Below are 113943 nucleotides of genomic sequence, written 5' to 3'. Positions count from 1 at the left end.
CATCTTGTCCACCTCCTCCTCGATGGAGGAAGTGACCGCGGAGTTGCCGATGTTGGCGTTGACCTTCACGAGGAACCGCTTGCCGATGATCATCGGTTCGATCTCGGGATGGTTGACGTTGGCCGGCAGTACGGCGCGGCCGGCCGCGATCTCGTCCCGTACGACCTCGGGCGCGACGTTCTCCCTGATGGCGACGTACTCCATCTCCGGGGTGATGTCGCCGCGCCGGGCGTACGCGAGCTGGGTCACCGCCTGCCCGTCGCGGCCCCGGCGCGGCTGGCGCGGGCGGCCGGGGAAGACCGCGTCGAGATTGCGGAGTCCACCGCGCGGCGAGGTGTGCTTGAGCCCGTCGTCCTCGGGGCGGACGGGGCGGCCCGCGTACTCCTCGGTGTCGCCCCGGCCGATGATCCAGTTCTCCCGGAGCGGTGCGAGCCCGCGCCGTACGTCGGTTTCGACGGTGGGGTCGGTGTACGGCCCCGACGTGTCGTACAGCGTCACGTCGTCGCCGTTGGTGAGATGCACCTGACGGACCGGCACCCGGAGATCGGGGCGTGAGCCCTCGACGTATCCCTTGTGCCAGCCGATGGCCCTGGAGCCCTCCGAGGGCTCCGAGCCCTCGGAGCCGTTGGAGGCAGACGTGCGTGTGTCCTGAACGGTCATATGAGACCTACTCCCTACGCCGGCATTACCCGGTAACAGGTTCGGCGGTCGACGCAGCTCAGGGATCCGGGGAGACCCCGGAACTCCACAGTCAGCGTCCTCTCAGCCCGGTGCTCCGAGCTCCCGCGTGTGTAAAGGCACCACCACGCTAACGCGCTATCGGGCGTGCTGAACAGAGGGCCTACACCGTTCTTGCGATGATCGGTCGGTGACCCCATCCCCGCAGACACCCGATCCGCACGGCCACTCGCACAGTCATGGGCCGGCCGCGCCGGTCTCCAGACACCTGCGCAAGGTCATCGCCGCGGTGCTGATTCCCTTCGCGACGGCCGTCGTTGTCGGTCTGATCGTGCTCTGGCCCGGCGGCACCCCGGCCCACGAACGCACCGGTGTCGGCTTCGACCGGCAGACCCAGCAGGGCCAGGTGGTGAAGATCGAGCAGGTCGACTGCAGTGACGTGAACGCCGCTCAAGTCCCGTCGACGGGCGATACGTCGACGCCGCAGGGGCGGGAGGCGGAGCGCGCGCAGAACGGGGACTGCGAGAAGGCGACGGTGGAGGTGAAGAGCGGCAAGGACAAGGGGCGCAGGTTCGTCGAGGTCGTCCAGCCGGACGCGCCGCGGCAGTTTCACGTGAATCAGGACGTCGTGGTGGCCTACGCGCCGGACGCGCCGAAGGATCTCCAGTACTCGGTCACGGACGTGGACCGCACGGTGCCGATGGCGCTGCTGGCCGGGATCTTCGCGCTCGCGGTGATCGTGGTGGGGCGGCTGCGCGGGCTGATGGCACTGGTCGCGCTCGTCATCTCGTTCGCCGTACTGACGCTCTTCATCCTGCCGGCGATTCTCCAGGGCTCGAACCCGCTCATCGTGGCGGTCGTCGGCGCGAGCGCGATCATGCTGATCGCGCTGTATCTGTGCCACGGCCTCACGGCCCGTACGTCCGTCGCCGTGCTCGGCACCCTGATCTCCCTGCTGCTGATCGGGCTGCTGGGCTCGCTGTTCATCGGCTGGGCGAGCCTGACGGGCAACACGGACGACAACACCGGGCTGATCCACGGGCTGTTCCCGGAGATCGACATGAGCGGTCTGCTGCTGGCCGGCGTGATCATCGGATCGCTGGGTGTGCTGGACGATGTGACGGTCACCCAGACGTCGGCGGTGTGGGAGCTGCGTCAGGCGGACCCCGACATGGGGCCCCGCGCGCTCTACCGTGCGGGTATCCGGATCGGACGCGACCACATCGCGTCGGTGGTCAACACGCTCGTACTGGCCTACGCGGGCGCGGCGCTGCCGCTGCTGCTGCTCTTCTCGATCGCGGAGTCGAGCGTGGGGACGGTGGCCAACAGCGAGCTGGTGGCCGAGGAGATCGTACGGACCCTGGTGGGGTCGATCGGTCTGGTCGCGTCGGTCCCGGTGACCACGGCACTGGCGGCGCTGGTGGTCTCGGCCGACCGGCCGGGATCGTCGGCGCCGCGCGGTGGTGGCCGCGGTGGACGGCGCCGCAAGGCGTAGCCGCGACGGCGCCCGCGGGGGCGGCGCTCAGCCCGCGTTCTCCTCGGCGAGGATGCGGCCGAGCGTCTCCTCCAGGTCGGTCTCGAAGTCCCCGAGCGCCATCTCCTGGCCGAGCGGGACCAGCCGGTCCGTACGGTCGAGGAAGGCCACCAGCGGCGGGGCGCTGGCCCGGAACAGCGCGTGCTCCGCGCCGACCTGGAGCCTGATGTGGACGTCGGAGAGCTCTTCGGGCTCGGTCGGCGAGATGTACACGTCGCCGTCGCCGCTGGGCTCGTTGATGCCGTCGATCAGCAGCTCACGGCCGAAGGCCCAGGTGACCGGGGCGTCGCCGGGCAGATGGAACGTCATCCGCACCGCGTAGGGGTCCGTCGTCTCGTAACGGAGTTCCACCGGAATTCGGAATGAGAGCTCTTCGGAGACAAGGAAACTCATCAGGACTTCGGCCTGAACCAACTCGCGCATCATGTACCCCGCAGTGGAAGACGGAAAGTTACGGAGAGTAAGAAATTCAGAGAGATTTCGGGGGTTTCAGGGGTGAAACGTCCGGTATTGATGCCCCTTGATCCTCTTCTTAATCGTCCAGCACGCTGTAACGGATCACAAGGAGTGATATTTCAGATACTGATAGAGAATTCCAGCGAGCCGATCATGCTTCCGATCTCTTTGCATAGCAGTTCGACAGCGGGAAGCAGTCTTTCCTCCTGATGCAGCGGCACGGACGTCGCGAGGGTCGCGACCGTCGCCCCTGCCCTGATCGGTACGGCGGCGCAGACCTGGCCGAGCGCGTACTCCTGGCGCTCCAGCACCGGTCCCGTACGCCTCATGGCGCCGAGGCGCGCGAGCAGTGTGCGCCGGTCGGCGACGGAGTAGGGGGTGAGCGGGCCCACGGGATACCGGTCCAGATGGTCCCGGCGGGCCTCCTCGTCGAGCTGGCTCAGCAGACACTGGCCGATCGCGTGCGCGTGCGCGGTCTCGCGGAAGGCGGCCCACTCGGCGACGGCGGGCGCCGCGGGGCTGTCGGCCACCGCGACGATCTCGATCTCGCCCTCGCGGTAGATCGCGAAGTACACCGGCGCCCCGATCAGATCGCGGCAGTGCTCCATCGACTCGACCATGGTGCGCCGGGCCCGGCCGGCCCCCGAGACCTCGCCGTTCACCAGGCGGTCCACCGCGTCACCGAGAAAGAACACGCCCTTCTCCCGGCGCAGATATCCCTCGTGGGTCAGGGTGCGCAGCAGGTGATAGGCGGTGGGGAGGGGAAGACCGGCCTCCCGGGCCAGCTGTTTCGCCGGGGCGCCGCTCGGATGGGAGCCGGCCGACTCCAGCAGGCGCAGCGCACGCCGCACCGAACCGATGAGGGTAGGGGCAGCTGGCGTGGTCGCTGTGGCCAAAGGTCACCCCCAGGCGTACTGACGGGCGTGCGCCCGCTCGCGGGGGCCGCCCCCGCGCCTGCCGCGCCCCGGGGGGACCCGAGACAGAGTCCGAGGTCCGGCGCCGAGAACCCGCACAATGCGTTGGTCAAAGCGACCATCGACGCTGTTTTCGCAGGACGCAGCAGAGGCTTGCCACTCTAATGGCAGCCTCTGAGCGGGGCGTGGTTTCGTCTCCGCCATTCCCCCGCGCGGGCTAACGGCGGGGGCGGGGGCCGCCCCGGTGAGGGGCGGCGGCGCTCCTACCAGTCGCCACGCGAGGACGAGGACGACGTGAACTTCCTTACGCCGTAGACGAGTCCGCCGACGAGGGCCACCAGGATCAGCACCTTGAAGAGCAGCCCGATCACAAATCCGACGACGCTCGCGATCAGCCCGCCGAACACCACGAGAACGACCACGGGCAACGCGATCCACTTCACCCACCAGGGCATTCCCGCGACAATCTCCCGTACCGCCATCGTCCTTACCTCGTTCCGTGAGTACCTGAAGCATTACAGATAGCGTGAATACGTGAGATACGTTCCCGCTTCCTTCGATGCTAGAGCGGCTCGGGCCGAAGCGGAGGTCCCGGAGCCCTGGAACTCCCCTGATCCGACCCTGACGAAATCGGTGGGGGTCGGCCTCCGGTTCCGGCCGGGCCAGCGCGGCGCCCGGCCGCCCCGCGCCCGGCTCAGCCCTCCGGCGGGGAGAAGACGACCATCACCCGCAGGTCCTCGGTGATGTGGTGGAACTTGTGCGGCACACCGGACGGTACGTAGATCACGCTGCCGCGCCCCACCTGCGTCGTCTCCATGCCCACGGTGATCGAGGCACGCCCGCTCATGACGAGGTAGACCTCGTCCTGGCGGTGCGGCTGCTGCGGGTCGATGGTGCCGGCGTCCAGCGCGTACAGGCCGACGGACATGTTCCGTTCCCGTACAAACTGCAGATACGCCCCGTCGTTGGCGGCACGTTCCGCCTCCAGCTCGTCCAGTCGGAATGCCTTCATGCCACGATCTCACCATGAGAAATTTCGTAGTCAAGACGATCGCCAACGCCGGTGCGCTGGCCGTGGCGATCTGGTTGATCAATGACATAACCCTGACCGGTGACAGCACCGGCAAGAAGGCTCTGGCGCTGGTCGTCGTGGCGCTGATCTTCGGGGTGGTCAATTTCCTCGTCAAGCCGGTCGTCCAGCTGCTCACGCTGCCGCTGTTCATCGTCACCCTGGGTCTGTTCACGCTGGTCGTGAACGCGCTGATGCTGCTGCTGACCTCCTGGCTCGCCGACAAGCTCGACCTGAGCTTCCATGTCGAGGGCTTCTGGACGGCCGTGCTCGGCGGGCTCATCATCTCGATCGTGTCGTGGGCGCTGAACATGGTGCTCCCCGACGACAAGGACTGATCGCCCGTGGAACACGGGACAGGCGCCGGCCCGGGCCCGGACGACGAGATCGGGGACGGCACGCGGGCCGTACGGGCCGGGCTGCCCGAGCCGGTCAAGTACGAGCCGACCATGCCGGGTCCGGTGTTCGCCGCCCACTTCCATCTGCCGGGGGAGCCGACGGGCCCGTACACCTACGGCCGCGACACCAACCCCACCTGGACCCATCTGGAACGGGCCATCGGCGAGCTGGAGGCCCCGGGCCGGGCCGTCGAGACGGTCGTCTTCGCCTCCGGGATGGCCGCGATCTCGGCGGTGCTCTTCTCCCAGCTGCGCACCGGCGACGCGGTCGTGCTGCCGGACGACGGGTATCAGGCGCTGCCGCTGGTACGGGAGCAGCTCACCGCGTACGGCATCGAGGTGCGGACCGCGCCCACCGCCCGCGACGCGCAGCTCGACGTGCTGGCGGGAGCCCGGCTGCTGTGGATCGAGACCCCGTCCAACCCCGGGCTCGACGTCTGCGACATCCGCCGACTGGCGCGGGCGGCACACGAGCAGGGCGCGCTCGTCGCCGTCGACAACACGCTCGCCACCCCGCTCGGCCAGCGGCCCCTGGAGCTCGGCGCGGACTTCTCCGTGGCCAGCGACACCAAGGGCATGACGGGCCACGGCGATATCCTCCTGGGCCATGTGACCTGCGAAGATCCCGAACTGGCCGCGGGTGTGCGGGGCTGGCGCAAGATCGCCGGCGCCATCCCCGGGCCGATGGAGGCGTGGCTCGCCCACCGTTCACTGGCCACGCTCCACCTGCGCGTCGACCGGCAGTGCGCGAACGCGCTGCTGCTCGCGCGGGCGCTGAGCGGGCGGGCGCTGAGCGGGCGGGCCGACGTGAGCGGGCTGCGCTACCCCGGACTGCCCGACGACCCCTCGCACGCCGTCGCGTCCACGCAGATGCGGCGCTACGGCTGCGTGGTGTCCTTCGTGCTGCCCGACCGGGACCATGCCGAGCGCTTTCTGGACGGGCTGCGGCTGGTGGACGACGCGACGAGCTTCGGCGGAGTGCGGTCGACGGCGGAACGCCGGGGGCGGTGGGGCGGCGACGCCGTACCGGAGGGCTTCGTGCGGTTCTCCGTGGGCGCCGAGGACCCCGAGGACCTCATCGCCGACGTACTGCGCGCACTGGACGAAGCGGCGCCCTGACCTGGTCCGGAAATGGAACGGGCGGTCCGAGCCTCCCCCCTCGTGGCTCGGACCGCCCTCGGGTTCCACGTGAAGAACCACGCCCACAAGGCTAGTTGACTCTGAGTCAGTGTCCAATCACAGTAGCGACAGCGGCCTATCGACTTATTTATAGTTGGACGCTCCGGCGACGGACTCTGGGACGGGTTCGCGTGGGGCCGGAAGTTGAGGAGGGCTGTCATGGACCTGGCCCTGCTGCGCACCTTCGTCACCGTCCACCGAGCCGGCTCCTTCACCCGCGCCGCCGCCCTGCTCGGGCTCTCCCAGCCCGCGGTCACCGGCCAGATACGCACCCTGGAACGCCAGTTGGGCCGCCCGCTCTTCCTGCGCCAGGCCCGGGGCGTCACCCCCACCACCATCGGCGACGAACTCGCCCACCGTGCCGCACCCCACCTCGACGCCCTGGTCGAGATCACCGAGACGGGGCTCGACGACGAGTCGGGCGTTCGGACGCTCCATCTCGCGGGGCCGCCGGAGTTCACCTCCGTACGCGCCCTGCCCGCGCTCACCCCGCTGATCAGCCAGGGCCTCGCGCTCCGCGCCTCCTTCTTCGGCAACGCCGAGGAGACCCTGGACGGACTCGCCGCAGGGCACCACGACCTCGCCATCGCGACCGCCCGGCCACGCGGCGGGCTGCTCACCGCGACACCGCTCTGCGACGAGGAGCATGTCCTGGTCGCCTCGCCCCGCTGGGCCGCGCGGCTGGGCCACGACGTACTGCGCAAGGGCCATGTCGTCCTGGAACAGCTGCCGGTGGTGGAGGTCCACGAATCCCTGCCGCTCGTCTCCCGCTACTGGGGCTCGGTCTTCGACTCGCGGCCGGCCGCCGCGGGGGCCGTCATCGCGCCGGACCTGCGCGCCGTCCTGGAGAGCGCGGCGGCGGGCGCCGGACTGGCCGTACTGCCCCGCTATCTGTGCGAAGCCGCGCTGGAACGCGGCGAGGTCGTCGCCCTCTACGACCCGCCGGTGCCGCCGCTGCGCACGTACTTCCTCGTCGTACGCACCGGCACACTCGCCCTGCCGCACATCGCGCGGGCGCACGAATGGCTGCTGCGCGCTTCGGTCGACTGGTGACCGCCGGGCCCGGGGGAGTTTCGACCCGGCCCTATCGGGCCACGCTCTTCCCATGACCGAACGGCCCGTGGTCAAGCGCACCGCACGCGCCATCCTGCTCGACGGCGACCATCTCGTCCTCATCAAGCGCACCAAGCCGGGTGTCGATCCGTACTGGCTGACTCCCGGCGGCGGGGTCGAGCCGGACGACACCACCGTCGTCGCGGCACTCCACCGCGAGGTCGACGAGGAACTGGGCGCCAAGGTCACCGACGTCGTGCCCTGTTTCGTCGACACCGTCGAGCACATCGCGGACGGCGGCGTCACCGGCGTGAAGGTGCAGCACTTCTTCGTCTGCCGGCTCGAATCGATGGATCCGTCGCTGCGGCACGGGCCGGAGATCGACGAGCCGTCTGGGGAGTACGAGATCGTACGGGTGCCGTTCAGCCGGGTCGGGATCGCCGCCGTCCATCTCGTACCGCTGTCGCTGCGGCATTATCTGGACGGCAACATCGAGGGCGTACGGGCGATGCACGCGCCTGACCTGGGCTGACGACGGAGGAGCTCCCCTAGGCTCGCGGACCGTCGAGCAGCGCGAACGCCTCGCGCAGATCGCCGCCCGTGTACGTGTGCGTGGCGAGCCCGGCCAGATGGTGGTCCGCGTTCACCGCCACCGCACGCGGTACGGACGCGAAGATCGCCGCGTCGGACATCGAGTCCCCGAAGGCGACACAGTCCGCCTCCCGGACCCCGAACCGCGCGCACAGCTCGTCGGCGATCCGGACCTTGGCCGCCGTGTTGAGGATCCCCGCCCGGTCCAGCGGTCCGGTGAACGGCAAAGCGGGCCAGCGCGAGCCGTACGTGGCGTGCGCGCCCCACGGCAGCAGACGCTCCACGAAGAAGTCCGGCGAGAGCGTGATCACGGCGCAGTAGTCGCCCCGCGCACGGATGGTCTCCCAGACCTCCCGGATCCCGGCCAGCCACGGTGCTCCCTCGAAGGCCGCCTCCACCTGTACGGCGGTGAGCTCCGACCAGAGCTCCCTGGCCCGTACGGCGAACTCGTCCGGGGCCAGTCCCGCGGTCAGGAACTCACGCTCCAGCTCCGCGATCTCGGCACTCACCCCGAGCTGCCGGGATATCTCGACCGCGGCGGCCGATCCCCGGATCAGCGTGCCGTCGAGGTCGAAGAGATACAGGGTGCGGGGGCGGTCGCCGATGTGCTTCCCGGGGCTGTCCATGTACGCCGAGGTTAGTACGGGCGGTTACTCCCGCCGTCAGACGCCCTCCGGCGTGAATCACGGCACCGTGTTCCACGTGAAACCACTCAAGCGGCCCGCCCGCCGGGCACTCCTCGTCGTCCATGTCGCCGTCTCCGTGAGCTGGCTGGGCCTCACCCTCGGCCTGCTCACGCTTGGTATCACCGCGTACACCACCGGCGACTCCACTCTCACCGATGCCTCCTACCGCGCGATGAACGTCTTCGCCGACTGGCTGCTCGCGCCCGTCGTCGTGGTCACGCTCGTCAGCGGTCTGGTGCTCTCGCTGGGTACGCCCTGGGGGCTGGCCCGGTACCACTGGGTCTGGATCAAGTTCTGGATCACGCTCGTCACCGGCGCGGCGACGGTCTTCGCGCTGCGGCCGGGGATCGGGCAGGCGGCCGACAGCGGCGGTGTGCCCGACATCAGCCTGGTCGCGGCGCCGGCGGTGGCGACCGGCGCGTATCTCTTCATGACCGTCGTCTCGGTGCTGAAGCCGTGGGGGCTGACGCGCCGGGGGCGGCGGCACCGGGCCGCCGCACGCGGCACCCGTACGGGAGGTACGGAGTCGGGGAAGCGCCTCAGCCCGGCCGCCTGAGGCTGCTGGAGCACGGCGGTCAGACCAAAGTCGGTGTGGTGGTGCCCGTGGTGGCGACGTCGCTGCCACGGGCACCACGGCGTTCCAGGGTGTGCGAGACGACGGCGAGGAGCAGCGCGGACGCGGCGAGTGCGGCACCGACCCAGTTGGGCGCGGCGTAGCCGAGCCCGGCGCCGATGACCAGGCCGCCGAGCCAGGCGGCGAGGGCGTTGCCCAGGTTGAACGCGCCGATGTTGACGGCGGAGGCGAGCGTCGGGGCGCCCGACGCCTGGTCGAGGACGCGCTTCTGGAGCGGCGGCACGGTCGCGAAGCCGAGCGCGCCGATCAGGAAGAGGGTGACGGCGGCGGCGATCTTGTCGTGCGCGGTGAGGGTGAACAGCGCCAGGACCACGGACAGGGCGCCGAGCGACACATACAGCATGGGCATGAGGTGGCGGTCGGCGTACCGGCCGCCGACGAGGTTGCCGACGACCATGCCGAGGCCGAGGAGGACCAGGAGCCAGGTGACGGAGGAGTCGGCGAAGCCGGCGGTCCTCGTCATCATCGGGGTGATGTAGGTGATCGCGGCGAAGACTCCGCCGAAGCCGAGGACCGTCATCCCCATGGCGAGCAGGACCTGGACGTTGCGGAACGCGGCCACCTCGTGGCGGATCCGTACGCCTTTCGGGCGCGGCTGCTCCGGTACGAGCTTGGCGACGCCCGCGAGACCGACGACTCCGAGGCCCGCGACGAGGAGGAAGGTCGCGCGCCAGCCGGTGGTCTGGCCGACGTACGTACCGAGGGGTACGCCCACCACATTGGCGAGGGTGAGACCGGTGAACATCATCGCGATGGCGCCGGCCCGCTTGTGCGGCGCGACGAGCCCCGCGGCGACGACCGACCCGATGCCGAAGAACGCGCCGTGGGCGAGCGAGGCGACGACGCGGCCGGTGAGCATGAGACCGAAGGTGGGGGCGAGGGCGGACACCACGTTGCCCGCGATGAACAGACCCATCAGCAGCATCAGCATGCGCTTGCGGCTGACCCGGGTGCCCAGGATGGTCATGATCGGCGCGCCGAGTACGACTCCGAGTGCGTAACCGCTGACCAGGTGGCCCGCGGTGGGGATCGTGACGCCGTACTCGGAGGCGACCTCGGGAAGCAGTCCCATGATCACGAATTCGGTGGTCCCGATCCCGAACGCCCCGATGGCCAGGGCGAGGAGCGCGAGTGGCATGGGTGTGGCCTTTCCCGGAGGTACGTGAGTGCTGCTTGCATGTGCGCTTTACGAGCGTGGACAATACTTGCAGGCGCGGTTTAATTGCAAGCGCGCTATATTGCAGAGGTGCCCTATCCTGGGCCGAGGGAGCTCCGGGTCGATGGAGACGGCGGAGACGACGGACGGAAGACGACGAGATGACTGCCACGGACCCCGCACTCACCGCCCTCGCCCAGGGCTGGGTGGCCCTCTCCCTGCTGCACAGCAGGATCGAGTCGCACATCGAGCGGGCTCTGCAGCGCGGGCACGACCTCAGCGTCCGCGAGTACTCACTGCTCGACGTCCTCAGCCGGCAGCACGACGGCGAAGGCGGTCACCTCCAGATGAAGCAGGTCGCCGACGCCGTGGTCCTCAGCCAGAGCGCGACCACCCGACTGGTCACCCGGCTTGAGGACCGCGGGCTCCTCACCCGCTATCTCTGCCCCACCGACCGGCGCGGGATCTACACCGACGTCAGCGAAGCGGGCCTGCGGCTGCTGGCCGGGGCGCGGCCGACGAACGACGCCGCGCTGCGCGAGGCGCTGGACGCGGCGGCGACGAATCCCGAGCTCGCGCCGCTGGTCAGGGCAGTGAAAGAGCTGCGTGTGCCCGCCCAATCGGCACCGGCGTAATCTGCGGTACATGACCGATCCGCACACCGATCCAGACACCGACCTGCACATACGTCCGGCCGACGCCTCGGACATCCCGGCGATCGTCGCCATGCTCGCCGACGACCGGCTGGGCGCGGCGCGGGAGTCGCCGGACGACCTCACCCCGTACCTCAGGGCGTTCGAGCGGCTCGCCGACGACCCGAACCAGTACCAGGTCGTCGCCGAGCGCGACGGACGAGTCGTCGGAACGCTGCAACTGACGATCATCGCCGGGATCTCCCGCCGGGGCGCGACGCGTTCGGTCATCGAGGGCGTACGGGTGCACTCCGACGAGCGCGGCTCCGGCCTCGGCACCCGGCTGATCCAGTGGGCCATCGACGAGTCCGGGCGCCAGGGCTGCCAGTTGGTCCAGCTGACGTCCGACGCGTCGCGTACGGACGCCCTGCGCTTCTACGAGCGGCTCGGCTTCACCGCGTCCCATGTCGGGCTGAAGCTGAGCCTGGACGCCGGGGCCTAGCCGACGGGGCCGGGGACGGAGCTGCCGCGGTGGGTTTCTCCGTCCGGTTTCACGTGAAACATCACAGGCCGCGCCAGCCCTGCTCGTCCACCCCGCCCGGGACCGCGTCCCCGGGCTCGTACGGCTCGCGGGTGTAGACGAAGGAGCCCAGGTCGAGATGGCTCACCTCGCCGTCCGGGCGCCGGACGACCCGCAGCGTCTCCCCCGTGTAGTAACCGTCGAGGCCCTTCCATGTCCCGTCCGTCCGGGCCGTGAACCGGGAGCGGCGGCCCGCCGCGCGCAGCGGCCGGAAGTCCAGGCCGCCGTCCGCCGTCAGGCGCAGTACGAACGGGGTGGCGCCCCAGTACCAGGGGCCCGTGAGTTCCAGCAGAGCCGGGTCGACCTCGGGCAGTGGCCGCCATGGCTCGGGGATACGGGGCTCCGCGTCCGCCACGATGCCGATCAGGTCGGCGGCGACGGCGCCGGTGAGTGGTCCTGAGGTGGCGTTGGCGAGAGCGACGGCCACCAGCCCGTCCTCGACACTCACCCAGAGCGCGGCGACGAAGCCCGGCAGGGAGCCGGTGTGCCCGGCCAGCGTGCGGCCGCCGCGGTGGGCGAGTTGCACGCCGAGCCCATAACCGCCGTCCCACTCCCCGCCCTCGGGAGGCGTGGCGGGTGTCCGGGCCTCCCGCAGCGACGCGGCGCTCAGGACGCGGTCGTCGCCCTCGGCGAGGAACGTGCCGAAGCGGCACAGGTCCGCGGCCGTCGACCAGAGCTGGCCGGCGGGGGCCATAAGACCGAGATCCTCCGCGGGTTCGGGCAGAATCGCGTCGGCCCAGGGATGTACGGCCCAGCCGCCGGCCGCCGGGGCGATGGGCCCTGTGCTCGTACGGTGCAGCGACAGCGGTTCCAGCACCTCCCGCCGCAGCACCTCCTCCCAGGACGCGCCACGCACCGCCTCGATCAGCGAACCGAGCAGGGTGTAGCCGGGGTTGGAGTAGTGGTGCAGCCGTCCGGCGGGGTGCAGCACGGGGTGCTCACCGAGGACGTCTGCCAGCTCGGGGCGTGTCGTACCCGGTGTGCGCTCCCACCAGGGAGCCGGCGCCTCGGCCGCCAGTCCTGCTCCATGACCGAGCAGTTGGGCGATGGTGACCGCACCGACGCCGGTGCCGGGAAGGTGCTTCTCCAGCGGGTCCGCCAGATCGAGCAGGCCCTCGTCGCGGAGCCGCAGCACCGACACGGCGGTGAAGCACTTGGTGATCGAACCGATCCGGTACTGGGTGTCCGCGTCCGGCTCATGGCCGTCCACACAACTGCGCCCGCCCGACCAGACGGTGCGCCCGTCGCGTGCGACCGCGCCCACGAACGAGGGCGCGCGGCCCTCGGACTGCGCGACGGCGACGCGGTGCAGCAGGGCGCGCCGCGTACCGGGGAGGAGGTCTTCGAAAGGTGAGGTCATGGTCCACATCTATCGGTAGGGCCCGCCCGAGTCGACCTCATTTCAGCGCACCGGGGGCGTCCGCCCGCCGGCCCGCGCCCCGCGCGTACCTTCGTCGGGCCGGGGGTCGGCTAGAGGCATACCTTGGACAGTCGCCGCGTACGGCTCCCCTGATGCGCCAGGCGTCCTGAGCAGGGCCGTACGGCCGTACCTCAAGTCTTCCTCTGAACTGCCGCCGCGCCAGGCCCCGTTCCGGGCATTGGGGCCATACTGGCGAAAGACGACATCAGGGACGGGGGCTCCTGTGCGGACCATGAGCTGGCGGCGCGTCTCGGCGGCCGAACGACGAATCGAAGCGTACGAAGTGGCCTATCTGGCCGGTGGACCTCAACGCGTCCTGGAAGCCACGCTCTTCGCGCTGCGCGACCGGGGGGCCGTCACGGTCGTCGGCCCCCGGGTGCGCGCGGTCGAGGAGGACGACAGGCTCGCGGGGCACCCCGTCGAACGGGCGGTCCTCGCGAACTGCCCGCGCGGGAGGAGCCTGAAAGTCGTCGCGAACGCCGTACGGGGCGGCCCGGAAGTCGCGGAGATCAAGCGCGAGCTGGTGGCCCTCGGCCTCATCACCCGCGGCCGCCACCGGCTCACCCCGGCGGGCAGGCGGCAGTTGGCGGAGGCCAAGAAGGCAGCCACGCTCCCCCCGTACATCTTCGACGGCCCGACGGGCCACCCGGACAGACGCCTGCGCCGCCTCGTCGCGGGTACGTCGCTCCCGTCCGGCCTGGGCCGCACCCTGATACGCATGGGCAGGGCCACGGAAGCGGACCACGACTACGACTACGACCCGGGCTCTCCCGACACCCACTCGTCCTCGGAACCGGGCGGCTTCAGCTGCGGGAGCGGCGGGGGCGGCGGCGGAAATGACTAGCTCGTGCTTCGGGAACGCTGATGAGATGGACCGATGCAACATGATGCGTCGGTGGCCCCGGACCGGGGGCAGTACCCGGACGCGGTGACGCCCTGGGAACAGGATGAGTGGCGGGAAGCGGCCCTCGGCTGGGCGGAGCGGCAGCTCGCGGCCCATGGGCTGCGCGAAACAGGACGGCGAACGGTGCGGCTGCGGCCGTGGTCCGTGTTGGTGCGGATGCCCGTCGAAGAACACGACGCCGTGTGGTTCAAGGCCAACCCGCCCGGCAGCGTCTTCGAAGGCGGCCTGACCGAGGCGTTGGCGGGCTGGGTCCCCGAGCACGTACTGAAACCGCTCGCCGTCGACACCGGGCGTGGATGGTCGCTGCTTCCGGACGGCGGACCGCTCTTCAGGGACGTACTGAACCGTGGCTCCGGCGGCCCGCGGGCCTGGGAAGCACTGCTGAGCCAGTACGCCGAGATGCAGCGGGCCCTGCGTCCGTACACCGAGAAGATCGAATCGCTCGGTGTTCCCAACGCCCGTCCGGCTGTCCTTCCCGAGATCTTCGACAGCATCGTCGACAAGAACACCGAGCTGGGGCCCAGCGACCTCAAGGAGTTGCGCGCGTCGCGTCCCCGCCTCGTGGACTGGTGCGGGGAGCTCGCGGGCATCGGCATCGCCGACTCGCTCGATCATTCCGATCTGCACGACGGTCAGCTCTTCGCCCCGGAGCCGGGCCGTTTCACCTTCTTCGACTGGGGCGACGCGACGGTCTCACACCCCTTCTGCAGCCTGCTGGTCCCCGCCCTCGCGGCCCGCGAGCGGTACGGCTCCCAGGTACTGCCGCGACTCCGGGACGCTTACCTGGAGCCGTGGACAGGGGCCGGACACACAACGGCCGAATTGCGACGCGCTGTCAGCCTGGCCTGGCGGCTCGGGGCGATCGGCCGGGCCAGTGCCTGGGGCCGTCTCTTTCCCGGGACATCCGACGGCGCGGTCGCCCCGGGAGACGCGGAGAGTGCCCACTGGCTGGTCGAACTCTTCGCCGAACCACTTCTGTGACGGCGTGCGCGGTCGAGGCGTTCGCCGCGGGGAGCGGCATCGAGCGCCTCGCCGCGCGGGTGGACCGCGAGAGACCCGATTACTTCCAGTCCTCGACCAGGAGCCCGAGCAGCACCTCGTCCAGGAACTCGCCCATCACCCAGGCCGAAGAACGCAGTACGCCCTCGCGGACGAAGCCGTTGCGCTCGGCGGAGCGCAGCATCGCCGCGTTGTCCGACAGCGTCTCGATCTGTAGCCGGCGCAGGCTGCGCACGACGAAGCCGTAGTGGCAGAGAACCGCGACCACGTCGGTTCCATAGCCCTTGCCACGGCAGGACGGCAGCAGCCCCAGCCCGATGTGCGCGGACCGGTTGTGGGTGTCGATGTCCCACAGCGTCGCGGTGCCGACCAGCGCGCCGCCGTCCAGCTCCACCACGGAGAACCGGACGTGCCCCTGCTCCTTGTGGTCCACCGCGGCCGGTGAGTCCTTCGAGCCGGGAGTGATCGGCCGCCACGGCCGGCTCTCGGCCCGCGAGGAGTTGACCACGTCGTCGTAGAGCTCGGCCTCCAGGATCGGAATGTCCTCTTCGTGCCGGGCCCTCAGCCCGACCTTGCTTCCTCGTAGCATGCGGGCTTCCTATCCGGCCGGGCCGACCGGCGGCAAACCAATAAACCGAATCGGCCTCCGCATCGCAGCCGGCTCAGGTCTGTGCCATGTCCACGAAGCGTGAGTAGTGGCCCTGGAACGCCACTGTGATCGTCGCCGTCGGGCCGTTACGGTGCTTCGCCACGATCAGGTCCGCCTCGCCCGCGCGCGGGGACTCCTTCTCGTACGCGTCCTCCCGGTGCAGCAGCACCACCATGTCCGCGTCCTGCTCGATGGATCCCGACTCACGCAGGTCGGAGACCATCGGCTTCTTGTCCGTGCGCTGCTCGGGGCCACGGTTCAGCTGGGAGAGCGCGATCACCGGGAGCTCCAGCTCCTTCGCCAGCAGTTTGAGGTTTCGCGACATGTCCGAGACCTCCTGCTGGCGGCTCTCCGCGCGCTTCGAGCCGCCGGACTGCATCAGCTGGAGGTAGTCGATGACCACCAGCTTCAGCCCGTTGCGCTGCTTGAGCCGGCGGCACTTCGCGCGGATCTCCATCATCGACAGGTTCGGCGAGTCGTCGATGTACAGCGGAGCCTGTGAGACGTCCGGCATCCGGCGGGCCAGTCGTGTCCAGTCCTCGTCGGTCATCGTGCCCGAACGCATATGGTGCAGCGCCACCCGCGCCTCGGCCGAGAGCAGACGCATCGCGATCTCGTTGCGGCCCATCTCCAGCGAGAAGATGACGCTCGGCAAGTTGTTCTTGATGGAGGCCGCGCGCGCGAAGTCCAGCGCGAGCGTGGACTTACCCATAGCGGGACGGGCCGCGATGACAATCATCTGGCCCGGGTGCAGCCCGTTCGTGAGCGAGTCGAAGTCGGTGAACCCCGTCGGCACCCCCGTCATCTCGCCGCTGCGCGAACCGATCGCCTCGATCTCGTCGAGCGCGCCCTCCATGATGTCGCCGAGGGGCAGATAGTCCTCGCTGGTGCGCTGCTCGGTGACCGCGTAGATCTCGGCCTGGGCGGAGTTGACGATCTCGTCGACGTCCCCGTCCGCCGCGTATCCCATCTGCGTGATCTTGGTGCCGGCCTCGACGAGGCGGCGCAGCACCGCGCGCTCGTGCACGATCTCCGCGTAGTACGACGCGTTCGCCGCCGTCGGCACCGACTGGACCAGCGTGTGCAGATATGACGCTCCGCCGACCCGGGTGATCTCACCGCGCCTGGTCAGCTCGGCGGCCACCGTGATGGGGTCGGCCGGTTCGCCCTTCGCGTACAGGTCGAGGATCGCCTGGAAGACCGTCTCGTGCGCGGGACGGTAGAAGTCGTGGCCCTTGATGGTCTCCACGACATCGGCGATCGCGTCCTTGGAGAGGAGCATGCCGCCGAGGACGGACTGCTCGGCGTCCAGATCCTGGGGGGGCACCCGCTCGAAGCCGGGTGATCCGCCGTCCCACGCCGCGTTGTCCCTGCCGCGCTCGTGCTGCTCCTCGCGGCCCCTCGCCTCACCGCGGCGCTGGCGGGAGACAGGCAGACGATCGCTCGGCCCGGCTTCGGTCCAGGGGTCGTCCAATGGCTCGGGGATGCTCATCCGGCCACCTCCTCCCGTCCGCCCAGCGGACCTCGCCGTGCCACTCTTTCTACGGCACGACACTGACAAATCGAGTGGCCTGACTCCGGTTCCGGCGCGTCGGACGTCGGTCCACGGTAGGCCCGCGGGGACCGTCCGCCAATCTGGTTATCCACAGGCCATGTGGACGAAGGACCATATGCTGTGGAGAACCCCGGCGAACCTGTGCACGGACCGGGGGACAGCACTGTGGACAACCTCGCGGCCCGGCCGCCACACCCGCTCTGAGCTGGCCTTTCTCCGTCCACCGGCTGTGGGGGAGAAAAACTTTTCAAGCTGGTCCAAGATCCGAGCAAACGGCGCACAGCAGCGCCTGGTTCCCGCCTGATGGTAAGGATCACTTGGTCATTGCATCTCTTACCTGTGGAAGATTAGATTGACCGCATGACACAGGTCCCCACGGCACCCGGGTCCGGACCCGACAGTGGCTCCGGCAACGGACTCGACAGCCGGTCACAGATCGGCCCGTCCAAGGGCGCAGGGACCAAGGCCGACCGGCGGCGGCACGATCGCGAGATCGTCGCGCTCGCCGTCCCCGCCTTCGGCGCCCTCGTCGCCGAGCCCCTGTTCCTGATGGTCGACAGCGCCATCGTCGGCCATCTCGGCACTCCGCAGCTCGCCGGTCTCGCGATCGCGGCGGCACTGCTGACCACGGCCGTGAGCATCTTCGTCTTCCTCGCCTACGCCACCACGGCGGCCGTCGCCCGCCGCGTCGGCGCGGGCGATCTTCAGGCGGCCATCCGGCAGGGCATGGACGGCATCTGGCTCGCCCTGCTGCTGGGCGCCGCCGTCATCGCCGTCACCCTCCCCCTGGCGCCCTGGCTCGTCGACATCTTCGGCGCCTCGGACACCGCCGCCCCGTACGCGATCACCTATCTGCGAATATCCAGCCTCGGTATCCCCGCCATGCTGGTCGTCCTGGCCGCCACGGGTGTCCTGCGCGGTCTCCAGGACACCCGGACCCCCCTGTACGTCGCCATCGGCGGCTTCGCCGCCAACGCGGTCCTCAATGTGGGCCTCGTCTACGGCGCCGGTCTCGGCATCGCCGGTTCCGCCTGGGGAACCGTCATCGCCCAGTTCGGCATGGCCACCGCCTATCTGGTGGTGGTCGTACGAGGGGCCCGCCGCCACGGCGCCTCGCTGCGGCCCGACTCCGCCGGCATACGGGCGAGCGCCCAGGCGGGCGTTCCCCTCCTCGTACGCACGCTCTCCCTGCGCGCCGTCCTGATGATCGCCACCGCCGTCGCTGCCCGCCTCGGTGACGCCGACGTCGCAGCGCACCAGATCATCCTGTCCCTGTGGAGCCTGATGTCCTTCGCGCTCGACGCCATCGCCATCGCCGGACAGGCCATCATCGGCCGGTATCTGGGGGCGAACGATCCCCAGAGCGCCAGGGACGTCTGCCGTCGCATGGTGCAGTGGGGCGTGGTCTCCGGCGTCGGGCTCGGGGTGCTCATCGTGCTGGCGCGCCCCCTGTTCATCCCGCTCTTCACCGGCGACCAGGTGGTCCAGGACACGCTGCTGCCGGCACTTCTGGTCGTGGCGGTCACCCAGCCGATCGCGGGCATCGTCTTCGTCCTGGACGGTGTGCTGATGGGGGCGGGCGACGGCCCCTATCTGGCGAAGGCGATGGTCGTGACGCTGGCGGTCTTCGCCCCGGCCGCCCTGCTGGTGCCCGTGTTCGGGGGCGGCCTCACCGCCCTGTGGTGGGCCATGACGCTCATGATGGCGGTCCGCATGCTGACGCTGTGGCTCCGCACCCGGTCCGGCCACTGGCTGGTCACGGGCGCCACCCGCTGACCGGACCCCGGCGGGTCGGGACCGCCGGGCGGGACCGCTCGTCGTTTCACGTGAAACGACGAGAGGGCCGCACCCCCGGCTGGGGTGCGGCCCTCCCACTGTCTACCGGCCACCGGGCGGACCCGGTGAACCCATTCGGTCAGAGCCCTACGCGGGCACGACCTCGACGCCGAACTTCGCGGCGACCTCGGGGTGCAGACGCACGGACACCTGGTGCGAGCCCAGGGTCTTGATCGGCGAACCGAGCTCGATACGACGCTTGTCGACGTCCGGACCACCGGCGGACTTGATCGCCGAAGCGAGGTCGGCCGGGGTGACGGAGCCGAAGAGACGGCCGGCGTCGCCGGAGCGAACGGCCAGACGCACCTTCACGCCTTCGATGCGGGCCTTGATCTCGTTGGCCTGCTCGATGGTGGCGATCTCGTGGATCTTGCGAGCGCGACGAATCTGCTCGACGTCCTTCTCGCCACCCTTGGTCCAGCGGATCGCGAAACCACGCGGGACCAGGTAGTTACGGGCGTACCCGTCCTTGACGTCGACGACATCGCCGGCGGTGCCGAGGCCGGAGACCTCTTGAGTGAGGATGATCTTCATGATTAGGTCACCCTCCCCTTATCGCGCGGTGGATGTGTAGGGCAGCAGCGCCATCTCACGGCTGTTCTTGACGGCCGTGGCGACGTCACGCTGGTGCTGCGTGCAGTTGCCGGTGACGCGGCGGGCACGGATCTTGCCACGGTCGGAAATGAACTTCCGCAGCATGTTCGTGTCCTTGTAGTCCACGTACTGGGTCTTGTCCTTGCAGAACGCGCAGACCTTCTTCTTAGGCTTGCGCACAGGCGGCTTCGCCATGGTGTTTCTCCTGTGTGATCAAGAAAGTGGGAGCGAGCTGCCCTAGAAGGGCGGCTCGTCCGAGTAGCCGCCGCCGGAACCGCCGGAGCTTCCGCCCCAGCTGCCTCCGTTGCCCCCGCCGCCGCCCTGCGGCTGCTGCTGGCCGCCGGCCGGCGCGCTGGTCGCCCAGGGGTCGTCGGCGGGTGCTCCGCCGCCGCCCTGCTGGCCACCACCGGAACCGCCGCCCCAGCTGCCGCCGCCCTGCTGCTGACCGCCGCCACCGCCGCCGTAACCGCCCTGGGCGCCGCGACCGGTGGTCTTGGTGACCTTGGCCGTGGCCGTCTTCAGGCTGGGGCCGACTTCCTCGACGTCCAGCTCGTAGACCGTGCGCTTGACGCCCTCGCGGTCCTCGTAGGACCGCTGCTTCAGCCGGCCCTGCACGACGACGCGCATGCCCCGCTGGAGCGACTCGGCGACATTCTCCGCCGCCTGACGCCAGACCGAGCAGGTGAGGAACAGGCCATCGCCGTCCTTCCACTCGTTGGTCTGCTTGTCGAAGATGCGGGGAGTGGACGCGACACGGAACTTCGCGACCGCCGCACCGGACGGGGTGAAGCGCAGCTCGGGGTCGTCGACGAGATTGCCGACGACCGTGATGACGGTCTCGCCTGCCATTGGGTGAACCTCTCGGCGGGGATTTCTGCTTGCTGCTTGGCTGCTACTCGGACCCGATGACCGTTGAGCTAGGAGCTCAGTGGGTCTCGGGACGGAGGACCTTGGTCCGGAGGACCGACTCGTTCAGGTTCATCTGTCGGTCGAGCTCCTTGACGATCGCGGGCTCAGCCTGCAGATCGATGACCGAGTAGATGCCCTCGGGCTTCTTCTTGATCTCGTAAGAGAGACGACGACGGCCCCAGGTGTCGACCTTCTCAACCTTTCCTTCGCCCTCACGGACGACGGAGAGGAAGTTCTCGATCAGCGGGGAGACTGCTCGCTCCTCGAGATCGGGGTCGAGGATGACCATCACCTCGTAGTGACGCATGTGGAACCCACCTCCTTTGGACTCAGCGGCCACGGTCGTTCCGTGGCAGGAGGGTCGTGATGCGTGAGCAACGGTATCGGCCGCCACTGACAATCCCGCTCGACGAGCGATGATCGCTTTCTGGCCTGGGCAGACACCGGTGCAGACCGTACAGACTACCCGCAGACCGGCTTCCGGTTGAAATCCGGCCGGGTACGGACGCACTCTGTACACATCGGGTGTGGGCGGCGTTACGATGCGCCGCTTCCGGCAAGGCGCCAGGAGGTGCCCCATGGCACAGGCAATGCAACCGAACTCGACCGGTTCTCTCTTCGCCACCGATCATCGGCCCCATCCCCTCCAGGACGCCCTGCTCTGGGTGACCGCGGTGCTGGGCGTCCTCGCGTTCATCTCCGGGATGTTCCACAACCTGCATCTGCTCAGCTCCTGGGCCGGGCTCATCGGTATCCTCACCGGCCTGTACAGCCAGTTCGTCTCGGTGACGACACACGAGCGGTTCGCGACGCTCATGGGCCTGGGCTCGGCGGCGGTCGGCTTCTACCTCGGGATGGCTCACGGCGGCCTCTTCGGCGGAGTGATCGGCTAGCACCGGCTCCGAAGGCGGGCCCCGATGCCCGCTCCGCCCCGTGGCCAGCCGGGGCGCTCCATCGGCAAGTAGGCTTCGGCGCGAGAGCCGGAGCCCCCCTACTCCATGGGGACACATCTGCGAGGAGCGCCCCGCATGACCCTGACGCTGAGCACCATCAGTCGCGAGCAGCATCTGGCGTACATCCAGAGCCTGCCCGCGGCCAGCCACTGCCAGGTCCCCGCGTGGGCGGACGTGAAGACGGAGTGGCGCTCGGAGAGCCTGGGCTGGTTCGACAGGGACGGCCAGTTGGTCGGCGCCGGCCTGGTGCTCTACCGCCAACTGCCCAAGATCAAGCGGTACCTGGCGTATCTGCCCGAGGGCCCGGTCATCAACTGGTACGCCCCGAACCTGAGCGACTGGCTCCAGCCGATGCTGGCCCATCTGAAGAACCAGGGCGCGTTCTCCGTGAAGATGGGCCCGCCCGTGGTGATCCGCCGCTGGGACGCCGGGGCCATCAAGTCGGGGATCCAGGACCAGGACGTCAAGCGGCTGCGGGACGTCGAGGCCACCCACATCGAGCCGCGCGCCTTCGAGGTGGCCGACCGGCTGCGCAAGATGGGCTGGCAGCAGGGCGAGGACGGCGGGGCCGGCTTCGGTGACGTACAGCCCCGCTACGTCTTCCAGGTGCCGCTGGCCAACCGCTCCCTGGACGATGTCCTCAAGGGCTTCAACCAGCTGTGGCGGCGCAACATCAAGAAGGCGGAGAAGGCGGGCGTCGAGGTCGTCCAGGCCGGCTACAACGACCTGGAGGAGTGGCAGCGCCTGTACGAGATCACGGCCGAGCGCGACCACTTCCGGCCCCGCCCGCTCTCGTACTTCCAGCGGATGTGGACCGTCCTCAACTCCGAGGACCCCAACCGCATGCGGCTGTACTTCGCCCGGCACGAGGGGGAGAACGTCGCCGCCGCGACGATGCTCATCGTGGGCGGCCACGTCTGGTACTCCTACGGGGCGTCGGCCAACCACAAGCGGGAGGTCCGGCCGTCGAACGCGATGCAGTGGCGGATGCTCCGTGACGCGTACGCGATGGGGGCCACGGTCTACGACCTGCGCGGCATCTCCGACTCCCTCGACGAGACGGACCACCTGTTCGGTCTCATCCAGTTCAAGGTGGGCACGGGTGGCGAGGCCGTCGAGTACGTGGGTGAGTGGGACTTCCCGCTCAACAAGCTGCTCCACAAGGCTCTCGACATGTACATGTCTCGCCGCTGACCCCGAGTCCCTGGGCGGCGGAGTGCCGGTGGTCAGCACGCTGCGGTGCGAGACACCGGTGAACCGCACCATCGCGCCCAATAATTGCGTAAGGCCCCCAAGGCCCTCAAGAACGTTCATATCCTTCATACACCGCAGCCGAGAGAAAGGTTCCGGACCGGCATGGCGCTCTCCCTCTACGTCGACACCGCGCGCTGGCGGGCGCACCAGAAGTCGGTCATTGACCAGTTCCCGGGCCTCGTCCCGGTCTGCAAGGGCAATGGCTACGGCTTCGGACACGAGCGGCTCTCCGAGGAGACCACCCGCTTCGAGTCCGACATCCTCGCGGTCGGCACCATCTACGAAGCCGCCCGCATCAAGGACTGGTTCAGCGGCGACCTGCTGGTCCTGACCCCCTTCCGCCGCGGCGAGGAGCCCGTACCGCTGCCCGACCGCGTCATCCGCTCCGTCTCCTCGGTCGACGGCGTCTTCGCCCTGGTGGGCGCCCGCGTCGTCATCGAGTGCATGAGTTCCATGAAGCGCCACGGTGTCCGCGAGCAGGAGCTCAACCAGCTGCACGCGGCCATCGAGGACGTACGCCTCGAAGGCTTCGCCCTGCACCTGCCGCTCGACCGCACGGACGGATCCGACGCGGTCGAGGAGGTCATCGGCTGGATGGACCGGCTGCGCGCCGCCCGGCTCCCGCTGCACACCATGTTCGTCAGCCATCTGCGCGCCGAGGAACTGGCCCGTCTCCAGCGGCAGTTCCCGCAGACCCGGTTCCGCGCCCGCATCGGAACTCGGCTGTGGCTCGGCGACCACGACGCGACCGAGTACCGGGGCGCCGTGCTGGACGTGACACGCGTCGTCAAGGGCGACCGGTTCGGCTACCGCCAGCAGAAGACCGCCTCCGAGGGCTGGCTGGTGGTCGTCGCGGGCGGTACGTCGCACGGAGTCGGGCTCGAAGCCCCCAAGGCGCTGCACGGCGTGATGCCACGTGCCAAGGGTGTGGCGCGGGCGGGCCTGGCGACGGTCAACCGCAACCTCTCGCCGTTCGTCTGGTCGGGCAAGCAGCGCTGGTTCGCCGAGCCGCCGCACATGCAGGTGTCGATCCTGTTCGTGCCGGCCGACGCGCAGGAGCCCAAGGTGGGCGACGAGCTGGTGGCGCACCTGCGCCACACGACGACCCAGTTCGACCGCCTCGTGGACCGCTAGCCCGCCGAAACACCAGACCCCCGGGCCGCCGGACGGACGCGGACAACGAGCCGCCCCGTCCGGTGATCACGCGGCCCCCGGCGGCCGCACCCCCCACGACACCCGCTGCGTCGCCTCCACCGTGTGCGCCGCGGGCGCCGCCGGCCGGGCCGCCTGCCCCAGCACGAACACGTCCCGCGCCCCGTCCAGCACCCCGCCCGACGGATCGTCCGAACCGTCGCGCCGTACGCCGTCCCGCTCCGGCAGCAGGATGTCCCGCACGACGACGGCGCACAGGTACAGCGTCCCCAGCAGGTGCAGCGCGATCGCCAGTTGATAGCCCTCGGTCGGCAGCCCCTTGTGGGCGTCCCCGCTCGTCGTGTACGCGAGGTACATCCAGATGCCCAGGAAGTACATGACCTCGCAGGCCTGCCAGATCAGGAAGTCGCGCCACCGCGGCCGGGCCAGCGCGGCGAGCGGGATCAGCCACAGCACGTACTGCGGCGAGTAGACCTTGTTGGTCAGGATGAAGGCGGCGACGACCAGGAAGGCGAGCTGCGCGAACCGGGGCCGCCTAGGCGCCGTCAGGGCGAGCGCCGCGATGCCCGCGCACGCCAGGACCATCAGCACCATCGCCCACGTGTTGACGGTCTCGACCTCCAGGGACTGGCCGGTGCGCTGCGTGATGATCAGCCAGAACGATCCGAAGTCGACCTGCCGCTCCTGGCTGAAGGTGTAGAACTTCTTCCACCCCTCCGGCGCGAGCAGCATCACCGGCAGGTTCACCAGCAGCCACGAGGCGGCCGTTCCGCCCAGCGCGACCCCGAACTCCCGCAGCCGCCCGGCGCGCCAGCACAGCAGCAGCAGCGGCCCCAGCACCAGTACGGGATAGAGCTTGGCCGCCGTCGCCAGGCCGATGAGGATGCCGAAGGCCAGCGGACGGGCGCGCGACCACATCAGCATCCCGGCCGCCAGGAGCGCGACGGCCAGCAGATCCCAGTTGATGGTGGCGGTGAGGGCGAAGGCGGGCGCGAGGGCGAGAAGCAGGGCGTCCCAGGGGCGGTGCCGGTGGGTGCGGGCGACACAGACCGCGATGACCGCGGCGCAGATCATCAGCATTCCGGCGTTGACCATCCAGTACATCTGCTCGCGATGCTGGATCGAGCCGCCGCCGGGGGTGAGCCAGGACGCGACCTCCATGAACAGACCCGTCAGGACGGGGTACTCCAGATACTGCATGTCGCCGCTGAGCTGGTCGAAGTACGGCACGAGATTGTCGGCGAAACCGCGCCCGAGGAAGAGGTGCGGGATGTCCGAGTAGCAGGCGTGCGTGTACTGCGAGCTGGCGCCCCGGAACCACGCCCACTCGTAGCAGGGCATCTTCTGCACCATGCCGAGCGCGAACATCCCGATCGCCACCAGCGCGACCACCCGTACCGGGGTGAGCCGGCTGCTGCCGTACCAGGCCCAGCGGCCGATGGGACCGCCGATCAGCTCGCTGCCGGACGCGGCGATCCGGTCCCGCCGGGTGGGCGGTACGACCGGCCGGTCCTTGGGCACCGTGGTGTCTTCTGTGCTCGGCATGCCGCCCATCCTGCCGTACGCCGCCGTGGCACGGCGAAGGCCGCCGCACCGGGCCGTACACGGTGTGTGTACGGCGCTGGTGCGACGGCCTTCGGGCAGTCCCAGGGCCTCTCGGCGGCTGCGGCTCACGCCCGGCTCGGTGTCTCTCGCCGGTCACGGTCCTCCGACCGGAGGAGGCTCAGCCTCCCGGGCCACCGAAGAGGCCCCCGTCGTCGCCGCCCTCGTCGTCTCCCTCGTCCGGTGGCGGACTGGACGAAGTGCCCGGTTCCCCGATGACCCCGCCCGGATCCTCACCGCCCGGACCACCCGGATCGCCGGTGCCACCGTCCTCGCAGCCGTTCCACTGGTCGCAGGACTCGGACTCGCTGATCGTCGGAGACGGCGTCTCGGAGGGCGTCTCGGAGGGCGTCTCCGAAGGCGTCTCCGAAGGCGTCGCGGTCGGGGTGGGCGTCGGGGACGGCACGCCGCCTCCGTAGACGGCCTCGCCGATCGGCTCGGGCTCGGGGAACTTCACGGCCTCCGTGCCCTTCATGGCCACCGTCATGTACTCCCGCCAGATGTCGGCCGGGAATGACGCACCGTGGATCTTTTCCTGGCCGCCGGTGCCGAACATCTCCAGGAACTCGCGGTCCTTGTTCTCCGCGTTGTCGTCCAGCCGGTACATGTCGATGGCGGTCGAGAGCTGCGGGGTGTAGCCCACGAACCAGGCCGACTTGTTGCCGTCGGTGGTACCGGTCTTGCCGGCCACCTCGCGGCCGTCGGGCAGTTGGGCCGAGGTGCCCGTGCCGCCCTTCTCCATGACCACGGACTTGAGGACGTCCGTCACGTTGTTGGCGACGTCGGCGTCGAACCTGGCCTGGGGCTTCTTGTCGTACGTGAAGACGACGACGCCCTTCTCCTTGACCTCCTGGACGGAGTACGGCTCACGCTGCGTGCCGTTGTCTGCGAAGGTGGCGTACGCACCCGCCATCCGGATGGCGCTGGGGTCGGAGATGCCGATGGAGAACGACGGGTTGTTGCCGCCCGGAAGGCTGTCCTCAAGCAGTCCCGCGTCGACCGCCGACTGCCTGACCTGCGGAATGCCGACGTCCATGCCGAGCTGAACGAACGGTGAGTTGGCCGAAACCTTCATGGCTTCGCGCAGATTGATGTCCTCGTAGTCCTCGTCACCGTCGTTGCGCTGCTCCCACTGCTTGCCTTCCTCGTTGGTCCAGATCGAGCCGTCGTAGTCCTTGATCTTCAGTTTGTTCTCGCCGTTGTACTGGCTCTTGTCCGGCGAGACCGGCCGGCGCGACTCCTCACCCTGCTCCGGCCCCAGCTCGGGATCGCGCACACCGTCACGCATCGCCGCCGCCAGAACGAACGGCTTGAAGGTCGATCCGACCTGGGCACCGGTCTGGTCGGCGTTGTTGGTGAAGTGCTTGGTGGCGTCCTGCCCGCCGTAGATGGCGACGATCTTGCCGGTCTCGGGCTCGACCGAGGCGCCGCCGAACTGGACGTGGGTGTCCTTCTCCGGGCGCTTCTTGGGGTCGATGTTCGCGTCGTAGACGTCGGTGACCGCCTTCTTGAGCGCTTCGACCTTCTTCTTGTTGAAGGTCGTCTTGATCTCGAAGCCGCCCTTGGCCAGGTCGTCGGCCGTGATTCCCTGGTCGTTGTTGTTGATGAAGTAGGCCTTGGCGAGGTCCACGAGGTAGCCGATCTGACCGCTGAGCTGCGCGTCCTTCTTCGGCGGCCCCGGCATCGGGAACTCTTTGTACGTCGCCCGCTCCTGCGCGCTGAGATGGCCGTCCTTGACCATCTCGTCGAGAATCCACAGCCAGCGCTTCTGGGCGCGCTCGGTGTTGTTCTTCGCGCTGGCGTTCTTGTCGATCGACGGGTTGCCGTTCGGGTCGTAGTACGTCGCGCCCTTCAGCAGCGTGGCCAGGAAGGCGCACTGACTGGCGTTCAGTTCCTTGGCGTCGGTGTTGTAGTACGTACGGGCCGCGGCCTGGATGCCGTAGGCGCCGCGTCCGTAGTACGAGGTGTTGAGGTACCCCGCCATGATCTCGTTCTTGTCCAGGTCGGCGCCGACCTTGATCGAGATGAACAGTTCCTCGAACTTGCGCTTGAAGGTCTGCTCCTGGTTCAGCATGGCGTTCTTGACGAACTGCTGGGTGATGGTCGAGCCACCCTGCGTCTGACCACCCCTGGCCATGTTGAACACGGCCCGGCCGATGCCCATCGGGTCGACACCCGCGTCTTTTCTGAACGTCTTGTTCTCCGCCGAGATCACGGCGTTCTGCATCGCTTCGGGGATCTGCTCGATCCCGACGATCTGCCGGTTGACCTCACCGCCGGTGGCGACCATCGGCGATCCGTCGTCCCAGAGGTAGACGTTGTTCTGCGCCTTGGAAGCCAGATTCTCCTTCGGCACCTCGACCATGGCGTACGCGATCGTGCCGGCGGCCATCAGACCGCCCATGAAGGCAATGAAGAGGCCGGTCACGAGCTTCCAGGACGGCACCCAGCGCTGCCAGCCGTACTTGTCGTGGCGCGGGTAGTCGATCAGCCGCTTCTTGCCCGGCCGTCCTCCGCGCCCTCGACCGGCGGCGCCGGGACCTCCGGGCCCACCGCCACGGCGGCCTCCGCCGTGGCCTCCCGCCCCGGCGCCGCCGCCTTCGGCGGCACGTCGGCGGCCCCGCTGGGACGCCTTACGTGCTTCGGCGCGCCCTCCGTAGGAAGGCTCCGGTTCGTAGGAGTCTGAGTGGGAGGCCGTGGGGACTCCACGGGAGGGGTCCGCGCGGCGGCCCGACGGCCGCTGTGCGGCGCGCCTGGCCGCGGCTCGTCCGCCACCCTGGCCACCTTGCGGCTGTGGCTGTTTGCGACGGTGCTCACTCATCTAACGACTACTCCTCGGGCAGGCGCGGGCGCCTGGAAGCGGCAGTTGAGTTCCGGTCCCCCGAGATGAATACGGATGTACCCGCCGTCGGGCTCATCCTGCATGCATCCAGAACGACGACGCTCTCACACGTCACGCGGTTCCCGGTGGTCTGCATGCCGCACAGACTACGCAGGGTCAAACCCCTCCGAGATCTGAACTTCACCCCAAACCAGGCAAGTTACTCGCCGTGAATCGGTGATGTGACGCCGTTCACCATGGCCCCTCTTGTCCCATGAGCATCGGTGTTCTATCGTCCCGATGTATCGAGTCGATACATCGGGACGGCATAAACGGCCAGGACGGCGGAGGAGGCGAACAGTGAGCAGACGCTCGGGCATCCTTGAGTTCGCCGTCCTGGGTCTGCTGCGCGAATCTCCGATGCACGGGTACGAGCTGCGAAAACGGCTCAACACCTCGCTGGGGATCTTCCGGGCCTTCAGCTACGGAACGCTGTATCCCTGCCTCAAGACGCTCGTCGCCAACGGCTGGTTGATCGAGGAGCCGGGCAGTGCGCCCGAGGAGGCGCTCGCCGCGTCACTCGCGGGCCGACGCGCCAAGATCGTCTACCGGCTGACGGCGGACGGCAAGGAGCACTTCGAGGAACTGCTCTCGCAGACGGGCCCGGATGCCTGGGAGGACGAGCACTTCGCCGCTCGCTTCGCCTTCTTCGGACAGACGGAGCGCGAAGTACGGATGCGCGTGCTGGAGGGCCGTCGCAGCCGGCTGGAGGAGCGGCTGGAGAAGATGAGCGCCTCCCTGGCCCGTACCCGGGAACGGCTCGACGACTACACGCTCGAACTTCAGCGGCACGGAATGGAATCCGTGGAGCGCGAAGTGCGCTGGCTCAACGAGCTCATCGAGAGCGAGCGGGCGGGACAGGATCAGCGACGACCCGGCCCGGACAGCCCCGCTCCGGAGCAGGACAGCGCGACAAGCAGTACATCGAGCGGCACGACCAACAGCAGCACAACGGGAGACACGGACGGCCTGCCCCGGCTCCGGGGGACTTCCGGGGGTTCGCCTCCGGAAGCCCCCGGCCCGCCGGATCCGTCCGTGGACACCACCCCATGAGGTTCCGCATCAGCGCGGGGCTTCATCGCAACATTGAGATCACACACAGGGAGCAACCAGGATGGGTTCCGTTCGCGTAGCCATTGTCGGCGTGGGCAACTGTGCCGCCTCGCTGGTGCAGGGCGTCGAGTTCTACAAGGACGCCGATCCGGCCGGCAAGGTGCCCGGCCTGATGCACGTTCAGTTCGGCGAATATCACGTGCGGGACGTGGAGTTCGTCGCCGCCTTCGACGTCGACGCCAAGAAGGTCGGCCTCGACCTCGCGGACGCCATCGGTGCCAGCGAGAACAACACCATCAAGATCTGCGACGTCCCCAACTCGGGTGTGACCGTCCAGCGCGGCCACACCTACGACGGTCTGGGCAAGTACTACCGCGAGACGATCGAGGAGTCCGACGAGGCGCCGGTCGACATCGTCCGGATCCTCAAGGACAAGCAGGTCGATGTCCTGGTCTGCTACCTGCCCGTCGGCTCCGAGGCCGCCGCGAAGTTCTACGCGCAGTGCGCCATCGACGCCAAGGTCGCCTTCGTCAACGCCCTCCCGGTCTTCATCGCCGGTACGAAGGAGTGGGCGGACAAGTTCACCGAGGCCGGTGTGCCGATCGTCGGTGACGACATCAAGTCGCAGGTCGGCGCCACCATCACGCACCGCGTCATGGCGAAGCTGTTCGAGGACCGCGGTGTCGTCCTGGACCGAACGATGCAGCTGAACGTCGGCGGCAACATGGACTTCAAGAACATGCTGGAGCGCGAGCGCCTGGAGTCCAAGAAGATCTCCAAGACGCAGGCCGTCACCTCGCAGATCCCGGACCGGGACCTGGGCGCCGACAACGTCCACATCGGTCCCTCGGACTACGTGGCCTGGCTGGACGACCGCAAGTGGGCGTACGTCCGCCTCGAGGGCCGCGCCTTCGGCGACGTCCCGCTGAACCTGGAGTACAAGCTGGAGGTCTGGGACTCCCCGAACTCCGCCGGTGTCATCATCGACGCCGTGCGCGCCGCGAAGATCGCCAAGGACCGCGGCATCGGCGGCCCGATCCTCTCCGCGTCCTCGTACTTCATGAAGTCCCCGCCGGTGCAGTACTTCGACGACGAGGCCCGCGAGAACGTGGAGAAGTTCATCCGCGGCGACGTCGAGCGCTAGAACGCCGGAGGAGAGCGGATCTCCCCGTACGCACCACCGAGGGGTCCCCGGGGCACACTGCCCGGGGACCCCTCACGTATGGCGCGGACATCGTGTGTGACGCTGATCCACATGTCTGTCGTGCGCGATCTGCGCGTGCTCCTGCGTCTGCCCGACTTCCGCCGCCTGCTGACCGTGCGTCTGCTGTCGCAGGGGGCCGACGGGGTCTTCCAGGTCGCGCTCGCCGCGCACGTCGTGTTCTCCCCCGAGAAGCAGGCCACCCCGGGCGCCATCGCGTCGGCCATGGCCGTACTGCTGCTGCCCTACTCACTCATCGGCCCGTTCGCCGGGGTGCTGCTCGACCGCTGGCGGCGGCGCCAGATCATCCTGTACGGGAATCTGCTGCGGGCTCTCCTGGCCGCCTGCACCGCCGTGCTGATCCTCACCTCGCTGCCGGACTGGCTCTTCTACGCCTCCGCCCTGGCCGTCACGGCCGTCAACCGGTTCGTACTCGCCGGGCTTTCGGCCGCCCTGCCCCGCGTTGTCGAGGAGGACGAGCGACTGGTCGTCGCCAACTCCCTCTCCCCGACGGCCGGCACGCTCGCCGCGACCGGGGGCGGCGGTCTCGCCTTCCTGGTGCGGCTGCTGATCGCCGACTCCGACGCCGCCGTGGTGCTGCTGGCGGCCCTGCTGTATCTGTCGTCGGCGCTGGCGTCGGTCACCATGGCGCGCGATCTCCTCGGGCCCGATCCGGGGCTGGTACAGCCGCGCCTGAAGGCCGCCCTCGCGTCGACCGCACGAGGTCTCGGCCACGGGCTGCGCCATTTGGCGGAGCGGCGTGACGCGGCGGCCGCGCTCATCACGATGACACTGATGCGCTTCTGCTACGGGGCGCTGACCGTGATGGTGCTGATGCTCTGCCGCTACGCCTGGACGAGCAACGAGGATGACGGGCTCGCCCTGCTCGGGGTGGCGCTCCTCGTCTCGGGAGCGGGCTTCTTCGCCGCCGCGGTCGTCACACCGTCGGCGGTCGGGCGTCTTGGCTCGTTCGGCTGGATGGTCGCGTGCGCCGGGTCGGCGGCCGTACTGGAACCGGCGCTCGGACTGCCGTTCGCTCCCGCCCCGATGCTTGCCGCCGCGTTCGTCCTCGGTCTGGTCACCCAGGGCGCGAAGATCGCGACGGACACGGTGGTGCAGACGTCGGTGGACGACGCGTACCGGGGGCGGATCTTCTCCCTCTACGACGTGCTGTTCAACGTCGCCTTCGTGGGCGCCGCGGGGGTCGCCGCACTGATGCTGCCGCCGGACGGGCGCTCGGTGCCGCTCGTACTCGGCGTCGCGGTGGTCTACGCGGTCGTCACGGTGGGGCTGTTCCGCTGGAGGAAGCTCAGGAAGAAGGACGGTTAGCGCAGCGAAGGGGGCGATGTTTCACGTGAAACATCGCCCCCTTCGCTCCGGCTTGAAGCCCCGTGGGCCCGGTCGATGTTTCACGTGAAACATCGACCGCGAGTCCCGGCCGAACCCGGATCTCAGCTCTGCTTGGCCCACCACTCCTTCAGCGCACTCACCGCTTCGTCCCGCTCCATCGGCCCGTTCTCCAGCCGCAACTCCAGCAGGAACTTGTACGCGGCCCCGATCACCGGCCCCGGACCGACGCCCAGTGTCTCCATGATCTCGTTGCCGTCCAGGTCGGGCCGGATGGAGTCCAGCTCTTCCTGCTCCTGCAACTGGGCGATCCGCTCCTCAAGACCGTCGTACGCCCGCGAGAGCGCCGCCGCCTTGCGCTTGTTGCGGGTGGTGCAGTCCGAACGGGTCAGCTTGTGGAGCCGGTCCAGCAGCGGGCCGGCGTCGCGTACGTAGCGCCGCACCGCCGAGTCGGTCCACTCACCGGTCCCGTAACCGTGGAAGCGCAGATGCAGCTCCACCAGTCGCGAGACGTCCTTCACCAACTCGTTCGAGTACTTGAGCTCGGTCATCCGCTTCTTGGTCAGCTTCGCCCCCACCACCTCGTGGTGATGGAAGGAGACCCCGCCGTCCTTCTCGAAGCGCCGTGTCCGCGGCTTGCCGATGTCATGGAACAGCGCGGCCAGCCGCAGTACCAGGTCCGGCCCGGTCTCCTCCAGGTCGATGGCCTGCTCCAGAACGGTCAGCGAGTGCTCGTACACGTCCTTGTGCCGGTGGTGCTCGTCGCTCTCCAGCCTGAGCGCGGGCAGTTCGGGCAGCACGCGCTCCGCGAGTCCGGTCTCGACGAGCAGCGCCAGGCCCTTGCGGGGATGCCCGGAGAGGATCAGCTTGTTCAGCTCCTCCCGTACGCGCTCCGCCGAGACGATCTCGATGCGCTCGGCCATGGCCTTCATCGCGGCGACGACGTCCGGGGCGACCTCGAAATCAAGCTGCGCTGCGAAGCGCGCGGCCCTGAACATGCGCAGCGGGTCGTCGGAGAACGACGCCTCAGGGGTGCCTGGCGTGCGCAGCACACCGGCCGCGAGGTCCTGGAGACCGCCGTGCGGATCGATGAACTCCTTCTGGGGCAGCGCGACAGCCATCGCGTTGACGGTGAAGTCCCGGCGTACGAGGTCGTCCTCGATGGAGTCCCCGTAGGACACCTCGGGTTTGCGTGATGTGCGGTCGTACGCCTCCGAGCGGTAGGTCGTGATCTCGATCTGGAAGTCCTGCCGGTCGTCGCCGACCCGGCCCGCCTTCTGGACCCCGACCGTGCCGAAGGCGATTCCGACCTCCCAGACCGAGTCCGCCCAGGGCCGGACGATCTTCAGTACGTCGTCGGGCCTGGCGTCGGTCGTGAAGTCGAGGTCGTTGCCGAGGCGACCGAGGAGGGCGTCCCTCACCGAGCCTCCGACCAGGGCGAGTGTGAAGCCTGCCTCCTGGAATCGGCGTGCGAGGTCGTCGGCGACAGGGGACACCCGCAGCAGTTCGCTGACCGCGCGGCGCTGCACCTGACTCAGTGCATGGGGAGTCTCTTCGTTGGCGTTCGGCACAACAGAAAAGGGTACGTGCCCCCGCCGGCCCCGGCGTCCGAGTTTCCGGTGCACCGGTTTGCTCAGCCCATGAGATTCTTCCGATCATGGGGGGCGGTCCCCGGCACTTCACCACAGCGCACATCGTTACCATGCGTGGACGCACAATCGACGACGACCATTGACGACGACGAGGGACGGGCGGGCGCGTGGCCGAGGCGGCAGACATCCAGGGGATGAAGCACTCTCCTGCCCGCCGATGGCTGAGGCGCAGCGCCGCCGTGGCCGCAGGGGTGCCGCTCCTGGCGGGCCTGCTGGGGGGCCTCACGGCCCCTCAGGCGACCGCGACGCCCTCGACCGGCTCCACGGTCGCCACAGGGGCCGCCACGGCGTCTCCGGCGAGTGTGGCCGCCGAGCCGTCCGGGTCGAGCACCGTCTCTGTCGCGCTCGACACCCTGGCGCCCAGCGCGCCGACGAAGGGCGACACCCTCACGATCTCCGGCACGGTGACCAACAAGAGCAAGAAGCCGGTCACCGACGCCCAGGTGGATCTGAGGGTGGGCCCGCAGCTCGTCGGCCGGACCGCCATCGACGACGCCGACGAGCGCTCCAACGACACCACGAACGATCCGCTGCCGGTGGGCGGCAAGTACAAGGTCGAGTTCGAGAAGCTCGCCTCCGGCATCAGCTACGACTTCGCCCTCTCGGTGCCGGTGAGCAAGCTCGGTCTCGGCGGGGACGGGGTCTACCAGCTCGGTGTGTCGCTCACGGGCCGTACGGAGGCGGAACCGTACGACCACACCCTCGGCATCCGGCGGACGTTCCTGCCGTGGCAGCCGGACTCGGTGGACACCAAGACGAAGTTCACCTATCTCTGGCCGCTGATCTCCACCTCCCACGTCTCCGCCGAGACCGGCTCGGACGAGCGGCAGACCCCGGTCTTCGAGAACGACGAGCTGGCCGAGGAGCTGGCCCCCGGCGGCCGGCTGGAGCAGCTCGTCTCCCTCGGCAGCCAGCTCCCCGTCACCTGGGTCGTCGACCCGGACCTCCTCGCCACCGTCGAGGCGATGGCCGACACCTACCGCGTCAAGCAGGGCAACACCACGATCCCGGGGACGAACCAACTCGTGGCCCGGACGTGGCTGAACTCACTGGAGAAGGCCGTCCAGGACAACGGCGACGTCGTCGCCCTGCCCTTCGGCGACCCCGACCTGGCGTCGCTGGCCCACGGCGGCGAGGACGTCTCCGGCAGCCTCGGCCATCTCCAGGGCTCCAGCGAGGTGGCAGCGAAGACCGTGGAGACCATCCTTCATGTGCCGCCGGCCACCGACTTCGCCTGGCCCGTGAACGGCGCCGTCGACCCGTCGATCGTCGATGTGGCGACCTCCGCGGGCGCCGACAAGGTGATCTCCCGCAGCGACAGCATCCAGGACAACCTGCCGTACACGGCGAGCGCGGCGCGGCCCATCGGCGGCGGTACGACGGCCGTGGTCAGCGACACCAGGCTGTCCACCGCCTTCGAGGGCGACCTGTCCACCGCCGCCGGCTCCACGCTCGCGGTCCAGAAGTTCCTCGCCCAGTCGCTGGCCGTGACCCTCCAGGACTCCTCGAAGCAGCGCGACATCGTCGTCGCCCCGCAGCGGACCCCGTCGGCCGGCCAGGCGCAGTCCATGGCACGCGCCCTCCAGGGGCTGGACGGTGAGCGCTGGACCGAGTCGTCCGACCTGGTCGCCGCCGCCGCTGCCAAGCCAGACACGAACGCCACCACCAAGGTGCCCCGCGCCTCGCGGTATCCGGACAAGCTCCGTGACCGGGAACTCCCCCCGTCGGCGTTCGAGGAGATCAAGGGGATCGACGAACGGCTCGGGAAGTTCAAGGCGATCCTCACCCTTCCCGACCGGGTGGCGACACCGTTCGCCAACGCCGTGAACAGGGCGGTCTCGACCTCCTGGCGGGGCGACGCGACGGGCGCCAGGGAGTACCGCGACTCGGTGAACCGGTATCTGGAGAGCCTCGCGAGCGAGGTCCAGCTCATCCAGAAGTCCGAACTGACCCTCTCCGGACGCAGCGCGACCATCCCGGTGACCGTCCAGAACCAGCTGCTGCAAGGCGTCGACGATCTGGTCCTGCGTCTGCACTCCACGAACGCGACCCGGCTGAAGCTGGACGACGGCAGCGCCGTCGCCGAGCAGCCGATCAAGGTCGACGGCGGGCACACCCAGGTGGTGAAGTTCACCGGCGCGGCCAACGCCAACGGCCCGGTGGAGCTCAGGGCGCAGCTGTACACGACCGACGGGCGGCCGTACGGCGGCCCCATGACGTTCCAGGTCAGGGTCTCCGAGCTCACTCCCACCGTGATGCTCGTCATCGCCGGCGGTGTGCTCCTCCTGGTCCTGGCCGGGGTCAAGATGTACAGCCAGCGCAAGCGGGCGGTGGCGGCGAAGGCGGCCGAGGACAAGGCCGTGGCGGACGCCTACGAGACCGGAGGCGCCGACGACGGCACTGACGGCGGCACCGAAGGCGGCGAGGCCCACGACAGTGGCCCTGACAGCGCCGTCGACGACGACGGCGCGGAGCCTGCCCAGGCGCCCGTCGCCCCGCCCCCGGCGCGAGAAACTCCCGCAGACATCGTCGGCGCCGAACCCGGGCAGCCGAGTGACCCGACCCCGGACACCCGTCCGGAAAGCGGGGACCCGTCGGGCAAGGGTGAGAAAGTGGACCGTTGAGCGATGTCGTGGCCGGCCGGCCCGGGACGATGAGGTGGGGTAACCATGAACGCGCCGTACGACGGTGACCGCGGCCAGGGGGCCGGCGGCGATCCGGCAAGGCATGTTCCGCCACAGCCACCCGCCGCCGACCCCCCCGCGCCCGCACCCGAGCACGCACAGGGCCACTACGCCCAAGGCCCCCACACCCCGGACCCGTACGCGCCAGGCCCGCACCCGGGGGCCCCGCACGCCCAAGCCCCGCAGGCAGGACCCCCGCACGCACAGGGCCCCTACTCCCAGAACCCGTACCCCCAGGCGCCGTACAGCCCGGACCAGTACGCGCAGGACGCCTACCAGCGGGATCCCTACCGCGCGCAGGACTTCTCGGCCCAGGACCCGTCCTCCGAGGCGCTGTACGACCGTGCCGCGCACCCGCCGCCGCCTCCCGGTACCTATCCGCAGGCGACGCCGGTCTACCAGCAGCCGCCGGCGCAGCAGTACGCCCCCGACACGCGTGTCTGGGCCCAGCCCCCGCCGCCCGAGCCCGACGGGCCCTCACGCCACCTCCCGTACGGGGACGACGCGGGGACCACGCAGTCCATGGGCGTCGACGAGCTCGTCACCCAGGGCCGCACCGACGAGCAGGAACCGGACGCCTTCGCGCATCTCTTCCGCGACCAGCAGGGGACGGGCAGGCCGCCGACCGCCGCACCCGAGGCGGCCGCCACGCCGCCGCCCGCGAAGAAGGCGGGCGGACGGGCGTCGGGACTGCTGAAGTCCAGCGCGGTGATGGCGGCGGGCACGCTCGTCTCCCGGCTCACCGGCTTCGTACGCTCGGCCCTGATCGTGGCCGCGCTCGGCGCCGCCACCCTTGGCGACACCTTCCAGCTCGCCATCACCCTGCCGACGATGATCTACATCCTGACCATCGGCGGCGGCCTCAACTCCGTCTTCGTACCGCAGCTGATCCGCGCGATGAAGGACGACGAGGACGGCGGCGAGGCGTACGCGAACCGCCTGCTCACCCTCGTCGTCGTCATCCTCGGCTCGCTGACCGCGCTCTCCGTGTTCGCCGCCCCGCTGCTGGTGCGCCTCATGTCGGTGAGCATCGCCGACAACCCGGCGGCCAACGACGTCGCCGTCACGTTCGTGCGCTACTGCCTGATCACCATCTTCTTCATGGGCGTGCACGTGGTGATGGGGCAGATCCTCAACGCCCGCGGCAGGTTCGGCGCGATGATGTGGACGCCGGTCCTCAACAACATCATCATCATCGCCACCCTCGTCATGTTCATCTGGGTGTACGGCACGGCCGAGGACTCCGGGATGACGGTCGCGTCCATCCCGCCCGAGGCCGAGCGCCTGCTCGGCGTCGGCGTGGTGCTCGGCCTGACCGTCCAGGCCCTCGCGATGATCCCCTACCTCCGGGAGACCGGCTTCCGCATCCGGCTGCGGTTCGACTGGCGCGGCCACGGCCTCGGCAAGGCCGCGAAGCTCGCCAAGTGGACCGTACTGTTCGTCCTCGCCAACCAGGCCGGTGTGCTGGTCGTCTCGCAGCTCTCCACCGCGGCGGGCGTCGACTCCGGCACCCAGGGCGCGGGTTACATCGCCTACTCCAACGCCCAGCTGATCTGGGGCATGCCGCAGGCCATCATCACCGTCTCGGTCATGGCGGCCCTGCTGCCGCGGCTCTCCCGCTCGGCGCACGACGGCGACACCGGAGCCGTACGCGACGACATCTCGCAGGGCCTGCGGAACTCGGCCGTCGCGATCGTCCCCGTCGCCTTCAGCTTCGTCGCCCTCGGTATCCCGATGTGCACCCTGATCTTCGGCTCCTCCGGCATCGAATCGGCACGCTCCATGGGCTACATGCTGATGGCCTTCGGCCTCGGTCTGATCCCGTTCTCCGTGCAGTACGTGGTGCTGCGTGCCTTCTACGCCTACGAGGACACCCGAACTCCCTTCTACAACACGGTCATCGTGGCCGCCGTGAACGCCGCCGCCTCCGCCGTCTGCTTCTTCGTCCTGCCCTCGCGCTGGGCCGTCGTGGGCATGGCCGCCTCCTACGGCCTCGCCTACGCCGTCGGTGTGGGCATCGCCTGGCGCAGGCTCAAGAAGCGGCTGGGAGGCGATCTGGACGGCTCGCGCGTGCTGCGTACGTACGCCAGGCTCTGTCTGGCGTCCGTCCCCGGCACGATCGCCGCCGGCGCGGTCGCCTACTTCGTGCTCCAGAAGCTCGGCAGTGAAATTCTCGGCTCGTTCGCCGCACTGGCGGCCGGCGGAATCGTCCTGCTGGGCGGCTTCTTCGTCGTCGCGCGAAAACTGCGTATCGAAGAGATGAACGCCTTGGTCGGAATGGTCCGGGGCCGCCTCGGACGCTAGCTCGCGACGGCCGAGCACAACCATCGTCGGCCGCCGTGTGTCGTGCATAGCGTCCAACTGTGGGCACAATTGGCGTGGCTGTTGGACAGTGCGCAACGGATGGGGAGGCAGGAGCGACGGTGGCGGAACGGAGCACGGCTGCCGTCGAGGTGGCCGACAACAGCGGTGACGAACCGCCGGCCGCCCAGGCGGACGAGGCCACCACCGACGGGGTGGCGAAAGCCCAGAAGACAGAGGACGGCGAGGCCGCGGAGTCCGGATCCGAGGAATCGGCGGGATCCGCGGCCGAGAAGCCGGCGAAGTCCGGGTCCGGCGACTCGGGCGGGCCGGACGACGGAAAGCGCCAGGAGGCCCGGCAGGCCGTGACGGCACCCGAACTCCACAGCGGCCACAAGCTCGCCGGGCGCTACCGGCTCGAAGAGTGCGTCACCCGTCTGGACGGATTCAGCAGCTGGCGTGCGGTCGACGAGAAGCTGCGCCGCGCCGTCGGCGTGCACCTCCTGCCCGCCGACCACCCGAGGGCCCGCTCCGTACTGGCGGCGGCCCGCTCCTCCGCGCTCCTCGGCGACCCGCGCTTCGTCCAGGTCCTCGACGCCGTCGAGGAGAACGACCTCGTCTACGTCGTCCACGAATGGCTGCCCGACGCCACGGAACTCACCGCGATCCTCGCCGCGGGCCCCATGGAGGCCCACGACGCCTACCAGCTCGTCAGCCAGGTGTCCCAAGCGATGGCGGCCGCGCACCGCGAGGGCCTGGCCCATCTGAAGCTGACGCCCAGCGCCGTACTGCGCAGCTCCACCGGCCAGTACCGGATCCGGGGCCTCGCCGTGAACGCCGCCCTGCGCGGCATCAGCGCCGAACGCCCCCAGCGCGCCGACACCGAGGCGATCGGCGCGCTCCTGTACGCGGCGCTGACACAGCGCTGGCCGTACGAGACGGACGCGTACGGCCTCGCGGGGCTGCCCAAGGGCGTCGGGCTGATCGCCCCCGACCAGGTGCGGGCCGGGGTGCACCGCGGTCTGTCCGAGCTCGCCATGCGCGCGCTCGTCAACGAGGGCGCCACCGCCTCGCGCCAGGACCCGCCCTGCACCACGCCTGACGAACTCGCCAAGGCCGTCGCAGAGATGCCGCGCGTCCGGCCCCCGGAGCCCACGTTCGCCGCGCCGCCCGAGTACCAGCGCACGACCTACCAGCAGGGCTCGTACGCCCGCCCCGCCATCCGTCCGGTCGGGCAGCCCCCCGCCCAGCCCGTGCCCGTCCCGCCGCCGCCCCTCCAGAGCCGCACGGGCAAGGCACTGAAGTGGACGGTCTCCGCGCTCCTCATCGCCGCGCTGGGGCTCGCCAGTTGGCAGGTCGCCGACCACATGCTCAACCGCGGCAGCGCCGAGGACACGACCCAGTCCCAGTCGGCGGACGGCAATCAGGAGAAGCCCGAGCCGCGGAACCCGAAGGATCTGAAGATCGACGAAACCTCGGTGTTCGCCCCGGACGGTGACGGCGTGCAGGCCCAGGACGTCCATCTCGCCACCGACGGCGACACGGATACGGCCTGGATCACCGGGACCTACCAGGGCTACGCGAACTACGGCAACCTGCCCAATCGCCGGGGCGGCAGTGGAATAGTCGTCGATCTCGGCAGCGTGCAGGACGTGTACGGCGTCGACGTCGCCATGTACCGCGCCGGCCAGAAGGCCCAGGTCCTCGCCGCGGACAAGGACGCCTCAGCCCCGGCGGCCCTGTCGGACTTCTCCCGGCGCATCACCGAACTGGGGCAGACCGGCAGCAATCTGAAAGCCACCCTGGACAAGCCCGTCAGAACCAGGTACGTACTGATCCACATCACGGAACTCGCCCCGGCCGCCTCGGCGAACGAGTTCCGCGGCGGAATCTCGGAGATCAAGGTCATAGGCTGACCCTGCGGACCAGGGGGAGGGGGCTCACCGTTGGAAGACGCCACACTCACCGGCGTGAACGACCAGGACCTCCTGGCACGGCACGTCGAGGGGGATCCCGACGCCTTCGGTGAGCTCGTACGACGCCATCGCGACCGCCTCTGGGCAGTGGCGCTGCGCACGCTCGGGGACCGCGAGGAAGCCGCCGACGCCGTGCAGGACGCGCTCGTGTCCGCCTTCCGCGGCGCCCACACCTTCCGCGGCCAGTCCGCCGTCACGACCTGGCTGCACCGCATCACCGTCAACGCCTGTCTCGACCGGGCGAGGAAAGCCGCCTCCCGCAAGACGTCTCCCGTGGACGACACGGATCGTCTGGAGCAGCTCCTCGAACCGCACGAGTCGGCCGAGGCCCCCGCCGAGCGCCAGGACCTCCACCGCCAGCTTCTCGTCGCTCTCGCCAAGCTGCCCGCCGATCAGCGGGCCGCCCTGGTCCTCGTCGACATGCAAGGGTATCCCGTGGCCGAGGCCGCGCAAGTGCTCGACGTACCCGTCGGCACGATAAAGAGCCGCTGCGCGCGGGGCAGAGCCAGACTCCTGCCGATGCTCGCCCATCTGCGGGAGAGCGGCGGCGGCACCGGCGAGAGAGGCGGTCTGGGACCCCAAAGGAACCGGACGCCGGGGACATCCGTCCCATCGGAGCCGGGACCACAGAACAGAGGCCCGGACGAGGGACCAGACACCGGACCAGACGCGGGACCACAAGGTCCTGCCGCCGTGAAGGGAGGAGGTGGGCGCGCGTGACAACCACGACCGGCACGACCGAGCACCCGGACGTCTCGGAGATCTCCGACCTCACGGAGGGCCTGCTCTCCCCCACGCGGAGCGTCGAGGTACGCGCACACCTCGACAGCTGCTCGCTCTGCGCCGATGTGTACGAGTCGCTGGAGGAGATCCGGGGACTGCTGGGCTCGCTGCCCGGCCCGCCTCGTATGCCCGCCGACGTGGCCGCCCGGGTCGACGCCGCTCTGGCCGCCGAGGCGCTGCTGAACGCGACCGCACCGGATGGGTCGGCGGCGGACGCGACCGCCGATGTTTCACGTGAAACATCGCGCACCACCGACACCGACGCTCCGGACGCGTCCGAGCCCGAGCGCACGCCCGCGCTCGTCACCCCCGGTGCCACGGCGGCCGGCGCAACAGTCCCCGACGCTCCACGGGCGGACCGCCCGGCCGGCCACTCACGCGCGGCCACCGGCCCCGGCCGCGCCCGGCAGCCGCGCCGCCGTCGCGGTGCGATCCTCGGCGCCGTCTTCGGAACAGCGGCGATCGGTGTCAGCGTTCTGCTGTTCCAGACGATCCAGACGTCGTCCCGGAGCGACGACGCGACCTCCTTCAAGACCGACGCGGGATCGAGCCAGGCCGACGGCGGCGATCACGCGTTCTCCGGCACCGGCATCCGCGACAGGGTCGACTCGCTGCTCGCGTCCACACCCGCCACCGGCGAGCCGCGCCTCGCCGAAAGCGGGGATTCCACCAGGAACGCGCCCACCACACCGGCATCGCCCAAGCTGGTGGCCCAGTTGCCGCCCTGTATCCAGCAGGGAACAGGACGCTCCGACACTCCGCTGGCCGCCGAGAGAGGCACGTACGAGGGCACCGACGCCTTCCTCGTCGTCCTGTCGGACCCCACCGACGGGGGCCTGGTGAGGGCCTACGTCGTCGACGCCGCGTGCCTCGATGTCATCCCGCCCACCAAGGGTGAACTTCTCCTCACGCAGACCTACCCTCGCCGCTGAAACCGCACGGCGCCGCCGGGACCTCGCGGGAATGCGAGGCCCGTAGGATCCGTTGGGTGGGGTGAGAGTCCTGAAACGCCCCGTTGGCAGTAGCAGGCAGTCTGCAGAGACGAGGAAGAAACCCGTGAGCGACGTCCGTAATGTGATCATCATCGGCTCTGGTCCGGCCGGGTACACAGCCGCGCTCTACACCGCACGCGCCTCGCTGCGTCCTCTCGTGTTCGAGGGGGCTGTCACCGCGGGCGGCGCGCTGATGAACACCACCGATGTGGAGAACTTCCCCGGCTTCCGCGACGGCATCATGGGCCCGGACCTGATGGACAACATGCGGGCCCAGGCGGAGCGGTTCGGCGCCGAGCTCGTCCCGGACGACATCATCACGGTCGACCTCACCGGAGAGATCAAGACGGTCACCGACACGGCGGGCACCGTACACCGGGCGAAGGCCGTGATCGTCACGACCGGCTCGCAGCACCGCAAGCTCGGGCTGCCCCGTGAGGACGCCCTCTCCGGACGCGGCGTCTCCTGGTGTGCCACCTGTGACGGGTTCTTCTTCAAGGACCAGGACATCGCGGTCGTCGGCGGCGGCGACACGGCGATGGAGGAGGCGACCTTCCTCTCCCGGTTCGCCAAGTCGGTCACGATCGTCCACCGCCGTGACACCCTGCGGGCCTCCAAGGCCATGCAGGACCGGGCCTTCGCCGACCCGAAGATCCGGTTCGCCTGGGACAGCGCGGTCGAGGAGATCCACGGCGAGCAGAAGCTCTCCGGTCTGACCCTGCGCAACACCAAGACCGGTGAGACGTCGGAGCTGCCCGCGACCGGGCTGTTCATCGCCGTGGGCCACGACCCCCGCACCGAGCTCTTCAAGGGCCAGCTCGACCTCGACGACGAGGGTTACCTCCGAGTGGAGGCGCCCTCGACGCGCACCAACCTCACAGGTGTCTTCGCCGCCGGCGACGTCGTCGATCACACCTACCGCCAGGCGATCACCGCCGCGGGCACCGGTTGTTCCGCGGCCCTCGACGCCGAGCGCTTCCTCTCCGCGCTCGGTGACCGCGAGAAGGCCGCCGAGCCGGAGAAGACCGCTTCCGTCTGACCAGCAGTACCGACCCACACCCCACGAAGTTAAGGAGGCCGCCGTGGCCGGCGACCTGAAGCACGTGACCGACGACTCGTTCGACGAGGACGTCCTCAAGAGCGACAAGCCCGTACTGGTGGACTTCTGGGCCGCCTGGTGCGGACCGTGCCGCCAGATCGCTCCGTCGCTCGAAGCGATCGCGGCCGAGCACGGAGACAAGATCGAGGTCGTCAAGCTCAACATCGACGAGAACCCGGCCACGGCAGCCAGGTACGGCGTCATGTCCATCCCGACGCTGAACGTCTACCAGAACGGCGAGGTCGCCAAGACCATCGTCGGCGCCAAGCCCAAGGCCGCCATCGTGCGCGACCTGGAGAGCTTCATCGCCTAAAGGCACGGCGCGCACCACGCACCACGCGCGATGTTTCACGTGAAACAGGCCCGCCCCCCTCTGAGAGGGGGGCGGGCCTGTTCGTTTCCGGGCCTGTTCGTCTCTCAGTCGCGACGCCGTCCTCAGAGCGGCCTGAGTGCGGGGTCCTTCTTGACCGCACCCAGCAGCCTGTCCAGCGCGTGCTCGACGTCTTCCTTCCAGGAGAGCGTCGTCCGTAGATCGAGCCTCAGCCGCGGGTGGGTGGGATGCGTTCGTACGGTCTTGAACCCCACGGCCAGCAGATGGTCCGCCGGCAGCACACAGGCGGGTTCCTTCCAGCGCGCGTCCCCAAACGCCTCGATCGCCTTGAACTCCCGCCGCAGCAGATCCTTCGCGACGGTCTGCACCATCACCCTGCCCAGCCCCTGCCCCCGATAGCCCGGCATGATCCAGCCGGTCATCAGCTGTACGGCGTCGGGGGAGACCGGACTCGTCGGGAAAGCCGTGGCGCGGGGGACATACGCCGGAGGCGCGTACAGGACGAAGCCGACGGGCACGTCGTCCACATAAGCCAGCCGCCCGCACGACCCCCACTCCAGCAGGACGGCCGAGATCCAGGCTTCCTTCTCCTCGCGGGCCCTGTCGGCTCTTATCGCCGCTTCTCCCCTGACCGGATCAAGCTCCCAGAAGACGCACTCCCTGCATCGCTGGGGGAGATCGGGAAGGTTGTCCAGCGTGAGCGGTACGAGCCGACGCCCCATCGAGGCCGTTCCTCACTTTCTACGCCTGCCGCGTCACGAGCCGCGGTCAGCGCGCTGTGCTCCCGAATCAGGCTGCCGACGAAGCCGCCCACGATCCCCAGGCCGAGTCCAGCTGACACCAGTTGGCTGCGGCTCACCAATTGCATGGCCCCGCCCTTCCTCTGAGGTGGATCAAGGTGGATGCGCCATACCAGAACGCATCGTATCCACCCAGAGCCGCGTCGCACACCGGGGGACGGCAAAGGGCGGGCCGTGTCCCGGTACGCGTCGGGCAAGGCCCGCCCTGATGGCGGTGTGCGGAGGCGTCAGTTCTCGTCGGGCTCCAGGCCGTTCGACCGGTCCGGGCCGTTCGACCGCTCGGAGCCTTCGATGCCCTCGGCGTCGTCCGCTTCCTCGTCGGCGAGTCCCCGCTCCAGGACCCGTCCCTCACCGGGAGCGAGAGTGCCGAGAATGCGCTCCAGATCGACCAGCGAGGCAAACTCGACGGTGATCTTCCCCTTCTTCTGACCGAGGTCGACCTTCACACGGGTCTCGAAGCGGTCCGACAGCCGGGAAGCGAGATCGTTGAGCGCGGGCGACGGCAGGGCGCCGGCCCTGGGACCCTTCGCCCGAGGCGCGTTCTTCGGCCGTGAGCCCATCAGGGTCACGATCTCCTCGACGGCACGTACGGAGAGCCCCTCGGCCACGATGCGATGGGCCAGCCGGTCCTGCTCGTCGGAGTCGTCCACCGAGAGCAGCGCCCTGGCGTGCCCGGCCGACAGGACTCCCGCGGCGACCCTGCGCTGAACGGGCAGGGAGAGCCGCAGCAGCCGCAGCGTGTTGGAGACCTGAGGACGAGAACGCCCGATCCGGTCGGCCAGTTGATCGTGCGTGCAGTGGAAGTCCTTGAGCAACTGGTCGTAGGCCGCGGCCTCTTCCAGCGGGTTCAGCTGTGCGCGGTGCAGGTTCTCCAGCAGCGCGTCCAACAGCAGCTTCTCGTCCTCGGTGGCGCGGACGATCGCAGGAATGCGCTCCAGGCCCGCTTCCCGACAGGCCCGCCAGCGCCGCTCGCCCATGATGAGCTCGAAGCGCTCCGGCCCCAACTGCCGTACGACGATGGGCTGGAGGAGACCGACCTCCTTGATGGAGGTGACCAGCTCGGCGAGCGCGTCCTCGTCGAACACCTCACGGGGCTGCCGCGGGTTGGGGGTGATGTAGTCCATCGGTACTTCGGCGAAGTACACGCCCTCCGGCGCGGTCACCTCGGCCGAGGCCGGCGTGTCCTGTGCGGGAATCTCCGCCGTCGCCGGCGCGGGCGCCTGCGGCAGCGTCGTCACCTTGGCCGCCGCGACACCCCGCTCCGCCGTCAGGACGGGTGTCTGTCCCGAGGAGGCCGCCTCCCCGGAAGAGGCTCCCTGCTTCTCCTGCGGAGCAGCGGGGATCAGCGCATTGAGCCCACGCCCCAAACCTCTACGTCGGTCGCTCACTGCGTCCCCTCCGAAATGCTCTGCTGACTGTTGCCGATCGCGTGGGCGTGCTTGACGTCGTAGCTCATGCCGACCCCACGCAGGGCGATTTCACGAGCGGCTTCGAGGTATGACAGGGAGCCGCTGGAACCCGGATCATAAGTCAGTACCGTCTGCCCGTAGCTCGGGGCCTCCGAGATACGTACCGACCGCGGGATGCTCGTCCGCAGCACCTCCTCACCGAAGTGGCTGCGGACCTCGTCGGCCACCTGGGAGGCGAGCCGGGTCCTGCCGTCGTACATGGTGAGCAGGATCGTGGAGACGTGCAGCGTGGGGTTCAGATGCGCCCGCACCAGGTCCACGTTCCGGATCAACTGCCCCAGTCCTTCGAGCGCGTAGTACTCGCACTGGATCGGGATCAGCACCTCGGCGCCGGCGACCAGCGCGTTCACGGTCAACAGGCCCAGCGACGGAGGGCAGTCGATCAGGATGTAGTCGAGCGGCTGCTCGTACGCCTCGATCGCCCGCTGAAGCCGGCTCTCCCGCGCGACCAGCGACACCAGCTCGATCTCCGCACCGGCGAGGTCGATCGTGGCGGGCGCGCAGAAGAGACCCTCGACGTCCACGACGGGCTGGACCACCTCGGAGAGCGGCTTGCTCTCCACCAAGACGTCATAGATCGAGGGGACTTCGGCGTGGTGGTCGATCCCGAGCGCCGTGGAGGCGTTGCCCTGGGGATCGAGGTCGACCACGAGGACACGCGCACCGTGGAGGGCGAGCGAGGCGGCAAGGTTGACCGTGGTGGTGGTTTTCCCGACGCCGCCCTTCTGGTTGGCGACGACCATGACCCGCGTCTGCTCCGGGCGTGGCAGGCCTTCACCGGCGCGGCCCAGTGCCTCCACGGCCAGCTGGGCAGCACGACCGATGGGGGTGTCGTCCATCGGGGGCGGTGATGTTTCACGTGAAACATCGCCGCCCGACGACTCGGAACGGGGGCCGGGGACCGGATCGGTCATCGGTCCCGCGATATTGGCGTCGGACCGCAAGGATTCACTCTCCTCGACTTCAGGCTCGCAATGAGGAGAGCCTGCCATGCTTTCGGGGTCCCGAACCAGCGAGGCCCGTGGTTCTGTGGATGAATCCGTATCTGTGGCCAACCCGGTACCCCTTACGAGGGGTTTCTTGCCCCGCGGTGTGGAAGCGGCGCGGCCTCTATCGATAATGCCCTGCAGCAGTGAGCGACGTTTCACGTGAAACACGATGCACTTGCCCGGGGGCTAGACCGTCACGACACTCCGCAGTGGATGTTCATGGCTCCTTCGATGGAGCATCACCAGCGGAGATCACTCACCGCCCGCCCCAGGCGGCCCTAACGACGGCGGCGGACCCGGTCCGCTCGGGCCGCCTTGGCGCGCTTCGTGGCGAACCTCACCCCACCGGGACTCTCCCCGACCTCCGCGCGGACCACGGTGGCCGGCGGATCCACCAGCCCCTCACCGACCCGCAGCACCGAGGAATCGATCACCCCGAGCTTGCTCAGTGCCGACCGGGCATTCTTCAGCTCCTCCTCGGCCGTATCGCCCTTGAGCGCCAGCATCTCTCCGTACGGGCGCAGCAGGGGTACGCCCCAGCCGGCCAGCCGGTCCAGCGGCGCCACCGCTCGCGCCGTCACCACATGGACGGGCTGGAGCGACCCGAGCACTTCCTCGGCCCGCCCCCGTACGACCGTCACATGGTCCAGACCCAGCAGCTCGACGACCTCCTGAAGGAAGTTCGTCCGCCGCAGCAGCGGCTCCAGCAGCGTGATCCGCAGATCAGGCCGTACCAGCGCCAGCGGGATCCCCGGCAGCCCGGCGCCCGAGCCGACGTCACAGACGCTCACGCCCTCGGGTACGACCTCCGAGAGCACCGCGCAGTTCATCAGGTGCCGCTCCCAGAGCCGCGGCACCTCACGCGGCCCGATGAGACCGCGGGTGACCCCCGCGTCGGCGAGGAGCTCCGCGTACCGGACAGCCGCCGGGAAGGAGTCCCCGAACACCGTCCTCGCCTCGTCCGGCGCAGCGGGAAGCTCTTCTGACCCCGTCACGAGAACCGTCCTTCCGTACAGAACCACCAGACCGTGGCTCACAGTCACTGTCAGGCTGACAAAGTTCGGCCCCGTCTGGGATCAGACGGGGCCGAGAACCGGGAGACCGCTCAGGCGGGGAGCACAACGACGAAGCGCTGCGGCTCCTCGCCCTCGGACTCGCTGCGCAGTCCGGCCGCCGCGACGGCGTCGTGCACGACCTTGCGCTCGAAGGGCGTCATCGGGTTCAGCTTCACCGGCTCACCGGTGCTCTTCACCTCGTCGGCCGTCCTGGCGCCCAGCTCGGCGAGCTCCGTGCGCTTCTTCGCCCGGAAGCCCCCGATGTCCAGCATCAGCCGGCTGCGGTCACCGGTCTCCCGGTGCACCGCCAGCCGCGTCAGCTCCTGGAGCGCTTCGAGCACCTCGCCGTCCCGCCCGACGAGCTTCTGCAGATCACGGCCGCTCACATCGCTGATGATCGAAACCGCGGCCCGGTCGGCCTCGACGTCCATGTCGATGTCGCCGTCGAGGTCGGCGATGTCGAGCAGACCCTCGAGATAGTCGGCCGCGATCTCGCCTTCCTGCTCAAGGCGGGTGAGGGTGTCGCTGCCCTCGGTGGCGGCGGAGATGGTGCCTTCCGACACGGATGGACTCCTTCTTACTACGGCTGGCTAGGGGCTACGGGGGCGTGCGCTTACTTCTTGCTCGGGTGCTTGGGCCGCTGCTGCCCCTTGCGCGGCCCGGCCTTGGCCCGTGCTGCACCATTGCCGGTCTTGCCCGGTGGCCTGGGCTTGCTGTCCTGCGGCTCGTCCTTCTTCTGCAGCGACGTCTTGGGCGGCTCGTCGGTGGCGTCGGAAGGCTTGGCGCCCGAGGTCTTGGACGGAGCCTGCTGACCGCCGCCGGCCTGCCGCTTCGACTTGGGCTGGCGCTTGGGCTGCTGCCGCTTCGTCGCCTGCGACTCGCCCTCGGGCAGGGCCTCACCCTTGATCACCGTGCCGTCCGCCTGCGCGACCAGACCGGTCTTCGAAAGGCTGGTGATGAACTTACGCTCATTGTCGTTGCGGTCGGGCCCCTTGGCCACGATCGCCGAGACGATGTTGCGCCTGCGCTTCGAGCGGACCTCGCTGTGCGTGGAGATGTTCTTGAGCAGACGCTCCAGGTACTGGTCCTGAGCCTTGCTGCCCGGAGTCGGGTTCTGGTTGATCACGTACATCTGCTGGCCCATGGTCCACACGTTGGTGGTCAGCCAGTAGACGAGGACACCGACGGGGAAGTTGACGCCCATCACCATGAAGATCACCGGGAAGATGTACATCAGCATCTTCTGCTGCTGCATGTACGGCGTCTTGACCGTGAGGTCGACGTTCTTCGTCATCAGCTGGCGCTGCGTGTAGAACTGCGACGCCGACATCATCACGATCATGATCGCGGTGACGATACGTACGGAGGTCAGCGACGCGTCCAGGGACGCGACCTTCGCGGTGCTGTCCGTGAACTTGGCGGCCAGCGGGGCACCGAAGATGTGCGCCTGGCGCGCGCTGTCCAGCAGCCCCTGGTTGATGACACCGATCGTCTTGCCCGAGGCGATGCTGGAGAGCACGTGGTAGAGCGCGAAGAAGAACGGTGACTGCGCCAGGATGGGAAGACACGAGGAGAGCGGGTTGGTACCCGTCTCCTTGTACAGCTTCATCATCTCTTCGGACTGACGCTGCTTGTCGTTCTTGTAGCGCTCCTGGATGGCCTTCATCTTGGGCTGAAGGACCTGCATGTTCCGGGTCGACTTGATCTGCTTGACGAACAGCGGGATCAGACAGATCCGGATGAGGATCACCAGGGACACGATGGACAGTCCCCAGGCCAGACCCGTATCCGGGCCGAAGATCGCCCCGTACACCGTGTGGAACTGCACGATGACCCACGAGACTGGCGTGGTGATGAAACTGAAGAAACTGGCAATCGTGTCCACTAATCAAGCTCCTTGAGCATTGGACGAGGTCTCTGCGGCCGGACTCGGGGTTTCGGGGGCCGAGGCCGAACCCCCGGAAGGCACGCCGGCGGCGGATTGCCCGCCCTTGGTGCCGCGCCACGCGTTGCGCAGCAGTTCATGCCACCGCGGACGCTTGCGTGGCGGAACATGGTCCACACCGCCCGGCGACCACGGGTTGCACCGCAGAATGCGCCAGGCCGTCAGACCGATGCCCTTGATCGCGCCATGGCGGTCGATGGCCGTGTAGCCGTAGTGGGAACACGACGGGTAGTACCGGCAGACGGGCCCGAGCAAAGGGCTGATCGTCCACTGGTACAGCTTGATCAGAGCCAGTAGCGGGTACTTCATCGCGCGCCCCCTCCCAGCAGCCGCTCAAGGGCGGCATCCAGGTCTCGGGCCAGCTGTGCATGGTCGGCGTCGCCCGCACCGGGCAGCGCACGTACGACAACCAGGCTACCGGGGGCCAGCCGGGACAGCCGATCCCGTATGAGGTGACGAAGTCTGCGCTTCACCCGCGTCCGTACGACGGCCCCGCCCACGGCTTTGCTTACGACGAAACCCGCCCGCGTCGGGGGATCGCTCTCCCCCGGCGCGTGCGGGCCCGTAGTACCGCTACGTAGATGTACGACAAGAAGCGGGCGTCCGGCCCGGCGTCCCCGGCGTACCGCGGTCGCGAAATCCTCGCGCCGCCTCAGCCGATTCTCGGTAGGCAGCACGTCATAACCTGGTGGCGATCAGGCGGACAGGTTGGCGCGACCCTTGCCACGGCGGTTCGCGAGAATCGCGCGACCGGCGCGGGTGCGCATACGGAGCCGGAAGCCGTGGGTCTTGGCACGACGACGGTTGTTCGGCTGGAAGGTGCGCTTGCTCACTCGAGGGCTCCAGAAATGATGATTGGAAGGGCGGGACATCGCCTGGCTGTCACCGTGCGCCCACGAGTAGCTCGCGACAACGCCCGAGTGCACCGCTTCACAACCACAGATCGTGATCCTTGCCCATCGGAGGCAGGCGGCAGCAGCCATCGACAACTCGACCTGGTCACGGTACGCGCGGCTACGCCATACGGTCAAACCAGCCAGCTGCCACGTTCCATTATGCACAGCCTGTGGACAACAACTTGAACCGCGTGGGTGCCCTGACTACCGTGGCCGAACTCCGGATTCTTTTCCGCCGGTCTTCCCACCCCGTCCCGAGAACCACATATTCGTGGGACCTGCGAGAGAGCGTGCCCTGTGGCTGACGTACCTGCCGATCTTGCCGCAGTGTGGCCACGAGTGCTGGAGCAGCTCCTCAGGGAGGGCCAGCAGGGAGTCGAGCCCAAGGACAAACAGTGGATCGAGCGCTGCCAGCCGCTCGCCCTGGTCGCCGACACCGCACTTTTGGCCGTGCCCAACGAGTGGGGCAAGCGCGTGCTCGAAGGCCGCCTCGCCCCGCTCATCAGCGAGACCCTGAGCCGCGAGTGCGGCCGGCCGATCCGGATCGCGATCACCGTCGACGACTCGGCCGGCGACCCCCTCCCGCTGCCGCAGCAGCAGAACCGCTACCAGAACGCGCAGCACGACGACGGCCGCGACCCGCACGCTCCGCGCCACGACGACATGCGCCACGACGACATGCGGCCGGACGACTCCCGGCACGACGACATGCGCCCCGAGGGCGGGTACCGCCCTTACGGCCGCCGCTCCTCCGACGACGACGGCATGCCGACGGCACGCCCCGCGTACCCCGACTACCAGCAGCAGCGCCCCGACCCCGGCTCCTGGCCCCGCACACAGGAGGACCTCTCCTGGCAGCAGCAGCGGCTCGGTTTCCAGGACCGTGACCCGTACGCGAGCGGAAGACCGCAGCAGCCGCAGCACGACTACCGGCCGCCGCAGTCACCGGAGGGCCGGCCCTACGACCAGCAGCGCCCGGAGCGGCACGACCTGGACCCGCAGCAGTCGCGGCACGGCGGCCGGGGCGGGGCGACCGGGCCGCTCGGCGCGCAGGCCTCGCCGCCGCCGGGACCGGGGGAGCCGCACGCGCGCCTCAACCCCAAGTACCTCTTCGACACCTTCGTCATCGGAGCGTCCAACCGGTTCGCGCACGCGGCGGCCGTCGCCGTCGCGGAGGCGCCGGCCAAGGCGTACAACCCGCTCTTCATCTACGGCGAGTCCGGACTCGGCAAGACGCACCTGCTGCACGCCATCGGGCACTACGCGCGCAGCCTCTATCCCGGTACGCGGGTGCGGTACGTGAGCTCGGAGGAGTTCACCAACGAGTTCATCAACTCCATCCGCGACGGCAAGGGCGACACCTTCCGCAAGCGGTACCGGGACGTCGACATCCTGCTCGTCGACGACATCCAGTTCCTGGCGAGCAAGGAGTCGACGCAGGAGGAGTTCTTCCACACCTTCAACACGCTCCACAACGCGAACAAGCAGATCGTGCTGTCCTCGGACCGGCCGCCGAAGCAGCTGATCACGCTGGAGGACCGGCTGCGCAACCGCTTCGAGTGGGGCCTGACGACCGATGTGCAGCCGCCGGAGCTGGAGACGCGGATCGCGATCCTCCGTAAGAAAGCTGTGCAGGAGCAGCTGAACGCACCGCCCGAGGTGCTGGAATTCATCGCCTCGCGGATCTCGCGCAACATCCGCGAGCTGGAGGGCGCGCTGATCCGGGTGACGGCGTTCGCCTCGCTCAACCGGCAGCCGGTGGATCTCGGGCTGACCGAGATCGTGCTCAAGGACCTCATCCCCGGGGGCGAGGACCTGGCCCCCGACATCACCGCGGGCGCCATCATGGCGGCGACGGCCGACTACTTCGGGCTGACCGTGGAGGACCTCTGCGGCTCGTCGCGCAGCCGGGTGCTGGTGACCGCGCGGCAGATCGCGATGTACCTCTGCCGTGAGCTGACGGATCTGTCGCTTCCCAAGATCGGCGCGCAGTTCGGCAATCGCGACCACACGACGGTGATGCACGCCGACCGGAAGATCCGCGCGCTGATGGCCGAGCGGCGCTCGATCTACAACCAGGTCACCGAACTCACCAACCGCATCAAGAACGGCTGACCGAGCCGGCGGCCGGTTCCAGGGCGCCCCGGGACACCTCCCGGGGCGCCCTTCGTCATGTCCGGAGGCCCACCGGTACATGACACACGCTCAACCGCTGTTCGAATAAGGGTCGCCGCGGGTGGCTTCTCCACAGAAAGCGGCCCGATCTCCCGTCCACACCCTGGGGATCGATAAGTTGTCCAGACTGCGTCCACAGGCCGGCCGACCGGAAGTGGATCATGCCAGGTCAGACCCCTGGGGATTTGTGGCCAACTTTTCTCCACAGCCTGTGGACAGTTTTTTCGCCCAGGGGCACCGAGCCCGGTTGTCCACCGGCGGCCCACAGGCGACGGGCCGTTGCCCACAGCTTCGGCCCGCTTCTCCACATCGCTGTCCACTGTTCGGCAACAGAACACGACTGTTCACCGAGTCGAGTGAAAGGCGTCACACCGAGGTTGCCTCGGGGCCTGTGGGGAACGTCGGAAAAGCTGGGGACGACCCTGGGGAGAAGTCGGGGTGCCCTGTGCACCGGTTGTGCAGAACTTTCGGCCGTCCACAGAACGACGGGGTTGTCCACCGACGGCGCCCACAGGACCGGTGGACAAAAAAGTGGGCTTGACCTGCGAAAACGACGTTATCCACGGAATCCACAGGCCCTACTACTACTAACACCTAGAGTTACCTGGGAATCCGCTTCGAAGTGGGTGCTGTGCACAACTCGGCGTCGGACCGCCTCCGCCCGGTTGTCGCGACTTGACCCCGAGCAGCACCGAGTGTCGGTGCCGTACGTCAGACTGTTCCCCGGCAACCTCACCCTGCCCACGGCGGAGTGAGCCCATGCCGAGGACGAAGAAGGCCGGCAGGACGAGTCAGCAACAGCAGGAGGCGGTTCCGGTGAAGATCCGGGTGGAGCGCGATGTACTGGCGGAGGCGGTGGCCTGGGTGGCCCGTAGCCTCCCGGCCCGTCCGCCGGCGCCCGTTCTTGCGGGCCTTCTGCTGAAGGCCGAGGAAGGCGCGCTGAGCTTCTCCAGCTTCGACTACGAGGTCTCGGCCCGGGTCTCGGTGGACGCCGAGGTCGAGGAGGACGGCACCGTCCTCGTCTCCGGCCGGCTGCTCGCCGACATCTGCCGCGCCCTCCCCAACCGGCCGGTGGAGATTTCCACAGACGGTGTACGGGCGACGGTGGTCTGTGGCTCCTCGCGGTTCACCCTGCACACACTGCCTGTGGACGAGTACCCGGCACTGCCGCAGATGCCGACCGCCACCGGCACCGTCCCCGGTGAGGTCTTCGCCTCCGCCGCCGCCCAGGTGGCCATCGCGGCGGGCCGTGACGACACGCTCCCGGTGCTCACCGGCGTACGGATCGAGATCGAGGGAGACACGGTCACCCTCGCCTCGACCGACCGCTACCGCTTCGCCGTCCGCGACTTCCTGTGGAAGCCGGAGGTCTCCGACATCTCCGCGGTCGCCCTGGTGCCCGCCAAGACGCTGCTGGACACCGCCAAGGCCCTCACCAGCGGCGACACGGTCACCCTGGCGCTCTCCGGCTCCGGTGCGGGCGAGGGGCTGATCGGCTTCGAGGGCGCGGGCCGGCGGACGACCACCCGGCTCCTGGAGGGCGACCTCCCGAAGTACCGCACGCTGTTCCCGACGGAGTTCAACTCGATCGCGGTGATCGAGACCGCGCCGTTCGTCGAGGCCGTCAAGCGCGTGGCGCTGGTCGCCGAGCGCAACACCCCCGTGCGGCTCAGCTTCGAGCAGGGTGTGCTCATCCTCGAAGCCGGTTCCAGCGACGACGCACAGGCTGTGGAGAGGGTCGACGCGAAGCTCGACGGCGACGACATCTCGATCGCGTTCAACCCGACGTTCCTGCTCGACGGCCTCAGCGCGATCGACTCGCCCGTCGCGCAGCTCTCGTTCACGACCTCCACCAAGCCGGCGCTCCTCAGTGGGAAGCCGGCGCTGGATGCCGAGGCCGACGACGCGTACAAGTACCTGATCATGCCGGTCCGGCTGTCGGGCTGACCGCTCCTCCGCCGGGCGGTCGGGTGTCACCACCGCGGCCGGGGCGGTGAGGTGTCGCCGGGCCGCCCCACCAGGCCCGGCGTAGGCTCGGGCCGGGGCCCCGCGGCACTGTCGCCGTCCGCCCCGCGCCTGAACGACTGTCGGCTCAACGCTTAAGGAACCACTGATGGAGCTCGGTCTCGTCGGCCTCGGCAAGATGGGCGGCAACATGCGCGAGCGCATTCGCCGCGCAGGCCACACCGTCATCGGATATGACCGGAACGCGGACGTCGCGGACGTCCACAGCCTCGAAGAGCTGGTGAGCAAGCTCAAGGGCCCCCGGGTCGTCTGGGTGATGGTCCCCTCGGGTGCGGCGACGCAGTCGACCATCGACGAGCTGGCGGAGCTGCTGTCCCCCGGCGACGTGGTCGTGGACGGTGGCAACTCGCGCTGGTCGGACGACGAGAAGCACGCGGTGGAGCTCGGCATCAAGGGCGTCGGCTTCGTCGACTGCGGTGTCTCGGGCGGCGTCTGGGGCCTCCAGAACGGCTACGCGCTGATGTACGGCGGCAAGGCGGAGAACGTCGCGAAGGTCCAGCCGATCTTCGACGCCCTCAAGCCCGCGGGCGACAAGGGCGCGGTCCACGCGGGCAAGGTCGGTGCCGGCCACTTCGCGAAGATGGTCCACAACGGCATCGAGTACGCGATGATGCAGGCCTACGCCGAAGGCTGGGAACTGCTGGAGAAGGTCGACTCGGTCACCGACGTACGCGAGATCTTCCGTTCCTGGCAGGACGGCACGGTCATCCGTTCCTGGCTGCTGGACCTGGCGGTCAACGCGCTCGACGGCGACGAGCACCTGGACGCGCTGCGAGGCTACGCCGACGACTCCGGCGAGGGCCGGTGGACGGTCGAGGCGGCCATCGACAACGCGGTGCCGCTGCCCGCGATCACGGCGTCGCTGTTCGCCCGGTTCGCGTCGCGGCAGGACGACTCGCCGCAGATGAAGATGGTCGCCGCGCTGCGCAACCAGTTCGGTGGCCACGCGGTCGAGCAGGCGGACGAGAGCACGCCGGGCAAGCCCGGCAAGCCCGGCAAGCCCAAGCCGACCGGTCCCAAGGGTCCCAAGAACAAGAAGTAGTCCTTCGCCCTCGCGGGCGGCGCGGAGAACCGGGGAGGTCGGGTCACGTCCATGCACGTCACGCATCTCTCGCTGGCCGACTTCCGTTCGTACGCCCGGATCGAGGTGCCGCTCGATCCGGGCGTCACCGCGTTCGTGGGGGCCAACGGGCAGGGGAAGACCAATCTGGTCGAGGCGGTCGGCTATCTCGCCTCGCTCGGCAGCCACCGGGTCTCCTCGGACACCCCGCTGGTGCGCATGGGCGCCGAGCGCGCGGTGATCCGGGCCGCCGTCACGCAGGGGGAGCGCTCGCAGCTGGTCGAGCTCGAACTCAATCCGGGGCGCGCGAACAGAGCCAGGATCAACAGGTCTTCGCAGGTCAGGCCGCGCGATGTGCTGGGGATAGTGCGGACGGTGCTGTTCGCGCCGGAGGATCTGGCGCTGGTGAAGGGCGATCCCGGTGAGCGTCGGCGCTTCCTCGACGAGCTGATCACGGCGCGCTCCCCGCGTATGGCGGGTGTGCGCTCGGACTACGACCGGGTGCTCAAGCAGCGCAACACCCTGCTGAAGTCGGCGGCGATGGCGCGGCGGCACGGCGGGCGCGGGATGGATCTGTCCACGCTGGACGTGTGGGACCAGCATCTGGCCCAGGTGGGCGCGGAGTTGCTGGCGCAGCGGCTGGATCTGATCGAGACGCTGCAGCCGCTGACGGACAAGGCGTACGAGCAGCTGGCGCCCGGCGGTGGGCCGGTGGCGCTGGAGTACCGCTCCTCGTCCGCCGGCTCCGAGGGTGCCGCTTCCGGCGGGACGGGCGCCGAGGTGCCGCGTTCGCGCGAGGAGCTGTACGCCCAGCTCATGGCCGCGCTGGCGGGGACACGTAAGCAGGAGATCGAACGGGGGGTCACGCTGGTGGGTCCGCACCGGGACGAACTGCTGCTGAAACTGGGCCAGTTGCCGGCCAAGGGGTACGCGAGCCACGGCGAGTCCTGGTCGTACGCGCTGGCGCTGCGGCTGGCCTCGTACGACCTGCTGCGCGCCGAGGGCAACGAGCCGGTGCTGGTCCTCGACGACGTCTTCGCGGAACTGGACGCGCGGCGCCGGGAGCGGCTGGCGGAGCTGGTGGCGCCCGGCGAGCAGGTGCTGGTCACGGCGGCGGTGGACGACGATGTGCCGGGCATCCTGGCGGGGGTGCGGTTCACGGTGGCCGATGGCGCGGTGGAGCGGGCATGAGCGGCCCGGAGAGGAGCGGGGGGCCGTCGGAGTCGGCCGCGCCGGCGCCCGTCGAGGCATCGGGCGTGGAGGCGTCGGGCGTCGACCTGGCGCGGGTCGCGCTGCGGGCGGCGAAGGAGCAGGCACGGGCCCGTGGCGCCGCGGCCCAGCAGAAGAAGCAGGCCAGACGGGGCGGCGGTCTGCGGTCGGGCTCGGGGGCCGACGGCCGTGATCCGCTGTCGCTGGGCGCCGCGATCAACCGGCTGATCACCGAGCGCGGCTGGGAGACGCCCGCCGCGGTGGGCGGGGTGATGGGCCGCTGGCCGCAGATCGTGGGCGACGACCTGGCCAATCACTGTGTGCCGGAGCGGTACGAGGAGGACGAGCGGATCCTGACGGTGATCTGCGACTCGACGGCCTGGGCGACACAGTTGCGGCTGCTGGCTCCCCGGCTGGTGGCCCGGCTGAACGAGGACCTGGGACACGGCACGGTGAAGGTGATCAAGGTGCGCGGCCCGGCCGGTCCGCCGCGGCGCTTCGGCGGGCTGCGGGCGCCGGGCAGCAAGGGCCCGGGGGACACGTACGGCTGAGCGGGGAGGCCCTTCGCGCAGGTATCCCGGAGGCGCACGCCGGTACGGGGCCGCTCGGTAGCCGCCCGGCCACGCTCCGTACGTCGCCGCGCGCCCCCACCCCGAACCTTCCGGAAGCCCTGGGCGCGCTCTCCCGCCGCCTCCCCGTACGGCTGACGGGGGCGCCTCGCGGTTGACCGCGGCGCCGCGCGGACCTGCTTCGACGGGCCATCAGGAGGGCCGCGAGGGCCCCAACAGCCCCTCGGCGGGCGTCACTTCACACCAGTTCCCCGGCGTCGCTCGGCGGTACCGGGGAGACCGCTGTGACCTCGTCGTACGCCTGCGCAGTGTGAGCTGTCCCTCACGGTAGCCGGAGGTTGACAGCCCGAAGCGCTCAAAGCCCGCGTGAGCCTCTTGGAGCCCCTGCCCGAATATGGGGAGTCGGCAGCCGCCGGTTCAGGGCGGCACATGCGGACTCAGGTACCGGCAAACCCCCACTCGGGTCGCCGCTACCGGTAGACTGATGGAGAATCCCGCCCCGTCGGCGGGACTCGCCTACCAAGACTGACAAACACTGTCGCAAGCCGAACGACGCAGCCGCTCCCGCCTGTCCGGAGAACGGCCTGTGCTGTGCCAGAAAGGGCGCTTCGTGGCCGATTCCGGCAACCCCAACGAGAAGACTCCGTCCGTAGCCACTGGTGAGAACGGCGAGGTCACGGCCTCGTACAACGCCAGTGCCATCACGGTGCTGGAGGGCCTGGACGCGGTCCGCAAGCGTCCCGGCATGTACATCGGCTCGACCGGTGAACGTGGCCTTCATCACCTGGTGACCGAGGTCGTCGACAACTCCGTCGACGAGGCCCTGGCCGGGCACGCGGACACCATCGACGTCACGATCCTCGCCGACGGCGGGGTACGTGTGGTCGACAACGGCCGTGGCATCCCCGTGGGCATCGTCCCGTCCGAGGGCAAACCGGCCGTCGAGGTCGTGCTGACGGTGCTGCACGCGGGCGGAAAGTTCGGCGGTGGCGGCTACTCCGTCTCCGGCGGTCTGCACGGCGTGGGTGTCTCCGTCGTGAACGCGCTGTCGACGAAGGTCGCCGTCGAGGTCAAGACTGACGGCTACCGCTGGACGCAGGACTACAAGCTCGGGGTGCCGACGGCGCCGCTGGCGCGCAACGAGGCGACGGACGAGACGGGCACGACGGTCACCTTCTGGGCGGACCCCGACGTCTTCGAGACGACGGAGTACTCCTTCGAGACGCTGTCCCGCCGCTTCCAGGAGATGGCCTTCCTCAACAAGGGCCTGACCCTGAAGCTGACCGACGAGCGCGAGTCGGCGAAGGCCGTCGTGGGCGCCGACGTCGCGGGCACGGACTCGGCCGAGAAGCCCGGCGAGGAGCCGGCCCGCAGCGTCACGTACTACTACGAAGGCGGCATCGTCGACTTCGTGAAGTACCTGAACTCCCGCAAGGGCGAGCTGATCCACCCCACGGTCATCGACATCGATGCCGAGGACAAGGAGCGGATGCTCTCGGTGGAGATCGCGATGCAGTGGAACTCGCAGTACAGCGAGGGGGTGTACTCCTTCGCGAACACGATCCACACGCATGAGGGCGGTACGCACGAGGAGGGCTTCCGCGCGGCGATGACCGGCCTGGTCAACCGCTACGCGCGCGAGAAGAAGTTCCTGCGCGAGAAGGACGACAACCTGGCGGGCGAGGACATCCGCGAGGGTCTGACGGCGATCATCTCGGTCAAGCTGGGCGAGCCCCAGTTCGAGGGCCAGACGAAGACCAAGCTCGGCAACACGGAGGCGAAGACCTTCGTACAGAAGATCGTGCACGAGCACCTGACCGACTGGTTCGACCGGCATCCCAATGAGGCGGCCGACATCATCCGTAAGTCGATCCAGGCCGCCACGGCCCGGGTCGCGGCCCGTAAGGCGCGGGATCTGACCCGTCGCAAGGGTCTGCTGGAGTCGGCGTCGCTGCCCGGCAAGCTGAGCGACTGCCAGTCGAACGACCCGTCCAAGTGCGAGATCTTCATCGTCGAGGGCGACTCGGCCGGCGGCAGCGCGAAGTCCGGCCGTAACCCGCAGTATCAGGCCATTCTTCCGATCCGCGGAAAGATCCTGAACGTCGAGAAGGCACGGATCGACAAGATCCTCCAGAACACCGAGGTGCAGGCGCTGATCTCGGCGTTCGGCACCGGTGTGCACGAGGACTTCGACATCGAGAAGCTCCGCTATCACAAGATCATTCTGATGGCGGACGCCGACGTCGACGGCCAGCACATCAACACGCTGCTGCTGACGTTCCTCTTCCGCTTCATGCGCCCGCTGGTCGAGGCCGGACACGTCTATCTCTCCCGTCCCCCGCTGTACAAGATCAAGTGGGGCCGGGACGACTTCGAGTACGCGTACTCGGACCGGGAGCGCGACGCCCTGGTCGAGCTGGGGAAGCAGAACGGCAAGCGGATCAAGGAAGACTCGATCCAGCGCTTCAAGGGCCTCGGCGAGATGAACGCCGAGGAGCTGCGCATCACGACGATGGACATCGACCACCGCGTGCTCGGCCAGGTCACGCTCGACGACGCGGCGCAGGCCGACGACCTGTTCTCGGTGCTGATGGGTGAGGACGTCGAGGCACGGCGCTCGTTCATCCAGCGCAACGCCAAGGACGTCCGCTTCCTCGACATCTGAGTCGGTCTCCCGCTGACCGCCATCGAAAAGGCCGAAAGGAACTTTGACCAGCAATGGCCGACGAGAACACTCCTGTGATGCCCGAAGACGTCCCCGCCGTGGAAGGCGTGGGCATGCGTGTCGAGCCCGTGGGGCTCGAGACGGAGATGCAGCGCTCCTACCTCGACTACGCGATGTCCGTCATCGTGTCGCGTGCGCTGCCCGACGTACGGGACGGTCTGAAGCCCGTCCACCGCCGGGTGCTGTACGCGATGTACGACGGCGGATACCGGCCGGAGAAGGGCTTCTACAAGTGCGCCCGCGTCGTCGGTGACGTGATGGGCACGTACCACCCGCACGGCGACTCCTCGATCTACGACGCGCTGGTCCGCCTCGCGCAGCCGTGGTCGATGCGGATGCCGCTGGTGGACTCCAACGGCAACTTCGGCTCTCCCGGCAACGACCCGGCCGCCGCCATGCGGTACACCGAGTGCAAGCTGATGCCGCTGTCGATGGAGATGCTCCGGGACATCGACGAGGAGACCGTCGACTTCACGGACAACTACGACGGCCGCAACCAGGAGCCGACGGTCCTGCCGGCGCGCTTCCCGAACCTGCTGATCAACGGATCGGCCGGCATCGCCGTCGGTATGGCCACCAACATCCCGCCGCACAACCTGCGGGAAGTCGCCGCGGGCGCGCAGTGGGCGCTGGAGCACCCGGACGCCTCGCACGAGGAGCTGCTGGACGCGCTGATCGAGCGCATCAAGGGCCCGGACTTCCCGTCCGGCGCGCTGGTCGTGGGCCATCGGGGCATCGAGGAGGCGTACCGCACGGGCCGTGGCTCGATCACGATGCGCGCGGTCGTCGCGGTCGAGGAGATCCAGAACCGGCAGTGCCTGGTCGTCACGGAGCTGCCGTACCAGACCAACCCCGACAATCTCGCGCAGAAGATCGCCGACCTGGTGAAGGACGGCAAGGTCGGCGGCATCGCCGATGTGCGTGACGAGACGTCCTCGCGTACGGGGCAGCGGCTGGTGGTCGTGCTCAAGCGCGACGCGGTCGCCAAGGTCGTGCTGAACAACCTGTACAAGCACACCGACCTGCAGACGAACTTCGGCGCGAACATGCTGGCGCTGGTGGACGGTGTGCCGCGCACGCTGTCGATCGACGCGTTCATCCGGCACTGGGTGACGCACCAGATCGAGGTCATCGTCCGGCGTACGCGCTTCCGCCTGCGCAAGGCCGAGGAGCGCGCGCACATCCTGCGTGGTCTGCTCAAGGCGCTGGACGCGATCGACGAGGTCATCGCGCTGATCCGGCGCAGCGACACCGTCGAGACGGCGCGCGGCGGCCTGATGCGCCTGCTGTCGATCGACGAGATCCAGGCGAACGCGATCCTGGAGATGCAGCTGCGCCGGCTGGCGGCGCTGGAGCGGCAGAAGATCGTCGCCGAGCACGACGAGCTCCAGACGAAGATCAACCAGTACAACGCGATCCTCGCCTCGCCGGAGCGGCAGCGGCAGATCGTCAGCGAGGAACTGGCGGTGATCGTCGACAAGTTCGGTGACGACCGGCGTTCCAAGCTGGTGCCCTTCGACGGTGACATGTCCATCGAGGACCTGATCGCCGAGGAGGACATCGTCGTCACGATCTCGCGTGGCGGCTATGTGAAGCGTACGAAGACCGACGACTACCGCTCGCAGAAGCGCGGCGGCAAGGGCGTGCGCGGTACGAAGCTCAAGTCGGACGACATCGTCGACCACTTCTTCGTGTCGACGACGCACCACTGGCTGCTCTTCTTCACGAACAAGGGGCGGGTGTACCGGGCGAAGGCGTACGAGCTTCCCGACGCCGGCCGTGACGCGCGCGGCCAGCATGTGGCGAACCTCCTGGCGTTCCAGCCGGACGAGAAGATCGCGCGGATCCTCGCCGTACGGGACTACGAGGCGGCGCCGTATCTGGTTCTGGCCACGAAGGCCGGTCTGGTCAAGAAGACGTCTCTGAAGGATTACGACTCGCCCCGCTCCGGTGGTGTGATCGCGATCAACCTCCGTGAGACGGACTCGGGCGCGGACGACGAGCTGATCGGCGCCGAGCTGGTGTCGGCGGACGACGATCTGCTGCTCATCAGCCGGAAGGCGCAGTCGATCCGTTTCACCGCGACGGACGAGTCGCTGCGGCCGATGGGGCGGGCGACATCGGGTGTGAAGGGGATGAGTTTCCGCGAAGGGGACGAACTGCTGTCGATGAATGTCGTCAGGCCCGGTACGTTCGTGTTCACTGCTACAGACGGCGGCTACGCGAAGCGAACCAACGTCGACGAGTATCGCGTCCAAGGACGTGGCGGCCTCGGCATCAAGGCCGCGAAGATCGTGGAGGACCGCGGGTCGCTGGTCGGTGCGCTGGTGGTGGAGGAGACGGACGAGATCCTCGCCATCACCCTGGGCGGCGGTGTGATTCGTACGCGAGTCAACGAAGTCAGGGAGACGGGCCGTGACACCATGGGTGTTCAACTGATCAACCTGGGCAAGCGCGATGCCGTGGTAGGTATCGCTCGTAACGCCGAGGCCGGTCGTGAGGCTGAAGAGGTCGAAGGGGTCGTCGGCGAGGATGGCGACGAAGGTCCGGTGACCGAAGGAGCCGCGCTTGCCGAGGACGCTGAGGGCACCCAGCCCTCGGTCGCGGAGCACGAGGAGTAGACAGCGTGAGTGGAGCCACGGGCGCCGGCTCGGCCGCTTCCGGAGCGAACGGTGCCCGTGGCTCTGCCACGGACTCCCAGGGGGTACGGTGACCGACACCCGGGGGCAGCAGCCCCCCTATGAGACGTACGGATCCGAGCAGCCGCAGCAGCAGGCGGCGCAGCCGTACCACCCGCCGCAGGCGTATCCGACGCCGTCGGGCGGGGGGACGCAGGGCGGACAGCAGCGACCGGCCGCACAGCCGGCACAGGCTCAGGCGCAGCCGCACGTTCAGCTGGGCCAAGGACAGGGGCAGGGCGTGAGTCCGGGGCAGCCGGCACAGACATATCCGGCCGACGGCGGCCGGCAGTCCACGACGACGGGCGTACGCCTGCCGCGTACGGGCGCACGTACGACACCGCGCACGCGCAAGGCGCGGCTGCGGGTGGCGAAGGCCGACCCGTGGTCGGTGATGAAGGTCAGCTTCCTGCTCTCCATCGCCCTTGGCGTGTGCACGGTCATCGCGGCGGCGGTGCTGTGGATGGTCATGGACGCGATGGGCGTCTTCTCGACGGTGGGCGGGACGATCAGCGAGGCGACGGGCTCGAACGAGAGCAACGGCTTCGACCTGCAGTCGTTCCTCTCGCTGCCGCGCGTGCTCATCTTCACGTCGGTGATCGCGGTGATCGACGTGGTGCTGGCGACGGCTCTGGCGACGCTCGGCTCCTTCATCTACAACCTGTCGGCGGGTTTCGTCGGCGGCGTCGAACTGACGCTGGCGGAGGACGAGTAAGAGCCCCTCTCGGCAGGCTGGACAGGGAGGGGACGGGGGACGGCCGGGGGGAGAACGGGGCCCCGGTATCGATTTTGGGACTGGCCCTGGAGTGCGCTAATCTTCAGGGGCAGCGCGGGGCTATAGCTCAGTTGGTTAGAGCGCATCCCTGATAAGGATGAGGCCACAGGTTCAAATCCTGTTAGCCCCACAGCAGTTGGACCGCAGGTCAGAGGCCCGGTAGCTCTCAGGAGCTACCGGGCTTTCTTCATGCCGGTTTGGTATCCCGTTATTACCCCGTGACGTGCCGATATCCCATGGCGTACGAATCCCATGACGTTCGGAGTGAGGGCCCAATGCGTTGGTTGGGCCTGGGGTTGGGCCTTGGGGCCCATGCCGAGTCCGCTGCCGCCGCCGTATGTTTCTCATGTCGCCAGCGAGACCGGCCGGGAGGAGGCCGAGAACGCGGGGGGACATCACAGACTCGCACGAGTCGGCCGGAGTCGGCCGGCCGACACACAAGGGGAAGTCTCATGTCGAACGTCACGCTGAAGGCCGCCACCAACGCCAAGCTCTACGTCGGCACCTGGGCGAACACCGCCGTCGCCGCGATGAAGCGTCGGAGCGACAAGGGTCAGGGCGCGGTCGAGTACGTCGGCGTCATCGTTCTCGTCGCGCTGATCATCGCCGCGATCGTCGGCTCCGGTGTGGCCGACGAGATCGCGACCGGTCTGTCGGACAAGGTCGCCGAGATCCTCAGCGGCGAGTAGTCGCGGCATCCCTTTGGACGGCGAGACAGGGCAGGCGCCGCACCGTCCCCGGCCAGGGTGGTGACGGCCCCGCCCGTCTCGTGGCCGCCGCCGCCCGGGTCTGCGGCACCGGGCGGGTCCCGTCGGTGGGGCAGGCGGGTGTTTGCTGGTGTAGACGGATGAAGATGCAGGTCAGAGCCGTACGATGCCAACCTGGGGACCATTCGAACTTGGTGGCGTGTCCTGACGAGGACGTGGCCGCGGGTTCACATCCTGTTGGACCCACAAGCGCCGATCCGCCCGGACAGAGAGTCTTCTGTCCGGGCGGATCGCTTTCCGTTGCGTGGGTGTTGACTGGAGGTGGTGGCCCCTGAGTTGGGGCTGCATGTAGGTCACCGATCGGTATCGGTCGGTGTGTATAGTCGGGCGCCAGAAGGCCCCCAAGACAAGGAAAGACGAGGTCGCGCGGTGAAGAAGCTTCTCCTGGTCGCACTGGCCGCCATCGGCGGGCTCCTCGTGTACCGCCAGATCCAGGCGGATCGCGCCGAGCAGGATCTGTGGACGGAGGCGACCGACTCCGTGCCCGCAGGTTCGGGTGTGTGAGACCCAGTAGTCGGTACGCGGGCCCCGGTCGCTGAGGCGACCGGGGCTTCGCGTTGTCGTGGGGGCGTGTTCGCTACCGGGTGTTCGGTACGGCTGGTTCGGCTTGGTTCGCCTTGGCGAATGATTTGGTTGCTTTTGTGAAGTTCTGGTGCGGTGGGGGTGTACGGATCGGCCGCCCGCGCAGACAGGCGCGGGATCGGCGGGGGAGGATGGACGGGCACCCTGACCCCCGGGCGGCGGGTGCGGGCTGTTGGTGGCGGGCGGCGGAGCCGCCGGGACGACAAGGGGAAGCTCGTGAAGAGGCTGCGCAACAGGGGCCGGGTCGCGCTGGTCGCGGTGGCGGCGACGTGCGCGGTGGTGGCGCAGCCGGGGCTGCCGGGAGGGCCGGGGCTGCCTGGCCTGCCTGGACTGGTCGGTACGGCGCGGGCGGCGGAGGGCCCGAGTCCGTACGCCTTCGATCCGGGGGCCGAGCGCGTCCAGGGCGCGGCGAGCACCAGTGCCGCGCGGCAGCTCGAAGCGGGCTCGACGTACCGCGGTTCGATCGAACCGGGCAAGAAGCTCTTCTACCGGCTGGACCTGGACGACGCGAAGAACGCGTACGTGTCCGCCACCGCTGTGCCGGAGTTGGGGTCGAGCGTGGACTACGGCGACAAGCTCACGGTCACGATGCAGGACAGCGACGGCCGTGACTGTGACTCCGAACAGGCCCGTGTCCTGTCGGCGAGCGACTACCCGCACCCGCTGACCGCGTACGCGACCCGGACTCTCGACGGCAAGGAGTACGGGTCCTGCCGGAAGGCCGGACCGTACTACGTGATCGTGGAGCGGGAGTCGAAACCCACGTCCACGCAGGACGCGTGGGACCTGGAGCTGCGCTTCCTGTCCGAGCCGGGGGTGGTGACCGCCGGCCCCACCGAGGCGCCCGAGGACTGGCCGAGCGCCTCCCCCGAGCCGCCGTCGGGCGCTGCGAAGGCGCGCGAGGGCGGCGCCGGATTCTCCGACGCCGCGAGCCTGGGCCAGGGTGAGTGGACAGCCGAGATCGATCCCGGTGAGTCGCTTTTCTATCGCGTGCCGGTCAATTGGGGGCAGCAACTGTTCACCAGTGCGGAGCTGGGCAGTTCGGAGGGGGACGGCTTCGTCACCGGCGCGTTGTCCCTCGCTGTGTACAACCCGGCGAGGGGGCTCGTCGACGGCACCGAATCGCTGTCGTACAGGGGCGAGCAGAAGTCGCTGTCGACGGAGCCGGCGCCGCCGGTGGACTACGCGAACCGCTTCAGTGCCGCCGGCGAGGAGAAGGCGATGCGCTTCGCCGGCTGGTATTACGTGCGGGTGAGCCTCAACCCGGAGGTCGGCGAGAAGTTCGGGCAGGGGCCGCACGACCTGACGTTGCGCGTGACGGTCGACGGTACGGCGACGGACGGGCCGGGGTACGACGGTCCGGCGGGCGAGTTCAGTGTGCCGGACGAGGGCCTTGAGGGGCCCGACGGCGGGAAGACCGCGTCAGCCGCCGAGGACACCGGGACGATGAAGCTGGTCGCGGCGGGCGGGATCGGTACCGGGACGGTGCTGGTGCTGGGGCTCGGCGGGTGGATGCTGCTCGCGAGGCGGCGGGGGACGGGGCGGTAGCGGGGCGGGGCGTTCGGGTCTGGCGGCCGGGCCGTCAGGTCTGCGAGAGGGCCCAGAACCCCACGGCGAAACAGACAAGTGCGAGCAGCAGAACCGGGACCGTCACCTTGGGTGGCGGTCCCGGTCGCTTCTGCGGGACCGGGGCGGGCGCGGGGGCGTGGGCCGGGGTGTGCGCGCCGGATGTCGGGGCGTACGGGGCCGGCGGGTACTGGGCGGGAACCCCGGGCTGCTGAGCGGTGTATCTACGAGTGTGCTGCACGTCGTCGTGCGGCACCGCGGTGGTGGGCGCCTGCGACAGGTCGGGCGCCGCGGGGGGAGAGGCGAGCGGATGCGTGGGCGTGGAGTACGGAGCGGGGGGCGGGGACGGCTGCAACGGGTGGGGTCCGGAGGGGGGTTGGTGGGGTTGGTATTGCTGAGAATGGTGCTGCGGTGCCTGTTGCTGCTCGGGCTGGGGCGGCGGGGGGAGATGGAAGCTGCCGGTCTCCGACATGGAGGTCCCGGTGGCGGGCTCCTGCTGTCCGGAGGGGGCGTCGGGCGTCCAGGGGGCGCTCCGGCCGCCCTGGGGCGGCTGCCCGGTGGTCGTCCCGCCCGTCATTCCCACGGCGACCCCGCCGGTCACTCCCCCGGTGAGGCCACCCGTGGGCTGGTCTCCGTACGAGGGCGCCCGAGGGGCCGCGGCGGGCCGGTTCGGGTCGGAGGCCGTGACAGGGCCTTCGGGGCCGAACGGGTGCGGCAGCGGGCCGAGTTGGTCGAAGACCTCGACGGGCTCGTCGTCGTCCGTCGGCTCCGGCAGCATCTCGACGGCCGCCGTGAGGGCCTTGCGTGCTCCCGTGGCTGTACGGAATCGCGCGTTCGGGTCCGGCTGGAGCAGCCCGGCGAGGACCTGCCACAGCGGCTCGGGAATCCCCTGCGGCGCTCCCGGGGTGCCGTGCGCGGTGAAATACTCCACCAGGGCTTTGGAGTCGGGCTTCTGCCCCTCCAGGAGATAGAGCGCGACCAGGCCGACGGCGAAGAGGTCGGCGGGGAAGTCCGGCTCCGCGCCCATCATCTGCTCCGGCGCGAAGTAACCGGGCGTGCCCACGACGTAGTTGGTCTCCGTCAGGCGCGGCTCGCCCTTGCGCATGGAGATGCCGAAGTCGGACAGCCTCAGATGCGGCCGGCCGGTCCCGGTGGCCTCCAGCAGTATGTTGGCGGGCTTGATGTCTCGGTGTACGACGCCTTCGGCGTGCACCGCCGCGAGACCGGCGAGCAGCTGGTCGAGCAGGACGCAGACGAAACGCGGGGGCAGCGGCCCGTAGTCGCCGATGACATGGGCCAGCGATCCGCCGCTCACCAGGTCCATGGTGAACAGGACCTTGTCGTCGTCGGCGGCCCAGCTGGCAGGTGCGAGTACGTGCGGGTGATCGATCCGCACGGCCTGCTCGCGTACGAAACGCAGCAGTGTGTGCGCGTCGCTCTGCTGCAGCACCTTGGCCGCGACATACCGGCGGCGCCGGTGGTCCCAGGCACGCCAGACGGCGCCCACACCGCCACGTCCGATCGGGTCGACCAACTCGTACCGACCAGCGAAGACCTCACCCATTGCGCCGCGCTCGCTCCCAGTCGTCCTGTCCGGCGGACCGTCGCCCTCGGACGCGGTCTCACTCGTGCCTGCCGTGCCCAGCTCCGGCCTAGTTCTGGTGCGCCTCGTAGTGCGCGACCGCCTCGGCGGTGCGCCCGGCTCCGTATACCCGGAGGAACTCTGCCAGCTCGGGGTGGCTCGGTGCGAGGGAATCCGCCGCGTCGATGATGTCACCGGCGGCGGCGACCGACCGCAGCAGTGACTGGATCTCGCGGACGACCCGCCGCACGGTCGGTGCGCCCGTGCTGTTCGTCGTCTGGCTGGTCGCGGTGAGGACGGAGCCGCCCTGCGACTTCTTGACCTCTTCCATCCGGGCGGTGGCCTCGGCGGCGCTGACGCTGCCGTCGGCGACCTGCCCCGCCAGATCCTGGAGCGCCTGAACGCGCTGGACCACGGCGGGATTTCCGATCTTGGCGCGCTGCCCGCTCATCAGCTGGGAGAGCATCGGGGCCGACAGGCCGAGCACCGCGGCGAGCCTGGCCTGATTGAGCCCCAGGTCATCGATCAGCCGACGGAAGAGGGCTCCCAGCGGCTCTCCGTACCAGCTGCGCTGGAGTTCCCTGGCTCTTGCTGTCGATTCCTGCTGTGCGGCGTCCATTCGCGTCTCCCCATCGCTTCCCCAGGCGGCAGCTTCGCTGCTGCGAACCTCTGGGGCATCCTACGGAGCGGGGTCCCGGACCGGGAGTCCCAATCCTTTTGCGGGATCACGGGGGACACCCGGTACTCTGTTCCAGGCGGTCACCGGGATGTCCCACGGAACCGCCGTACATCCCTTCCGGGGCCTTAGCTCAGTTGGTAGAGCGCTGTCTTTGCATGGCAGATGTCAGGGGTTCGACTCCCCTAGGCTCCACATCCCGACAGGCCCTCCGACGTGCGGAAACGCGAGTCGGAGGGCCTCTGTGCGTTCTGTGCCCGACCGCCGCCCGACCGCCCCGCGAGTACGCCGCCGCCCGAATGGCCTGATGTGGCCTCAGGAATCGGTCGTCGGTCCGTAGAGGTTGATCAGTTGCGCGAGGTGACGGCCGGCGATCAGGAGCGGGCGCTCGCTCCTGGAGACCTGGGCGGCCAGTTCGGCGCCTTCGAGGGTGCTGATCACCGTGTGGGCCAGATCGCGGGCGTCGGAGTCCGCGATGTCGGCGCGACGGAGTCTGGCATATACCAGGTCGCGCCAGTTCGCGAACGCGGCAGCCGCGGCCTCCTGGATGTCGGGGGCGCGGCCCGCCGTGCCGAGGGCGGTGGAGGTGACCGGGCAGCCCTCGATCCAGTCGGACTCGCGCAGTCCTTCCGCGAGGCGGTACGCGCAGTCGATCACCGCCTGGGCCGGGTCGGCCGCGCCGTCGAGGGTGAGGCGTAGCTCGTCGGCGAACTCGCGCTCGCCGTGCCCGATCGCGGCGACAGCCAGCTGCTGCTTGCCGCCGGGGAAGAAGTGGTAGACCGACCCGAGTGTGGCTCCGGCCTCGGTGGAGATCTGTTTGATCCCCGTGCCGTCGTAGCCCTGGCGCTGCATCAGCAGCGAGGCCGCCCGGACGATTCTCTCGCGCGTGCCGACCGGGCGTTCCGCATCCTTCGTGGGGTCCTGCTCCGCCGTCTTCACAGCGGTAAGTCTACTGAATAGAACGCTCGCTCCAGGGGCGTGCTACGTTCCCACTGGATAGAGCGTTCGTTCTAGCGAGAGAGTGGGATACGTGATGACTACGCATGCGAGCACGAGTGCGGGCGCGGGTGCGCCCGCGGTGACGGTGATCGGCCTCGGCCCCATGGGGCGGGCGATGGCGGGCGCGTATCTCGACAAGGGGTACGAGGTGACGCTCTGGAACCGCAGCGCGGGCAAGGCCGACGAGCTGGTGGCCAGGGGCGCGACCCTTGCCGTGTCGGTCGAGGAGGCCCTCGCCGCCGGCGGGCCGGTCGTGCTCAGCCTGACCGACTACGACGCGATGTACGCGATCCTCGAACCGGCCGCGGCGAGCCTGCCGGAACGGGTGGTCGTCAATCTGACCTCGGACACCCCGGAGCGGGCGCGGGCCGCCGCGCTCTGGTTCGCGGGCCATGGAGCCCGGCAGCTGACCGGCGGGGTGAACACGCCGCCCTCCGGTATCGGCACGCGGGAGGTCTTCACGTACTACAGCGGCCCCCGGGACCTGTTCGAGGGGTTGCTGCCGACGCTGGAAGTGCTGACCGGCACCGACTACCGGGGCGAGGACCAGGGGCTGGCGGCGCTGTACTACCAGATCGGGATGGACCTGTTCTGGACCTCGATGCTCAGCTGGGTGCACGCCCTGGCGCTCGCCGACGCCAACGGCATCCCGGCCGCGGAGATCCTGCCGTACGCGTCGGAGAGCACGCGCGGGATGTCGCGGTTCTTCGAGTTCTACACGCCCCGGATCGACGCCGGCGAGTTCCCCGGCGACGTCGACAGACTCGCCATGGGGGTGGCCAGCATCGAGCACGTCGTGCACACCACCGAGGCGGCGGGGGTCGACACCGCACTGCCTGCGGCGGTCCTGGAGCTGTTCAGGCGGGGCGTCGCGGAGGGCCACGCGGACGACAGCTTCACCAGCCTGTTCACGGTGATGAGAGGGAGCCGGAAGGCCGCCTGACCCGGCATGAGAAACGATTAACGGCGCCCGTTGCACCGTACGGGTGGTGTTCATCAGAAGAACTGCGCAGCGGCGGCGTTGGTCCCTCGATTCCCAAGATGCGTACACATCATGAGGAAGGTATGTAGATCGCTCAACCCGAGCGCAACCTGAAAGCGAGGGGCCATGGCCGCCTTCAAGGTCAAGAATCTGTGGACAGCCTTCCTGACCGCGTTCTTCGCGGTGCTCACCACCCTGGGGCTGACCGCCCCCGCCGCGGCCGCGGACGCCGCCGTACAGCAGCCCGCCGAGCAGCCCGCGAACGGCGGTCAGCCGCCGGTCGCCGCGGAGGAGCGGGGCGGAGGCTCGGAGCGGCGTGGGGACGAGACGGCACCGGCGGCGCAACGGGCACTGCCGGAGAGCGCGCGGCCGGCGGACACGTCACGGCCGCCGACCATCGAGCAGCGTATCCGCGCGGAAGCGCACGGTTCGTCACCTTCGGTCCGGCGACTGCCCGTCGACACCCATACGGACGCCGAAGTCGCGCGTGACAGCGAGTCGGCCGCCGCCGCGGCCCTTTCGGCCGCGGCGTGAGGAACCGGGATTCCCTCAGGACTCCCGGCATCCGCACCGCGCACAACGCCCGCGTGACCCGATTCACCCGCGTCACCAGCGCCATCCGTGTCACCCGTGACGCATGCGAGACCGGTGCCACACGTGGTGCTCACACCACGCGCGACACCCGAACCACCGCCCTACGGATCACCGGCCACCCGTCACTCACTTGCGGTCGTCGTGATTCTTCGCCCCTTTGTCCTTGGCCTGCTTCGCCTGTACCTCCGGGTCGAGCGCACCCTGGCTGCCGTCGACGGACGACAGCGACGAGTCGTGCGCGGAGACCTCGGTAGGAGCGGGCGGCTCCACCAACCAGTCGGGATTCGCCTGCTTGTCCCACCACTTCCACGCGGCGAAAGCGCCACCGGTCAGCACACCGAGGACCACCAGGCCCTTGGCGAGCCGTCCGCACTTGGCCCGTCGCTCATGCTTCCTCACAAGCTTCTGGACCTCCTTCACCGTGATCTGACCGCGCAGCGCGGCGAGAGCGGCAGCGGAACGTGCCGCTGCCTCCCCGGCGACCGGCTGTGCGACAGAGACCGCGTGTTCGACGCGCGGCACCGTGTAGCCGGCTGCCTGACGCGCCGCCTTGCGCGTTCGCGCGGCGGCACGCTGCGCGGCCATGTCGAGGTTCGGCGGTACACGCGGCGCGACATGCGCGCCGTACTGAACACGAGCCTGCTTCGCGGCCTTCGACACCTTCGGTGCGAGCCGGACGCGGGCCTCTTCGGCGTACAACGCGGCCTGTTCCTTGGCCGTATCGGCGTAGGGTGCCACCGCTTCCGCGGCGTGCAGCACGCTCTCCCTCGCCGAATCGGTAGCGGCGCGCACGCTGTCCATGCGGGTCACAGGATCCTCCTCCTCGGTGGCGGTCAGGGGCTTGGGGGTTTCCCCCGTTATTTGGACAAAGATCCGCCTGTCCACCCAGATCGAAATCATGCCTGCCGCCCGCCGGACCGGCATGCGGTGCTGGCATCCGGGTCAAGAAAGACGACTTCGGGCGATGCCTGGGCATTGCGGTGCAAGGGGGGCTTGTCGATGAGAATGCCATGGTTCGCCGTGCCGCGCCCCGTTGAGGCCACGAATACCCCTCCTTTCTCGCACCGTCGCCCGACGGCCGTCCGGCCGTCGCCTGCCCGCACGTGTTCCCCGCCGAAGGCCGCTGATTCCCCGTCACCGGACGCCGCGAGCGGTTGAGGGGTACGGGGCGGGCAGCGCGCCCGCCGTCCGTGCGAGGATCGACAGAGTCAGAGAAGACTCACGGAAGGCAGATCGTGCCCGAGCAGCTTTACGCCACCCTGAAGACCAACCACGGCGATATCGAGATCCGGCTCCTGCCGAACCACGCGCCGAAGACGGTCAAGAACTTTGTGGAGCTCGCCAAGGGCGAGCGTGAATGGACCAACCCGGCGACCGGTAAGAAGTCCAGTGACCAGCTGTACGACGGCACCGTCTTCCACCGGGTCATCAGCGGTTTCATGATCCAGGGCGGGGACCCGCTGGGCAACGGCACCGGCGGGCCGGGCTACGAGTTCGAGGACGAGTTCCACCCGGACCTCTCCTTCGACAAGCCCTACCTCCTGGCCATGGCGAACGCGGGGCCGGGCACCAACGGCTCGCAGTTCTTCGTCACCCTGGCCCCCACCGCGTGGCTGACGCGCAAGCACACCATCTTCGGTGAGGTCACCGACGAGGCGAGCAAGAAGGTCGTGGACTCCATCGGAGCCACCAAGACCAACCCGCGCACCGACCGCCCGGTGGAAGAGGTCAAGATCGAGTCGGTCGTCGTCGAGTCCCGCTGAGACACCTCCCAGGTCTCGGATCCCCGTTCGGGGAACCTCCCGCCCTGCCCGTCCGTAGTGGTTACATACCGGACGGGGAGGGCGGTGTGCTGTGCGCCCTTCCGCCGCAACGAGTACCGAGGGGACAGATGGACCAGCAGCCCGGGGGCCCGGACCGGCCCGCCGCCGACGCGTCACCCCACTGTTACCGGCACCCGGACCGTGAGACGGGCATCCGCTGTACCCGCTGTGAGCGCCCCATCTGCACGGACTGCATGATCAGCGCCTCTGTCGGATTCCAGTGTCCGAACTGCGTACGGGAGGGGGGCGGATCGGGCATGTCCCCGACCGCCGCCCGCCCGCGCACGATCACGGGCGGCACCATCTCCGCCGACCCCCGGCTGATCACGAAGATCCTGCTGGGGCTGAACCTCGCGGTCTTCGTCGCCGTCCTCGCCGCCGAACAGCGCGTGGTCGGTGAGCTGGATCTCATCGGACACGCCTTCAACCCGGAGATCGGCGAGGTCGTCGGTGTCGCGGACGGGCAGTGGTACCGGCTGCTCACGGCGATGTTCCTGCACCAGGCCGTGTGGCACATCGCGTTCAACATGCTGGGGCTGTGGTGGCTCGGCGGTCCGCTGGAGGCGGCGCTCGGACGCGTGCGCTTCATCGCGCTGTATCTGATCTCCGGTCTGGCCGGCAGCGCGCTGACCTATCTGATCGCCGCGCCGAACCAGCCCTCGCTCGGTGCCTCGGGCGCCATCTTCGGTCTTCTGGGCGCCACGGCCGTACTGATGCGCCGGATGAACTACGACATGCGGCCGGTCCTCGCGCTGCTGGCGCTGAACCTGCTCTTCACGTTCACCTGGTCCGGGATCGCCTGGGAGGCGCATCTCGGCGGTCTGGTCGCGGGCACGGCGATCGCGATCGGCCTGGTGCACGCGCCGCGTGAGCACCGGTCGCTGGTCCAGTGGGGCACCTGCGCGGTGGTGCTGCTCGCGACCGTGGCGGTCATCGTGATCCGAACCACCCAGCTCACCTGATCCCCGGTGAGCCCGGGATTCCGCCGCTCCGACGGCCGTCGGAGCCCCTGAAGCACACAGTTGTCCACAGCGTGTGTCGGATCTTGTGCATTCTGTGGGGGAACATCAGTGCCCCTTGTCGCTGATCTGGGTTTTCCCAGCAGGGACAAGGGGCGAGACGCTTCATCACAACGGCCGAAGCGGCTGATCCAGTCACACCGGCGTCAACCTGCCGTGGAGTTATCCACAGATCGTCAGACCTTTTCCCCCGGCTGTGGACAGCACTGTGGATAACTCTCTGGGCAGAGCTTGACGCCGGTCGTGGCCGCTACTTCCACTGCGTGGAGACACCGAAGCCGGCGGCGATGAAACCGAAGCCGACCACGATGTTCCAGTTGCCGAAGGCGTCGATCGGCAGCGATCCCTCGGTCACATAGAAGACGACGATCCAGGCCAGCCCGATGAGGAACAGGGCGAGCATGACCGGCGCCACCCAGCTCCGGTTGGACAGGTTTATCGTGGTCGACTGCCTCGCCGCGGGGGGCGGAGTGAAATCGGCCTTCTTGCGGATACGTGACTTCGGCACGAGGGACTCTCCTGTCGATGCGCTGCGTGACCGCGCAGGTAACTGAAACGGTGTGCCGGGGTGAGGAGCAGGGGGAACACTGGCTCCCCCGGGCGTCCGTTAGCGTAGTGCTTCCGTGGCGCCTAAGGAGATAAGGGTACGTTGAGCAATTCTGCCGACTTCCCCGAAGGGCCGGTCCGCCGAAGGATCTGGCGGCCGGTCCGGCTGCTCACGGCCGGGGTCTTCGCTCTCGCCGGTCTCATCTTCGTCACGAGCTTCAACACGGCGAAGGGCACCAACCTCCGTACGGACGACTCCCTGCTCAAGCTCTCGGACCTGATCCAGGAGCGGAGCGACAAGAACGCCGAGCTGGAGGAGTCCACCGGCGCCGTACGGGAGGACGTCGACAGGCTCGCCAACCGCGACGACGGCTCCACGAAGGCGCAGGACGCCCAGCTCCGTGAACTGGAGGACGCGGCGGGGACCAAGAAGGTCTCGGGCCAGGCCCTCACCGTCACCCTGGACGACGCCCCGCCGGACGCCACGGCCAATCCGGGCTACCCCGAACCCCAGCCCAACGACCTCGTCATCCACCAGCAGGATCTCCAGGCCGTCGTCAACGCCCTCTGGCAGGGCGGCGCGCGCGGCATCCGTGTCATGGACCAGCGGCTGATCTCCACCAGCGCGGTGCGCTGCGTCGGCAACACCCTGATCCTCCAGGGCCGCGTCTACTCACCGCCGTACAAGATCACTGCCGTGGGGGACCAGGACAGGCTGCGGAAGGCGCTGGACGATTCGCCGGCGATCCAGAATTACCAGCTGTACGTACAGGCGTACGGCCTCGGCTGGAAGGTCGACGAGCACGGCGGGACGACTCTCCCGGGCTACACGGGCACGGTGGATCTCCACTACGCGCAGCCGGTGAAGTAGCCGGGCCTAGCCGTTCGGCCCGGCCGGCCCTCTTAAGAAGAAAGAGGCCCACGGCACACCTGGCCCATGCGCCGCCCACGTGACCCCCCGGCCCCTTAGTCTGGTTCGCGCACGCCGGTACGGCGGCGCGGGCGGGGAACGGGTACGGAACGGAAGGGACAGCATGTACGGCTGGATCTGGCGGCATCTGCCGGGCAACGTGTGGGTGCGGGCGGTCGTCGCGCTCGTGCTGGCCCTGGCTGTCGTCTTCGTGCTGTTCCAGTACGTCTTCCCGTGGGCGGAGCCGATCCTCCCGTTCGGGGACGCCACGGTGACCGGAGCGGGAGGCAGGCCATGAGCGGCGCCCGCGTTCTCGTCGTGGACAACTACGACAGCTTCGTCTTCAACATCGTCCAGTACCTGTACCAGCTCGGCGCGGAGTGCGAAGTGCTGCGCAACGACGAGGTGTCGACGGCGCACGCCCAGGACGGCTTCGACGGTGTGATGCTCTCCCCCGGTCCCGGCGCGCCCGAACAGGCCGGTGTCTGCGTCGACATGGTGCGCCACTGCGCGGCCACCGGCGTTCCCGTCTTCGGGGTGTGTCTGGGCATGCAGTCGATGGCGGTGGCGTACGGCGGCGTGGTGGGCCGCGCCCCGGAGCTGCTGCACGGAAAGACCTCGCTGGTCACGCACGAGGGCAAGGGTGTGTTCGCCGGGCTGCCCTCGCCCTTCACGGCCACCCGCTACCACTCGCTCGCCGCCGAGCCCGCCGAACTGCCGGACGAGCTGGAGGTCACCGCGCGTACGGCCGACGGCATCATCATGGGTGTGCGCCACCGTGAACTGCCCGTCGAGGGCGTGCAGTTCCACCCCGAGTCCGTACTGACCGAGCACGGTCATCTGATGCTGGCCAACTGGCTCGCGCAGTGCGGTGATCCGGGTGCCGTGGGCCGGTCGGCGGGCCTGGCGCCGGTGGTGGGCAAGGCGGTCGCGTGACCGCACTCCGCCCCGAGCACGACGCGGGATACGGCGCCTCGTACGAGCGGCGGGAACCGTACGAGGAAGCCGGCGCGTTCGAGGCGGCGGTGGACGGACTCGCGGACCCGTTGAACGATCCCCTTCCCGGGCAGACCCCCGCGCCGTCTCCCGCCGCGACTCCCCTGCCCCCGACGCCGCCTTCGCCGTCCGGTTCCTGGGCCGCGGGGGACGGGATACCGGGGCCGCCGTCGGCGGAGCGGGAGTGGTCGGGGTACGGGCCGTACCCGTACGCGACACAGGCGCCCGCCGGGTACGGGCAGGACTGGGCGTCGCAGGTCGCCCCGGAGCAGGTCGCCGTACCGCTTCCTCCACAGGTGCCGGTGCCCGCTCCCGTACCGGAGCCGGGACCGGTGCCCGCGCCCCGGCCGGATCCCGGACCGTCGTACGTTCCCGTCCAGAACGACCGGACCACCGCCCTCCGTACGGAGGGCGGCGACGGCGCCGGGGAGGCCACGGCACTGCTGCCCACCGTCTCCGAATCCGGCCAGGACCGGCCGGTGCGGCCCGAACCGGTCACCGGGGGCCGCGCCGAGCGGCGTAAGGCGGCCAAGGGCGGCCGTGGGCGGGGTCGTAGGCGCCCGGAGGGTGCCGGGAGCCCCGAGGGCTCTCCGGGGGCCTCAGCGCCCGGCAGGCCGCTCTCCCGCGTCGAGGCGCGGCGTGCCGCGCGTGCTCTCAAGGACAGTCCGGGAGTGATTCTCAGCCGCGCGGTCGGCGAGATCTTCATCAGCCTCGGTGTCCTGATGCTGCTGTTCGTGACGTACCAGCTGTGGTGGACGAACATCCAGGCCGATCTGTACGCGGGCAAGCAGGCGGACAAGATCCAGGACGGCTGGGCGAAGGGCCGTCAGCCCGGGGTCTTCGAGCCCGGCCAGGGGTTCGCGATCATGCACATCCCCAAGCTGGACGTGGTCGTTCCGATCGCCGAGGGCATCGACAAGGCGAAGGTCCTGGACCGCGGCATGGTCGGCCACTACGCGGAGGGCAGGCTCAAGACGGCGATGCCCTCCGACAAACAGGGGAACTTCGCGGTCGCGGGACACCGCAACACCCATGGTGAGCCGTTCCGTTACATCAACCGTCTGAAGCCGGGCGACAAGATCATCGTGGAGACGCAGGACGCGTACTTCACCTACGACATGGCGAGCATCCTCCCGCAGACCGCGCCGTCGAACGTGGGCGTCATCGGTCCCGTGCCGCCCGGCTCCGGGTTCTCGGAGCCGGGGCGATACATCACGTTGACGACCTGTACGCCGGAATTCACCAGTACGTATCGAATGATCGTGTGGGGCAAGATGGTTGAGGAACGGCCACGCGGTAAGGGAAAGCCCGACGCTCTCGTCGGCTGAACTCGGCTGGACGAATCACGACGGAGACAGGGACCAGGGGACGGGTGCTGTGGCAGCGGCAAGAGAGCACGACGACGGGGACGCGAGCACACCCGAAGAAGCCGGAAAAAACGATACATCCGCGACAACTGGGGTGGTCGACTCCGAACGTGAGCGGCCCGAGTCGGAGCCGGAGCCCAAGTCGGAGCCCGCAGCCGACCCCGAGCCGTCGGCGCCCGAGCCCGCTCCGGCCGTGCCCCGGCTTAGCCCGCGGAGCCGTACCGCCTCCGTCGTCAGCGTCTTCGGCGAACTGCTCATCACCGCGGGCCTGGTGCTCGGTCTCTTCGTCGTCTACTCGCTGTGGTGGACGAACGTGCTGGCCGACCGCGAGGCCACGAAGCAGGGCAACGAGGTACGCGACGACTGGGCCGACGGCCGCGGCGGCCCCGGCGCCCTCGACATCAAGAACGGGATCGGCTTCCTGCACGTACCCGCGATGAAGAACGGCGAGGTCCTCGTGAAGAAGGGCACGGACCTGAAGTCCCTCAACAACGGCGTCGCCGGCTACTACACCGACCCGGTCAAGTCCGCGCTGCCCTCGGCCAAGCAGGGAAACTTCTCGCTCGCCGCGCACCGCGACGGGCACGGCGCGAAGTTCCACAACATCCACAAGCTCAAGACCGGTGACACGATCGTCTTCGAGACGAAGGACACCTGGTACGTCTACAAGGTCTTCAAGGACCTCCCGCAGACCTCCAAGTACAACGTGGACGTGCTCAAGCCTGTCCCCAAGGAGTCGGGCAAGAAGAAGCCCGGCCGCTATCTCACGCTCACGACGTGCACGCCCATCTACACGTCGGACTACCGCTACGTCGTCTGGGCCGAGCTGGAGCGCACGGAGAAGGTCGACGAGAACCGCACGAAGCCCGACGAACTGCGCTGAGCCCCCCGGGGCCGCCGTGCTGAGCGACGGCGCACCGCGCACCGCGCACCCGGAACACGAAGAAGCCCCGGCATCCTCTTGAGGACGCCGGGGCTTCTTCACCTCCTTGGGAGGGGACGACCTCAGCCGTCGCCCCCGAAACCATCGGGGCCGCCGATGAAGCCCCCGTTGTCACCGCCCCCGTTGTTGTTGCCGCCCGTGGGAGCCACGAACAGCGTCACGGTGCTGGCCTTGTCGACCGGCTGGTTGGCACCCGGGTTGGTCGCGATGACCCGTGCGTTGGGGTCGTTCGGCGAGTTCGGCGCCAGGGCGACGACCAGACCCAGGGCTTCCAGCTGGGCCTTCGCCTCGGCGACCGTCTTGCCCGCGATGTCGCCGGGGATCTGGACCTTCTCCGGCTGCTGCGGCCCCTTCGAGACCTGGAGCGTGACCTGACTGCCCTTGGGCGCCTTGGAGTTGCCCTCCGGGGTCTGGCCGACGACGGTGTTCGCGGGCTTCTCGGAGTCCACGTCGGTACGCGCGACCGTGAAGCCGAGCGTTTCGAGCTGGCTCTTCGCCGCGTCGAACGTCTGATCGGTGACCGACGGCACCGTCTCCCGCGCCTGCTTGGCGACCGAGAGCGTGACTGTCGCGCCCTTCTCCGCCTCCGAGCCGCCGGACGGCTTCTGACTGACGACCGTGCCGGGGTCCTGGTCGCTCTCGACCTGCTTGGTCTCGACCTTGAAGTCGGCTTCCTGAAGGGTCTTCGTGGCGTCCTCGACGGGCTCGTCGGCGACGTCGGGCACCTGGACCTTCGGTGCGCCCTCGGAGACGACGACCTGGATGGTGTCGCCCTGCTCCATCTTCTGGCCGGACGCCGGCTGCTGGGAGCAGATGGCGCCCTTGGGCTGGTCGCAGCGATCGGTCCCGGACTGGGCGACTTCGACCGACGCGTTGCTCGCCAGCCCCTGCGCCTCCTGCAGCGTCTCCCCCACGAGCTGCGGCACGGTGACCTGCTCCGAGCCGCCGTTGTCGCCGCCGAAGACCGCCTTGCCGATCAGGATGGCGCCCGCGAGCACCAGGACGCCGGCGAGGATCAGCAGGATCGTCGAGGTGTTGGACTTCTTCTGCCGGCGCCGGTCCGGACGGTCGTCGTAGTTGCCGTAGCCGCCGTCGTCGGGGTTGACCGGCGGCATCATCGACGTCTGGCCGCCGCCGGGAGGGGCGGTGCGCAGGGCCGTGGTGGGCTGGTCGTCGGAGCCGCCATAGCCCGCGTAACCGACCGAGCCCATCGCCGCCGTCGCCGCGACGGGCTGCCCGTCGAGGCAGGCCTCGATGTCGGCGCGCATCTCGTCGGCCGACTGGTACCGGTAGTCCGGGTCCTTGACGAGCGCCTTCAGCACGATCGCGTCCATCTCGGGCGTGATCTCGGGGTCGAAGTTGCTCGGCGGCTGCGGCTCCTCCCGTACGTGCTGGTACGCGACGGCGACCGGTGAGTCCCCGATGAAGGGCGGGCGCACGGTCAGCAGCTCGTAGAGCAGACAGCCGGTGGAGTACAGGTCGGAGCGGGCGTCGACCTGCTCGCCCTTGGCCTGCTCGGGGGAGAGGTACTGCGCGGTACCGATGACCGCGGAGGTCTGGGTCATCGTCATGCCGGAGTCGCCCATGGCGCGGGCGATGCCGAAGTCCATGACCTTGACCTGGCCGGTGCGCGTCAGCATGACGTTGGCCGGCTTGATGTCGCGGTGGACGATCTGGGCCCGGTGCGAGTACTCCAGCGCCTGGAGGATCCCTACGGTCATCTCCAGCGTGCGCTCGGGCAGCAGTCTGCGTCCGGAGTGCAGCAGCTCGCGCAGGGTGGACCCGTCGACGTACTCCATCACGATGTACGGGATGGACACCCCGTCGACGTAGTCCTCACCCGTGTCGTAGACAGCGACGATCGCGGGGTGGTTGAGGGAGGCGGCCGACTGGGCCTCTCGGCGGAACCGGGCTTGGAAGGACGGGTCGCGGGCGAGGTCGGCCCGCAGCGTCTTCACAGCGACGGTGCGGCCGAGCCGGGTGTCGTGCGCGAGGTACACCTCGGCCATGCCACCGCGGCCGAGCACCGAGCCCAGCTCGTACCGGCCGCCGAGGCGACGCGGCTCTTCCATACTGTTCCAGCCCTCTCCGTCTGTCCCGACCGCACCGGTGTGCGGTCCGGCGGTGTGCTGTTCGCGCATACGCTACCGGGCACGCCGCATCCGGTCCGACCGTCCCTGGTAGCTGATACAGGACTGGTACTTGAATGAACACATATCGGTCGTTAACGCATGTGGTCTTGGTGGTGAGGTAAATCACCGGTGGGACATTGGCCTCCGAATTCCGATTCGGTCGGCATTCGGTCCTCCCGTCCCGCCGAGTTCGGTGTAGAGGGAAACTTCTCCCGCTTCTTTCCAGGGCCCCGCCCGTTCCGACAATGGCCCGGACAGCTTCGACAACTGTCCGGGCCATTACGGAATGTCCTGACTACTTCTTGCTGTCGATCACGGCCTTCATGACGTCCTTGGCGATGGGGGCCGCGAGACCGCCGCCGGAGATGTCGTCGCGGACCGCGTCGCTGTCCTCGACCACGACGGCGACGGCGACCGGAGCCCCGTTGTCGCCCTTGGCGTAGGAGATGAACCAGGCGTACGGGTTCTTGCTGTTGTTCTCGCCGTGCTGCGCGGTGCCGGTCTTGCCGCCGACCGTGACGTCGGGGATCTTGGCGTTCGTGCCGGTGCCCTCGTTGACGACCGTCTCCATCATCTCCTGGAGCATCTGCGCGTGCTCCTGGCTGACGGGCTGGCCCATCTCCTCGGGCTCGGTCTTCTTGATCACGTCCAGGTTCGGGGCTTCGAGCTGGTCGATCATGTACGGCTTCATCAGCTTGCCGTCGTTGGCGATGGCGGAGACGACCATGGCCATCTGGAGCGGGGTGGTACGGGTGTCGAACTGCCCGATGGAGGAGAGCGCGGTCTGCGAATCGTTCAATTCCTCGGGGAAGATCGAGGCGTTGGCGCGGACCGGGACGAACTGCTCCTCGTTGAAGCCGAATTTCTTCGCGGTCTCCAGCATCTTGTCCTTGCCGACGTCGAAGCCGAGCTTGCCGAAGACGCTGTTGCAGGAGACCCGCAGCGCTTCCTTGAGCGTCGCGTCCTTGCAGGGAATGTTGCCCTCGTTCTCCAGGGGCGTCGTCGTCCCCGGCATTGTCCACGGGAGCGGGGAGTCGGTCTTCGCCTCGATGTCGTCGACGACACCGTTCTCCAGGGCCGCCGCGGCCGTGACGACCTTGAAGGTGGAGCCGGGCGGATACGTCTCGCGCAGCGCGCGGTTCAGCATCGGCTTGTCGGCGTCCTTGCCGAGCGCGTTCCAGGACTTCTCGTCCTTTTCGCCGTAGCCGGCGAAGGACGAGGGGTCGTACGAGGGGGTGGAGGCCAGCGCGAGGATCTTGCCGGTCCCCGGCTCCAGGGCGACGACCGCGCCCTTCTTCTCGCCGAGACCTTCGAACGCGGCCTTCTGGGCGGCGCCGTTGAGGGTCGTGACGACGTTGCCGCCCTTCGCCTCGTCGCCGGTGAACATCGCCATCGTGCGGTCGAAGAAGAGCTGGTCGTCGTTGCCGGTGAGGATGCCGTCCTCAAGATTCTCGATCTGCGTGGCACCGAACGCCTGCGAGGCGTATCCGGTGACCGGCGCCCACATCGGCCCGTCGAGATAGGTCCGCTTGTACTTGAAGTCGGTGTCGTCCGTCTTGGCCGAGCCGGTGATGGGCTTGCCGTCGACGACGATGTTGCCGCGTTCCTTCGCGTACCGCTCGATGAGCACGCGGCGGTTCTTCTCGTGGGTGTTGAGCTCGTCCGCCTCGACGTACTGGAGCCAGTTGGTGCGCACCAGCAGCGCCAGCACGAGCAGTCCGCAGAAGATCGCGATGCGGCGCAGGGGCTTGTTCACGGTCGGACCACCTGGGTCATCTCGGCGTCGGGTGAGGGTGCGGGCGCCGGCGCGGGACGGCGCGCGGTGTCGCTGATCCGGATGAGGATGCCGATCAGCGCCCAGTTGGCGATCACCGACGAACCACCGGCCGCGACGAACGGCATCGTCATACCGGTCAGCGGGATGAGGCCCATGACGCCGCCTGCGACGACGAAGACCTGGATGGCGAACGCTCCGGAGAGGCCGATCGCCAGGAGCTTGCCGAAGGGGTCGCGGGCGGCGAGGGCGGTGCGTACGCCGCGCTCCACGATCAGGCCGTAGATCAGCAGGAACGCCATCATGCCCGCCAGGCCGAACTCCTCGCCGACGGTGGAGAGGATGAAGTCGGAGTTGGCCGCGAAGCCGATCAGGTCGGAGTTGCCCTGGCCGAGTCCGGTGCCGAGCGTGCCGCCGGCGCCGAAGGACATCAGCGCCTGGCCGATCTGGTCGCTCTGCTCCCAGGTGGACTCGGCGAAGGGGTTGAGCCAGAACTCGACGCGCTGCTGGACGTGCGGCTCGAACGTGGCGACACCGACCGCGCCCGCGGCCGACATCACCAGGCCGAAGACGATCCAGCTGGTGCGCTCCGTGGCGACGTACAGCATGATCACGAAGAGACCGAAGAAGAGCAGCGAGGTGCCGAGGTCGGTCTCGAAGACCAGGATCAGGATCGACATGGCCCAGACCGCGAGGATCGGGCCGAGGTCACGGCCGCGCGGCAGATAGAGGCCCATCACACGGCGGCTGGCGAGCGCCAGGGCGTCGCGTTTCACCATCAGGTAGCCCGAGAAGAAGATCGCGATGATGATCTTCGCGAACTCGCCGGGCTGGACGTTGAAGGGGCCGATGCTGACCCAGATCTTCGCGCCGTTCACCGCCGGGAAGAAGACCGGCAGGATCAGCAGGACCAGCGCGACCGCCATCGAGATGTAGGTGTAGCGCTGAAGGATGCGGTGGTCCTTGAGCAGCAGCAGCACGGCGACGAAGAGCGCGATGCCGATCGCGGAGTACAGCAGCTGCTTGGGGGCGTCCGGGGTGAAGGCCCCGAAGGCACGCTCGGCGCGGGCGATCAGCCGCGGCGACTGGTCCAGCCTCCAGATGAGGACGAGCCCGAGGCCGTTGAGCAGCGTGGCGAGCGGCAGCAGCAGCGGGTCGGCGTACGGGGCGAACTTACGCACCACGAGATGGCCGACGCCGGCCAGCAGCCCGATGCCCAGGCCGTACCCGATCATGCCGCTGGGCACTTCGTCGTTGACCGCCAGGCCCACGTTCAGATAGGCGAAGACGGGGATGACGACGGCGAAGGCGAGCATCGCGAGCTCGGTGTTGCGGCGGCTCGGTGCTTCGATCGCGCCGATGGTGGTCGTGTTGGTGACAACGCTCATGGTGGTGAAGGCCCCTTACGGCCGGCTACTGCTTACCGCAGTTCGAGGCCAGCTTCTGCTCCTCCTCCGAGAGGCTCGGGCCCGGAGTGGGAGTCGCTGTGTTCGGCTTGGTGTCGGTGCTGGTGCCGGTCTTCGGCTTCGTACCGGTCGTGCCGCCGGCCTCGCCCTCGCCGGTGATCGCGTTCGCCGCGCGCTCGGACTCACGGCGCTGTTCGTCCTTCTTGCACGCGGCGGCCTGCTTGGAGAGGTCGTCGATCTTCGTGCGGGCGGACGACTTGCTGCCCTCGGCGATCGTGTCCTCGACCTGCTTGCGCTGGTACGGCGGCAGGTACTTGAGTTCGACCTTGGTGAAGTCTTCCTCGACCTTCGACAGCGAGACCCACGCCAGATCCTGGCTGATGCCGCGGTACAGAGCGACATGCTCGTCGTTGGCACCCACGTAGTACTGGGTCTGGGTCCAGCGGTAGCCGCCGTACAGACCGCCGCCGACGACCACCAGCGCGAGCGTGAGGAAGAACGACCGCTTGAACCACTTGCGGCCGGCGGAGCGCGGCTTGGCGAAGTCATTGTCGGCGTCGCTGTAAGCCCCGAAGCCGGCGTCCGGCGGCATGCCGCCGTAACCGGCTCCGTCTCCGCTGCCCGGCGGGCCGAAGCCCCCCGGCGGCGGCTGGTGCTGCTGGGGTACGGGACGGCCCAGGCCGGCGGCACGGCCGGCGGGCGTCTGCATCGACGGGTCGCTCTCGGCGGCGTGCAGCTGCTGGTTCTCGGCGACGGCGCCGACGACGACCGGGGTGTCGTTGAGCTGCCCCGCGAGGGTGTCGTTGGACTCGACGTCCAGGACGTCCGCCACGATGCAGGTGATGTTGTCGGGACCGCCGCCGCGCAGAGCGAGCTGGATGAGGTCCTGGATGGTCTCCTGCGGGCCCTGGTAGCTCGCCAGGGTCTCTTCCATGGTCTGGTGCGAGACAACGCCGGAGAGGCCGTCGGAGCAGATCAAGTAGCGGTCGCCCGCGCGCACTTCGCGGATCGACAGATCGGGCTCGACATGGTCGCCACTGCCCAGCGCGCGCATCAGCAGGGAGCGCTGCGGGTGGGTGGTGGCCTCTTCCTCCGTGATGCGCCCCTCGTCGACGAGGCGCTGCACCCAGGTGTGGTCCTGGGTGATCTGCGTGAGCACGCCGTCGCGCAGGAGGTACGCGCGGGAGTCACCGACGTGTACGAGGCCGAGGCGCTGTCCCGTCCACAGGAGGGCGGTGAGCGTCGTGCCCATGCCCTCCAGCTGGGGGTCCTCCTCGACCATCACGCGCAGCTGGTCGTTGGCGCGCTGCACCGCCGTACCGAGCGAGGTGAGGATGTCCGATCCCGGCACGTCGTCGTCGAGCTGCACGAGCGTGGAGATCACCTCGGACGAGGCGACCTCACCGGCGGCCTGGCCGCCCATGCCGTCGGCGATGGCCAGGAGCCGGGGACCGGCGTAGCCGGAGTCCTCGTTCCCCTCCCGGATCATGCCTTTGTGCGACCCGGCGGCGAAGCGCAGAGAAAGACTCATGCGCGCCTCTCCCGTCGGTTCGCCAGCCGAATGTGGCGCCAGCCGGTCTCGAGCCACACTGCCCACCCTCCGGTCGGGAGCATGCCGCGGTCCCACGTCAGGACCGCCGCGGCTCGCTCGCTCCGCTCGCTCATTGTCGTACTACTTCCGCAGCTCGATGACGGTCTTGCCGATGCGGATCGGCGCGCCCGGCGGAATCGGTGTCGGGGTGGTGAGCCGGGTCCGGTCGAGATACGTGCCGTTGGTGGACCCGAGATCCTCGACGATCCACTGACCGTCCCGGTCCGGGTAGATCCTGGCATGCCTGCTGGACGCGTAGTCGTCGTCCAGCACGATCGTTGAGTCGTGCGCCCGTCCCAGAGTGATGGTCTGTCCCTGGAGGGCCACCGTGGTGCCGGTGAGGATCCCCTCCGAGACGACCAGCTTCGTGGGCGCCCCCCGGCGCTGCCGGCCGCCCTGCTGCCGCTGTGCGGGCGGCGCGGGGGTCTGGCGGGCGGCGGCCCCCGGCGGACGTGCGTCGGCGTTGCGGCGTGAGCCGCGCTGCGTGACACGTGTGCCGAACAGATCGCTCCGAATGACCTGGACGGCCACAATCACGAACAGCCACAGAACGGCTAGGAAACCTAGCCGCATGACCGTCAGGGTCAGCTCTGACATTGCCCCCGCTTCACCCTTCGGCTTGCCGGTAAACGATGGTGGTTTGGCCCACGACGATCCGCGAGCCGTCGCGGAGCGTAGCGCGGGTGGTGTGCTGTCCGTCTACCACGATGCCGTTGGTGGACCCGAGATCCTGGATCGTCGAGGGCGTTCCGGTCCGAATCTCGCAGTGCCGGCGCGAGACGCCGGGATCGTCGATCCGCACGTCGGCGTCGGTACTGCGGCCCAGTACCAGCGTGGGGCGCGAGATCTGGTGGCGGTTGCCGTTGATCTCGATCCAGCGGCGGACCTGGGCGCCCGGCATCGCCCCGGGGGGCGGTGTCGAGGGCGGCTGCGCGGCCTGTCCCGGGCGCACGGCGCCCGGCGGGGGCGTCGAGGGCATGGGGGGCGGGGACGAGGGCGGGTAGCCGTAGCCGCCGGGCGGTGCGGCCGGCGGGGCCGCGGGGCCCCGCGCGGGGGCGCCGCCCGGTGCGGGGGCGGGTCCCGGCCCGTGGTCGGGGCCCTGTGACGTACTCGACGCCAGGGTGCGGCTGCGCACCCGGTACAGACCGGTGTCGAGGTCGTCGGCCTTCTCCAGATGAACCTTGATCGGGCCCATGAAGGTGTAGCGCTGCTGCTTCGCGTAATCGCGGACGAGCCCGGAGAGTTCGTCGCCGAGCTGTCCCGAGTACGGGCTGAGGCGCTCGAAGTCCGGTGCGCTCAGCTCGACGATGAAGTCGTTGGGGACGACCGTGCGCTCGCGGTTCCAGATCGTGGCGTTGTTGTCGCACTCACGCTGAAGGGCGCCGGCGATCTCCACGGGCTGGACCTCGGACTTGAACACCTTCGCGAAGGTGCCGTTGACCAGACCTTCGAGTCGCTGCTCGAAGCGCTTCAGGACTCCCATGGGGCACCTCCTTCGTCGTTGCCGTCCTGGTACTGCTTACTGATCGTATCCACGCGTCGGGAAATCGGCTGGTTCCCCTTGTCTGCCCCGTCGATGAGTGTCACCTCTCACACGGATCGTAGAGGCGGCCTCAGGACAGTGTCCCGCACGCGGGGTGCACTCCGGAGGAGCGGGGGGAGGCCGCTTGAGGTTGCTTCTTCCCCGGCCGGGTTGCCGAGACAAACGGATGTGATTCCACGCTGTGCAGCGTGCTAATCTTTTCGATGTCGCCAGGCGATCACACCAGCAGGTGAGAGGCCCGACGGCACACCCAATGCGCGGGTGGCGGAATAGGCAGACGCGCTGGATTCAGGTTCCAGTGCCCGAAAGGGCGTGGGGGTTCAACTCCCCCCTCGCGCACCAGGAGAGACCGACGAAACGGGTCTCCGCCAAGGACGAAAGTCCTGGCGGAGGCCCGTTTCTCGTATGTCCGGATCCCGCTGTCGCGACGTGTGGCCGCCTGTGTTCGTGGGTGCGGCTGGTGCGGTGCGTGGTGTGTGGGGCCGGGGTTGGCCGCGGGGTGCGGGGCGTGGGTTGTCCGGTGACGCATGTCACCGGACGGGTGCGGCGCGGATGTGCACACGGACGGGTGTGGACACGGACCGACCCGCACCCGGTACGGCCTTGGGTGCGGGTCGGTCCGTCCTTGTGGGTCGGTCTGTCCTCGCGGGGTCAGGCGGCGAGGCGGGCGGCGAGGGCCTTGGCCTTCTGTGCGGCCTCTTCCCGCGCCTTCGCGCGGGAGGCCTCTGCGAGCGGGACGAGTTCTGCCATCGCGGGCACATGGTGGGCCGCGGTCAGTTCGGGAACGATGAAGTCGACCTCGACGCCGAACATGCCGTTCAGCACCTTCTCCAGATAGTTCTGGACGAACTCGAAGTCCTCGCGCGGGGTGCCCGCCGCGTAGGAGCCGCCCCGGCTGGCGACGACCGTGAACGGCCTGCCCTTGATCGGGCTGTCCTCGCCGGAGTTGTGGCCGGTGATGATCACGTGGTCCAGCCACGCCTTCAGGGTGGACGGGATCGTGAAGTTGTACATCGGGGCGCCGATGAGAACCGCGTCGGCGGCCGCCAGTTCGGCGGCGAGTTCGGCGCGCAGCGCGTTCTCGGGGCCCGCGGCGACGGCGGCGATGGTCAGGTGCGGCAGCGGGGCCGCCGCGAGGTCGCGGTAGACGACCTCGCCTTGTGGGTGCTGCTCGCGCCAGCTCTGTACGAAGGCGGCGGTGACTTCGCGGGAGGCGGATCCCTGCGGGGAAACGGCGGAGTCGATGTGCAGCAACGTGGCCATGAGGGTCTCCATGGGGGGTGAACGGATAAGCGGACGCACGGGTGGGCGGTGGGCGCGGGCCGGCGGGTGCCGGTGCTCGCGGTGCCGCACTTTCGTACGTACCTATTGATAACACAGTCCCTTACTTTTTATTAGGCCCTCTTGTGTTCGCAGTACTCTGGGGGCATGGAGGGAAGCCGCGAGAACCCGTGTAAGCCGGCAGACGTGGGGATGATGCGCGTCTTCGAGCTGTTCGGTAAGAGGTGGACCGGGCTGATCGTGTCCGTCCTCATGCAACGCGCTGTGCACTTCGCGGAGTTGAGGCGGGCGATCCCCGGTATCAGTGAGCGCATGCTGTCCGACCGGCTGACGGAGCTCGGCGGCGCCGGGCTGGTCGTGCGCGAGGTCGACGAAGGGCCGCCGCTGCGGGTCGCGTACCGGCTCACCGAGGCCGGGGAGGCGATGGAGCCCGCGCTGGAGGAACTGGGGCGGTGGGCCGAGAAGCATCTGCCCGGCGAGAGCGGCTGCCCGAAGACGGACTAGGGCCCGGCCGCACCGTCGGGAGCTGGGGGTTCGGGGGCTCGCGGGGTTATCCACAGGGGGAGACGGCCGTGGGACGCGGCGGTAACGTCGTGGGCAGTTGATGTTGGGCGAGCACGGGGGAGGCGGTGTGCCATGGGCGAGGCCGGTTCGGTGGTGACGGACGAGCGCATTCCGGTGGTGCCGGGTTTCGCGCGGCGCCTGGCGCCGGGTGGGGCGGGGAGCACGCCGAAGGACGAGGGGAGGGCACTGCGGCAGCGGGTGCCGAGGTCGTCGCACGATTCGCTGGTGCTCTCGGCCTCACGGCCCGACGCGGTGCGGGCCGTCGAGGAGTCGAGCCGTGGCCGGGTGCCGGAGCTGGCGCCGCTGCGGGTGGGCCGGATGGCCGCCTCGCCCTTCGCCTTTCTGCGGGGCGCGGCCGGGCTGATGGCGCACGACCTGTTGGGGACACCGGTGACCGGCGCGGGCGCGCAGATCTGCGGTGACGCGCACGCGGCGAACTTCGGGCTGTACGGGGACGCGCGAGGCCGCCTCGTCATCGATCTGAACGACTTCGACGAGACGGTGGTCGGCCCCTGGGAGTGGGACGTCAAGCGGCTCGCGACCTCGCTGGTGCTCGCCGGGCGGGAGGCGGGCGCGGACGAGGAGACGTGCCGCCGGGGCGCCAGGGACGCGGTGGGGGCCTACCGGCGCACGATGCGGCTGCTGTCGAAGCTGTCGGCCCTGGACGCGTGGAACGCGATCGCGGACGAGGAGCTTGTCTCCCACACGGACGCGCGCGACCTGATGGGGACGCTGGAGCGGGTGTCGGAGAAGGCGCGTAAGAACACGAGCGCGCGGTTCGCCGCGAAGTCGACGGAGGTCGTGGACGGCGGCGGCGAGGGCGGGGACGCGGGTGGGGTTGCGCAGCGGCGCTTCGTCGACGCGCCGCCCGTGCTGCGGCGAGTGCCGGACGGGGAGGCCGCGGCGGTCGCGGCCGCCCTCGGTGAGTACGTGGGCACGCTCTCGGAGGACCGGCTGCCGCTGCTCGCGCGGTACGCGATCCACGACGTGGCGTTCCGGGTGGTCGGCACCGGCAGTGTCGGGACGCGTTCGTATGTGGTGCTGTTGCTGGACCACCGGGGCGAGGCGCTGGTGCTTCAGGTGAAGGAGGCGCGGGCGTCGGCGCTGCTGCCGTTCGTGGGGGCCGCGGGGTTCGCGACGCGGGTGGTGGGGCACGAGGGGCGCCGGGTGGTGCTCGGGCAGAAGCGGATGCAGGTCGTCAGCGACAACCTGCTGGGCTGGACGACGGTGGACGGCAGGCCGTATCAGGTACGGCAGTTCAGGAACCGCAAGGGCAGTGTGGACGCGGCCGCGCTCCCTGCCGACCAGGTCGACGACTACGCGCGGATGACCGGTGCGCTGCTGGCCAGGGCACACGCGCACAGCGTGGACCCGCGGCTCGTCGCGGGCTACTGCGGCAAGAACGATGATCTGGACGAGGCGGTCGCGGCTTTCGCCGTCGCGTACGCGGACCGGACCGAGGCGGATCACGCGGAGCTGGTGACGGCCGTCAGGAGTGGTCGGATCGCCGCTGAGCTCGGGGTGTGAGGGCCTCGGGACCGGGACGGGGCCCGGGATCGGCGGGGCTTGCGGGGCCTTGGGACCAGGAATGTGAAGGAGGGGGCCGGGTTCGCCCGTAGGCTGGACGGGTGACGCAGGACGCCTTCCGGGAGCCGACGATCCGTAACGACGACGAGCAGGACGTGCCAGACGTGCCGGATGCCACGACGGATGCCACCAGGGACGCGGAGGGCGCGGCAGGCGCGGCCACGGGGGGCGTGGACGCCCCGGAGGGCGCCGGAGACGGGGCGGGCGGCGCCGACGGGGGTGTCGGCGCGGGGCAGGGATCCGAGCGTCTGGAGCGGGCGGTTCGGGCCGCGGAGCAGGCGCTGATCGAGTTCGAGATCGCGCTGGAGACTTTCCGGGTCGAGGTGGAGAACTTCTCCCGGCTGCACCATCAGCGGCTGGGCCCCATGTACTCGCGGCTGGACGAGCTGGACGCGATGATCGCCGAGGCCCGTGCCTCCCGGTCGGGCGACCCCGAGGACCTGCGCAAGGCACGTGAAGCGCGGGCGATGGTGCAGCCGATGCCGGGGATCGAGGAGCTGTTCCACGACTGGCTCGACTCCGACGGTCTGTCGCCCGAGGCGGCGGCGATGCTGACCGACCAGACCGTGCAGCCGCCGAAGCGGGTGCGGCCGACCGACGAGGCGCGCAAGCTCTACCGCGACCTGGCCCGCAAGGCGCACCCGGATCTCGCGCAGGACGACACCGAGCGGACCCGCCGCGACGAGTTCATCACGCGCGTGAACGCGGCCTACGGACGTGGGGACGAGGCGCTGCTCAGGCAGCTAGCCGAGGAGTGGGCGGCGGGGCCCGTGCCGAAGGAGACGCCTCTGAGCGAGAACGAGGAGCTCTACGCCCGGCTGGACTGGCTGGCCCGGCGCAAGGAGCTGCTGACGATCGTGGCGCAGGATCTGGAGCGGAGCGCGATCGGCGCGATGCTTCAGATGGCGCCGGACGACCCCGACCGGCTGCTTGAGGAGATCGCCGAGCAGCTGCTGGCGGAGGTTTCGGCACGCGAGTCCGAACTGGCCCGGTTGGTGCAGCGATAGCGCGTCGCGTGCGCGAGGCTGTATCTGTCGCCCCGGGGGATCCACACGTACGAGAGAAGGCACATCACATGAGTTTCGCCCAGCTGCCCGCGGTGGATGCCGCGGCGGTCCCTTCCGACGGTCTGGTGCTCGACGTCCGTGAGGACGACGAATGGGCGGCGGGCCATGTCGAGGGCGCGCTGCACATCCCGATGAGCGAATTCGTGGCGCGCTTCGGTGAGGTGACCGAGGCGGTGGCCGACGGGCGCACGGCCTACGTCATGTGCCGGGTCGGCGGACGGTCCGCGCAGGTCACCCAGTATCTGGTCCAGCAGGGCATCGACGCGGCGAACGTCGAGGGCGGCATGCAGGCCTGGGACGGCGCCGGGCGCCCGATGGTCACCGACAACGGCAGCGCGGCGTTCGTGCTCTGACGAGTCGACGCCGGTGGCCCCCTTCCGCCTCCGGTCCGGTCCTGGAGCGCGTCGGCCCGTCCCTTACGGGAGGGCCGGCGCACTCACGCGGTCCGCCGTGGTCAGCGGTCGAAGTCCAACTCGACCTCGGCGGTGGCCGGATGGGACTGGCAGGCCAGTACGTAGCCCGCCTCCGTCTCCTCCGGCTCCAGAGCGAAGTTACGGTCCATCCGGACCTCGCCCGAGACGAGGAAGGCCCGGCAGGTGCCGCAGACGCCGCCCTTGCACGCGTAAGGCGCGTCCGCCCGGCCGCGCAGCACCGTCTCCAGCAGGGAGTCCCCCTCCTGGACCGGCCAGCTGCCCGAACGGCCGTCGAGCGTCGCGGTGAGCGTGCTCCCGACGGGGCCGCCCGCCACGCCGGTGGGCCCGGCCGTGTTCGCCGCCAGAGCCGCGTCCAGCGCGCCGTCGTCGACGTGGAAGATCTCCTGGTGGATCACCTTCCGCCCGACGCCGAGCCCGCGCAGCGCCCGCTCCGCGCCCTTGACCAGACCGAGCGGGCCGCACAGGAACCAGCCGTCGACGCCCTCCACCGGGAGCAGCGCGGGCAGCAGCCCCGCCAGGCGCTCCTCGTCCAGCCGGCCCGAGGGAAGCCCGGCCTGCTGCTCCTCCCTGGATACGACCGTGACCAGCTGGAAGCGGTCCGGAAAGCGGTCCTTGAGGTCGGCGACCTCCTCCAGGAACATCGTCGAAGCCACGGTGCGGTCGCTGCGGATCAGACAGAACCGGGCGTCCGGCTCCCGCGCGAGGAGCGTCGAGGCCATCGACAGCACGGGGGTGATGCCGCTGCCGCCGACGATCGCGGCGAAGCGCCCGGGGCGCGGTGGGAGCACGAAGCGGCCGGTCGGCTCCATGACCTCGACCGTGTCGCCCACGGCGAGTTCCTTGAGGGCGTACGTCGAGAAGTCGCCGCCCTCGACCAGCCGGATTCCCACCCGCAGCACGGGCCGTTCGCCGGCGGGCGCGCAGATCGAGTACGTACGACGGATCTCCTCGCCGTCCACGACCCGGCGCAGCGCGATGTGCTGGCCCGGTGTGTGCCGGAACGTCTCGCCCAACTCGGGCGGTACGGCGAAGGTGACGGTCACCGAGTCGTCCGTGAGCCGCTCGACCTCGCTGACGCGGAGCGCATGGAACATCTACAACTCCTTGAAGTGGTCGAACGGTTCACGACAGGACGAGCAGCGGCGCAGGGCCTTGCACGCGGTGGAGGAGAACCTGCTCAGCAGCTCGGTGTCCGTCGAGCCGCAGTGCGGGCAGCGGATGGAGAGGCTGAGGGGCACCGGCCCGTCCGTGCTGTGCGGGCGAGGCGGGGCTATGCCGAACTCCGCGAGCTTGCGCCGCCCTTCGGCGCTGATGTCGTCCGTCGACCAGGCGGGGGAGAGCACCGTGACGACGGAGACGTCCGGTATCCCCCGCTCGTGCAGCACCCGCTCGATGTCCGAGCACATCGTCTCGATCGCCGGGCAGCCGGTGTACGTGGGGGTCAGCTCGACCTCGGCCCTGCCCGGTCCCGAGACATGGACGGCGCGCAGCACGCCCAGCTCCTCCAGCGTCACCACCGGCAGTTCGGGGTCGGGGACGGAGCCGGCGAGCGCGCGCAGTTCGCTCTCCAGCGCCGTCGGACGGCTCGTGCCGGTCACCACGACGCCCCCGGGTGGCTGCGGTGCAGATGCTGCATCTCGGCGAGCATCCGCCCGAACGACTCGGTGTGCAGGCCCTGCCTTCCCGCGCCGGCCGCCCACGCCCCGGTACGCGGCCCGTCGGGCACGGTCAGCGTCGCGCGCTCCAGCACGGTGGTGATCGAGGAGAGCCAACTCTCCTCCAGCTCCTGCCTGTTGACGCCGTCCAGCGCGGCGTCGTCCCCGCCGACAGGCTCGAACATCTCGCCGGTGAACCGCCACAGCGCCGTACAGGCCCGCTGCATCCGCTCATGGCTCTCGGCGGTGCCGTCACCGAGTCGCAGGGTCCACTGCTCGGCATGGTCCTGGTGGTAGTCGACTTCCTTCACGGCCTTCGCGGCGAGCCCGGCGAACGGCCCGTCCCCGGTCGCCAACCGCTCGTAGAGCAGTCGCTGGTAGGTGGAGAAGTAGAGCTGGCGCGCGATCGAGTGCGCGAAGTCGCCGTTCGGCTGCTCGACCAGCTGGAGATTGCGGAAGGCGCGTTCCTCGCGGAGATAGGCCAGCTCGTCCTCGTCCCCCACGAGCGAGTACAGGATCCGGGCCTGGCCCAGCAGGTCCAGCGCGATGTTGGCGAGGGCCACGTCCTCTTCCAGCTCGGGCGCGTGTCCCGCCCACTCCCCCAGCCGGTGGGAAAGGATCAGCGCGTCGTCGGCGAGGGCGAGGGCCGTCGCGGTCGGGGTCGGGGCGCCGGTCACAGGTGACGCACCCCTTCCGGGATCTCGTAGAACGTCGGGTGCCGGTAGGGCTTGTCGCCGGCCGGTTCGAAGAACGAGTCCTTCTCGTCCGGCGAGGACGCCGTGATCGAGGCGGAGGGGACCACCCAGATCGACACGCCTTCGCCGCGCCGGGTGTAGAGGTCGCGCGCGTTACGCAGGGCCATCTCCGCGTCCGGGGCGTGCAGGCTTCCCGCGTGCGTGTGCGAGAGCCCACGGCGGGACCGCACGAAGACCTCCCACAGAGGCCACTGGGTCGATCCGCTCATGCCGTCGCCTCTTTCTCCACGAGCCGCGCGCTCTCCGCGCCGCCGGTGCCGCTGTCGCTGTCGCCGGACTTGTCGTTGCCGCCGCGCTTCGCCGCGTACGCCGTCGCCGCCTCGCGCACCCAGGCGCCTTCCTCATGGGCGCGGCGCCGCTGGGTGATCCGCTGTTCGTTGCAGGGGCCGTTGCCCTTCAGGACCTCGCGGAATTCGTCCCAGTCGATCGCCCCGAAGTCGTGCTGTCCCCGCTCCTCGTTCCACTTCAGGTCCGGGTCGGGGAGCGTGAGACCGAGCGTCTCGGCCTGGGGGACGCAGATGTCCACGAACCGCTGCCGCAGCTCGTCGTTCGAATGCCGCTTGATCTTCCAGGTCATCGACTGCGCGGAGTGCGCCGACTCGTCGTCGGGCGGGCCGAACATCATCAAGGAGGGCCACCACCAGCGGTTCACCGCGTCCTGCGCCATCTCGTGCTGCGCGGGCGTGCCCCGGCTGAGGGCCAGCAGTGATTCGTACCCCTGGCGCTGGTGGAAGGACTCCTCCTTGCAGATACGGACCATCGCGCGGGCATACGGGCCGTACGAGCAGCGGCAGAGCGGGACCTGGTTCGTGATCGCCGCCCCGTCCACCAGCCAGCCGATCGCGCCGACGTCCGCCCAGGTCAGCGTCGGATAGTTGAAGATCGACGAATACTTCTGGCGGCCGGCGTGGAGCTTGTCGAGCAGCTCGGTGCGGCTCGTGCCCAGCGTCTCCGCCGCGCTGTAGAGATACAGCCCGTGTCCCGCCTCGTCCTGCACCTTGGCCATCAGGATCGCCTTGCGCCGCAGCGAGGGCGCGCGCGTGATCCAGTTCGCCTCCGGCTGCATGCCGATGATTTCCGAGTGCGCGTGCTGGGCCATCTGGCGGACGAGCGATGCGCGGTAGGCCTCCGGCATCCAGTCGCGGGGCTCGATGCGCTCGTCGGCGGCCACGGCGGCGTCGAACGCCGCCTCGTATGCCTCCGCCGTCGTCTCCACCGTTGCCTCCACAGCCGTCCCCGCGGTCACTGCCGTCATCCGGGCCCCCTACCGACCGATCGTTCGGTTCATGGACTTCAATGGTCGGTCGGCGGCCCGTAGGGTGTCAACCCTGTGGATAACCGACTGTGGGAAGACGGGGATCGGGGCGGGATGGATTCGAACGACGGCAAGGGCGGGAACCCGGAGTCTCCACCGGGTCCACCAGCGGCTCCGCCACCGGGGATAGCCGGGCTCTCCTTCCCGTACCGGGTGGCCGCCGCCGTCGCCCTCGCGGTCGTCGCACTGGTCGCCGTGGGCCATGTGGCCATGGTGTTCCTGCACGTCGCGCCGCAGAACACCGTCTCCAAGGAGTACGGCGAGCAGGTGGGCGACTGGGTCTATCCGGAGTTCGAGCAGAACTGGAAGCTCTTCGCGCCCAATCCGCTCCAGCAGAACATCGCCGTCGAGGTGCGCGCCGACGTGAACAGGGCCGACGGATCGCGCGGTACGACCGGCTGGATCAATCTGACCGCCGAGGACGCCGCGGCGATCCGCGGCAACCCCTTCCCCAGCCATGTCGACCAGAACGAGCTGCGCCGGGGCTGGGACTTCTACGTCAACTCCCACGACGACGAGGCCCGCCCCAACGGTCTGCGCGGGCAGCTCTCGGAGAGCTACATACGCAGGATCGTGATGCTGCGCCTGGAGTCGTACGACCTCGGCGGTCCCGTCGAACGGATCCAGCTCCGCTCCGTCTCCCGGGTCGTCCAGGCGCCCCCGTGGAGCGACGAGAAGAACAACACGAAGCCCGGCTACCGCGTCTTCCCTTGGTGGACCGTGACCCCGGACGATCTGTCCGAAGGCGTCCGGAACGACGGCCCGCCGGGCGACGGCCCGCGCGACGGCGGCCGTACGGAGGCCCGCGGATGAGCCGCCCCGCCCGACCCGCCCACGCGCCGACCGTCCTCCACAAGGCCGCGCTCGTCCTCCAGCGCGTCACCTCCCGGCCCCTCGGGCCCCACCAGAGCGCCGTCGTCCGTATCGGCTTCTCCGCCGCCTGGCTGCTCTTCCTGCTGCGTGAACTGCCCAACCGCCGTGAGCTGTACGGGCCCGGCAGCCCGTGGAGCTGGGACATCGCACAGCAACTGATCGCGGGCAACGGCGCGTTCACCACGCTGATGTGGTCGGACAGCGGCGTCTGGTTCGAGATCGTGTACGCCGTCTCCGTACTGTCCAGCGCCCTGCTGATGCTCGGCTGGCGCACCCGCACGATGTCCGTGCTCTTCATGGTGGGCGTGCTCTCCCTCCAGAACCGCAGCATCTTCATGGGCGACGGCGGCGACAACGTCATCCATCTGATGGCGATCTATCTGGTGCTCACGCGCTGCGGCCGGGTCTGGTCGCTGGACGCCCGCCGGGAGGACCGCGCCGCGCGCGCCGTGGCCTCCGGCGGTACCGTGCCGGTGGACCGCGTCGGACCGGTCCTGTGGGCGGTGCTCGGTGTCGCTCTGCTGGGCACGCTGCTGGACACGACCGGCGGCGAGTGGTGGGTCACGACGCTGCTGTGGACGCTGTGGCTCTCCCAGGGGCTGTGGTGGGCGGTGAACCGTTACGCGCCGAGGAGCGAGCCCCGCGCGCTGCTGGAGATCGTCGCGAACCTCGTGCACAACGGCACGCTCGTCGTGATCATGGCGGAGGTCTGTCTGATCTATGCCACGGCCGGCTGGTACAAGATCCAGGGTTCGCGCTGGCAGGACGGCACCGCGCTCTACTATCCGCTGCACCTGGACTACTTCGCCCCCTGGCCCGCGCTCGCCGACATCCTGGCCTCCAGCGGACTGATCGTGATGGTGCTGACGTACGGCACGGTCATGGTGCAGGTCGCGTTCCCGTTCACGCTCTTCAACCGGCGGGTCAAGAACGTCCTGCTGGTGGCCATGATGCTGGAGCACGCGGGCATCGCGGTCCTGCTCGGGCTGCCGTTCTTCTCGCTCGCCATGATCGCCGCCGACGCCGTCTTCCTGCCGACCAGCTTCATGGTCCGGATCGGCCACGCGGCGACGCGCCTGCGGCTGCGCTTCACCAAGGGGCCGGTGCCCAGGGACGGCGCCGGGGCCACCCTGCCCGGCCGGCGCGAGGCGCAGGACGCGGGGCCGACCGCGCACGACACGACGCCCCCGGCGCCGCCCGGCGTCGACGCGGACCCCTCGCTCGTCCGGTGACGGTTCTCGCCGCCCGCCCGCCTACGCTGGGGCGATGAACGACGTCGATACCGCGAGTGCCCCGCGGCTGTGGCACGAGAATGCCCCCGGCGCCGTGGTGCTCGACGGCTTCCACGCGCTGAAGCACGCCCTGCGGTTCGGGGCGGACGTGCGGCTCGCGGTCACCAGCGACAAGGAGTCCGTGCTCGCCCTCGCGGCCGAGCTCGCCGACGATCTGACCGGCACCCTGCGGCGGTCCCTGGTCGAAGTGCCCGCCGACGACCTGCGAAAGCTGGTGCCGAAGGTGCACCCGACGCGCGTGGCCGCCCTGGCGGTCAGGCGTGGCCGTACGGAGAACCTGGCCGCGCTGGCGGCGGCGCCCCGGCGCTCTCCCGTCGTCGTCCTCGACAATCCGCGCAATCTCGGGAACGTCGGGGCGGTGGTGCGGCTCGCGGCCGGGTTCGGGGCGACCGGGGTGGTGACCACCGGGGATCTCGATCCCTGGCATCCGAACGTCGTCCGCGCCGGCGCCGGGCTGCACTTCGCCACCGCCGTGGAGCGGCTGTCGCCCGACGATTTCCCCCGGGGCCCGCTGTACGCCCTGGACCCGGAGGGACAGGACATCCGGTCGGTGACGCTCCCCGACGACGCGCTGCTCGCCTTCGGCTCCGAACGCCACGGGCTCTGCGCCGAACTGCGGGCACGGGCCGATACGTTGCTGGCCCTGCCGATGCGGCCCCAGGTCTCCAGCTACAACCTCGCCACCAGCGTGGCCATGGCGCTGTTCCACTGGGGCGGGCCGAACTGACCCGTGCCCGGCCGCCGTTGGACGGTTGGGCACGGGTGCCGGTGTCACCCCTGCCGGCGGACCTCCACCGTACGGAAGCGGTTGGCCACGAACGCCGCGTCGCACAGCGCCGCGTTCGCCGCCGGATTGCCGCCCGAGCCGTGGAAGTCCGAGAAGGCCGCGGTCTGGTTCACATAGACGCCGCCCGTCAGATTCAGCGACAGCTGGGCCAGCTCCTCCATACAGACGTCCTCGACGGCGCGCTCCGTCTCCGCGGATGTCGTGTACGCCCCCACAGTCATCGCGCCCTTGTCGCGGACCGTACGGCGCAGCAGCTCCAGCGCCTCCTCGGTCGACTCCACGGCGACCGCGAACGAGACCGGGCCGAAGCACTCCGAGAGATAGGGCGCCTCCGAGCCGTTCGCCCCCGCCGCCGGGTCCCACTGCTTGCGCGAACCGTCGGACTTGACGATCACCGGCGTACGGACCACCGCGTCCGGGAAGTCCGGATTGGCGATCACGCGCGAGGCGAGCGCCACGTCGCCGAGGCCGCCGGCCGTGTCCAGCCTGCTCTTCACGTCCGGGTTGACCAGCGCGCCGAGCAGGCCGTTGGCCCGGACGTCGTCGCCGAGCAGGCCGCTCACCGAGGCCGCCAGGTCGGCGACCACCTCGTCGAAGGACTTCGGGCCCGCGTCCGTGGAGATGCCGTCGCGCGGGATGAGGAGATTCTGCGGGGTGGTGCACATCTGGCCGCTGTAGAGCGAGAGCGAGAAGGCCAGATTGGAGAGCATGCCCTTGTAGTCGTCGGTGGAGTCGACGACGACCGTGTTGACCCCCGCCTTCTCCGTGTAGACCTGCGCCTGGCGGGCGTTGGTCTCCAGCCAGTCGCCGAAGGCGGTGGACCCGGTGTAGTCGATGATCTTGATCTCGGGGCGTACGGCCAGGGTCTTGGCGACGCCCTCGCCGGGACGCTCGGCGGCCAGCGCGACCAGATTCGGGTCGAAGCCGGCCTCGGCCAGGACCTCGCGGGCCACCCGCACCGTGAGGGCGAGGGGCAGCACCGCGCGCGGGTGCGGCTTGACGAGGACCGGATTGCCGGTGGCCAGCGAGGCGAACAGGCCCGGATAGCCGTTCCACGTCGGGAAGGTGTTGCAGCCGATCAGCAGAGAGATACCGCGCGGCGCGGCGGTGAAGGACTTCCGCAGCTCCAGGGGATCGCGCTTGCCCTGGGGCTTGGACCAGTCGGCGTCGGCGGGCGTGCGGGTCTGTTCCTGATACGCGTACGCCACCGCCTCCAGGCCGCGGTCCTGGGCGTGCGGCCCGCCCGCCTGGAACGCCATCATGAACGCCTGCCCGCTGGTGTGCATCACGGCATGGGCGAACTCGTGCGTGCGGGCGCTGATCCTCGCCAGGATCTCCAGGCCGACCAGGGCGCGCGTCTCGGGTCCCGCCGCGCGCCAGGCGCTCATGCCCGCGCGCATGGCGGGAAGCAGGACGTCGATGTCGGCGTGCGGATACTCGACGCCGAGCTCCGGCCCGTACGGCGAGGTCTCGCCGCCCGTCCAGCCGTCGGTGCCCGGCTGGTCCAGGTCGATACGGGTGCCGTGCAGGGCCTTGAACGCGGCCAGGCCCTCGGCCGGCGCGCTCTCGCCGTACGCCTTCGGGTGCTCGGGGTGCGGCGACCAGTAGGCGCGCGTGCGAATCGCGTCGAGGGCCTGGTCGAGCGTGGGCCGGTGCTTCTCGTTGAGCTGCTGGGGGCTGAGCTGGGCGGCCATCAGGGACCAACTCCTCGTCGAGCTGGGCGGGACAGGGAAATGGGCGACAGGGGGACACGAGCAACAGACAGAGTTAGAGTAACCGAACGATCGGTCGGGACAAGGGGGGCCTGTGGAAAACCCGCGCTCTCCCGCCGCCGCGGAGGGTGTCGTTCCGGTCAGTTCCGGCTGACCGCCGCCTGAGACCGGTCTCCTTGGGGAGGTTCCGTACCGCGGCGAAAGCTCATACAGGAGGATCGGGGTCATGACAGCAATCGAGCGCTCCCGCGTCGTCGCGGTGGTCGGCACCGGCACGATGGGACAGGGAATCGCCCAGGTGGCCCTCGTCGCCGGCCACCCCGTGCGCCTCTACGACGCCCTGCCCGGCCGCGCCAAGGAGGCGGCGGAGGCCGTCGGAGCCCGGCTGGACCGGCTGACGGAGAAGGGCCGGCTGGACGCGGAGGCCCGCGACAGCGCCAAAGCCCGGCTGCTCCCCGCCGCGGAACTGTCCGAGCTCGCGGACGCCGCCCTCGTCGTCGAGGCCGTCCTGGAGCAACTGGCGGTCAAACAGGAGCTGTTCGCGGCGCTGGAGGGCATCGTCGGCGACGACTGCCTGCTCGCCACCAACACCTCCTCCCTCTCCGTCACGGCCCTCGCCGGCGCCCTGCGCCGCCCCGGCCGCTTCGTCGGACTGCACTTCTTCAACCCCGCGCCGCTCCTGCCGCTGGTCGAGATCGTCAGCGGCCACGCGACCGAGGAGAGCACGGCCACGCGCGCGTGGGAGACGGCGTCGGCGTGGGGCAAGACGCCCGTGCGCTGCGCCGACACCCCGGGCTTCGTCGTGAACCGGATCGCCCGCCCCTACTACGCCGAGGCGCTGCGTCTGTACGAGGAGCGGGCCGCCGACCCCGCGACCATCGACGCCGTCCTGCGCGAGTGCGGCGGCTTCCGGATGGGTCCCTTCGAACTGACCGATCTCATCGGCCAGGACGTCAACGAGGCGGTCACGCGCTCCGTCTGGGAGTCCTTCTTCCAGGACGTGCGCTTCACGCCCTCCCTGGCCCAGCGGCGCCTCGTGGAGTCGGGCCGGCTCGGCCGCAAGTCGGGCCGGGGCTGGTTCGGTTACGAGGACGGCGCCCCCGCGCCCGTACCGCTGACCGCCCCGCCCGCCGAACCGCCCTCGTCCGTCGTCGTCCAGGGCGAGCTGTTCGCGGCGGCGGCGCTGCCGGAGCTGATCGAAGAGGCCGGGATCGAGGTCATACGTAAGGAGGACGCCGTCCCCGGATACCCCGGCTGGCTCGAACTGCCCTGCGGCACCCGTCTCTTCCTCACCGACGGCGAGGCGGCGGACGCCTCCGACCTGCGGCTGATCCACTTCGACCTCGCGCTCGACTACCGCACCGCGACCCGGATAGCCCTCGCGCCGTCCGCGACCGTGGCCGAGGAGTCCGTCGTCACGGCCGTGGGCCTCTTCCAGGCGCTCGGCAAGCGGGTCAGTGTGATCGCCGACGTCCCCGGCATGATCGTGGGCCGTACGGTCGCCATGCTCGTCGACTTCGCGCTCGACGCCGAGGCGCGCGGTGTCGCGTCCGCCGAGGACATCGACACCGCGATGCGGCTCGGCGTGAACTACCCGCGCGGACCGCTCGACTGGGGAGCGGAGCTGGGGGCCGACCGGACCCTCTACCTGCTGGAGCGGCTGCACGAGGAGTATCCGTCGGGCCGGTACGGCGCCTCGCAGGCGCTGCGCCGCCTCGCCGCCGCCGAGGCCGCGTCGGCAGCCGGCGCCGCACCGGAAGGGTCGGGCTCATGACCACCGCCAAGCGCGACACCTACACCCCCGAGACACTGCTGACGGTCGCCGTCGGCGTCTTCAACGAGCGCGGCTACGACGGCACCTCCATGGAGCATCTGTCGAAGGCCGCCGGTATCTCCAAGTCCTCGATATACCACCATGTGTCGGGCAAGGAGGAGCTGCTGCGCCGCGCGGTCAGCCGGGCCATCGACGGCCTCTTCGGCATCCTCGACGAGCCGGACGCCGGGCGCGGCCGGGCCATCGCGCGGGTCGAGTACGTGACGCGCCGCACCGTCGAGGTCCTGATGGCGGAGCTGCCCTACGTGACTCTGCTGCTGCGGGTACGGGGCAACACCAGGACCGAGCGCTGGGCCATGGAGCGGCGGCGGGAGTTCGACCAGCGGGTCGCGGGCCTGCTGAAGGCGGCGGCGGCCGACGGCGACCTCCGCGCGGACATGGACATCCGGCTGGCGACGCGACTGCTCTTCGGCATGATCAATTCGCTGGTGGAGTGGTACCGGCCGCAGCCGGTCGGCGGCTACGACAGTGACCAGGTGGCCGAGGCGGTCGTACGGATGGCGTTCGACGGGCTGCGTACGGAAACCTCGTAGGACGCGTACGGCACCCGTATGACGCTCGGGCCGCCGCCGGCCCCTTCAGGGCGTGGGCGGGCCCGGCGCGTCGAGGTCGGTCTCCTCGAAGACCAGCAGGGTGCGGGTGGACAGCACCTCGGGGATGGACTGGAGCCGGGTCAGTACCAGCTCCCGCAGTGTCCGGTTGTCCGGCGCGTGGACCAGCAGCAGCACGTCGAAATCGCCGCTGACCAGGGCGATGTGCGTGGCGCCCGGCAGCTCTTGGAGCTGTTCGCGCACGGTGCGCCACGAGTTCTGCACGATCTTGAGCGTGATGTACGCGGAGGCGCCCTGACCTGCCCGTTCGTGGTTGATCCTGGCGCCGAACCCGCGGATGACGCGGTCCTCGATGAGCCGGTTGATCCGGGCGTACGCGTTGGCGCGCGAGACATGGACGCGCTCGGCCACGGACCGTATCGAGGCGCGGCCGTCCGTCTGGAGGATGCGCAGGATGTCGTGGTCGATCGCGTCCAGCGGCCGGGGCGGCGGCTGCTGCCCGGTCCGGTCCCAGTCCTCGGCCATTTGTTCAGCCGCCATGGCCCCCACCTCTCCACTCTTGGACGCCTTGTGCCCATCACAGGCTGTGCAGAACCGTTTGTCCACAGGCTGAAGGCGCCGGTAGCCAAAATGGCGCGGCAACCGAACAATCGGTAGGTGAGGCGCGCCACACTCACGCGCCGCCCGAGCCCGCTCCCATGAGGAGGTGCACGCGTTGAAGAAGAGCAGCACGACGGTCCAGGAGCCCCCGGGGGCCGTCGTCCACCGGTCCACCCCGCCCCCGGCGTGGCAGCCCCGTACGGACCCCGCCCCGTTGCTCCCCGACCCCGAGCCGTACCGCGTACTGGGTACGGAAGCGGTGGCGGACGCCGACCCCGAGCTGCTGCGGCGGCTCTACGCGGAGCTGGTCCGCGGCCGTCGGTTCAACGCGCAGGCCACCGCCCTCACCAAGCAGGGCCGGCTGGCCGTCTACCCGTCGAGCACCGGCCAGGAGGCCTGCGAGGTCGCCGCGGCCCTGGTGCTCCAGGAGCAGGACTGGCTCTTCCCCAGCTACCGCGACACCCTCGCCGTCGTGGCGCGCGGTCTGGACCCCGTGCGGGCCCTCACCCTGCTGCGCGGCGACTGGCACACCGGATACGACCCGCGCGAGCACCGCATCGCCCCGCTCTCCACACCGCTGGCCACCCAGCTCCCGCACGCCGTCGGGCTGGCGCACGCCGCGCGCCTCAAGGGTGACGACGTGGTCGCGCTCGCCCTGGTCGGCGACGGGGGCACCAGCGAGGGCGACTTCCACGAGGCGCTGAACTTCGCCGCCGTATGGAAGGCGCCCGTCGTCTTCTTCGTGCAGAACAACGGCTTCGCCATCTCCGTCCCGCTCGCCAAGCAGACCGCGGCGCCGTCGCTGGCCCACAAGGCCGTCGGCTACGGAATGCCCGGCAGGCTGGTCGACGGGAACGACGCCCCGGCGGTGCACGCGGTCCTCACCGAGGCCGTGCGGCGTGCCAGGAGCGGCGGCGGCCCGACGCTCATCGAGGCCGTGACCTACCGCATCGAGGCTCATACGAACGCGGACGACGCGACGCGTTACCGCGGTGACGGCGAGGTCGAGGCGTGGCGCGCCCACGACCCCGTCCGGCTGCTGGAGCACGAGCTGACGGAGCGCGGGATGCTCGACGAGGACGGGATCAGGAAGGCGGCCGACGACGCCGACGCGATGGCCGCGCGGCTGCGCGAGCGGATGAACGCCGAGCCGGAGCTGGACCCCATGGACCTCTTCGCGCACGTCTACGCGGAGCAGACTGCGCAACTGCGCGAGCAGGCGGCCCAGTTGCGGGCCGAGCTGGACGCGTCGCAGGAGTCGGCCGACGCGGCGGGACAGGGTGAGGCGCGATGACCACCGTCGCCTCCAGGGCAACGAGGACCGGCCGGGCGGCGAAGCCGGCCACCATGGCGCAGGCGTTGCAGCGCGCCATGCGCGACGCGATGACCGAGGACCCGACGGTGCACGTCCTCGGCGAGGACGTCGGCACGCTCGGCGGAGTCTTCCGGGTCACCGACGGACTCGCCGCCGAATTCGGCGAGGACCGCTGTACGGACACGCCGCTGGCCGAGGCGGGGATCCTGGGCACGGCCGTCGGCATGGCGATGTACGGGCTGCGGCCGGTCGTGGAGATGCAGTTCGACGCCTTCGCCTATCCGGCGTTCGAGCAGCTGACCAGCCATGTCGCCAAGATGCGCAACCGCACGCGCGGCGCGCTGCCGCTGCCGATCACCATCCGCGTGCCGTACGGCGGCGGGATCGGCGGCGTCGAGCACCACAGCGACTCCTCCGAGGCGTACTACATGGCGACGCCCGGTCTTCATGTCGTCACCCCGGCGACGGTCGACGACGCGTACGGGATGCTCCGGGCCGCCATCGCCTCCGACGATCCAGTGGTCTTCCTGGAGCCCAAGCGGCTGTACTGGTCGAAGGCCCAGTGGTCGCCCGAGGCACCGGCGGCGGTGGAGCCGATCGGCCGGGCCGTCGTGCGGCGTACGGGACTGAGCGCCACCCTCGTCACGTACGGCCCCTCCCTCACCGTCTGTCTGGAGGCGGCGGAGGCCGCCCGCGCGGAGGGCTGGGACCTGGAAGTGGTCGACCTGCGCTCGCTGGTGCCCTTCGACGACGAGACGGTCGTCGCCTCCGTACGGCGCACGGGGCGCGCGGTGGTCGTCCACGAGTCCAACGGTTTCGGCGGGCCCGGAGGAGAGATCGCCGCCCGGATCAGCGAGCGGTGCTTCCACCATCTGGAGGCCCCGGTCCTGCGGGTCGCCGGATTCGACATCCCCTATCCGCCGCCGATGCTGGAACAGCACCATCTGCCGGGAGTGGACCGGGTGCTGGACGCGGTCGCGCGGCTTCAGTGGGAGGCGGACAGCTGATGGCCCAGGTGCTCGAATTCAAGCTGCCGGATCTCGGTGAGGGGCTGACCGAGGCCGAGATCGTCCGCTGGCTGGTGGCGGTCGGCGACGTCGTCGCCATCGACCAGCCGGTCGTCGAGGTCGAGACGGCCAAGGCGATGGTGGAGGTGCCGTGCCCCTATGGGGGCGTGGTGACCGCGCGGTACGGCGAGGAGGGCACGGAGCTGCCGGTCGGCGCGCCGCTGCTGACGGTGGCGGTGGGGGCCTCGGAGCCGGCCACGGCCGCCGGCCCCTCTGCGGATCCGGGTTCCGGTCCGGGTGCCGAGGCGGCCTCGGCCGCCGGGTCCGGTTCGGGCGAGACGTCGGGGAACGTGCTGGTCGGGTACGGCACGGGCGCTCCGGCCGCCCGGCGGCGCCGGGTACGCCCCGCGACGGTCGTCGCCGCGGCTCCGGCGCCTGCCGCGCCTGCTGCCCCGGTCGCGCGTGTCGATCCGCCGCCCGCGTCGCCGCCGCCCGCACCTGAGCGCTCCGGGCCCGTGCCGGTCATCTCGCCGCTGGTGCGGCGGCTGGCCCGGCAGAACGGGCTCGATCTCCGGGAGCTGGCCGGATCGGGCCGGGACGGGCTGATCCTGCGGTGCGACGTCGAGAAGGCAATCGAGCGGATCGAGCAGGCCGGGCAGACAGCGGCGCCGACCGCCCCCGCCTCCACTTCGTCTTCCGCCGCCGGGGCGGTCACCGAGCGCGTACCGCTGCGCGGTGTACGCGGCGCGGTCGCCGACAAGCTCAGCCGCAGCCGGCGCGAGATCCCCGAGGCGACCTGCTGGGTCGACGCGGACGCGACGGAACTGATGGCGGCCAGGACAGCCGCCAACGCGGCGGGCGGCCCGAAGATCTCCCTCATCGCCCTGCTGGCGCGGATCTGCACGGCGGCGCTCGCGCGCTTCCCGGAGCTCAACTCCACGGTGGACACCGAGGCCAGGGAGATCGTCCGCCTGCGCGACGTCCATCTCGGCTTCGCCGCGCAGACCGACCGCGGGCTGGTCGTCCCCGTCGTACGGGACGCGCAGAACCGTTCGGCGGAATCCCTGAGCGCGGAGTTCGCGCGGCTCACGGAGGCCGGCCGGTCCGGGACGCTGACTCCCGGCGATCTGACGGGCGGTACGTTCACGCTGAACAACTACGGCGTGTTCGGTGTCGACGGCTCCACGCCGATCATCAACCACCCCGAGGCCGCGATGCTCGGCGTCGGCCGTATCGTCGCCAAACCGTGGGTCCATCAGGGCGAGTTGGCCGTACGCCAGGTCGTCCAGCTCTCCCTCACCTTCGACCACCGGGTGTGCGACGGCGGCACGGCGGGCGGCTTCCTCCGGTACGTGGCGGACTGCGTGGAACAACCGGCGGTGCTGCTGCGCACGTTGTAGGCCACGCCCGGCACCGGGTCCAAGATCCCGTTCCGCACCGGCCGACATCAGGGTCAGGACCGGCCAACATCACGGTCGAACATCACGGTCGAACATCACGGCCAAGATCACGGTCGTACATCACGGTCCGACATCACATGCGTCGGACACGCGATCACGGACCATACTTCAGCCATGACCACGACCGCCCATGACGCCATCGTGCTCGCCGGAGGTACCGCGAAGCGGCTCGGCGGAGTCGACAAGCCCGCCGTCAGCATCGGCGCCCGGGCGCTTCTCGACCGGGTCCTCGGTGCCTGCGGCGATGCCGGGCGGACCGTGGTCGTGGGCGGTCGGCGGCCCACGGCGCGGCCGGTGCGCTGGGCGCGCGAGGAGCCGCCGGGCGGCGGCCCGGTCGCCGCGCTCGACGCGGGGGTACGGCACGTCGAGGCGGACACCGTGCTCGTGCTCTCCGCCGATCTGCCCTTCCTGACACGGGAGACGACGCACCGGCTCCTGGACGTACTCGCGGCGGACGCCGAACGCGAAGGCGTGCTGCTCACCGACGCGGACGGCCGCGACCAGCCGCTGGTCGCGGCGTACCGCACCGAACCACTGCGCCGCGAGATCGCCCTCCTCGCCACCGAGTACGGCAGCATCGCCGGGCTGCCACTCCGACTGCTGACGAATGAACTCGACCTCGCCCGGGTCGCCGCGGACGCCGACCCGCTCGCATCCTTCGACTGCGACACCTGGGAAGACATCTCCACGGCGCGGGCACGCATCAGGGAGCATGGAATCGTGCTGGACGAATGGATTACCGCGGTCAAGGACGAACTCGGCCTCGAACTCGACGTCGACATCAAGCTCCTGCTCGATCTCGCCCGCGACGCCGCGCACGGTGTGGCCCGGCCGGCCGCGCCGCTGACGACCTTTCTGGTCGGGTACGCGGCGGGTCGTGCGGCGGCCGGCGGCGGAGGTCCCGAGGCGGTGGCCGAGGCGTCCCGGAAGGCCGTGGCGCTCGCCCTGCGCTGGGCCGACGAGACGGACGGGAAGGACGGGACGAACGGGAAGGACGGGAACGGCGGCAAGGCCGAGGGGGCCGACGCCGGATGACGGCTCAGGACCGCGAGGTCGACGGCGTCGAGGACGTCCTCGCGCTGTTCGCCAGGCAGCCGGAGGCGGGCCGGGGTCAGGAGCCGGGCGCCGGCCCGCGCCACGGCGCCGACCAGGGCTCCGCGCCGGCGAAGCCCGCGGCCGGCAGGGGCAGGCACCAGGCGTCGCCGTGGGCCGAAGCCCGCGCGATCGCGGCCCGCTCCGGCCGTTCGGCGGCCACCGCCCCCACGGAAGACCCCAGCAGCCCCAGCAGCCCCAGTAACCCCGCGAACCCCGCCCGCATCCGCCGCGTCCCCCTCGAACAGGCCCTGGGGCACGTCCTCGCCGAGCCCCTGACCGCCCTCACCGACCTGCCGTCCTTCGACACCTCCGCGATGGACGGCTGGGCGGTGTCCGGACCGGGCCCCTGGTCCGTACGACCGGTGGAGCCCGACGAAGCGGCGGACCCCGCGGCGGACGACGCGCTCCCGGCCCCCACCACGGGCATTCTCGCCGGGCACGCCGCCGCCACCCCGCTCCCCGACGGCACAGCGGTACGGATCGCCACCGGCGCCCGTGTCCCGCCCGACACCACCGCCGTGATCCGCAGCGAGCACGCCCGCACCGACACCACCGGCCACCTCCACGCCGAACGCGAGGTGGTCCACGGCCAGGACATCCGCCCCCGTGCCCAGGAGTGCCGCTCCGGCGACCAACTCCTGCCCGCCGGGGCCGTGGTGACCCCGGCGGTGCTCGGCCTGGCCGCCGCCGCCGGTTACGACGAGCTGCTCACCGCCCGCCGCCCGACCGTCGAGGTCCTGGTCCTCGGCGACGAACTGCTCGTCCGCGGACTGCCCCACGACGGCCTCATCCGCGACGCGCTCGGCCCGATGATCGCGCCCTGGCTGCGCGCACTCGGCGCCGAGGTCATCGACACCCGGCGGGTCGCGGACGACGCGCACGCCCTGTACCGGGCGGTCACCGAGTCCGAGGCCGATCTGGTCCTTACCACGGGCGGTACGGCCGGCGGCCCCGTCGACCATGTCCACCCCGTGCTGGCCAGGGCGGGCGCCGAACTGCTCGTGGACGGGGTCGCCGTACGCCCCGGCCACCCCATGCTGCTGGCCAGGCTCGCCTCCGGCCGCCATCTGGTGGGCCTGCCGGGCAATCCGCTCGCCGCCGTATCGGGGCTGCTGACGCTGGCCGAGCCGCTGCTGCGGGCACTCGGCGGACGGGCGCCCGCGCCCGCGTATCACGCGCCTGTACGGGACGAGGTGCACGGCCATCCCCACGACACCCGTCTCGTGCCCTTCGTCCACCGCGACGACCAGCTCGTGCCGCTGCGCTACAACGGTCCCGCCATGCTGCGCGGCATCGCCGTCGCCGACGGGCTCGCGGTCGTCCCCCCGGGCGGCGCGCTTCCGGGCGACGAACTGGAAGTCCTCGACCTGCCCTGGGCCGCCTGGGCCGACGCCACCGCCTCGATCGATGACGGGTGTTTCACGTGAAACTTCCCGGCCACGACGCCATGGCGCGTCATGCCGACGAACACCTGGTCACCAGCCGGGTGAAGCTGCCGCGCCGGATCGTCGACCGGCCGCTGCGGCAGGTCAGCAAGCGGCTGTTGATGGCGCTGGGGGTGCTGGCGACCACGGTCTTCATCGTCTGGATCGACCGCACCGGCTACCACGACAACTCCGACGACTCGGTCGACTTCCTCGACGCCGTCTACTACGCCACCGTCACCCTCTCCACCACGGGTTACGGCGATATCGTCCCGTACAGCGACGCGGCCCGGCTCATCAACGTCGTGCTGGTCACACCGCTGCGCGTGCTCTTTCTGATCATCCTGGTCGGCACCACTCTTGAGGTCCTCACGGAGCGCACCCGGGAGGAGTGGCGGCTGAACCGCTGGAGGTCCAACTTGCGTGACCACACAGTCATCGTCGGCTTCGGCACGAAGGGCCGGTCGGCGATGCAGACCCTCTGCGCCACCGGGCTCAAGAAGGACCAGATCGTCATCGTCGACCCCAGCGCGAAGGTGATCGAGGCGGCCAACGCGGACGGATTCGTGGGCGTCATCGGCGACGCGACGCGTAGCGACGTGCTGCTGCGGGCCGAACTCCAGCGGGCGCGGCAGGTGGTGATCGCCACTCAGCGCGACGACACGGCGGTGCTGGTGGCGCTGACCGCGCGTCAGCTCAACCGCGGGGCGAAGATCGTCGCCGCCGTACGTGAGGAGGAGAACGCGCCGCTGCTGCGCCAGTCCGGCGCGGACGCCGTGATCACCAGCGCCAGCGCGGCCGGCCGGCTGCTCGGGCTCTCCGTGCTCAGCCCTGTCGCGGGCACGGTGATGGAGGACCTGATCCAGCAGGGCAGCGGCCTCGATCTCATCGAACGACCGGTGATAAAGGCCGAGGTGGGGCGGAGCGTAAGGGAGACGGACGATCTGGTGGTCAGTGTCCTGCGTGGGCACCGGCTGCTGGGGTACGACGACCCGTTGGCCAGCCCGCTCCAGCTCACCGACCGGCTGATCACGATCGTGCGGGCGGATCCCAACCCGGAGCAGAACAAGTCGGACTGACCGGCCGGCCGTCGGCCACCGCCGGCCCGGCCATCCGTGACCGGGGTCGTACGAGCCGGAGTCCACGCCCGCGATCGGTACTGCGCGGAGAGCCGGGGGGTAGCCTCCCGACCATGTATGCGATCACGATTCCGGAACCCGGTGGCCCCGAGGCGCTCGTCTGGGCCGAAGTGCCCGATCCCGTACTCACCGAGGGCGAAGTCCTCGTCGACGTCGTGGCGAGCGCGGTCAACCGCGCCGATCTGCTGCAACGCCAGGGCTTCTACGATCCGCCGCCCGGCTCGTCCCCCTACCCCGGTCTGGAGTGCGCGGGCCGGATAGCCGCGCTCGGCCCCGGCACCGAGGGCTCGGGCTGGTCGGTCGGCGACGAGGTGTGCGCCCTGCTCTCGGGCGGCGGTTACGCCGAGAAGGTCGCCGTGCCGGTGGGCCAGCTGCTCCCCATCCCCGACGGCGTGGACCTGGCGACGGCCGCCGGGCTCCCCGAAGTGACCGCCACCGTCTGGTCGAACGTCTTCATGATCGCCCATCTGCGCCCCGGCGAGACGCTGTTGGCGCACGGTGGCGCGAGCGGTATCGGCACGATGGCCATCCAGCTCGCCAAGTCGGTCGGCGCGCGGGTCGCCGTCACGGCGGGCGGGCCCGAAAAGTTGGCGCGCTGCGCCGAGTTGGGCGCGGACATCCTGATCGACTACCGCGAGCAGGACTTCGTGGACGAGCTGAAGAAGGCCACGGACGGCGCCGGAGCCGACGTCATCCTCGACATCGTCGGCGCGAAGTATCTCGGCCGCAATGTGAAGGCGCTGGCCGTCAACGGCCGGCTCGCGGTGATCGGTCTCCAGGGCGGGGTGAAGGGTGAACTCAACCTGGCCGCCCTCCTGGGCAAGCGCGCCGCGATCACGGCGACGTCGCTGCGGGGACGTCCGCCCGGCGAGAAGGCGTCGATAGTCGCCGCCGTACGGGAGCATGTCTGGCCGCTGATCGGCGCCGGGCAGGTGCGGCCCATCGTGGACCGCACCTTCCCGTTGTCGGAGGCGGCGGACGCGCATCGCGCGCTGGAGTCGGGCGACCACGTCGGCAAGATCCTGCTGCTGCGCCCGTAACACGTACACGCCCCCTCCGGCCGGTCTCCGAGGACCCTCGGAGACCGACCGGACCCGGGGACCGGACCCGGGGACCGGACCCGGAGGCCGGAGCCCGACGGGAGGCCGGGGACCGGAGCGCCTACCCGGTGAGCTGGTCCTTGTAGAAGACGCTCGCCTCGAACTGGTCGGGGCCGGTCGCGACCTTGGCGGAGAAGCCGAACGTGAGCCGCGGCCCGCTCGACGTACGCCAGATCGCCATTCCCTGCGGTTCGCGACCGGGCAGCGAGTTCCCGGCCGTCGTCGGGAACACCTCCTCGACCGAACCGCCGGTCTTGTTCATGTCGAGACGGACCAGGTACGACGGCCGGGCCGGGTCCGTGGGCCGCGCGGGCGGACCGCCGTAGCTGAGGTAGGCGTACTGGCCGTAGGAGGTCACGCCCTGGAAGTGGTCGGAGTCGGAGAGACCGAGCTGAGCGTTGGTCGGGAGGGCGCGTTGGGTGAGGATGCGGGTGGAGCTGGTGATACCCGACCGCATGACGTCGGCGAGGTCGAAGAGCGCGAGGCGCCACGGACTCGTCGTTCCCATGTACCTCAGGAGCAACCGGTTCGTGTAGGGATCGATCGACGGCCTCGGGCAGTCGACGAAGTCGGAGAGCCCGATCGGGAACTCGCGCACCCTGCCCTGGTGGTTGAAGTAGTCGATGAGGCCGTCGTCGACGTACTTGAAGCGGGCGATCTTGTGGCTGTTGGGGGCCGTGCCGGGGCTCAGGCTCTGCCAGTCGCCCGCGAGCCACACATAGGGGGCTCCGGGCGTGTCCGGCTCGATCCCCATCGACGAGCCGTGGTCGAACGAGTGGAGCGCCATGGCTCCCAGCACATTGCCCGACAGGTCGGTCCTGGTCATCCAGAGATCGCCGTTCGTGCTCCCGGGCTTGGTCTGGACGAAGTAGATGTGCCCGTGGACGTGGTCGTACGCGAAGGACTGCATCGCCCAGTAGGGCTGGTGAAGTCTTCGTCGCAGGACGGGATCGTCCCCCGTCCCCTCGAACACGAAGCGCTGTGACGTGGGGACGACCGCGTTGGCCGACCGGGCCGAGAACAAGGAAACGCCGCCGCTTGCGGCGGCGGCGACTATCCCTGTGCCTGTTCGGAGAAGCGTGCGACGGCTTACGGCAGACGCTTCGCCGCTGTGAATGCTTTCGCTCAAGTGCGTCACCTTGTCGGCAGGTTGGTTGCTACAGCTGATCGTGATCAACCTAGCCGTGTCCATCAGGTGAACTGAAGGTGACCGCACATCTCAGAAGCGTCGGACAAGAGGG

At 69.6% G+C, this 113943-nt stretch carries 106 protein-coding genes, 3 tRNA genes and 1 riboswitch (1 of these 110 cut by a window edge); of the genes, 63 read left to right on the top strand and 46 right to left on the bottom strand.

Annotation, left to right across the window (positions count from 1 at the left end; all coding sequences use genetic code 11):
- Positions 1-660 carry the start of a phosphomethylpyrimidine synthase ThiC gene (thiC, locus tag ACIBBB_RS26775; protein ID WP_398986244.1) on the bottom strand. It extends 1131 nt beyond the left edge of the window, so the window shows 660 of its 1791 coding nt (coding positions 1-660); it begins with the start codon at positions 658-660; its stop codon lies beyond the left edge, outside the window.
- A riboswitch (TPP riboswitch) is annotated at positions 655-797 on the bottom strand. (Overlaps the previous gene by 6 nt.)
- A gap of 71 nt (positions 798-868) precedes the next feature.
- Here thiC and ACIBBB_RS26770 point away from each other — a divergent pair.
- Positions 869-2173, top strand: coding sequence for a YibE/F family protein (locus ACIBBB_RS26770; protein WP_398986242.1), 1305 nt, complete (start codon positions 869-871; stop codon positions 2171-2173).
- A gap of 27 nt (positions 2174-2200) precedes the next feature.
- Here the strand turns inward: ACIBBB_RS26770 and ACIBBB_RS26765 are convergent, their stop codons facing one another.
- From ACIBBB_RS26765 to ACIBBB_RS26750, 4 genes are all read right to left on the bottom strand, one after another.
- Positions 2201-2635 carry an SsgA family sporulation/cell division regulator gene (locus ACIBBB_RS26765; protein ID WP_398986240.1) on the bottom strand — a complete coding sequence of 145 codons (435 nt, stop codon included), beginning with the start codon at positions 2633-2635 and terminating at the stop codon, positions 2201-2203.
- 152 nt (positions 2636-2787) lie between these two features.
- Positions 2788-3519: an IclR family transcriptional regulator gene (locus ACIBBB_RS26760; RefSeq protein ID WP_398986238.1), complete on the bottom strand. Its 732-nt coding sequence runs from the start codon at positions 3517-3519 to the stop codon at positions 2788-2790.
- A 326-nt stretch (positions 3520-3845) separates the two neighbouring features.
- Positions 3846-4064, bottom strand: a complete 219-nt coding sequence (locus ACIBBB_RS26755; protein ID WP_398986236.1) for a DUF5326 family protein — start codon at positions 4062-4064, stop codon at positions 3846-3848.
- 212 nt (positions 4065-4276) lie between these two features.
- Complete coding sequence (locus tag ACIBBB_RS26750; protein WP_398986234.1) at positions 4277-4594, bottom strand: cupin domain-containing protein; 318 nt, start codon at positions 4592-4594, stop codon at positions 4277-4279.
- A gap of 14 nt (positions 4595-4608) precedes the next feature.
- On the opposite strand from ACIBBB_RS26750, the gene ACIBBB_RS26745 reads away from it, so the two are divergent.
- The 4 genes from ACIBBB_RS26745 to ACIBBB_RS26730 all read left to right on the top strand — a co-directional run bounded on the left by ACIBBB_RS26745 (position 4609) and on the right by ACIBBB_RS26730 (position 7813).
- Positions 4609-4989 (top strand): phage holin family protein, encoded by a 381-nt coding sequence (locus ACIBBB_RS26745; protein WP_398986232.1) that lies wholly within the window; start codon positions 4609-4611, stop codon positions 4987-4989.
- A gap of 6 nt (positions 4990-4995) precedes the next feature.
- Positions 4996-6168, top strand: coding sequence for a cystathionine gamma-lyase (locus ACIBBB_RS26740; protein ID WP_398986230.1), 1173 nt, complete (start codon positions 4996-4998; stop codon positions 6166-6168).
- 219 nt (positions 6169-6387) lie between these two features.
- On the top strand, positions 6388-7281 hold the full coding sequence (locus ACIBBB_RS26735; protein ID WP_398986228.1) for a LysR family transcriptional regulator: 894 nt from the start codon (positions 6388-6390) through the stop codon (positions 7279-7281).
- 52 nt (positions 7282-7333) lie between these two features.
- Complete coding sequence (locus tag ACIBBB_RS26730; RefSeq protein ID WP_398986226.1) at positions 7334-7813, top strand: NUDIX domain-containing protein; 480 nt, start codon at positions 7334-7336, stop codon at positions 7811-7813.
- Between the two features lie 16 nt (positions 7814-7829).
- On the opposite strand, the gene ACIBBB_RS26725 is transcribed toward ACIBBB_RS26730, so the two are convergent.
- Complete coding sequence (locus ACIBBB_RS26725; protein WP_398986224.1) at positions 7830-8498, bottom strand: HAD family hydrolase; 669 nt, start codon at positions 8496-8498, stop codon at positions 7830-7832.
- Between the two features lie 76 nt (positions 8499-8574).
- On the opposite strand from ACIBBB_RS26725, the gene ACIBBB_RS26720 reads away from it, so the two are divergent.
- Positions 8575-9114 carry a DUF2269 domain-containing protein gene (locus tag ACIBBB_RS26720; protein ID WP_398986222.1) on the top strand — a complete coding sequence of 180 codons (540 nt, stop codon included), beginning with the start codon at positions 8575-8577 and terminating at the stop codon, positions 9112-9114.
- Positions 9115-9133: 19 nt separating this feature from the next.
- Here ACIBBB_RS26720 and ACIBBB_RS26715 read toward each other — a convergent pair whose 3' ends face one another.
- A complete protein-coding gene (locus tag ACIBBB_RS26715) occupies positions 9134-10330 on the bottom strand; it encodes an MFS transporter (protein ID WP_398986220.1) in 1197 nt (398 codons plus the stop codon).
- A 179-nt stretch (positions 10331-10509) separates the two neighbouring features.
- Between ACIBBB_RS26715 and ACIBBB_RS26710 the strand changes: the two genes are divergently transcribed.
- Together ACIBBB_RS26710 and ACIBBB_RS26705 are read left to right on the top strand one after the other, a co-directional pair.
- A complete protein-coding gene (locus tag ACIBBB_RS26710) occupies positions 10510-10983 on the top strand; it encodes a MarR family winged helix-turn-helix transcriptional regulator (protein ID WP_398986218.1) in 474 nt (157 codons plus the stop codon).
- Between the two features lie 10 nt (positions 10984-10993).
- On the top strand, positions 10994-11482 hold the full coding sequence (locus tag ACIBBB_RS26705; protein ID WP_398986216.1) for a GNAT family N-acetyltransferase: 489 nt from the start codon (positions 10994-10996) through the stop codon (positions 11480-11482).
- 61 nt (positions 11483-11543) lie between these two features.
- Here ACIBBB_RS26705 and ACIBBB_RS26700 read toward each other — a convergent pair whose 3' ends face one another.
- A complete protein-coding gene (locus ACIBBB_RS26700; protein ID WP_398986214.1) occupies positions 11544-12920 on the bottom strand; it encodes a serine hydrolase domain-containing protein in 1377 nt (458 codons plus the stop codon).
- 292 nt (positions 12921-13212) lie between these two features.
- Between ACIBBB_RS26700 and ACIBBB_RS26695 the strand changes: the two genes are divergently transcribed.
- Together ACIBBB_RS26695 and ACIBBB_RS26690 are read left to right on the top strand one after the other, a co-directional pair.
- Positions 13213-13824 (top strand): TIGR04222 domain-containing membrane protein, encoded by a 612-nt coding sequence (locus ACIBBB_RS26695; protein ID WP_398986212.1) that lies wholly within the window; start codon positions 13213-13215, stop codon positions 13822-13824.
- 33 nt (positions 13825-13857) lie between these two features.
- Positions 13858-14865, top strand: a complete 1008-nt coding sequence (locus tag ACIBBB_RS26690) for an aminoglycoside phosphotransferase family protein (RefSeq protein ID WP_398986210.1) — start codon at positions 13858-13860, stop codon at positions 14863-14865.
- A gap of 79 nt (positions 14866-14944) precedes the next feature.
- Here ACIBBB_RS26690 and ACIBBB_RS26685 read toward each other — a convergent pair whose 3' ends face one another.
- Entirely contained in the window at positions 14945-15472 is a 528-nt protein-coding gene (locus ACIBBB_RS26685; RefSeq protein ID WP_398986208.1) for a GNAT family N-acetyltransferase, read from the bottom strand.
- Between the two features lie 73 nt (positions 15473-15545).
- Positions 15546-17024 carry a replicative DNA helicase gene (dnaB, locus tag ACIBBB_RS26680; RefSeq protein WP_398986206.1) on the bottom strand — a complete coding sequence of 493 codons (1479 nt, stop codon included), beginning with the start codon at positions 17022-17024 and terminating at the stop codon, positions 15546-15548.
- Between the two features lie 423 nt (positions 17025-17447).
- Here dnaB and ACIBBB_RS26675 point away from each other — a divergent pair, with 423 nt between their 5' ends.
- Positions 17448-18863, top strand: a complete 1416-nt coding sequence (locus tag ACIBBB_RS26675; protein ID WP_398986204.1) for an MATE family efflux transporter — start codon at positions 17448-17450, stop codon at positions 18861-18863.
- Positions 18864-19010: 147 nt separating this feature from the next.
- Here the strand turns inward: ACIBBB_RS26675 and rplI are convergent, their stop codons facing one another.
- From rplI to rpsF, 4 genes are all read right to left on the bottom strand, one after another.
- A complete protein-coding gene (gene rplI / locus ACIBBB_RS26670) occupies positions 19011-19457 on the bottom strand; it encodes a 50S ribosomal protein L9 (protein ID WP_329385038.1) in 447 nt (148 codons plus the stop codon).
- An 18-nt stretch (positions 19458-19475) separates the two neighbouring features.
- Positions 19476-19712, bottom strand: coding sequence for a 30S ribosomal protein S18 (gene rpsR, locus ACIBBB_RS26665; RefSeq protein ID WP_003967857.1), 237 nt, complete (start codon positions 19710-19712; stop codon positions 19476-19478).
- Positions 19713-19754: 42 nt separating this feature from the next.
- The gene (locus ACIBBB_RS26660) at positions 19755-20366 is read right to left on the bottom strand and encodes a single-stranded DNA-binding protein (protein WP_398986201.1); all 612 of its coding nucleotides are present in this window, start codon (positions 20364-20366) and stop codon (positions 19755-19757) included.
- A 76-nt stretch (positions 20367-20442) separates the two neighbouring features.
- Positions 20443-20733 carry a 30S ribosomal protein S6 gene (gene rpsF / locus ACIBBB_RS26655; RefSeq protein WP_069626054.1) on the bottom strand — a complete coding sequence of 97 codons (291 nt, stop codon included), beginning with the start codon at positions 20731-20733 and terminating at the stop codon, positions 20443-20445.
- A gap of 271 nt (positions 20734-21004) precedes the next feature.
- Here rpsF and ACIBBB_RS26650 point away from each other — a divergent pair, with 271 nt between their 5' ends.
- The 3 genes from ACIBBB_RS26650 to ACIBBB_RS26640 all read left to right on the top strand — a co-directional run bounded on the left by ACIBBB_RS26650 (position 21005) and on the right by ACIBBB_RS26640 (position 23767).
- A complete protein-coding gene (locus tag ACIBBB_RS26650) occupies positions 21005-21319 on the top strand; it encodes a hypothetical protein (protein ID WP_398986199.1) in 315 nt (104 codons plus the stop codon).
- Positions 21320-21454: 135 nt separating this feature from the next.
- Positions 21455-22573 carry a peptidoglycan bridge formation glycyltransferase FemA/FemB family protein gene (locus tag ACIBBB_RS26645; protein ID WP_329385031.1) on the top strand — a complete coding sequence of 373 codons (1119 nt, stop codon included), beginning with the start codon at positions 21455-21457 and terminating at the stop codon, positions 22571-22573.
- Between the two features lie 162 nt (positions 22574-22735).
- Positions 22736-23767 (top strand): alanine racemase, encoded by a 1032-nt coding sequence (locus ACIBBB_RS26640; RefSeq protein ID WP_398986196.1) that lies wholly within the window; start codon positions 22736-22738, stop codon positions 23765-23767.
- A gap of 66 nt (positions 23768-23833) precedes the next feature.
- On the opposite strand, the gene ACIBBB_RS26635 is transcribed toward ACIBBB_RS26640, so the two are convergent.
- Positions 23834-25330 carry a glycosyltransferase family 87 protein gene (locus ACIBBB_RS26635; RefSeq protein ID WP_398986194.1) on the bottom strand — a complete coding sequence of 499 codons (1497 nt, stop codon included), beginning with the start codon at positions 25328-25330 and terminating at the stop codon, positions 23834-23836.
- A 178-nt stretch (positions 25331-25508) separates the two neighbouring features.
- Positions 25509-28208 (bottom strand): transglycosylase domain-containing protein, encoded by a 2700-nt coding sequence (locus ACIBBB_RS26630; protein WP_398986192.1) that lies wholly within the window; start codon positions 28206-28208, stop codon positions 25509-25511.
- A gap of 360 nt (positions 28209-28568) precedes the next feature.
- On the opposite strand from ACIBBB_RS26630, the gene ACIBBB_RS26625 reads away from it, so the two are divergent.
- The 3 genes from ACIBBB_RS26625 to ACIBBB_RS26615 all read left to right on the top strand — a co-directional run bounded on the left by ACIBBB_RS26625 (position 28569) and on the right by ACIBBB_RS26615 (position 31851).
- Positions 28569-29321: a PadR family transcriptional regulator gene (locus ACIBBB_RS26625; protein ID WP_398986190.1), complete on the top strand. Its 753-nt coding sequence runs from the start codon at positions 28569-28571 to the stop codon at positions 29319-29321.
- Positions 29322-29382: 61 nt separating this feature from the next.
- Positions 29383-30465 (top strand): inositol-3-phosphate synthase, encoded by a 1083-nt coding sequence (locus ACIBBB_RS26620; RefSeq protein WP_398986188.1) that lies wholly within the window; start codon positions 29383-29385, stop codon positions 30463-30465.
- Between the two features lie 111 nt (positions 30466-30576).
- The gene (locus ACIBBB_RS26615) at positions 30577-31851 is read left to right on the top strand and encodes an MFS transporter (protein WP_398986186.1); all 1275 of its coding nucleotides are present in this window, start codon (positions 30577-30579) and stop codon (positions 31849-31851) included.
- A 122-nt stretch (positions 31852-31973) separates the two neighbouring features.
- Here the strand turns inward: ACIBBB_RS26615 and ACIBBB_RS26610 are convergent, their stop codons facing one another.
- Positions 31974-33440 (bottom strand): CCA tRNA nucleotidyltransferase, encoded by a 1467-nt coding sequence (locus tag ACIBBB_RS26610; RefSeq protein WP_398986184.1) that lies wholly within the window; start codon positions 33438-33440, stop codon positions 31974-31976.
- A 188-nt stretch (positions 33441-33628) separates the two neighbouring features.
- Here ACIBBB_RS26610 and ACIBBB_RS26605 point away from each other — a divergent pair, with 188 nt between their 5' ends.
- The 7 genes from ACIBBB_RS26605 (at position 33629) to trxA (ending at position 43669) form a co-directional block, all read left to right on the top strand.
- Positions 33629-36145 (top strand): DUF6049 family protein, encoded by a 2517-nt coding sequence (locus ACIBBB_RS26605; protein ID WP_398986182.1) that lies wholly within the window; start codon positions 33629-33631, stop codon positions 36143-36145.
- 45 nt (positions 36146-36190) lie between these two features.
- A complete protein-coding gene (gene murJ / locus ACIBBB_RS26600; RefSeq protein ID WP_398986180.1) occupies positions 36191-38509 on the top strand; it encodes a murein biosynthesis integral membrane protein MurJ in 2319 nt (772 codons plus the stop codon).
- Positions 38510-38628: 119 nt separating this feature from the next.
- The gene (locus tag ACIBBB_RS26595) at positions 38629-40422 is read left to right on the top strand and encodes a protein kinase family protein (protein WP_398986178.1); all 1794 of its coding nucleotides are present in this window, start codon (positions 38629-38631) and stop codon (positions 40420-40422) included.
- Positions 40423-40452: 30 nt separating this feature from the next.
- A complete protein-coding gene (gene sigM, locus ACIBBB_RS26590) occupies positions 40453-41202 on the top strand; it encodes an RNA polymerase sigma factor SigM (RefSeq protein ID WP_398986176.1) in 750 nt (249 codons plus the stop codon).
- Positions 41199-42197, top strand: a complete 999-nt coding sequence (locus ACIBBB_RS26585; protein ID WP_398986174.1) for a hypothetical protein — start codon at positions 41199-41201, stop codon at positions 42195-42197. Before sigM ends, ACIBBB_RS26585 begins: the two co-directional genes overlap by 4 nt.
- Before the next feature lie 124 nt (positions 42198-42321).
- Complete coding sequence (trxB, locus tag ACIBBB_RS26580; protein ID WP_398986172.1) at positions 42322-43296, top strand: thioredoxin-disulfide reductase; 975 nt, start codon at positions 42322-42324, stop codon at positions 43294-43296.
- A gap of 43 nt (positions 43297-43339) precedes the next feature.
- Positions 43340-43669, top strand: coding sequence for a thioredoxin (gene trxA / locus ACIBBB_RS26575; protein ID WP_398986170.1), 330 nt, complete (start codon positions 43340-43342; stop codon positions 43667-43669).
- 122 nt (positions 43670-43791) lie between these two features.
- Here trxA and ACIBBB_RS26570 read toward each other — a convergent pair whose 3' ends face one another.
- The 9 genes from ACIBBB_RS26570 to rpmH form a co-directional block, all read right to left on the bottom strand.
- Positions 43792-44409 (bottom strand): GNAT family N-acetyltransferase, encoded by a 618-nt coding sequence (locus ACIBBB_RS26570; RefSeq protein ID WP_398986168.1) that lies wholly within the window; start codon positions 44407-44409, stop codon positions 43792-43794.
- Between the two features lie 305 nt (positions 44410-44714).
- Positions 44715-45875 (bottom strand): ParB/RepB/Spo0J family partition protein, encoded by a 1161-nt coding sequence (locus ACIBBB_RS26565; protein ID WP_398986166.1) that lies wholly within the window; start codon positions 45873-45875, stop codon positions 44715-44717.
- Positions 45872-46948, bottom strand: coding sequence for a ParA family protein (locus ACIBBB_RS26560; protein WP_079127908.1), 1077 nt, complete (start codon positions 46946-46948; stop codon positions 45872-45874). Before ACIBBB_RS26560 ends, ACIBBB_RS26565 begins: the two co-directional genes overlap by 4 nt.
- Before the next feature lie 275 nt (positions 46949-47223).
- The gene (gene rsmG / locus ACIBBB_RS26555) at positions 47224-47940 is read right to left on the bottom strand and encodes a 16S rRNA (guanine(527)-N(7))-methyltransferase RsmG (RefSeq protein WP_398986163.1); all 717 of its coding nucleotides are present in this window, start codon (positions 47938-47940) and stop codon (positions 47224-47226) included.
- A gap of 110 nt (positions 47941-48050) precedes the next feature.
- Complete coding sequence (locus ACIBBB_RS26550; RefSeq protein WP_189106265.1) at positions 48051-48563, bottom strand: R3H domain-containing nucleic acid-binding protein; 513 nt, start codon at positions 48561-48563, stop codon at positions 48051-48053.
- Positions 48564-48613: 50 nt separating this feature from the next.
- The gene (yidC, locus tag ACIBBB_RS26545; RefSeq protein ID WP_398986161.1) at positions 48614-49885 is read right to left on the bottom strand and encodes a membrane protein insertase YidC; all 1272 of its coding nucleotides are present in this window, start codon (positions 49883-49885) and stop codon (positions 48614-48616) included.
- A 3-nt stretch (positions 49886-49888) separates the two neighbouring features.
- Positions 49889-50254, bottom strand: a complete 366-nt coding sequence (yidD, locus tag ACIBBB_RS26540) for a membrane protein insertion efficiency factor YidD (RefSeq protein WP_398986158.1) — start codon at positions 50252-50254, stop codon at positions 49889-49891.
- On the bottom strand, positions 50251-50622 hold the full coding sequence (gene rnpA / locus ACIBBB_RS26535; protein ID WP_398986156.1) for a ribonuclease P protein component: 372 nt from the start codon (positions 50620-50622) through the stop codon (positions 50251-50253). The genes yidD and rnpA overlap by 4 nt, the downstream gene beginning before the upstream one ends.
- Positions 50623-50640: 18 nt before the next feature.
- Positions 50641-50778, bottom strand: coding sequence for a 50S ribosomal protein L34 (gene rpmH / locus ACIBBB_RS26530; protein WP_014047156.1), 138 nt, complete (start codon positions 50776-50778; stop codon positions 50641-50643).
- A 360-nt stretch (positions 50779-51138) separates the two neighbouring features.
- On the opposite strand from rpmH, the gene dnaA reads away from it, so the two are divergent.
- The 12 genes from dnaA (at position 51139) to ACIBBB_RS26470 (ending at position 66954) form a co-directional block, all read left to right on the top strand.
- Positions 51139-52956, top strand: coding sequence for a chromosomal replication initiator protein DnaA (gene dnaA, locus ACIBBB_RS26525; RefSeq protein WP_398986153.1), 1818 nt, complete (start codon positions 51139-51141; stop codon positions 52954-52956).
- An 876-nt stretch (positions 52957-53832) separates the two neighbouring features.
- On the top strand, positions 53833-54963 hold the full coding sequence (gene dnaN / locus ACIBBB_RS26520; protein ID WP_189106438.1) for a DNA polymerase III subunit beta: 1131 nt from the start codon (positions 53833-53835) through the stop codon (positions 54961-54963).
- 166 nt (positions 54964-55129) lie between these two features.
- Positions 55130-56083, top strand: a complete 954-nt coding sequence (gene gnd, locus ACIBBB_RS26515; RefSeq protein WP_398986151.1) for a phosphogluconate dehydrogenase (NAD(+)-dependent, decarboxylating) — start codon at positions 55130-55132, stop codon at positions 56081-56083.
- Between the two features lie 51 nt (positions 56084-56134).
- A complete protein-coding gene (recF, locus tag ACIBBB_RS26510) occupies positions 56135-57292 on the top strand; it encodes a DNA replication/repair protein RecF (RefSeq protein ID WP_398986149.1) in 1158 nt (385 codons plus the stop codon).
- Positions 57289-57861 carry a DUF721 domain-containing protein gene (locus ACIBBB_RS26505; protein WP_398986146.1) on the top strand — a complete coding sequence of 191 codons (573 nt, stop codon included), beginning with the start codon at positions 57289-57291 and terminating at the stop codon, positions 57859-57861. Before recF ends, ACIBBB_RS26505 begins: the two co-directional genes overlap by 4 nt.
- Before the next feature lie 604 nt (positions 57862-58465).
- Positions 58466-60544 (top strand): DNA topoisomerase (ATP-hydrolyzing) subunit B, encoded by a 2079-nt coding sequence (gene gyrB, locus ACIBBB_RS26500; protein ID WP_398986144.1) that lies wholly within the window; start codon positions 58466-58468, stop codon positions 60542-60544.
- A 53-nt stretch (positions 60545-60597) separates the two neighbouring features.
- Entirely contained in the window at positions 60598-63225 is a 2628-nt protein-coding gene (gyrA, locus tag ACIBBB_RS26495) for a DNA gyrase subunit A (RefSeq protein ID WP_398986142.1), read from the top strand.
- 88 nt (positions 63226-63313) lie between these two features.
- Entirely contained in the window at positions 63314-63997 is a 684-nt protein-coding gene (locus ACIBBB_RS26490; protein ID WP_398986140.1) for a DUF3566 domain-containing protein, read from the top strand.
- A 116-nt stretch (positions 63998-64113) separates the two neighbouring features.
- Positions 64114-64187, top strand: a tRNA-Ile gene (locus ACIBBB_RS26485).
- Positions 64188-64509: 322 nt separating this feature from the next.
- The gene (locus ACIBBB_RS26480) at positions 64510-64746 is read left to right on the top strand and encodes a hypothetical protein (RefSeq protein WP_398986138.1); all 237 of its coding nucleotides are present in this window, start codon (positions 64510-64512) and stop codon (positions 64744-64746) included.
- Positions 64747-65193: 447 nt separating this feature from the next.
- A complete protein-coding gene (locus ACIBBB_RS26475; protein ID WP_003958712.1) occupies positions 65194-65328 on the top strand; it encodes a DLW-39 family protein in 135 nt (44 codons plus the stop codon).
- Positions 65329-65622: 294 nt separating this feature from the next.
- A complete protein-coding gene (locus ACIBBB_RS26470) occupies positions 65623-66954 on the top strand; it encodes a hypothetical protein (protein WP_398986136.1) in 1332 nt (443 codons plus the stop codon).
- 34 nt (positions 66955-66988) lie between these two features.
- On the opposite strand, the gene ACIBBB_RS26465 is transcribed toward ACIBBB_RS26470, so the two are convergent.
- Both ACIBBB_RS26465 and ACIBBB_RS26460 read right to left on the bottom strand, forming a co-directional pair.
- On the bottom strand, positions 66989-68536 hold the full coding sequence (locus tag ACIBBB_RS26465) for a serine/threonine-protein kinase (protein ID WP_398986134.1): 1548 nt from the start codon (positions 68534-68536) through the stop codon (positions 66989-66991).
- A gap of 88 nt (positions 68537-68624) precedes the next feature.
- Positions 68625-69173, bottom strand: coding sequence for a DNA-binding protein (locus ACIBBB_RS26460; protein ID WP_189106179.1), 549 nt, complete (start codon positions 69171-69173; stop codon positions 68625-68627).
- A gap of 179 nt (positions 69174-69352) precedes the next feature.
- Between ACIBBB_RS26460 and ACIBBB_RS26455 the strand changes: the two genes are divergently transcribed.
- Positions 69353-69425, top strand: a tRNA-Ala gene (locus ACIBBB_RS26455).
- 120 nt (positions 69426-69545) lie between these two features.
- Here ACIBBB_RS26455 and ACIBBB_RS26450 read toward each other — a convergent pair.
- Complete coding sequence (locus ACIBBB_RS26450; RefSeq protein WP_398986132.1) at positions 69546-70169, bottom strand: TetR/AcrR family transcriptional regulator; 624 nt, start codon at positions 70167-70169, stop codon at positions 69546-69548.
- A 94-nt stretch (positions 70170-70263) separates the two neighbouring features.
- Between ACIBBB_RS26450 and ACIBBB_RS26445 the strand changes: the two genes are divergently transcribed.
- Both ACIBBB_RS26445 and ACIBBB_RS26440 read left to right on the top strand, forming a co-directional pair.
- A complete protein-coding gene (locus ACIBBB_RS26445; RefSeq protein ID WP_398986130.1) occupies positions 70264-71172 on the top strand; it encodes an NAD(P)-dependent oxidoreductase in 909 nt (302 codons plus the stop codon).
- 165 nt (positions 71173-71337) lie between these two features.
- Complete coding sequence (locus ACIBBB_RS26440) at positions 71338-71745, top strand: DUF6344 domain-containing protein (RefSeq protein ID WP_398986128.1); 408 nt, start codon at positions 71338-71340, stop codon at positions 71743-71745.
- Between the two features lie 186 nt (positions 71746-71931).
- Here the strand turns inward: ACIBBB_RS26440 and ACIBBB_RS26435 are convergent, their stop codons facing one another.
- On the bottom strand, positions 71932-72615 hold the full coding sequence (locus ACIBBB_RS26435; RefSeq protein WP_398986457.1) for a DUF5324 family protein: 684 nt from the start codon (positions 72613-72615) through the stop codon (positions 71932-71934).
- Between the two features lie 425 nt (positions 72616-73040).
- Between ACIBBB_RS26435 and ACIBBB_RS26430 the strand changes: the two genes are divergently transcribed.
- Positions 73041-73568 (top strand): peptidylprolyl isomerase, encoded by a 528-nt coding sequence (locus ACIBBB_RS26430; protein ID WP_398986126.1) that lies wholly within the window; start codon positions 73041-73043, stop codon positions 73566-73568.
- 128 nt (positions 73569-73696) lie between these two features.
- Positions 73697-74590, top strand: coding sequence for a rhomboid family intramembrane serine protease (locus ACIBBB_RS26425; protein WP_398986124.1), 894 nt, complete (start codon positions 73697-73699; stop codon positions 74588-74590).
- A 307-nt stretch (positions 74591-74897) separates the two neighbouring features.
- Here ACIBBB_RS26425 and crgA read toward each other — a convergent pair whose 3' ends face one another.
- On the bottom strand, positions 74898-75155 hold the full coding sequence (gene crgA, locus ACIBBB_RS26420; protein ID WP_398986122.1) for a cell division protein CrgA: 258 nt from the start codon (positions 75153-75155) through the stop codon (positions 74898-74900).
- 141 nt (positions 75156-75296) lie between these two features.
- Between crgA and ACIBBB_RS26415 the strand changes: the two genes are divergently transcribed.
- The 5 genes from ACIBBB_RS26415 to ACIBBB_RS26395 all read left to right on the top strand — a co-directional run bounded on the left by ACIBBB_RS26415 (position 75297) and on the right by ACIBBB_RS26395 (position 79349).
- Positions 75297-76064 carry a DUF881 domain-containing protein gene (locus ACIBBB_RS26415; protein ID WP_398986120.1) on the top strand — a complete coding sequence of 256 codons (768 nt, stop codon included), beginning with the start codon at positions 75297-75299 and terminating at the stop codon, positions 76062-76064.
- A 163-nt stretch (positions 76065-76227) separates the two neighbouring features.
- On the top strand, positions 76228-76401 hold the full coding sequence (locus ACIBBB_RS26410) for a hypothetical protein (protein ID WP_189106171.1): 174 nt from the start codon (positions 76228-76230) through the stop codon (positions 76399-76401).
- Entirely contained in the window at positions 76398-77039 is a 642-nt protein-coding gene (locus tag ACIBBB_RS26405; protein WP_398986118.1) for an aminodeoxychorismate/anthranilate synthase component II, read from the top strand. Before ACIBBB_RS26410 ends, ACIBBB_RS26405 begins: the two co-directional genes overlap by 4 nt.
- Positions 77036-78427 carry a class E sortase gene (locus ACIBBB_RS26400; protein ID WP_398986116.1) on the top strand — a complete coding sequence of 464 codons (1392 nt, stop codon included), beginning with the start codon at positions 77036-77038 and terminating at the stop codon, positions 78425-78427. Before ACIBBB_RS26405 ends, ACIBBB_RS26400 begins: the two co-directional genes overlap by 4 nt.
- 232 nt (positions 78428-78659) lie before the next feature.
- The gene (locus tag ACIBBB_RS26395; protein ID WP_398986455.1) at positions 78660-79349 is read left to right on the top strand and encodes a class E sortase; all 690 of its coding nucleotides are present in this window, start codon (positions 78660-78662) and stop codon (positions 79347-79349) included.
- 122 nt (positions 79350-79471) lie between these two features.
- On the opposite strand, the gene pknB is transcribed toward ACIBBB_RS26395, so the two are convergent.
- The 6 genes from pknB to ACIBBB_RS26365 form a co-directional block, all read right to left on the bottom strand.
- Positions 79472-81481 (bottom strand): Stk1 family PASTA domain-containing Ser/Thr kinase, encoded by a 2010-nt coding sequence (gene pknB, locus ACIBBB_RS26390; RefSeq protein WP_398986114.1) that lies wholly within the window; start codon positions 81479-81481, stop codon positions 79472-79474.
- A 355-nt stretch (positions 81482-81836) separates the two neighbouring features.
- Complete coding sequence (locus tag ACIBBB_RS26385; RefSeq protein WP_398986112.1) at positions 81837-83297, bottom strand: peptidoglycan D,D-transpeptidase FtsI family protein; 1461 nt, start codon at positions 83295-83297, stop codon at positions 81837-81839.
- The gene (locus ACIBBB_RS26380) at positions 83294-84703 is read right to left on the bottom strand and encodes an FtsW/RodA/SpoVE family cell cycle protein (protein WP_398986110.1); all 1410 of its coding nucleotides are present in this window, start codon (positions 84701-84703) and stop codon (positions 83294-83296) included. Before ACIBBB_RS26380 ends, ACIBBB_RS26385 begins: the two co-directional genes overlap by 4 nt.
- A gap of 25 nt (positions 84704-84728) precedes the next feature.
- The gene (locus tag ACIBBB_RS26375) at positions 84729-86252 is read right to left on the bottom strand and encodes a Stp1/IreP family PP2C-type Ser/Thr phosphatase (RefSeq protein WP_398986107.1); all 1524 of its coding nucleotides are present in this window, start codon (positions 86250-86252) and stop codon (positions 84729-84731) included.
- Between the two features lie 141 nt (positions 86253-86393).
- The gene (locus tag ACIBBB_RS26370) at positions 86394-86909 is read right to left on the bottom strand and encodes an FHA domain-containing protein (protein ID WP_398986105.1); all 516 of its coding nucleotides are present in this window, start codon (positions 86907-86909) and stop codon (positions 86394-86396) included.
- Positions 86910-86919: 10 nt separating this feature from the next.
- Positions 86920-87795: an FhaA domain-containing protein gene (locus ACIBBB_RS26365; RefSeq protein ID WP_398986103.1), complete on the bottom strand. Its 876-nt coding sequence runs from the start codon at positions 87793-87795 to the stop codon at positions 86920-86922.
- A 315-nt stretch (positions 87796-88110) separates the two neighbouring features.
- Between ACIBBB_RS26365 and ACIBBB_RS26360 the strand changes: the two genes are divergently transcribed.
- Positions 88111-88197 (top strand) — tRNA-Leu (locus ACIBBB_RS26360).
- A 309-nt stretch (positions 88198-88506) separates the two neighbouring features.
- Here ACIBBB_RS26360 and ACIBBB_RS26355 read toward each other — a convergent pair.
- Entirely contained in the window at positions 88507-89118 is a 612-nt protein-coding gene (locus ACIBBB_RS26355) for an FMN-dependent NADH-azoreductase (protein WP_398986101.1), read from the bottom strand.
- 165 nt (positions 89119-89283) lie between these two features.
- Here ACIBBB_RS26355 and ACIBBB_RS26350 point away from each other — a divergent pair, with 165 nt between their 5' ends.
- The 4 genes from ACIBBB_RS26350 (at position 89284) to ACIBBB_RS26335 (ending at position 92707) form a co-directional block, all read left to right on the top strand.
- Complete coding sequence (locus ACIBBB_RS26350; protein ID WP_398986099.1) at positions 89284-89640, top strand: winged helix-turn-helix transcriptional regulator; 357 nt, start codon at positions 89284-89286, stop codon at positions 89638-89640.
- A gap of 132 nt (positions 89641-89772) precedes the next feature.
- On the top strand, positions 89773-91227 hold the full coding sequence (locus ACIBBB_RS26345; protein WP_398986096.1) for a DUF2252 domain-containing protein: 1455 nt from the start codon (positions 89773-89775) through the stop codon (positions 91225-91227).
- Between the two features lie 101 nt (positions 91228-91328).
- Positions 91329-92294: a J domain-containing protein gene (locus ACIBBB_RS26340; protein WP_398986094.1), complete on the top strand. Its 966-nt coding sequence runs from the start codon at positions 91329-91331 to the stop codon at positions 92292-92294.
- Positions 92295-92362: 68 nt separating this feature from the next.
- Entirely contained in the window at positions 92363-92707 is a 345-nt protein-coding gene (locus ACIBBB_RS26335) for a rhodanese-like domain-containing protein (protein ID WP_398986092.1), read from the top strand.
- A gap of 101 nt (positions 92708-92808) precedes the next feature.
- Here ACIBBB_RS26335 and ACIBBB_RS26330 read toward each other — a convergent pair whose 3' ends face one another.
- The 5 genes from ACIBBB_RS26330 to paaA are packed head-to-tail and all read right to left on the bottom strand — an operon-like array spanning position 92809 to position 96453.
- A complete protein-coding gene (locus tag ACIBBB_RS26330; RefSeq protein WP_398986090.1) occupies positions 92809-93882 on the bottom strand; it encodes a 2Fe-2S iron-sulfur cluster-binding protein in 1074 nt (357 codons plus the stop codon).
- Positions 93883-94389, bottom strand: a complete 507-nt coding sequence (gene paaD / locus ACIBBB_RS26325; RefSeq protein WP_398986088.1) for a 1,2-phenylacetyl-CoA epoxidase subunit PaaD — start codon at positions 94387-94389, stop codon at positions 93883-93885. It lies immediately after the preceding gene.
- On the bottom strand, positions 94383-95120 hold the full coding sequence (gene paaC, locus ACIBBB_RS26320; protein WP_398986087.1) for a 1,2-phenylacetyl-CoA epoxidase subunit PaaC: 738 nt from the start codon (positions 95118-95120) through the stop codon (positions 94383-94385). The genes paaD and paaC overlap by 7 nt, the downstream gene beginning before the upstream one ends.
- Positions 95117-95407: a 1,2-phenylacetyl-CoA epoxidase subunit PaaB gene (gene paaB, locus ACIBBB_RS26315; RefSeq protein WP_398986085.1), complete on the bottom strand. Its 291-nt coding sequence runs from the start codon at positions 95405-95407 to the stop codon at positions 95117-95119. The genes paaC and paaB overlap by 4 nt, the downstream gene beginning before the upstream one ends.
- On the bottom strand, positions 95404-96453 hold the full coding sequence (gene paaA / locus ACIBBB_RS26310; protein ID WP_398986083.1) for a 1,2-phenylacetyl-CoA epoxidase subunit PaaA: 1050 nt from the start codon (positions 96451-96453) through the stop codon (positions 95404-95406). Before paaA ends, paaB begins: the two co-directional genes overlap by 4 nt.
- A gap of 114 nt (positions 96454-96567) precedes the next feature.
- Here paaA and ACIBBB_RS26305 point away from each other — a divergent pair, with 114 nt between their 5' ends.
- From ACIBBB_RS26305 to ACIBBB_RS26295, 3 genes are read left to right on the top strand one after another with little or no spacing between them, the layout of a single operon-like run.
- Entirely contained in the window at positions 96568-97326 is a 759-nt protein-coding gene (locus ACIBBB_RS26305) for a DUF5819 family protein (RefSeq protein WP_398986081.1), read from the top strand.
- On the top strand, positions 97323-98618 hold the full coding sequence (locus tag ACIBBB_RS26300) for an HTTM domain-containing protein (protein ID WP_398986079.1): 1296 nt from the start codon (positions 97323-97325) through the stop codon (positions 98616-98618). The genes ACIBBB_RS26305 and ACIBBB_RS26300 overlap by 4 nt, the downstream gene beginning before the upstream one ends.
- Before the next feature lie 34 nt (positions 98619-98652).
- The gene (locus ACIBBB_RS26295; protein WP_398986077.1) at positions 98653-99405 is read left to right on the top strand and encodes a TrmH family RNA methyltransferase; all 753 of its coding nucleotides are present in this window, start codon (positions 98653-98655) and stop codon (positions 99403-99405) included.
- 44 nt (positions 99406-99449) lie between these two features.
- Here the strand turns inward: ACIBBB_RS26295 and paaN are convergent, their stop codons facing one another.
- On the bottom strand, positions 99450-101159 hold the full coding sequence (gene paaN / locus ACIBBB_RS26290) for a phenylacetic acid degradation protein PaaN (RefSeq protein WP_398986075.1): 1710 nt from the start codon (positions 101157-101159) through the stop codon (positions 99450-99452).
- A gap of 244 nt (positions 101160-101403) precedes the next feature.
- On the opposite strand from paaN, the gene ACIBBB_RS26285 reads away from it, so the two are divergent.
- Positions 101404-102951, top strand: coding sequence for a 3-hydroxyacyl-CoA dehydrogenase (locus ACIBBB_RS26285; RefSeq protein WP_398986073.1), 1548 nt, complete (start codon positions 101404-101406; stop codon positions 102949-102951).
- On the top strand, positions 102948-103544 hold the full coding sequence (locus tag ACIBBB_RS26280) for a TetR/AcrR family transcriptional regulator (protein ID WP_398986071.1): 597 nt from the start codon (positions 102948-102950) through the stop codon (positions 103542-103544). Before ACIBBB_RS26285 ends, ACIBBB_RS26280 begins: the two co-directional genes overlap by 4 nt.
- Before the next feature lie 45 nt (positions 103545-103589).
- Here ACIBBB_RS26280 and ACIBBB_RS26275 read toward each other — a convergent pair whose 3' ends face one another.
- Positions 103590-104087, bottom strand: a complete 498-nt coding sequence (locus ACIBBB_RS26275) for an Lrp/AsnC family transcriptional regulator (protein ID WP_398986453.1) — start codon at positions 104085-104087, stop codon at positions 103590-103592.
- Positions 104088-104277: 190 nt separating this feature from the next.
- Here ACIBBB_RS26275 and pdhA point away from each other — a divergent pair, with 190 nt between their 5' ends.
- The 7 genes from pdhA (at position 104278) to ACIBBB_RS26240 (ending at position 112642) form a co-directional block, all read left to right on the top strand.
- Positions 104278-105456, top strand: a complete 1179-nt coding sequence (gene pdhA / locus ACIBBB_RS26270; RefSeq protein WP_398986069.1) for a pyruvate dehydrogenase (acetyl-transferring) E1 component subunit alpha — start codon at positions 104278-104280, stop codon at positions 105454-105456.
- Positions 105453-106484, top strand: a complete 1032-nt coding sequence (locus ACIBBB_RS26265) for an alpha-ketoacid dehydrogenase subunit beta (protein ID WP_398986067.1) — start codon at positions 105453-105455, stop codon at positions 106482-106484. The genes pdhA and ACIBBB_RS26265 overlap by 4 nt, the downstream gene beginning before the upstream one ends.
- Positions 106484-107884 carry a dihydrolipoamide acetyltransferase family protein gene (locus ACIBBB_RS26260; protein ID WP_398986065.1) on the top strand — a complete coding sequence of 467 codons (1401 nt, stop codon included), beginning with the start codon at positions 106484-106486 and terminating at the stop codon, positions 107882-107884. The genes ACIBBB_RS26265 and ACIBBB_RS26260 overlap by 1 nt, the downstream gene beginning before the upstream one ends.
- A 174-nt stretch (positions 107885-108058) precedes the next feature.
- Positions 108059-108979: a DUF6457 domain-containing protein gene (locus ACIBBB_RS26255; protein WP_398986063.1), complete on the top strand. Its 921-nt coding sequence runs from the start codon at positions 108059-108061 to the stop codon at positions 108977-108979.
- Entirely contained in the window at positions 108976-110466 is a 1491-nt protein-coding gene (locus tag ACIBBB_RS26250; RefSeq protein WP_398986061.1) for a molybdopterin molybdotransferase MoeA, read from the top strand. The genes ACIBBB_RS26255 and ACIBBB_RS26250 overlap by 4 nt, the downstream gene beginning before the upstream one ends.
- A 20-nt stretch (positions 110467-110486) precedes the next feature.
- Complete coding sequence (locus tag ACIBBB_RS26245) at positions 110487-111542, top strand: potassium channel family protein (RefSeq protein ID WP_398986451.1); 1056 nt, start codon at positions 110487-110489, stop codon at positions 111540-111542.
- Between the two features lie 113 nt (positions 111543-111655).
- Positions 111656-112642 carry an NAD(P)H-quinone oxidoreductase gene (locus tag ACIBBB_RS26240; protein ID WP_398986059.1) on the top strand — a complete coding sequence of 329 codons (987 nt, stop codon included), beginning with the start codon at positions 111656-111658 and terminating at the stop codon, positions 112640-112642.
- Between the two features lie 121 nt (positions 112643-112763).
- Here the strand turns inward: ACIBBB_RS26240 and ACIBBB_RS26235 are convergent, their stop codons facing one another.
- Positions 112764-113726, bottom strand: coding sequence for a hypothetical protein (locus tag ACIBBB_RS26235; protein WP_398986057.1), 963 nt, complete (start codon positions 113724-113726; stop codon positions 112764-112766).
- Between the last annotated feature and the right edge of the window lie 217 nt (positions 113727-113943).

The sequence above is a fragment of the Streptomyces sp. NPDC051217 genome (genome assembly GCF_044455465.1).
Taxonomy (GTDB): Bacteria; Actinomycetota; Actinomycetes; order Streptomycetales; family Streptomycetaceae; genus Streptomyces.
Note: the sequence above shows the minus strand (reverse complement) of the source record. Positions and strands in the feature narration are given on the sequence as shown.

Excerpts from the sequence above, each read along its gene's own strand:
- ACIBBB_RS26765 (WP_398986240.1), bottom strand. The coding sequence starts at position 2,635 with ATGCGCGAGTTGGTTCAGGCCGAAGTCCTGATGAGTTTCCTTGTCTCC.
- ACIBBB_RS26755 (WP_398986236.1), bottom strand. The coding sequence starts at position 4,064 with ATGGCGGTACGGGAGATTGTCGCGGGAATGCCCTGGTGGGTGAAGTGG.
- ACIBBB_RS26750 (WP_398986234.1), bottom strand. The coding sequence starts at position 4,594 with ATGAAGGCATTCCGACTGGACGAGCTGGAGGCGGAACGTGCCGCCAAC.
- ACIBBB_RS26745 (WP_398986232.1), top strand. The coding sequence starts at position 4,609 with ATGAGAAATTTCGTAGTCAAGACGATCGCCAACGCCGGTGCGCTGGCC.
- ACIBBB_RS26735 (WP_398986228.1), top strand. The coding sequence starts at position 6,388 with ATGGACCTGGCCCTGCTGCGCACCTTCGTCACCGTCCACCGAGCCGGC.
- ACIBBB_RS26730 (WP_398986226.1), top strand. The coding sequence starts at position 7,334 with ATGACCGAACGGCCCGTGGTCAAGCGCACCGCACGCGCCATCCTGCTC.
- ACIBBB_RS26725 (WP_398986224.1), bottom strand. The coding sequence starts at position 8,498 with ATGGACAGCCCCGGGAAGCACATCGGCGACCGCCCCCGCACCCTGTAT.
- ACIBBB_RS26715 (WP_398986220.1), bottom strand. The coding sequence starts at position 10,330 with ATGCCACTCGCGCTCCTCGCCCTGGCCATCGGGGCGTTCGGGATCGGG.
- ACIBBB_RS26710 (WP_398986218.1), top strand. The coding sequence starts at position 10,510 with ATGACTGCCACGGACCCCGCACTCACCGCCCTCGCCCAGGGCTGGGTG.
- ACIBBB_RS26705 (WP_398986216.1), top strand. The coding sequence starts at position 10,994 with ATGACCGATCCGCACACCGATCCAGACACCGACCTGCACATACGTCCG.
- ACIBBB_RS26700 (WP_398986214.1), bottom strand. The coding sequence starts at position 12,920 with ATGACCTCACCTTTCGAAGACCTCCTCCCCGGTACGCGGCGCGCCCTG.
- ACIBBB_RS26695 (WP_398986212.1), top strand. The coding sequence starts at position 13,213 with ATGAGCTGGCGGCGCGTCTCGGCGGCCGAACGACGAATCGAAGCGTAC.
- ACIBBB_RS26690 (WP_398986210.1), top strand. The coding sequence starts at position 13,858 with ATGCAACATGATGCGTCGGTGGCCCCGGACCGGGGGCAGTACCCGGAC.
- ACIBBB_RS26685 (WP_398986208.1), bottom strand. The coding sequence starts at position 15,472 with ATGCTACGAGGAAGCAAGGTCGGGCTGAGGGCCCGGCACGAAGAGGAC.
- dnaB (WP_398986206.1), bottom strand. The coding sequence starts at position 17,024 with ATGAGCATCCCCGAGCCATTGGACGACCCCTGGACCGAAGCCGGGCCG.
- ACIBBB_RS26675 (WP_398986204.1), top strand. The coding sequence starts at position 17,448 with ATGACACAGGTCCCCACGGCACCCGGGTCCGGACCCGACAGTGGCTCC.
- rplI (WP_329385038.1), bottom strand. The coding sequence starts at position 19,457 with ATGAAGATCATCCTCACTCAAGAGGTCTCCGGCCTCGGCACCGCCGGC.
- rpsR (WP_003967857.1), bottom strand. The coding sequence starts at position 19,712 with ATGGCGAAGCCGCCTGTGCGCAAGCCTAAGAAGAAGGTCTGCGCGTTC.
- ACIBBB_RS26660 (WP_398986201.1), bottom strand. The coding sequence starts at position 20,366 with ATGGCAGGCGAGACCGTCATCACGGTCGTCGGCAATCTCGTCGACGAC.
- rpsF (WP_069626054.1), bottom strand. The coding sequence starts at position 20,733 with ATGCGTCACTACGAGGTGATGGTCATCCTCGACCCCGATCTCGAGGAG.
- ACIBBB_RS26650 (WP_398986199.1), top strand. The coding sequence starts at position 21,005 with ATGGCACAGGCAATGCAACCGAACTCGACCGGTTCTCTCTTCGCCACC.
- ACIBBB_RS26645 (WP_329385031.1), top strand. The coding sequence starts at position 21,455 with ATGACCCTGACGCTGAGCACCATCAGTCGCGAGCAGCATCTGGCGTAC.
- ACIBBB_RS26640 (WP_398986196.1), top strand. The coding sequence starts at position 22,736 with ATGGCGCTCTCCCTCTACGTCGACACCGCGCGCTGGCGGGCGCACCAG.
- ACIBBB_RS26635 (WP_398986194.1), bottom strand. The coding sequence starts at position 25,330 with ATGCCGAGCACAGAAGACACCACGGTGCCCAAGGACCGGCCGGTCGTA.
- ACIBBB_RS26630 (WP_398986192.1), bottom strand. The coding sequence starts at position 28,208 with ATGAGTGAGCACCGTCGCAAACAGCCACAGCCGCAAGGTGGCCAGGGT.
- ACIBBB_RS26620 (WP_398986188.1), top strand. The coding sequence starts at position 29,383 with ATGGGTTCCGTTCGCGTAGCCATTGTCGGCGTGGGCAACTGTGCCGCC.
- ACIBBB_RS26615 (WP_398986186.1), top strand. The coding sequence starts at position 30,577 with ATGTCTGTCGTGCGCGATCTGCGCGTGCTCCTGCGTCTGCCCGACTTC.
- murJ (WP_398986180.1), top strand. The coding sequence starts at position 36,191 with ATGAACGCGCCGTACGACGGTGACCGCGGCCAGGGGGCCGGCGGCGAT.
- ACIBBB_RS26570 (WP_398986168.1), bottom strand. The coding sequence starts at position 44,409 with ATGGGGCGTCGGCTCGTACCGCTCACGCTGGACAACCTTCCCGATCTC.
- ACIBBB_RS26560 (WP_079127908.1), bottom strand. The coding sequence starts at position 46,948 with ATGGCAGGCTCTCCTCATTGCGAGCCTGAAGTCGAGGAGAGTGAATCC.
- yidD (WP_398986158.1), bottom strand. The coding sequence starts at position 50,254 with ATGAAGTACCCGCTACTGGCTCTGATCAAGCTGTACCAGTGGACGATC.
- gnd (WP_398986151.1), top strand. The coding sequence starts at position 55,130 with ATGGAGCTCGGTCTCGTCGGCCTCGGCAAGATGGGCGGCAACATGCGC.
- recF (WP_398986149.1), top strand. The coding sequence starts at position 56,135 with ATGCACGTCACGCATCTCTCGCTGGCCGACTTCCGTTCGTACGCCCGG.
- ACIBBB_RS26505 (WP_398986146.1), top strand. The coding sequence starts at position 57,289 with ATGAGCGGCCCGGAGAGGAGCGGGGGGCCGTCGGAGTCGGCCGCGCCG.
- gyrA (WP_398986142.1), top strand. The coding sequence starts at position 60,598 with ATGGCCGACGAGAACACTCCTGTGATGCCCGAAGACGTCCCCGCCGTG.
- ACIBBB_RS26480 (WP_398986138.1), top strand. The coding sequence starts at position 64,510 with ATGTCGAACGTCACGCTGAAGGCCGCCACCAACGCCAAGCTCTACGTC.
- ACIBBB_RS26465 (WP_398986134.1), bottom strand. The coding sequence starts at position 68,536 with ATGGGTGAGGTCTTCGCTGGTCGGTACGAGTTGGTCGACCCGATCGGA.
- ACIBBB_RS26460 (WP_189106179.1), bottom strand. The coding sequence starts at position 69,173 with ATGGACGCCGCACAGCAGGAATCGACAGCAAGAGCCAGGGAACTCCAG.
- ACIBBB_RS26445 (WP_398986130.1), top strand. The coding sequence starts at position 70,264 with ATGACTACGCATGCGAGCACGAGTGCGGGCGCGGGTGCGCCCGCGGTG.
- ACIBBB_RS26440 (WP_398986128.1), top strand. The coding sequence starts at position 71,338 with ATGGCCGCCTTCAAGGTCAAGAATCTGTGGACAGCCTTCCTGACCGCG.
- ACIBBB_RS26425 (WP_398986124.1), top strand. The coding sequence starts at position 73,697 with ATGGACCAGCAGCCCGGGGGCCCGGACCGGCCCGCCGCCGACGCGTCA.
- ACIBBB_RS26410 (WP_189106171.1), top strand. The coding sequence starts at position 76,228 with ATGTACGGCTGGATCTGGCGGCATCTGCCGGGCAACGTGTGGGTGCGG.
- ACIBBB_RS26405 (WP_398986118.1), top strand. The coding sequence starts at position 76,398 with ATGAGCGGCGCCCGCGTTCTCGTCGTGGACAACTACGACAGCTTCGTC.
- pknB (WP_398986114.1), bottom strand. The coding sequence starts at position 81,481 with ATGGAAGAGCCGCGTCGCCTCGGCGGCCGGTACGAGCTGGGCTCGGTG.
- ACIBBB_RS26380 (WP_398986110.1), bottom strand. The coding sequence starts at position 84,703 with ATGAGCGTTGTCACCAACACGACCACCATCGGCGCGATCGAAGCACCG.
- ACIBBB_RS26375 (WP_398986107.1), bottom strand. The coding sequence starts at position 86,252 with ATGAGTCTTTCTCTGCGCTTCGCCGCCGGGTCGCACAAAGGCATGATC.
- ACIBBB_RS26370 (WP_398986105.1), bottom strand. The coding sequence starts at position 86,909 with ATGTCAGAGCTGACCCTGACGGTCATGCGGCTAGGTTTCCTAGCCGTT.
- ACIBBB_RS26365 (WP_398986103.1), bottom strand. The coding sequence starts at position 87,795 with ATGGGAGTCCTGAAGCGCTTCGAGCAGCGACTCGAAGGTCTGGTCAAC.
- ACIBBB_RS26355 (WP_398986101.1), bottom strand. The coding sequence starts at position 89,118 with ATGGCCACGTTGCTGCACATCGACTCCGCCGTTTCCCCGCAGGGATCC.
- ACIBBB_RS26350 (WP_398986099.1), top strand. The coding sequence starts at position 89,284 with ATGGAGGGAAGCCGCGAGAACCCGTGTAAGCCGGCAGACGTGGGGATG.
- ACIBBB_RS26345 (WP_398986096.1), top strand. The coding sequence starts at position 89,773 with ATGGGCGAGGCCGGTTCGGTGGTGACGGACGAGCGCATTCCGGTGGTG.
- ACIBBB_RS26335 (WP_398986092.1), top strand. The coding sequence starts at position 92,363 with ATGAGTTTCGCCCAGCTGCCCGCGGTGGATGCCGCGGCGGTCCCTTCC.
- ACIBBB_RS26330 (WP_398986090.1), bottom strand. The coding sequence starts at position 93,882 with ATGTTCCATGCGCTCCGCGTCAGCGAGGTCGAGCGGCTCACGGACGAC.
- paaB (WP_398986085.1), bottom strand. The coding sequence starts at position 95,407 with ATGAGCGGATCGACCCAGTGGCCTCTGTGGGAGGTCTTCGTGCGGTCC.
- paaA (WP_398986083.1), bottom strand. The coding sequence starts at position 96,453 with ATGACGGCAGTGACCGCGGGGACGGCTGTGGAGGCAACGGTGGAGACG.
- ACIBBB_RS26305 (WP_398986081.1), top strand. The coding sequence starts at position 96,568 with ATGGATTCGAACGACGGCAAGGGCGGGAACCCGGAGTCTCCACCGGGT.
- ACIBBB_RS26300 (WP_398986079.1), top strand. The coding sequence starts at position 97,323 with ATGAGCCGCCCCGCCCGACCCGCCCACGCGCCGACCGTCCTCCACAAG.
- ACIBBB_RS26295 (WP_398986077.1), top strand. The coding sequence starts at position 98,653 with ATGAACGACGTCGATACCGCGAGTGCCCCGCGGCTGTGGCACGAGAAT.
- paaN (WP_398986075.1), bottom strand. The coding sequence starts at position 101,159 with ATGGCCGCCCAGCTCAGCCCCCAGCAGCTCAACGAGAAGCACCGGCCC.
- ACIBBB_RS26285 (WP_398986073.1), top strand. The coding sequence starts at position 101,404 with ATGACAGCAATCGAGCGCTCCCGCGTCGTCGCGGTGGTCGGCACCGGC.
- ACIBBB_RS26280 (WP_398986071.1), top strand. The coding sequence starts at position 102,948 with ATGACCACCGCCAAGCGCGACACCTACACCCCCGAGACACTGCTGACG.
- ACIBBB_RS26275 (WP_398986453.1), bottom strand. The coding sequence starts at position 104,087 with ATGGCCGAGGACTGGGACCGGACCGGGCAGCAGCCGCCGCCCCGGCCG.
- ACIBBB_RS26265 (WP_398986067.1), top strand. The coding sequence starts at position 105,453 with ATGACCACCGTCGCCTCCAGGGCAACGAGGACCGGCCGGGCGGCGAAG.
- ACIBBB_RS26260 (WP_398986065.1), top strand. The coding sequence starts at position 106,484 with ATGGCCCAGGTGCTCGAATTCAAGCTGCCGGATCTCGGTGAGGGGCTG.
- ACIBBB_RS26255 (WP_398986063.1), top strand. The coding sequence starts at position 108,059 with ATGACCACGACCGCCCATGACGCCATCGTGCTCGCCGGAGGTACCGCG.
- ACIBBB_RS26250 (WP_398986061.1), top strand. The coding sequence starts at position 108,976 with ATGACGGCTCAGGACCGCGAGGTCGACGGCGTCGAGGACGTCCTCGCG.
- ACIBBB_RS26245 (WP_398986451.1), top strand. The coding sequence starts at position 110,487 with ATGGCGCGTCATGCCGACGAACACCTGGTCACCAGCCGGGTGAAGCTG.
- ACIBBB_RS26240 (WP_398986059.1), top strand. The coding sequence starts at position 111,656 with ATGTATGCGATCACGATTCCGGAACCCGGTGGCCCCGAGGCGCTCGTC.